This is a genomic window from Chitinophaga sp. 180180018-3 (assembly GCF_037893185.1).
Classification (GTDB): Bacteria; Bacteroidota; Bacteroidia; order Chitinophagales; family Chitinophagaceae; genus Chitinophaga.
In genome coordinates, this window is record NZ_CP140772.1 from 980,412 (window position 1) to 1,095,754 (window position 115,343).

89 protein-coding genes (1 of these 89 only partly in view) are annotated in these 115,343 nt (G+C 46.6%); 52 read left to right on the forward strand and 37 right to left on the reverse strand.

The features are described from left to right. From UNH61_RS04015 to pfkA, 5 genes are all read right to left on the reverse strand, one after another. Nucleotides 1-1,140 carry the 5' portion of an MFS transporter gene (locus UNH61_RS04015; RefSeq protein ID WP_326990828.1) on the reverse strand. It extends 270 nt beyond the left edge of the window, so only the first 1,140 of its 1,410 coding nucleotides appear in the window; the start codon lies at nucleotides 1,138-1,140; the stop codon falls past the left edge of the window. A gap of 112 nt (nucleotides 1,141-1,252) precedes the next feature. After that, on the reverse strand, nucleotides 1,253-1,828 hold the full coding sequence (locus UNH61_RS04020) for a TetR/AcrR family transcriptional regulator (RefSeq protein WP_326990829.1): 576 nt from the start codon (nucleotides 1,826-1,828) through the stop codon (nucleotides 1,253-1,255). Nucleotides 1,829-1,895: 67 nt separating this feature from the next. Then, the gene (locus UNH61_RS04025; RefSeq protein WP_326990830.1) at nucleotides 1,896-3,002 is read right to left on the reverse strand and encodes a Fic family protein; all 1,107 of its coding nucleotides are present in this window, start codon (nucleotides 3,000-3,002) and stop codon (nucleotides 1,896-1,898) included. Nucleotides 3,003-3,197: 195 nt separating this feature from the next. Further along, entirely contained in the window at nucleotides 3,198-4,685 is a 1,488-nt protein-coding gene (pyk, locus tag UNH61_RS04030; RefSeq protein WP_326990831.1) for a pyruvate kinase, read from the reverse strand. Nucleotides 4,686-4,699: 14 nt separating this feature from the next. Further along, on the reverse strand, nucleotides 4,700-5,680 hold the full coding sequence (gene pfkA / locus UNH61_RS04035) for a 6-phosphofructokinase (protein ID WP_326990832.1): 981 nt from the start codon (nucleotides 5,678-5,680) through the stop codon (nucleotides 4,700-4,702). 171 nt (nucleotides 5,681-5,851) lie between these two features. On the opposite strand from pfkA, the gene UNH61_RS04040 reads away from it, so the two are divergent. Next, the gene (locus UNH61_RS04040) at nucleotides 5,852-7,942 is read left to right on the forward strand and encodes a prolyl oligopeptidase family serine peptidase (protein WP_326990833.1); all 2,091 of its coding nucleotides are present in this window, start codon (nucleotides 5,852-5,854) and stop codon (nucleotides 7,940-7,942) included. Between the two features lie 122 nt (nucleotides 7,943-8,064). Further along, on the forward strand, nucleotides 8,065-8,964 hold the full coding sequence (locus UNH61_RS04045; protein WP_326990834.1) for an SDR family oxidoreductase: 900 nt from the start codon (nucleotides 8,065-8,067) through the stop codon (nucleotides 8,962-8,964). Nucleotides 8,965-8,967: 3 nt separating this feature from the next. Here the strand turns inward: UNH61_RS04045 and UNH61_RS04050 are convergent, their stop codons facing one another. The 3 genes from UNH61_RS04050 to UNH61_RS04060 form a co-directional block, all read right to left on the reverse strand. Further along, nucleotides 8,968-9,942 carry a hypothetical protein gene (locus tag UNH61_RS04050; RefSeq protein ID WP_326990835.1) on the reverse strand — a complete coding sequence of 325 codons (975 nt, stop codon included), beginning with the start codon at nucleotides 9,940-9,942 and terminating at the stop codon, nucleotides 8,968-8,970. Between the two features lie 99 nt (nucleotides 9,943-10,041). Beyond that, the gene (locus tag UNH61_RS04055; RefSeq protein ID WP_326990836.1) at nucleotides 10,042-11,691 is read right to left on the reverse strand and encodes a hypothetical protein; all 1,650 of its coding nucleotides are present in this window, start codon (nucleotides 11,689-11,691) and stop codon (nucleotides 10,042-10,044) included. A 47-nt stretch (nucleotides 11,692-11,738) separates the two neighbouring features. Next, nucleotides 11,739-14,816 carry a tetratricopeptide repeat protein gene (locus tag UNH61_RS04060; RefSeq protein ID WP_326990837.1) on the reverse strand — a complete coding sequence of 1,026 codons (3,078 nt, stop codon included), beginning with the start codon at nucleotides 14,814-14,816 and terminating at the stop codon, nucleotides 11,739-11,741. 316 nt (nucleotides 14,817-15,132) lie between these two features. On the opposite strand from UNH61_RS04060, the gene UNH61_RS04065 reads away from it, so the two are divergent. From UNH61_RS04065 to UNH61_RS04080, 4 genes are read left to right on the forward strand one after another with little or no spacing between them, the layout of a single operon-like run. Next, a complete protein-coding gene (locus tag UNH61_RS04065; RefSeq protein ID WP_326990838.1) occupies nucleotides 15,133-15,540 on the forward strand; it encodes a DoxX family protein in 408 nt (135 codons plus the stop codon). A gap of 42 nt (nucleotides 15,541-15,582) precedes the next feature. Beyond that, nucleotides 15,583-15,999 carry a thioesterase family protein gene (locus UNH61_RS04070; RefSeq protein ID WP_326990839.1) on the forward strand — a complete coding sequence of 139 codons (417 nt, stop codon included), beginning with the start codon at nucleotides 15,583-15,585 and terminating at the stop codon, nucleotides 15,997-15,999. A 21-nt stretch (nucleotides 16,000-16,020) separates the two neighbouring features. Next, entirely contained in the window at nucleotides 16,021-17,274 is a 1,254-nt protein-coding gene (locus UNH61_RS04075) for a CinA family nicotinamide mononucleotide deamidase-related protein (RefSeq protein WP_326990840.1), read from the forward strand. Nucleotides 17,275-17,334: 60 nt separating this feature from the next. Beyond that, nucleotides 17,335-18,648 carry a dihydrolipoamide acetyltransferase family protein gene (locus UNH61_RS04080; RefSeq protein WP_326990841.1) on the forward strand — a complete coding sequence of 438 codons (1,314 nt, stop codon included), beginning with the start codon at nucleotides 17,335-17,337 and terminating at the stop codon, nucleotides 18,646-18,648. An 84-nt stretch (nucleotides 18,649-18,732) separates the two neighbouring features. Here UNH61_RS04080 and UNH61_RS04085 read toward each other — a convergent pair whose 3' ends face one another. Beyond that, nucleotides 18,733-19,050, reverse strand: coding sequence for an RNA-binding protein (locus tag UNH61_RS04085; RefSeq protein WP_168739159.1), 318 nt, complete (start codon nucleotides 19,048-19,050; stop codon nucleotides 18,733-18,735). Between the two features lie 251 nt (nucleotides 19,051-19,301). Between UNH61_RS04085 and UNH61_RS04090 the strand changes: the two genes are divergently transcribed. Continuing rightward, a complete protein-coding gene (locus UNH61_RS04090) occupies nucleotides 19,302-20,021 on the forward strand; it encodes a hypothetical protein (RefSeq protein ID WP_326990843.1) in 720 nt (239 codons plus the stop codon). A gap of 6 nt (nucleotides 20,022-20,027) precedes the next feature. On the opposite strand, the gene UNH61_RS04095 is transcribed toward UNH61_RS04090, so the two are convergent. The 8 genes from UNH61_RS04095 to UNH61_RS04130 form a co-directional block, all read right to left on the reverse strand. After that, complete coding sequence (locus UNH61_RS04095) at nucleotides 20,028-20,645, reverse strand: DUF4230 domain-containing protein (protein WP_326990844.1); 618 nt, start codon at nucleotides 20,643-20,645, stop codon at nucleotides 20,028-20,030. Between the two features lie 50 nt (nucleotides 20,646-20,695). Beyond that, nucleotides 20,696-21,199, reverse strand: coding sequence for a cupin domain-containing protein (locus UNH61_RS04100; RefSeq protein WP_326990845.1), 504 nt, complete (start codon nucleotides 21,197-21,199; stop codon nucleotides 20,696-20,698). A 151-nt stretch (nucleotides 21,200-21,350) separates the two neighbouring features. Beyond that, complete coding sequence (locus tag UNH61_RS04105; RefSeq protein WP_326990846.1) at nucleotides 21,351-22,181, reverse strand: DUF6597 domain-containing transcriptional factor; 831 nt, start codon at nucleotides 22,179-22,181, stop codon at nucleotides 21,351-21,353. 177 nt (nucleotides 22,182-22,358) lie between these two features. Then, nucleotides 22,359-25,193, reverse strand: coding sequence for a prolyl oligopeptidase family serine peptidase (locus tag UNH61_RS04110; RefSeq protein ID WP_326990847.1), 2,835 nt, complete (start codon nucleotides 25,191-25,193; stop codon nucleotides 22,359-22,361). Between the two features lie 28 nt (nucleotides 25,194-25,221). Next, nucleotides 25,222-26,097 (reverse strand): DMT family transporter, encoded by an 876-nt coding sequence (locus UNH61_RS04115; protein WP_326990848.1) that lies wholly within the window; start codon nucleotides 26,095-26,097, stop codon nucleotides 25,222-25,224. Nucleotides 26,098-26,177: 80 nt separating this feature from the next. Next, nucleotides 26,178-26,918 carry a polyprenol monophosphomannose synthase gene (locus UNH61_RS04120; protein WP_326990849.1) on the reverse strand — a complete coding sequence of 247 codons (741 nt, stop codon included), beginning with the start codon at nucleotides 26,916-26,918 and terminating at the stop codon, nucleotides 26,178-26,180. Between the two features lie 72 nt (nucleotides 26,919-26,990). Next, on the reverse strand, nucleotides 26,991-27,764 hold the full coding sequence (locus tag UNH61_RS04125) for a 3'-5' exonuclease (RefSeq protein ID WP_326990850.1): 774 nt from the start codon (nucleotides 27,762-27,764) through the stop codon (nucleotides 26,991-26,993). A 22-nt stretch (nucleotides 27,765-27,786) separates the two neighbouring features. Beyond that, entirely contained in the window at nucleotides 27,787-29,148 is a 1,362-nt protein-coding gene (locus UNH61_RS04130) for a Mur ligase family protein (RefSeq protein ID WP_326990851.1), read from the reverse strand. A gap of 377 nt (nucleotides 29,149-29,525) precedes the next feature. On the opposite strand from UNH61_RS04130, the gene ytxJ reads away from it, so the two are divergent. The 4 genes from ytxJ (at nucleotide 29,526) to UNH61_RS04150 (ending at nucleotide 31,857) form a co-directional block, all read left to right on the forward strand. After that, nucleotides 29,526-29,858 carry a bacillithiol system redox-active protein YtxJ gene (gene ytxJ / locus UNH61_RS04135; protein ID WP_326990852.1) on the forward strand — a complete coding sequence of 111 codons (333 nt, stop codon included), beginning with the start codon at nucleotides 29,526-29,528 and terminating at the stop codon, nucleotides 29,856-29,858. A 105-nt stretch (nucleotides 29,859-29,963) separates the two neighbouring features. Then, nucleotides 29,964-30,539, forward strand: coding sequence for a UbiX family flavin prenyltransferase (locus UNH61_RS04140; RefSeq protein WP_326990853.1), 576 nt, complete (start codon nucleotides 29,964-29,966; stop codon nucleotides 30,537-30,539). Nucleotides 30,540-30,575: 36 nt separating this feature from the next. Further along, a complete protein-coding gene (aroQ, locus tag UNH61_RS04145; protein ID WP_326990854.1) occupies nucleotides 30,576-30,998 on the forward strand; it encodes a type II 3-dehydroquinate dehydratase in 423 nt (140 codons plus the stop codon). 91 nt (nucleotides 30,999-31,089) lie between these two features. Next, a complete protein-coding gene (locus UNH61_RS04150) occupies nucleotides 31,090-31,857 on the forward strand; it encodes a hypothetical protein (protein WP_326990855.1) in 768 nt (255 codons plus the stop codon). Between the two features lie 93 nt (nucleotides 31,858-31,950). Here the strand turns inward: UNH61_RS04150 and UNH61_RS04155 are convergent, their stop codons facing one another. From UNH61_RS04155 to UNH61_RS04170, 4 genes are all read right to left on the reverse strand, one after another. After that, on the reverse strand, nucleotides 31,951-33,051 hold the full coding sequence (locus tag UNH61_RS04155; RefSeq protein WP_326990856.1) for a M42 family metallopeptidase: 1,101 nt from the start codon (nucleotides 33,049-33,051) through the stop codon (nucleotides 31,951-31,953). Between the two features lie 45 nt (nucleotides 33,052-33,096). Continuing rightward, a complete protein-coding gene (locus UNH61_RS04160) occupies nucleotides 33,097-33,933 on the reverse strand; it encodes a UbiA family prenyltransferase (protein ID WP_326990857.1) in 837 nt (278 codons plus the stop codon). 53 nt (nucleotides 33,934-33,986) lie between these two features. Continuing rightward, nucleotides 33,987-35,525: an acyl-CoA carboxylase subunit beta gene (locus tag UNH61_RS04165; RefSeq protein WP_326990858.1), complete on the reverse strand. Its 1,539-nt coding sequence runs from the start codon at nucleotides 35,523-35,525 to the stop codon at nucleotides 33,987-33,989. Nucleotides 35,526-35,612: 87 nt separating this feature from the next. Continuing rightward, nucleotides 35,613-36,047 carry a hypothetical protein gene (locus UNH61_RS04170; RefSeq protein WP_326990859.1) on the reverse strand — a complete coding sequence of 145 codons (435 nt, stop codon included), beginning with the start codon at nucleotides 36,045-36,047 and terminating at the stop codon, nucleotides 35,613-35,615. Between the two features lie 151 nt (nucleotides 36,048-36,198). On the opposite strand from UNH61_RS04170, the gene UNH61_RS04175 reads away from it, so the two are divergent. Continuing rightward, nucleotides 36,199-37,182 carry an acyl transferase gene (locus UNH61_RS04175; protein ID WP_326990860.1) on the forward strand — a complete coding sequence of 328 codons (984 nt, stop codon included), beginning with the start codon at nucleotides 36,199-36,201 and terminating at the stop codon, nucleotides 37,180-37,182. Between the two features lie 3 nt (nucleotides 37,183-37,185). Here UNH61_RS04175 and UNH61_RS04180 read toward each other — a convergent pair whose 3' ends face one another. Further along, on the reverse strand, nucleotides 37,186-37,914 hold the full coding sequence (locus UNH61_RS04180; RefSeq protein WP_326990861.1) for a hypothetical protein: 729 nt from the start codon (nucleotides 37,912-37,914) through the stop codon (nucleotides 37,186-37,188). Between the two features lie 215 nt (nucleotides 37,915-38,129). Here UNH61_RS04180 and UNH61_RS04185 point away from each other — a divergent pair, with 215 nt between their 5' ends. The 17 genes from UNH61_RS04185 to UNH61_RS04265 all read left to right on the forward strand — a co-directional run bounded on the left by UNH61_RS04185 (nucleotide 38,130) and on the right by UNH61_RS04265 (nucleotide 58,971). Further along, nucleotides 38,130-38,705 carry a sigma-70 family RNA polymerase sigma factor gene (locus UNH61_RS04185; RefSeq protein ID WP_326990862.1) on the forward strand — a complete coding sequence of 192 codons (576 nt, stop codon included), beginning with the start codon at nucleotides 38,130-38,132 and terminating at the stop codon, nucleotides 38,703-38,705. A 23-nt stretch (nucleotides 38,706-38,728) separates the two neighbouring features. Beyond that, the gene (locus tag UNH61_RS04190) at nucleotides 38,729-38,971 is read left to right on the forward strand and encodes a hypothetical protein (RefSeq protein ID WP_326990863.1); all 243 of its coding nucleotides are present in this window, start codon (nucleotides 38,729-38,731) and stop codon (nucleotides 38,969-38,971) included. A gap of 83 nt (nucleotides 38,972-39,054) precedes the next feature. Then, a complete protein-coding gene (locus UNH61_RS04195) occupies nucleotides 39,055-39,411 on the forward strand; it encodes a hypothetical protein (RefSeq protein WP_326990864.1) in 357 nt (118 codons plus the stop codon). A 77-nt stretch (nucleotides 39,412-39,488) separates the two neighbouring features. After that, entirely contained in the window at nucleotides 39,489-40,316 is an 828-nt protein-coding gene (locus UNH61_RS04200; protein ID WP_326990865.1) for a DUF692 domain-containing protein, read from the forward strand. Continuing rightward, nucleotides 40,300-41,049 (forward strand): DNA-binding domain-containing protein, encoded by a 750-nt coding sequence (locus UNH61_RS04205; RefSeq protein ID WP_326990866.1) that lies wholly within the window; start codon nucleotides 40,300-40,302, stop codon nucleotides 41,047-41,049. The genes UNH61_RS04200 and UNH61_RS04205 overlap by 17 nt, the downstream gene beginning before the upstream one ends. Before the next feature lie 9 nt (nucleotides 41,050-41,058). Next, on the forward strand, nucleotides 41,059-41,478 hold the full coding sequence (locus UNH61_RS04210; protein ID WP_326990867.1) for a DoxX family protein: 420 nt from the start codon (nucleotides 41,059-41,061) through the stop codon (nucleotides 41,476-41,478). A gap of 80 nt (nucleotides 41,479-41,558) precedes the next feature. Further along, nucleotides 41,559-42,521: a polyprenyl synthetase family protein gene (locus UNH61_RS04215; protein ID WP_326990868.1), complete on the forward strand. Its 963-nt coding sequence runs from the start codon at nucleotides 41,559-41,561 to the stop codon at nucleotides 42,519-42,521. Between the two features lie 567 nt (nucleotides 42,522-43,088). Beyond that, nucleotides 43,089-46,094, forward strand: a complete 3,006-nt coding sequence (locus UNH61_RS04220; RefSeq protein WP_326990869.1) for a SusC/RagA family TonB-linked outer membrane protein — start codon at nucleotides 43,089-43,091, stop codon at nucleotides 46,092-46,094. A gap of 17 nt (nucleotides 46,095-46,111) precedes the next feature. Next, complete coding sequence (locus tag UNH61_RS04225; RefSeq protein WP_326990870.1) at nucleotides 46,112-47,596, forward strand: RagB/SusD family nutrient uptake outer membrane protein; 1,485 nt, start codon at nucleotides 46,112-46,114, stop codon at nucleotides 47,594-47,596. Between the two features lie 12 nt (nucleotides 47,597-47,608). Then, a complete protein-coding gene (locus UNH61_RS04230) occupies nucleotides 47,609-48,745 on the forward strand; it encodes a carbohydrate-binding protein (RefSeq protein WP_326990871.1) in 1,137 nt (378 codons plus the stop codon). 11 nt (nucleotides 48,746-48,756) lie between these two features. Beyond that, entirely contained in the window at nucleotides 48,757-49,791 is a 1,035-nt protein-coding gene (locus UNH61_RS04235; RefSeq protein WP_326990872.1) for a DUF5007 domain-containing protein, read from the forward strand. Nucleotides 49,792-49,830: 39 nt separating this feature from the next. Then, on the forward strand, nucleotides 49,831-53,064 hold the full coding sequence (locus UNH61_RS04240; RefSeq protein ID WP_326990873.1) for a SusC/RagA family TonB-linked outer membrane protein: 3,234 nt from the start codon (nucleotides 49,831-49,833) through the stop codon (nucleotides 53,062-53,064). A 21-nt stretch (nucleotides 53,065-53,085) separates the two neighbouring features. Further along, nucleotides 53,086-54,555 (forward strand): RagB/SusD family nutrient uptake outer membrane protein, encoded by a 1,470-nt coding sequence (locus UNH61_RS04245; RefSeq protein WP_326990874.1) that lies wholly within the window; start codon nucleotides 53,086-53,088, stop codon nucleotides 54,553-54,555. A gap of 17 nt (nucleotides 54,556-54,572) precedes the next feature. Next, nucleotides 54,573-55,271, forward strand: a complete 699-nt coding sequence (locus tag UNH61_RS04250) for a hypothetical protein (protein ID WP_326990875.1) — start codon at nucleotides 54,573-54,575, stop codon at nucleotides 55,269-55,271. 19 nt (nucleotides 55,272-55,290) lie between these two features. Further along, complete coding sequence (locus tag UNH61_RS04255; protein WP_326990876.1) at nucleotides 55,291-56,877, forward strand: IPT/TIG domain-containing protein; 1,587 nt, start codon at nucleotides 55,291-55,293, stop codon at nucleotides 56,875-56,877. Nucleotides 56,878-57,029: 152 nt separating this feature from the next. Next, a complete protein-coding gene (locus UNH61_RS04260) occupies nucleotides 57,030-57,563 on the forward strand; it encodes an RNA polymerase sigma-70 factor (RefSeq protein ID WP_326990877.1) in 534 nt (177 codons plus the stop codon). Between the two features lie 34 nt (nucleotides 57,564-57,597). After that, nucleotides 57,598-58,971: a S41 family peptidase gene (locus tag UNH61_RS04265; RefSeq protein ID WP_326990878.1), complete on the forward strand. Its 1,374-nt coding sequence runs from the start codon at nucleotides 57,598-57,600 to the stop codon at nucleotides 58,969-58,971. Nucleotides 58,972-58,973: 2 nt separating this feature from the next. Here UNH61_RS04265 and UNH61_RS04270 read toward each other — a convergent pair whose 3' ends face one another. The 6 genes from UNH61_RS04270 to UNH61_RS04295 all read right to left on the reverse strand — a co-directional run bounded on the left by UNH61_RS04270 (nucleotide 58,974) and on the right by UNH61_RS04295 (nucleotide 67,492). Then, entirely contained in the window at nucleotides 58,974-59,675 is a 702-nt protein-coding gene (locus UNH61_RS04270; RefSeq protein ID WP_326990879.1) for a hypothetical protein, read from the reverse strand. Between the two features lie 3 nt (nucleotides 59,676-59,678). Beyond that, nucleotides 59,679-60,443, reverse strand: a complete 765-nt coding sequence (locus tag UNH61_RS04275; RefSeq protein ID WP_326990880.1) for a hypothetical protein — start codon at nucleotides 60,441-60,443, stop codon at nucleotides 59,679-59,681. Nucleotides 60,444-60,527: 84 nt separating this feature from the next. Next, complete coding sequence (locus tag UNH61_RS04280) at nucleotides 60,528-61,913, reverse strand: hypothetical protein (protein ID WP_326990881.1); 1,386 nt, start codon at nucleotides 61,911-61,913, stop codon at nucleotides 60,528-60,530. 116 nt (nucleotides 61,914-62,029) lie between these two features. Next, entirely contained in the window at nucleotides 62,030-65,218 is a 3,189-nt protein-coding gene (locus tag UNH61_RS04285) for a TonB-dependent receptor (protein ID WP_326990882.1), read from the reverse strand. A gap of 158 nt (nucleotides 65,219-65,376) precedes the next feature. Then, the gene (locus tag UNH61_RS04290) at nucleotides 65,377-66,345 is read right to left on the reverse strand and encodes a FecR domain-containing protein (RefSeq protein ID WP_326990883.1); all 969 of its coding nucleotides are present in this window, start codon (nucleotides 66,343-66,345) and stop codon (nucleotides 65,377-65,379) included. A gap of 127 nt (nucleotides 66,346-66,472) precedes the next feature. After that, nucleotides 66,473-67,492: a LacI family DNA-binding transcriptional regulator gene (locus tag UNH61_RS04295; RefSeq protein WP_326990884.1), complete on the reverse strand. Its 1,020-nt coding sequence runs from the start codon at nucleotides 67,490-67,492 to the stop codon at nucleotides 66,473-66,475. 153 nt (nucleotides 67,493-67,645) lie between these two features. Here UNH61_RS04295 and UNH61_RS04300 point away from each other — a divergent pair, with 153 nt between their 5' ends. The 13 genes from UNH61_RS04300 to UNH61_RS04360 all read left to right on the forward strand — a co-directional run bounded on the left by UNH61_RS04300 (nucleotide 67,646) and on the right by UNH61_RS04360 (nucleotide 84,940). After that, nucleotides 67,646-68,515 carry an inositol oxygenase family protein gene (locus UNH61_RS04300; RefSeq protein WP_326990885.1) on the forward strand — a complete coding sequence of 290 codons (870 nt, stop codon included), beginning with the start codon at nucleotides 67,646-67,648 and terminating at the stop codon, nucleotides 68,513-68,515. Between the two features lie 136 nt (nucleotides 68,516-68,651). Next, nucleotides 68,652-70,343 carry a sodium/solute symporter gene (locus tag UNH61_RS04305; protein WP_326990886.1) on the forward strand — a complete coding sequence of 564 codons (1,692 nt, stop codon included), beginning with the start codon at nucleotides 68,652-68,654 and terminating at the stop codon, nucleotides 70,341-70,343. Between the two features lie 91 nt (nucleotides 70,344-70,434). Then, a complete protein-coding gene (locus tag UNH61_RS04310; RefSeq protein WP_326990887.1) occupies nucleotides 70,435-70,908 on the forward strand; it encodes an RDD family protein in 474 nt (157 codons plus the stop codon). Between the two features lie 161 nt (nucleotides 70,909-71,069). Then, nucleotides 71,070-71,936, forward strand: a complete 867-nt coding sequence (locus tag UNH61_RS04315; RefSeq protein ID WP_326990888.1) for a hypothetical protein — start codon at nucleotides 71,070-71,072, stop codon at nucleotides 71,934-71,936. Nucleotides 71,937-72,292: 356 nt separating this feature from the next. Further along, nucleotides 72,293-75,667 carry an RHS repeat domain-containing protein gene (locus tag UNH61_RS04320; protein WP_326990889.1) on the forward strand — a complete coding sequence of 1,125 codons (3,375 nt, stop codon included), beginning with the start codon at nucleotides 72,293-72,295 and terminating at the stop codon, nucleotides 75,665-75,667. 21 nt (nucleotides 75,668-75,688) lie between these two features. Continuing rightward, nucleotides 75,689-80,116, forward strand: a complete 4,428-nt coding sequence (locus UNH61_RS04325; RefSeq protein ID WP_326990890.1) for a DUF6443 domain-containing protein — start codon at nucleotides 75,689-75,691, stop codon at nucleotides 80,114-80,116. Between the two features lie 2 nt (nucleotides 80,117-80,118). After that, complete coding sequence (locus tag UNH61_RS04330) at nucleotides 80,119-80,427, forward strand: DUF1493 family protein (RefSeq protein ID WP_326990891.1); 309 nt, start codon at nucleotides 80,119-80,121, stop codon at nucleotides 80,425-80,427. Between the two features lie 314 nt (nucleotides 80,428-80,741). Next, complete coding sequence (locus tag UNH61_RS04335; RefSeq protein WP_326990892.1) at nucleotides 80,742-81,188, forward strand: hypothetical protein; 447 nt, start codon at nucleotides 80,742-80,744, stop codon at nucleotides 81,186-81,188. Between the two features lie 65 nt (nucleotides 81,189-81,253). Further along, a complete protein-coding gene (locus UNH61_RS04340; RefSeq protein WP_326990893.1) occupies nucleotides 81,254-82,129 on the forward strand; it encodes a hypothetical protein in 876 nt (291 codons plus the stop codon). 383 nt (nucleotides 82,130-82,512) lie between these two features. Next, entirely contained in the window at nucleotides 82,513-83,049 is a 537-nt protein-coding gene (locus UNH61_RS04345; RefSeq protein ID WP_326990894.1) for a hypothetical protein, read from the forward strand. A gap of 74 nt (nucleotides 83,050-83,123) precedes the next feature. Continuing rightward, entirely contained in the window at nucleotides 83,124-83,411 is a 288-nt protein-coding gene (locus tag UNH61_RS04350) for a hypothetical protein (protein WP_326990895.1), read from the forward strand. A gap of 221 nt (nucleotides 83,412-83,632) precedes the next feature. After that, nucleotides 83,633-84,031 carry a hypothetical protein gene (locus UNH61_RS04355; RefSeq protein WP_326990896.1) on the forward strand — a complete coding sequence of 133 codons (399 nt, stop codon included), beginning with the start codon at nucleotides 83,633-83,635 and terminating at the stop codon, nucleotides 84,029-84,031. A 30-nt stretch (nucleotides 84,032-84,061) separates the two neighbouring features. Then, nucleotides 84,062-84,940 carry a hypothetical protein gene (locus UNH61_RS04360; RefSeq protein WP_326990897.1) on the forward strand — a complete coding sequence of 293 codons (879 nt, stop codon included), beginning with the start codon at nucleotides 84,062-84,064 and terminating at the stop codon, nucleotides 84,938-84,940. Between the two features lie 60 nt (nucleotides 84,941-85,000). On the opposite strand, the gene UNH61_RS04365 is transcribed toward UNH61_RS04360, so the two are convergent. The 3 genes from UNH61_RS04365 to UNH61_RS04375 are packed head-to-tail and all read right to left on the reverse strand — an operon-like array spanning nucleotide 85,001 to nucleotide 89,657. Next, nucleotides 85,001-86,569 (reverse strand): T9SS type A sorting domain-containing protein, encoded by a 1,569-nt coding sequence (locus UNH61_RS04365; protein WP_326990898.1) that lies wholly within the window; start codon nucleotides 86,567-86,569, stop codon nucleotides 85,001-85,003. A gap of 38 nt (nucleotides 86,570-86,607) precedes the next feature. Then, a complete protein-coding gene (locus UNH61_RS04370) occupies nucleotides 86,608-88,056 on the reverse strand; it encodes a hypothetical protein (protein WP_326990899.1) in 1,449 nt (482 codons plus the stop codon). 41 nt (nucleotides 88,057-88,097) lie between these two features. Next, the gene (locus tag UNH61_RS04375) at nucleotides 88,098-89,657 is read right to left on the reverse strand and encodes a hypothetical protein (RefSeq protein WP_326990900.1); all 1,560 of its coding nucleotides are present in this window, start codon (nucleotides 89,655-89,657) and stop codon (nucleotides 88,098-88,100) included. An 820-nt stretch (nucleotides 89,658-90,477) separates the two neighbouring features. Here UNH61_RS04375 and UNH61_RS04380 point away from each other — a divergent pair. From UNH61_RS04380 to UNH61_RS04400, 5 genes are all read left to right on the forward strand, one after another. Continuing rightward, a complete protein-coding gene (locus tag UNH61_RS04380) occupies nucleotides 90,478-91,074 on the forward strand; it encodes a TetR/AcrR family transcriptional regulator (protein WP_326990901.1) in 597 nt (198 codons plus the stop codon). An 88-nt stretch (nucleotides 91,075-91,162) separates the two neighbouring features. After that, nucleotides 91,163-92,344: an efflux RND transporter periplasmic adaptor subunit gene (locus tag UNH61_RS04385; RefSeq protein WP_326990902.1), complete on the forward strand. Its 1,182-nt coding sequence runs from the start codon at nucleotides 91,163-91,165 to the stop codon at nucleotides 92,342-92,344. 80 nt (nucleotides 92,345-92,424) lie between these two features. After that, nucleotides 92,425-95,583 (forward strand): efflux RND transporter permease subunit, encoded by a 3,159-nt coding sequence (locus tag UNH61_RS04390; RefSeq protein WP_326990903.1) that lies wholly within the window; start codon nucleotides 92,425-92,427, stop codon nucleotides 95,581-95,583. Nucleotides 95,584-95,619: 36 nt separating this feature from the next. After that, complete coding sequence (locus tag UNH61_RS04395; protein WP_326990904.1) at nucleotides 95,620-97,029, forward strand: efflux transporter outer membrane subunit; 1,410 nt, start codon at nucleotides 95,620-95,622, stop codon at nucleotides 97,027-97,029. 204 nt (nucleotides 97,030-97,233) lie between these two features. After that, nucleotides 97,234-98,115 (forward strand): helix-turn-helix domain-containing protein, encoded by an 882-nt coding sequence (locus UNH61_RS04400; protein WP_326990905.1) that lies wholly within the window; start codon nucleotides 97,234-97,236, stop codon nucleotides 98,113-98,115. Between the two features lie 7 nt (nucleotides 98,116-98,122). On the opposite strand, the gene UNH61_RS04405 is transcribed toward UNH61_RS04400, so the two are convergent. Then, nucleotides 98,123-99,079 carry an NADP-dependent oxidoreductase gene (locus tag UNH61_RS04405; RefSeq protein WP_326990906.1) on the reverse strand — a complete coding sequence of 319 codons (957 nt, stop codon included), beginning with the start codon at nucleotides 99,077-99,079 and terminating at the stop codon, nucleotides 98,123-98,125. 98 nt (nucleotides 99,080-99,177) lie between these two features. On the opposite strand from UNH61_RS04405, the gene UNH61_RS04410 reads away from it, so the two are divergent. Next, nucleotides 99,178-100,053, forward strand: a complete 876-nt coding sequence (locus UNH61_RS04410; RefSeq protein WP_326990907.1) for an AraC family transcriptional regulator — start codon at nucleotides 99,178-99,180, stop codon at nucleotides 100,051-100,053. Here UNH61_RS04410 and UNH61_RS04415 read toward each other — a convergent pair. Next, a complete protein-coding gene (locus UNH61_RS04415; RefSeq protein WP_326990908.1) occupies nucleotides 100,026-100,670 on the reverse strand; it encodes a hemolysin III family protein in 645 nt (214 codons plus the stop codon). The genes UNH61_RS04410 and UNH61_RS04415 overlap by 28 nt on opposite strands. A gap of 156 nt (nucleotides 100,671-100,826) precedes the next feature. On the opposite strand from UNH61_RS04415, the gene UNH61_RS04420 reads away from it, so the two are divergent. The 4 genes from UNH61_RS04420 (at nucleotide 100,827) to UNH61_RS04435 (ending at nucleotide 107,737) form a co-directional block, all read left to right on the forward strand. Then, nucleotides 100,827-101,417, forward strand: a complete 591-nt coding sequence (locus UNH61_RS04420) for an RNA polymerase sigma-70 factor (RefSeq protein WP_326990909.1) — start codon at nucleotides 100,827-100,829, stop codon at nucleotides 101,415-101,417. A 69-nt stretch (nucleotides 101,418-101,486) separates the two neighbouring features. Further along, nucleotides 101,487-102,446 carry a FecR family protein gene (locus UNH61_RS04425; protein ID WP_326990910.1) on the forward strand — a complete coding sequence of 320 codons (960 nt, stop codon included), beginning with the start codon at nucleotides 101,487-101,489 and terminating at the stop codon, nucleotides 102,444-102,446. 92 nt (nucleotides 102,447-102,538) lie between these two features. Continuing rightward, nucleotides 102,539-105,922, forward strand: coding sequence for a TonB-dependent receptor (locus UNH61_RS04430; protein ID WP_326990911.1), 3,384 nt, complete (start codon nucleotides 102,539-102,541; stop codon nucleotides 105,920-105,922). Between the two features lie 24 nt (nucleotides 105,923-105,946). Then, a complete protein-coding gene (locus UNH61_RS04435) occupies nucleotides 105,947-107,737 on the forward strand; it encodes a RagB/SusD family nutrient uptake outer membrane protein (RefSeq protein WP_326990912.1) in 1,791 nt (596 codons plus the stop codon). Between the two features lie 119 nt (nucleotides 107,738-107,856). On the opposite strand, the gene UNH61_RS04440 is transcribed toward UNH61_RS04435, so the two are convergent. The 4 genes from UNH61_RS04440 to UNH61_RS04455 are packed head-to-tail and all read right to left on the reverse strand — an operon-like array spanning nucleotide 107,857 to nucleotide 115,266. Continuing rightward, the gene (locus UNH61_RS04440) at nucleotides 107,857-108,861 is read right to left on the reverse strand and encodes a c-type cytochrome (protein ID WP_326990913.1); all 1,005 of its coding nucleotides are present in this window, start codon (nucleotides 108,859-108,861) and stop codon (nucleotides 107,857-107,859) included. Nucleotides 108,862-108,883: 22 nt separating this feature from the next. After that, nucleotides 108,884-110,332: an aryl-sulfate sulfotransferase gene (locus UNH61_RS04445; protein ID WP_326990914.1), complete on the reverse strand. Its 1,449-nt coding sequence runs from the start codon at nucleotides 110,330-110,332 to the stop codon at nucleotides 108,884-108,886. Between the two features lie 35 nt (nucleotides 110,333-110,367). After that, nucleotides 110,368-111,900 (reverse strand): RagB/SusD family nutrient uptake outer membrane protein, encoded by a 1,533-nt coding sequence (locus UNH61_RS04450; protein ID WP_326990915.1) that lies wholly within the window; start codon nucleotides 111,898-111,900, stop codon nucleotides 110,368-110,370. Between the two features lie 18 nt (nucleotides 111,901-111,918). Beyond that, nucleotides 111,919-115,266, reverse strand: a complete 3,348-nt coding sequence (locus UNH61_RS04455; protein WP_326990916.1) for a TonB-dependent receptor — start codon at nucleotides 115,264-115,266, stop codon at nucleotides 111,919-111,921. Nucleotides 115,267-115,343: the final 77 nt, after the last annotated feature.

The following is a 115,343-nucleotide window of genomic DNA, read 5'->3' on the forward strand; positions in this document are numbered from 1 at the left end:
GATCAGGCAGGGGAGGATATCATACATGGTAGCAATGTTTCCATAGAATAAAATTATCTGGAGGATAAAAGAAAATATCATCAATCCACAGGCCACCTGTAACAGGCGAATACCATATCTTGCCGCATACCTGATCGACCACAAAGAAGCCAGCAGAAAGGGAATGGTTTGCATCACAAAGTAATTACCTGTGGCAAACGGGGAGATGTGAAAACCGTTCTGAAAGTAGATCGCAGCTGTAAAAATATAAGAAGTATTCACACCGAAGAAGAACAACACGCTGAGTATGCTGGTCGTGAAACTCCGTATCGTAAAGAGTTTCATGGGCACCAGCGGATCGCGCCCCCGTTGTTCTCTTTTGAATTGATACCATACAAATGTTGCCAGTAACAGCATAGCGCTTATCAGCATGAGGCGCGTCCATAGCGGCCAGCCCAGTTCTGTGCCTTGTATAATAGGGTAAATAAGGAGAGACAGGGTAAGCGTCAGCAGTATAATGCCCGGCACATCGAAGCGGGTCGACCTGTTTTGCCCGGATTCCTGCACCAGAAACCAGGTCAGCAGGATGGCCACGATACCAAACGGAACGTTTACCAGGAAAATAAGCCGCCAGCTGTCGGCAATAATGTGGGAAGATATGAAGTAGCCACCCAGGAACTGCCCCAATGTGGCTCCTGTGCCGAGGGCCATGCCATAGAGGCCGTAGGCCTTGTCGCGGTCTTCAGGTGCCTGGAAATTCAACTGTATGAGTGTAATGGTTTGTGGTACAGTGAATGCCGCAGCAACGCCCTGCAGGAAACGGGATGCTATCAGCATGTTCATCGAGTTCGCAAATCCGCACATGGCCGAGGTAACAGTAAATGCTGCCAGTCCGAGTATAAATACTTTCTTTTTACCAAGGTAATCGCCGGTACGGCTGCCGGTGATAAGAAACACCGCGTAACCCAGCAGATAGGAGGCAATGACCAGTTCCAGTGCTGCATCGGAGCTGCCGAAGTAGGTTTTAATAGCCGGGGTGCTGATATTGACAATAAAAACATCCACTACAGTAATCAGCGGCGCCAGTAATATAACGGCCAGAGATACCCAGGGATTAATTGTTCTTGTCTGAAAATATACAGACTGGTCTGTTTTTTCCATGATAAAATTTTTAATGGAGAGGGTTGATATTGATCTTTAACGAAACGTAGTATTAGTTACCGGCGATAGCTGATAGCCGACGGAAACGAATTGATGATGGAATATTTGTGGTTTACTTATGAAGTCCTGCGAGTAATTTCTTCGTCACTTTAAGCGCCATTTCCACGGGTTTCACTGACTTCTGCATATATCCCTGCATACCGGCGCCTTCGTACAGATTCAGTATCATATCTGTCATTTCCCGGAGGTCTTCTTCCCGGAAAGGATGTTTGATGAGCTGTAACTGTTCAGAGATGAAGGTCTTCAGCGTTTGATTATGAATACGAATCTGCTCCATGGATTCTTCACTGATTTCCGGTAATTCGTAGGCAATACGGATGAAAGCGCAGCCTTTGAAGTTTTTCTTCTCCATATGAAGCATCCGGTACTCAAACAAACCGATCAGCCTGTCTTTGCCCGGTGCCAGTTTGTTGATATACGCCATTCTTTCCTCGTGGTTGAGTACACGGGTACGTTGGAGGTATTCTGTAAGCAGTGCATCCTTCGACTGGAAATGCTGATACAGGCTGGCTTTGGCAATACCGGCTTCAGCAATGATCTGGTTAATGCCGGTAGCCTGATACCCCTGCTCATAGAATAAGTCGCAGGCTGTGTTCAGTATCCGTTCTTTTGCACCGTTTTCTTTCATGATACAATATTAGGGAAAATATATCAAACAGACAAGTCTGTCTGTTTTAGATTGAAGATTGGATCTTTTATTGGATATTCAACAAATAGTGGCTGCTTCTCCCGCCGCCTACCTCAGTCAACGCTCCTATATCGACGAGCGCTTGCAGATCTCTGGTGGCTGTGGCTTTGGAGGTTTTAGTAATAGATATATATTTCCTGGCGGTCATACCTCCTTCAAAGCCTTCCAACCCGGCATCTAACATTTTCAGAACGGGTTTCAACTGCCGGTCATTTAATTTATCTCTAAAGCGATCTAAGAATTTGGTTTTCGCAAGTGTGAATTCGATAAGTTGACTGGTTTGTTGCTGAGCGTCGCGGATTGCGCTAACAAAATAGCTGATCCATTCTGTGATTTCGTTGCTGCGTTGTGCCGTTTCAAGTGCGGTATAATAAGCTCTTTTATTAGTTTCAATGGTACGGGAAAGGCTGAGTAGTACTGGCCGACCTATAGTTTGGGACAATGCTTTTTCGGCTATGGCTCTACCTATGCGGCCATTTCCATCTTCAAAAGGATGAATAGATTCAAAGTATAAGTGTGCAATTGCAGAACGAACGGGTGCTTTTTTGATCTCTTTTTTCCCTCCTGGTGCCGTATCATTAAACCAGCGTATAAACCGGTCCATTTCTTTCTGTACGCTGTTTGATGGAGGGGCTTCAAAGTGAATTCTCTCCCTGCCAATGGTACCGGAAATCACTTGCATTGGTTCAGAACCTTTGCGCCAGACACCTGTTTGGATACCACGGCTTTCCCGTAAAAGCATTTTATGCCATTCAAATAACTTTTCTTTGGAGAGGGGGGCCTCATAGGAATTCCTTACATCGACCATTAACTCTGCGGCTCCTCGTGCTTTTTTGTCCTTTACTGACACGTGTTTTTTATTCAGACCTAATTTGTTGCGGATGGAAGAAACAACGTCCTGACGGCTGATAAATTCACCTTCTATCGCTGATGTTTTGACGGCCTCAGCCACCATTGCATCGATGATAGCTTCTTGTTGGGCACCGTCTGGCATACCTTTTAGTATGCCGGTAATGTGTCCTGTTGCCTCTGCAAAAGCAAATAATGCATCCTCAATTCCTTGCAGATCATAGTCAAAATTCGTCCAGTCTGGTTGTTGCCAGTTGTATTTCATGAGCCGAATAAATAAAGTATTCGGCTCAAATATAGCCAAAAAATGAGCCGAATACTTTATTTATTCGGCTCACACAGAATTAAGAATTAGGGATAAAGAATTAAGAAATAGAGCGAAGACCTTAGCGATTTATCAACACTCGCTAAGGTCTTCGCTCTATTTCTTAATTCTTTATCCCTAATTCTTAATTCTTCCTTAATCTACTTTCGTAATCTTCAGCATATTCGTTGGCAGATGCTGTTTAACAGGCGTACTTCCTGTATTTACAACTACATCGCCGCTCTTGATGAAACCTCTTTCTTTCAGGATATTGATCTGATCGAAAACGATATCATCGAGGCTTTCTTCTTCTTCGTAGAAGAAGGCACGAACACCCCAGCTGAGGCTCAGCTGATTCACCAGGGTCTTTTCTTTTGTGAAGATATAAAGCGGGCTGCGTGGGCGGTAGCTGCTGAGCATAAAGCCGGTGTAGCCGCTTTGAGTCATACCAATGAGGGCATCTGCATCCAGGTCTTCCGCAATTTTACAGGCATTGTAGCAGAGTGCATCGCTGAGGAAGGTTGGAGAGTGGCGGTGAGGGATCAGGTTACGGTTGTAGATGATCGCTTCTTTTTCCACTTCCTGGATGATTTTGTTCATGGTCTGGATTACCAGTTCAGGGAACATACCGGTAGCTGTTTCACCGGAGAGCATCACAGCGTCGGCGCCTTCCAGTACGGCGTTGGCCACGTCAGTGATTTCACTACGGTTCGGGCGGGTACGGTCCATCATGCTTTCCATCATCTGTGTAGCCACGATAACGGGCTTAGCACGGTGGATACATTTACGGATAATATCTTTCTGGATCATCGGGATCTGCTCTACAGGCAGCTCAACACCGAGGTCGCCACGGGCAATCATTACGCCGTCGCTTTCCCAGATGATCTCTTTCAGGTTCTGTATTGCTTCAGGTTTCTCGATTTTAGAGATCACCTTCATCTTGGAATTACGTGCTTCCAGACGTTTACGCAGGTCTGCAAGGTCTTTCACACTTCTCACAAATGAGAGGGCTACCCAGTCACATTCGTGATCGATGATGAACTCGAGGTCGACAATATCTTTTTCAGTCAGTGCAGGGAGGGAAATCTTGGTATCAGGAAGATTGAAACCTTTTTTGGAGGAAAGCACACCAGGCAGGGTTACTTCTGCTTTGATTTCACCGTTAGCAGTGAGCTCTCTTACCTGAGTTTCAATTTTACCGTCGTCCAGCAGAATTTTCTGGCCTGGTTTGAGATCTTTATACAGGTCGGGATAGGAAACGTAGATTTTTTCCATATTGCCTACCACTTTCTCGTTTACGAAGGTGAGGATATCACCTTTTTTCAGTGGCAGTGCGTTGTTCTCGATTTCACCCACGCGCAGTTTCGGGCCTTGCAGATCAGCCAGGATGGCTACGGTATAAGGTTCTGTTTTGTTGATCTGACGGATGTATCCGATGATCCTCAGTTTGTCTTCATGCGAGCCATGTGAAAAGTTCAGGCGGAAAACGTTCACGCCGGCTTTTACAAGGGAAAGCAGTCCTTCATAGGTATCGCATGCCGGGCCTACTGTGGCCACGATCTTAGTTTTATGTGATGAATGCTCCCTACCAGCAGCGTTATCCATCTGCTTGTGATAGTATTTCGAAAGATCCTTTGTACTCATAAGTCTGATTTTTTTTAACTCGCAAGAATTTTAACAATCTTAAACCATTCGGGGTCAATTTCCTGTTTAGCTTTTACAGCTTTATCAAGAGGAGTGTAATGGATCCTGTCATTAACAACGCCGATCATTACGTTGTGAATGCCTTCAAGCAGGGCATCTACAGCGGCATAACCCAGGCGGCTCGCCAGAATGCGATCTGTGCAGGTAGGAGCTCCGCCACGTTGAATGTGCCCCAGGATACTTACGCGGGTATCCAGTTGCGGACATCTTTCTTTAATAATGCGTCCAACTTCCTGCGCGCCTCCGGTTTCATCTCCTTCAGCTACCACTATCAGGTTAACCAGTTTTCTGCGGCGCTCATTTGCCTGCAGTTCTTCAATAATGTCTTCTACTTCAGTTTTGCGTTCAGGCAACAATATGTGCTCGGCGCCTGTGGAGATACCACTGTGTAAAGCAATATATCCGGCATCCCGGCCCATTACTTCTATCACAAATAAACGATCGTGCGCATCTGCAGTATCCCTGATCTTATCTATGGCTTCCACGGCGGTATTTACTGCTGTATCAAATCCAATGGTATAATCAGTTCCCGCAATGTCCTTGTCAATAGTACCAGGCAAGCCTATACACGGAATATCAAATTCCTGGCTGAACTTTTGCGCCCCATTGAACGATCCGTCTCCTCCAATCACTACCAGCCCGTCAATGTTGTGTTTTTTCAGATTCTCATAAGCCATTTTTCGCCCTTCATATTCATAGAACTCTCTGCACCGGGCGGTCTTCAATATAGTGCCGCCGCGCTGGATGATATTGGCGACCGACTTGGACTCCATCGGGAAAATCTCGTTTTTCAACATTCCCCTATAGCCGTACATAATGCCATACACATTCAGCTGATGATAAATGCCCGTTCTTACAACGGCACGAACTGCGGCGTTCATGCCTGGAGCATCTCCCCCCGACGTAAGGACTGCAATGTTGTTGAGTTTTTTCATATAAATTGCTAAAAAAATATCTTAAAGGCGCACAAAAATAACATTTTGCAATTGTTTTCTAACTGTTATCTGATGAAATAACCTAAATTTTTAATTTCCATCAAACAAAGTAGAGAAATTTTTCAAAAAATATTACGCATGTATAAAAAAAGCAATAGGAGGTGGATCTTTATGAGTGCGAGTTTATTAGCCGGACAAGCGATAGCACAACAACCTGCTATCCGTTATCCGGAAACGAAAAAAGTGGGTACGGTAGATAACTATCATGGAACCAGTATTTCAGACCCTTATCGCTGGCTGGAAGATGATCATAGCGATGCAACCAGGGCATGGGTTACTGAACAGAATAAAATAACTGACGATTATCTCGCTAAAATCCCATTCCGTAACGATATCCGCAAACGCCTGGAAGAATTATGGAATTACCCAAAAACAAGTGCCCCCGTGAAACACGGTAATTACTATTACTTCTATAAAAACGATGGCTTGCAGAACCAGGCAGTACTATATCGTAGTGCAACCCCGGATGGTACCCCGGAGGTATTCCTTGATCCGAATAAATTATCGGCAAATGGTACCACCGCGCTGGGTACTATTTCTTTCTCCAAAGATGGTAAATACGCTGCTTATATGCTGGCGAAGGCGGGTTCCGACTGGCAGGAAGGCTTCATTATGGATGTGGCTACCAAACAGCTGCTGTCCGATAAACTGGAATGGGTGAAATTTAGTGGCCTGTCGTGGAGAGGTAATGGCCTTTACTATAGCCGTTACGATAAACCCGATGAGAAAAGCCGCCTGTCGGGCAAGAACGAGTTTCATAAAGTATACTATCACCGCCTGGGAGACCCGCAGGAAAAAGATGAACTGATATATAAAGATGACGAACATCCTTTACGGAATGCCGGTGTTGAAGTAACGGAAGACGAACGCTTTCTCATTCTCCATACTTCGGAAGGCACTTCCGGCAGGGAAGTATGGTTCCGTGATATGCATAATCCGGCGCAACAGGGCTTTTCCCTGCTGATCAGGGGATTTGCGTACGAACCAGATGTGATAGATAATGATGGGGATAAATTGCTGGTACGCACGAATCATGGTGCGCCCAATTATAAAATTGTATTGATTGATCCCGCTAATCCCGCAGAAGCTAACTGGAAAGTAATAGTGCCGGAGCAAAAGGAAGCGCTGATGAGTGTGGGCACCGGAGGCGGAAAACTGTTTCTGTCGTACCTGAAAGATGCTGCTACCCGTGTTATGCAGTACGACTATAAAGGAAAACCGGAGCATGAAATAACACTCCCTGGCATTGGCACCGCCAGCGGCTTCGGATCAAAACGGGAAAACAAAGAGTTTTTCTATACTTATACATCCTTTGTTGTACCGTCGTCTATATACAAATATGATATCAGCACCGGAAAATCCACCTTATATAATAAGGCGGAAGCAAAATTTGATCCCACCGCTTACGAAACCAAACAGGTTTTCTTTGAAAGTAAAGATGGTACCAAAGTACCTGTATTCCTGTCATATAAGAAAGGGATCAAACAGGATGGCAACAATCCGGTATTGTTATACGGCTATGGTGGATTCAATATTCCGGTAACTCCTGGTTTTGCGGTATCGAACCTGTATTTTATGGAGCAGGGCGGTATATACGCTGTTGTATCACTTCGTGGCGGCAGTGAATATGGTGAAGCCTGGCATAAAGCGGGGATGCTCGACAAGAAGCAGAACGTGTTCGATGATTTTATCGGGGCAGCAGAGTTTCTGATAAAATCTAAATACACCAATCCTGGTAAAGTAGCGATCCGTGGCGGTTCCAACGGTGGGCTGCTGGTAGGAGCCTGTATGACCCAGCGGCCGGATCTTTTTAAGGTAGCGTTGCCTGCGGTAGGTGTGATGGATATGCTTCGCTTCCAGAAATTTACCATTGGCTGGGCCTGGGCGGTGGAATATGGCAGCAGCGACAATGAACAGCAATTCAAATACCTGTTAAAGTATTCGCCATTGCATAATCTGAAGCCAGGCACATCGTATCCGGCTACCCTGATCACCACCGCCGATCACGACGATCGCGTGGTGCCGGCACACTCGTTTAAGTTTGCCGCTACTCTGCAGGCCGATAATGCGGGGCCGAACCCGGCACTGATCCGTATTGAAACCCAGGCCGGGCATGGGGCAGGTAAACCTACCTCCAAACAGATCGATGAAGCTACTGATATATGGGCGTTTACCATGTATAATCTTGGTATGCGCAAATAATGCAAACCGGTAACGGAAGGCAAAAAGGTATGCCTGGAACAATACATTCATCCGCATCTATGTTCCGTCGCTTTTTTGCCTTCTGCTTTTTTTCTTATCTTTAGAGATAGCGTAATTAAAAAATGAAGGTACTTATAACTGGAAGTAACGGATTATTGGGACAGCATCTGATCCCGCTTTTTCTGCAAGATGGAAAATATGAAGTGATCGCTACAGGCCGAGGTCCGAATCGTTTCCCGCAACGGGATAATTACACCTATGAGGCCGTGAACCTCCGGGATGCAGCCAGTGTAAAGCAACTGGTCGACAAGCATCAGCCGGATATCATCATTCATGGCGGCGCTATGTCGCAGGTGGATGATTGTGAGAAAAACAAAGATGCCTGCTGGGACACTAACGTGGGTGCCACCCGTTATCTCGTTCATGCTGCTGAAAGCTGCAATGCTTTCTTTATTTTCCTCTCCACAGATTTCGTTTTTGATGGCTTACAGGGGCCTTATAGCGAAGATGCCGTTGTAAATCCCATCAATTATTATGGCACCAGCAAAGTAGCTGCGGAGCGGCTGGTGCATAACAGCAAATTGCAGTGGGCGATTGTTCGTACGGTATTGGTATATGGCGTAGTGGCCGATCCACACCGGAATAACATGATCACCTGGGTGAAAAACAACCTGCAACAGGGGAAGAAGGTGAAAGTGGTGGATGACCAATGGCGCACGCCTACCTTGTGTCATGACCTGGCGCTGGGCTGTTTGCTCATTGCCAATAAGAAAGCTTCGGGGTACTTTAATATCTCCGGCAGTGAAGTGCTCACTCCTTATGATATGGCCATAAAAACAGCTGAATTCTTTAAACTGGATACCTCACTGGTGGAAAAGATCAGCTCCAAAACCCTTGCTCAACCGGCTGCCAGGCCGGCAAAAACCGGATTGATAATCGACAAAGCCGCCCGGGAATTGGGCTACAGGCCCCGTACTTTTGCAGAAGGGCTGGAAATTGTGGCTGCTGAGATTAAAATCTGATGATTATTTAAATTCCAGAAATACCTTGTTACCGTATATATTCCGGATACTGTCCAGCTGACGGGTAGTATCTGCCGGAAGGGAATGCAGTTCCAGTGCAATCCTGTATATCTGGTCTCTTTTATAAACAACGAGGGAACGGCCCCACGCGGCCTGTTGTTTTTGTTTTTTAGCCGCTCTGGTGCTATCAGTATAAGACTCGATCACCGCAAAATAGCTTAGCTCAGTAACCGCTGCTTTTGCAGCAGAATCGGCCATTACTTTTTTCAGTGAATCGGCCGCCGCAGCCATTTGCCGGGCAGTAGCAGTATCGGATCCAAGAGAATTGGCGGCAGTTACTGCAGCGGGTACGCTGGAAATATACCACCAGGCAGCAAGCCCTATAACGATCATGGCTATAGGAATAGCCGCCCACCACCATTTGAACCCACTTTCTGTTGTTACGGCATCGAGTGTTTCTTCCATTTCTTCCGTCATCATCGGCTCCAGCGAAGTTGCCGGCAGCGGAGGTTCCGGTGTTGCTGCAACAGACGCTGTTGCTACAGTTGGGGTGGGGGGTACAACATTGTTGTTGTCTGGCCGGCGGGCCGGGGTAATATGGATAGCTGTTTTTTCAGTGGGCAGTTGTTCAGGATGGAAATGAAGGTTGCCGGCAGCATCGCTCTCAAGTTGCCCTATTCCGGGAATGTTCAGCGGTGTACCAGATTGCAGGCTGGTTTTCAGTTCTGCCAGGTATTTTTCCAGTTTGCGCTGGGCAATAGCGGGTACCAGGTTTTCTTTCAGCGCAATCCATTCCACACAGGAACCATCGTCGTCCCAGCTCGGGGAAAACAACGCCTCCTCGTAGGGGGCGGTCAGCGAATTTGCGCCAGCATCGAACCTCGACGGGAAATGCTGCATGGTAAATGTACCCAGCCCGGGCACCACACAAATATGCTGTTTGAATAATACCTCCTGGATATACTGCGAAAGGAACATAGATATCACTTTTAAAAACAGCCGGCAGCTGTAAGCCGGCTACGGTTAAAGATACGCCGGAAACACCGGAGTAAGCTTAAAACGGTAGCCGGCTCAAAGTTAAAACTTAATCATTACTCCTCCCACAATATTGAATCCATAGGTAGGATAGAGGTAATAGCGTTGATAATGACTATTGAAAATGTTATTGGCATTTACCCAGAGGCCGAAGTTTTTGCCAATATCATAGGATGCACCGGCATTCAGATCCCAGGCGCCTTTGGTTTTACCAAAATCTTTGTTCGGAAGCAGGTAATAGCTGCCGCTCAGCGCAAACAGATCGGCATTAAGGTGCAACTTTTTCGCGATGGTGGTCTGCATAAAGAGGTCGCCCTGAAACGCTGGCAGATGCCAGGGTTTCACCTCTGCTTCCTGCTTGTTATAGTTGTACCAGTCGAAACTCACCCTGGCCTGGAATAATTCTTCTTCAATATAGCCCACTTCCGCATGCAGCTGGAACGCGCGCAGCATCGTTTCATTACGCGTGGTGAATTTCTTGGTATCAGCGCTGTCGTTCACGAACAATGGCATATTGTACCAGGTTACAGAAGCAAATTTCGTGTTGTAGTTGAAATGGCTGCCCAGTGTACCTTTGATACCCGTGTATTTCTCTTCTACCCTTGTATTCAGCATTTCGCCGGGTAATCCGTTCAGGAAAGGATTTTTGTTAGCCAGGTTACGGTAGGAGTTCTTTTCAAAATAAGAAATCCATCCGCTGCTCAGGATCAGTTTTTTCCTCACCAGGTGCGACTCGTTCACGATATCTGGCAGGAGATAGAACTTACTGTTGGTCCAGGTGGGATTCACACCCGCATGCAGTACAAATCCGGGTTTAATGATATCCACAGCCGGGTGGATGGATACGATGTTATTGTTGATAGCGCGATTGCTGGCTTCTTTGTAGGTCGACAGGTCAAACACTCCTTCTGCCTGTATGAAGATATCTTCAAATACCTGTTTGCGTATAGGCGCTTTCAGGAGGAACGTATTCTCTGTACGCTGGTAGGAATCGCGGAAGAGAATGAATTTCACCTGCGGCTGGAACGTAAATGCCCAGTCGTTCTGCGGCCGGTTTTGCATGCTCACGCTGGCCGTCAGCTGATTGAAGGTTTGTTCGATATCCTTCTTCTTATAATTGGCGGTATCATGGCCATAGCCGTAGTAATGCACGGTATTACGGTCATATCCTACACTTCCGTCGAATTTGAGTTTCGGTAGCAGATAGGAGCCGGAAGCCAGTACATTCAGGTTGCTGTAATCCTGGTCAGGAATATCTTTTCCTTTTGAACCGGTGTAGTTCACGTACAGGCCATAGTTGTACATATTCTGTCTGCCACTGCCGAATCCGGCTTGTACATATGGCGTGTTGTAATTGCCATATCCCAGTTTTACGAAATTATTCTGGAGATAGGAAAGCGAGTCTCTACCTAATGCCAGGGGCTTCAGGGGAGCTGCCTGGTACATGAAATTCAGGTTCAGGGCTGGTATTTCATATTTCAGTGAAGGGCGCGCGGTGTCGATTCCCGGTAGCGATGCTGTGAGATTCAGTTTGTACGCATCCCGCAGCTTGGGCTGGTTAGTGGAAATGATATCAATAGTTTCCTGTTTCAGCTGTTCCTGTGCAGCGGCGGTCTGCGAAATCATCAGTCCGGCCATGCCCAGTGCAGTAAAGAAGAAAGTTCGTTTGTTATATGCTGTTTGAATATTCATGCTCTGTTGCGCTTAAAGATCAAAATTCCTGCGTCCTGAAATGACTGTTATTTCTTTGGTTTTTTACCGGCAGCTTTTTCATCTGCTTCTGCTTTTGCCAGTTTTTCTTTTGCTTCCTGTTTCAGCTCAGCAATGGAGCTGTTGGTAACAATACTCTGGTAAGTAGCTTTGGCGTTGAAATAGTCCTTCTGACGGGCATATACATCACCCAGCAGAATATATGATTTAGCCACCCAGTATTCGTAGGAAGGCGTGTTTTTGATGACATCGAAACCAGCTTTTTCCGCAGCATCCAGCTCATTCTGCTGCAGGTAGCAATCGGCAATGCTGTAGCGGGCTTCCGCACCGGTTTCGGATTTGGTCATTCCCGCAACAGTTTTGAATTCAGCGATAGCGGCAGCATAGTCGTTGGCATGCTGTAAAGATTTACCACGGTAGAAATGGGCGATGATCTGATCGTCGGTACTGATATTGGCGGTAGCCAGCAGCATTTCGGCGTAGTTGGATATTTCGTCCCAGTGTTTCAGCTGATAGTTGCTGCGGAGAAGCCCCCTGGTGGCAGCAAGACTGTTTTCTTTGCTGGTAGCAAGATCCTGCAGCTGCAGGTAATAAGTTCTGGATTTTTCGTAATTCTTAGCCTGGTAGAAGTTGATATTGGCGGCCTGGAGAGCGGCTCTTTCCGCATACAGGCTGCTGTTGCGCGATAACACGTATTCGTAGGCAGGCAGTGCGCTCGTATAGTCTTTACTGTTATAAGCACATTCTGCTTTGTAGAAATAAGCCGGCAGGATAAATTGTCCGTTCGGATATTTCTGGATATAGCTGTTGAACGCCACTGTAGCGCCGCTGCAATCGTTGTTGGTAAACTTCGATTCCGCCGCTGCGTAGGCCAGTGAATCTTCTGCAGAAGCGGTCACCGTTTTGCCGCTGGCTTTCAGGAATGCCAGGTAGTCGTCGGTTTTACCCTGGCTCACATAGATCGATTTCATGCTTTGCAGCGCCTCGTTGGCTTCCGGCGATCCGGGGAATTTTTCTACCACCTGACGGTAGTAGGCCAATGCTTTACTGTCGTTGTCTTTGTTGTAATAGCACAAACCGAGTTTCAGTAAAGCCCTGGGAGCGTTGGCGCCATTGGGTTGTTTCTGCAGCACGTTTTCCAGAAAAGGAATTGCTTCGGTATATTTTTCCTGCGCCAGGTAAGTATTGGCGATCTCTATGTCCGTTTCATTATTGAAACCGGAAGAGGGGAATTTGTTGTTCAGTTGTTTGAGCAGGGCGAGTTTGTCGGCCTGTTTGCCCTGTAATCCCAGAATTACTGCCTTCTGATAAGTGGCGTAATCGGCGCCTGGTTCGTTGTTGCTGATGATATGGTCGTACAACGACAATGCTTTCGGGAACTGGCGCATCATGTAATAGCAGTCGGCGCTGCGCAGGGCAGCGTCGGAGGCGAGGCGGGTGGCATTAGGTCCGCTGACATGCTGGGCAGATTCAAAGTAAGGCAATGCATCTGCGTACTTGTCCTGTTTCAGCAGGCTGTATCCCAGATTGTAGCTGGCTGTTTGCGCATTGGCTTCGCCGGATACAGGAGCAGTAGTGCTGAGGTATGCTTTGAGGTTAGGGATGGCCACATCAGGTTTGTTCTGACGCAGGGCGATCTCCGCTTTCCAGAAATGTGCGAGTTGTTTGATCTGTGGATCGTATGGATTCCTGATGGCGATATCCAGCAGGCGGTCGGCTTCACCCAGTTGCTGATCGTTGATCAGCTGAGTGGCACGGCCGAAAGCTACTTTCTGGTAGGCCTTCAGTACAGTCGGATTTTTATCAGGTATCATTTCAATGGTAGCCAGCCCGTCTTTGTAGTTGTTGCTGTTCATGAAAAGATTTACGAGGATCTCCCGTGCTTCTTTATTGTAGGGAGATTGGGGGTAGGTTTTCACAAACTGGGTTAGCTCCGTAAGCGCAGCATCCGGGTAGCCCAGCTCGTACGACAGTTTTCCGTAGTTGAAGCGGGATATTTCCTGTTGTTCCGGATTGGAGCTGTTGCTGGCGCAGAACGCGAAAGCGTTGCGGGCATTGGCTTTCTGACCGGTACGCAGGTAACAGTCGCCCAGCAGGTACATGGAGTTCTGACCAAGCGAGTCTTTAGAACTACTCAGTCGTTTGAATCCTGAGATAGCCTTGCTGAGGTTATTCGTCTGGTAATAAGCGTAAGAAAGCTGGTAAATATCTTCATTTCTTACCTCATCGGAATTATCCTGGTAATCCTGCAGGAGAGGCAAAGATTTTTTGTATTGTTTTTTCTCGAAGTAGGCTTTACCCAGCAGTTGTTTCATCTCTGCTTCATAGTATTGGCCGCCTTTCTCAACCAGGGGCTCTGCGTAGGAGATCAGCTGATCTGTTTTACCCTGGAAGTAATAAATCTCCGCGATATAGTAAGGTACAACGTTGGCGTATTTGGGCTCTGCCACTACTTTCTGGAAGCTGCTGAGGGCGTCTGTATACTGGTGGTTGTAGTAGGAGATGAAACCATAGTAATAGTTAGCGGGGATATTGTATTTACCGGGAATATCCTTGATGGAAGAGAACAGCGGTTGTGCCTTCTGGAAGTCTTTCACGTTGAAGTAGCAGTAAGCCAGTTCGAACTTTGCTTCAGCGATTTCCGCGTTGGAGAGGTTTTCTATATTGGCTTTCTCGTACAGCGGAATGGCTTCTTTCAGTTTATTCTGCCGGAAGTAGTACTTAGCCAGCTGATAGCTGACCAGTTCTTCGCGAGCGTTGTTGTTGGCGAGTTTCAGGAATTTCAGCGCTTCCTTTTCTGCATCATCCTGTTGCAGCTTCAGTGCACAGATGGTGTAATAGTAGAAAGCATCTGTTTTTACCAGATCGCGGTTAGTTTCATGGAAGTAGTCGATGTTATCGATAGTTTGTTTGAAAAGCTGCATAGACACAGCATATTTCTCCTGTTGGAAATACCGTTGTGCGTCTTTGAATACTTTTTCCGGATCTGTATAAACGCGGGTTTGCTGCGCCTGCGCGTGAGGCAGTCCTGCCAGACCTGCGCCGGTAAACGCCAGCATGGATACGTACAGATGTCCGGGAATAAAAACTTTTCTTATGAATTGCATGCTTAAGCTGTTATGTCTCTTTGAATATGCGTTTAAAACGGATTATCGGGCAAAATATTTCCTGCGAAAGATTTCAACATAGCCGGAAAGCAACGGTGTGGCGCGGAAAATACCGGTTATTCATGTTGTATGGTCCGGCATCACAATGCTCTTTCTCTTCGGTTTCCGGTACGCTACGGCCCTATCTCAGCAAATATAAAAGTTATATCTTGTCTTTTCCGACCGGGTTTCTAACAATGTGGATAACTCCGGAAAGATGGCATAATCGATTATTTTATCTTGCGAAAATAATTTTAGCACAAAAACCTTACCTACTATGAGGAAACTGTTCTCTACCGGCTATACTAACGGAGCAGTAAGCTTTTCAATGCTGGTGCTCCGGGTGGTATTCGGCGGTATGATACTGTTGCACGGCTGGCCCAAACTGATCAATTTTACTGCCAAAATGAATTCTTTTCCCGACCCGTTAGGAGTGGGCCATAAAATTTCGCTGGGAATGACCGTGTTTGCAGAGGTTTTTTGTGCCGTACTATTGATCATCGGACTGCTGACCAGGCTGGCCGCTATTCCGCTGAGCATTTGTATGGGCGTGATCATCTTTATCATTCAGTCGCACAAACCCATCAATGAAAAAGAGCTGCCATTGCTGTACCTTGCAGCATTTATAACATTGTTGTTTACAGGGCCTGGTAAGTTTTCGCTGGACGGCGCACTGGGCAAATAAAATTTTCAAGTATCAGTTTAGCATAAAAACAACAGAGGAGCCATGTTTATCAGTACTACCACCATTCGTGTACGTTATGGAGAAACGGACCAGATGGGATATCTTTATTACGGCAATTATGGCCTGTATTACGAAGTAGGCAGGGCGGAAGCCATCAGGGAGCTGGGGTTCAGTTATAAGGAGCTGGAAGACCAGGGCGTTATCATGCCGGTGGCGGAGTTGCATGTAAAGTATTTGCGGCCTGCGTATTATGATGACCTCATAACGGTAAAGACTATACTCAAAGAATTGCCTAAAAGCTCTAAGATACAGTTTCACAGCGAGTTGTATAATGAAAAGAACGAGTTGCTGAATGTGGGCGTTACCACCCTGGTGTTCCTTGATGCCAAAACCAAACAGAAAGCAGGACTGCCTGCAGAGTTGAAAAAAAGGCTGGAACCGTTTTTTGAACAGGCTTAATGCCGGGAAAAACAAGCAATTATGGACAAGATCACGACCAGCATCATCACCATTGGCGATGAGTTGCTGATAGGGCAAACGATCGATACAAATTCTGCCTGGATCGCGCAGCAGTTGAATGCCATGGGCATCTGGGTGCACCGGCGTGTAGCCATAGGCGATGTGAGGGAAGATATACTGGAGGCACTCGCCAAAGAATCAGCTGTTTCGGATATTGTATTAATCACCGGAGGTTTAGGGCCTACGGCAGATGATATTACGAAGCCTGTGCTGTGCGAGTACTTTAATACAAGACTGGTACAGGATCAGGCGGCCCTGCGGAATGTGATACATATTTTCGAGAGCCGTGGTTTGCCGTTGTTGCAGCGGAATATCGATCAGAGCATGGTGCCGGAAGCCGCTACCATCATTGAAAACCAACGGGGTACTGCTCCGGGGATGTGGTTCGAGAAAGATGGAAAGATCTATGTATCCATGCCGGGAGTGCCGCATGAAATGAAGGGAATCATGGAAAACTATGTATTACCCCGGCTGGAAATACACTTCAAAACGCCGGCAGTAGTGCATCAGACGCTGATTACTTCCGGAATGGGAGAATCTTTTGTAGCAGAACGGCTGGTTGCATTTGAAGCAAAATTACCGCCACATATCAAACTCGCTTACCTGCCCAGTTACAGCCTGCTGAAGCTGCGGCTTACAGGGCAGGGAAAAGATAAGGTATCAATAGCAGCAGAGGTGAGTACACATTTTCATCAACTCAAAGAGCTGTTGGCAGATATTACGGTAGCCGATCAGGATATCACGATCGGCGAGGTATTGGGCCAAATGTTACTGGAGCGGGGAGAAACAGTGGGTACTGCGGAAAGCTGTACCGGAGGGTTGATAGCCAGCTGGATTACAGCAGTACCGGGCAGTTCCGCTTATTTCAGAGGAAGCGCCGTCACCTACGCCAATCAGATGAAAGAGAAAATGCTCGGTGTAAAACAGGAAACACTGCTGGCGCATGGCGCTGTCAGTGAAGCTACCGTCCGGGAAATGGTGGCAGGCGCCTTATCTTTGCTGGATGTGGATTATGCCATAGCAGTGTCGGGGATCATGGGGCCTGATGGCGGCACACCGGAAAAGCCGGTGGGTACGGTGTGGATAGCAGTGGCAGCTAAAGAAAAGGAGAAAGTGGTAACAGTTAAATATCAGCTGCGTTATGATCGCGAACGGAATACGCAGATGACAGCAGTTTATGCCATGAATGAGTTGCGGAAACTCATTCTGGAATAGGAATTTGAATTGATACAATTCCCTTATTTTTGTTTCCGCACTAAAACACTATTAAATCTTATGGCCATTGTAGAATTGGTAATGCCAAAAATGGGGGAGAGCATCATGGAAGCCACCATTTTGCGCTGGCATAAAAAGGCAGGCGATCACGTAAAAGTAGATGAGACTGTACTTGAAATTGCCACAGACAAGGTGGACAGCGAGGTTCCTTCGATTGCGGAGGGAGAAATCACTGAACTGCTCTTCAATGAAAATGACGTGGTGCCGGTAGGTACCGTTATTGCCCGTATTAATACCAATACCGCCGCTCCAACTGTGGAAGTACCTGTTGCTCCTGCCGCAGCGCCTGCAGCTCCGGAACCGAAGTTCACCGCAGCGCCCGTTCATACGCCAGTGGTGGAAGCTCCTGTTTCCGGTGGCGCCAGATTTTATTCTCCCCTGGTACTGACTATCGCACAACAGGAAGGCATCAGCTTTGCCGACCTGGAGAAAATCCCTGGTTCCGGCAATGATGGCCGCGTTACCAAAAAAGACATTCTGCAATATGTGGCCGACCGCCGTGCCGGAAAGGTTGTTCCTGATGTAACACCGGAACCGGTTCCGGCTGCAGCACCTGCCGCCCGCCAACAGGCAGTAACCACGGTGGCTTCCCCTACCTATAACGGTAATGTGGAGATCATTGAAATGGACCGCATGCGCAAACTGATTGCTAATCACATGGTGATGAGCAAGCAAACCAGTCCGCATGTGACCAGCTTTGCCGAAGCAGATGTGACCAACATGGTGAAATGGCGCGAACGCATTAAAGGAGATTTCGAGAAGAGAGAAGGAGAAAAACTCACCTTTACGCCGCTTTTCATAGAGGCAATCGTAAAATGCATCAAGCGTTTCCCATTGATCAACTGCTCTTTAGACGGGGATAAGATCATTATCAAGAAAGATATCAACATCGGTATGGCTACTGCGCTGCCCAGCGGCAACCTGATTGTACCGGTGATTAAGAATGCAGATATGCTGAATCTGGTGGGATTAACGCGACAGGTAAACAGCCTGGCCAATGCGGCCCGTCAGAATAAGCTGAAGCCGGAAGACACGCAAAGCGGTACATTCACCCTCACAAACGTGGGTACCTTTGGTAGCCTGATGGGTACACCCATCATCAACCAGCCACAGGTGGCTATCCTGGCGGTAGGTGCTATCAAGAAACGTCCGGTGGTGATTGAAACGCCCGATGGTGATACTATTGGCATCCGGCACATGATGTACCTCTCTATGTCATATGACCATCGTATCGTAGACGGTTCGCTGGGCGCCACTTTCCTGACTGCAGTGGCACAGGAACTGGAGAACTTTGATCCTAAGAAAAGTGTGTAATAAACAGCAAAATCATAAAAAAAGGCGCTTAGTTAATGAGCGCCTTTTTTCAATTCCTTGTGCCGAAAAATAAAGGGGAAATTATTAATAACGACGATCGCGGGAGCCATATCCTCCGCCGCCACGGTTGCCACCGCCACCTTTGAAATTATTATTCGGTTGTTTAGGTCTTGCTTCGTTTACCATTAGTTGCTTGCCTTCGATCTCGCTGCCGTTTAAACTATCCATAGCTTTTGCTCCTTCTTCCTGATTAGGCATCTCCACAAAGCCAAAACCGCGTGAGCGTCCTGTTTCGTGGTCTTTGATAACTTTGGCAGAGGTAACCTCTCCAAAATCGCTGAAAATCTGATGGAGATCTTCATCAGTCAACCTATAGTGCAGGTTGGCAACATAAATGTTCATGATAACTGAAATTAAAAAAATGATAAATAATATACTGAAGTTATGAAAATAAAGCTAATAAATAAGACAGCTTTGAAATCTTTTTTGATCCGACGTTTTTTTTACCAACGCATGACTGCGCGAGGCCTTTATAGTGGGCCATTTCAGCGTTAATAAATATTTCGTAAAATAGTGTGAAACCTGGTTGCTGACAGTCCGCTTACCGGGTTTTTTTCGTAAATTCAGGATATAATCCATTAAATTTTATTATTATGGGATCGCTAAGTGAAACCTGGTTTGCGGACGGGTACATAGATTTTGAGCTGAAAAAGTATACGCTATTGGCATATCTGCAGGAAATCAACCATTATTTCAATCAGAGTAAGCTTTATCCTCAGTTGTCTGACATCATTTTCCACTACAATAACCTGCTGGCTTTCCGCGATAACAAGCAGTTTTTACAGCAGCAGTTTCCCCGCCGTCTGACGGCCGTGAACCTGGAAAAACTGGAATTGCTGTATGAGCAGCTGATAGCAGACGATGAGTTGATGGGAGAACTGGAAAATATCATCCAGTATTCGCTGCCACAGCTGAACAGCACTATTAAAGAGGGGACGGAGATCTATGAGTATGTGGCGGAGAATCTGAGTATTTTTCCGGTAGGTTTGATACCGCTGGAAACTGCTGAAGGCTACCTGATGCTGTGTGATGGCCGTTGTACCCAAACGCTGGTGTATGCTTACCGGCTCACTATTTTCGAACGGCACGACGAAAAATTCAGAGGTATCCATACCCAATATGTGAGCGCCTACAAAAAGGATCTGGCGCATACCATAGGGCATATCAAAACCATGCTCATCAGGGAACGGAACAACATGCCAAACCCGGCGGTGTATTGTGCGGAAACTTCACTGGTATTGCCGGTCGATGAAACGTTATTACCCATTGCGAAACGCAGCCTGGTGAAGTATATTGCTGAACAGGCGGCCTAGACCGGATTATTTCAGCGCCGGTGCTTTTGTATCTCCTTCATACTCAATCTCCAGGGTGTGATCTTTCAGAAATGGGGCATAGTACTGCTCCATCACCTTCTTTATCTTGTCTTTTGATTGTTGTATATAGACAGGGTTATTCTCCAGTTGTGCCCTCGACGTTTTGTACAGCGACTTTTGAACATCCGTATACGTTTCATCATCCTGGGACAGGAACCAGCCTTTGCGGTTGGAAGTTTCCATACGATCCATTTTCAATTCATAGCTGAGCAGGCTGGGTGCTGGCAGGTGAATCAGGATTTTTTTGTCGGTCAGTTGTACTTTAAACAATTTTTCATCCACATTCACCCCATATTTTGCCTCATATGGAATAGTGACCCATACCGTGTTTTCGAGGAATGCCTTCTTCAGGTTATCTGTCCAGTCGCCACTGTTTTCGATATTACTTCTTTTGATGCTGGCGGAACCCTGTACATCCAGCGACGACAGCTCGGCAATTTCCCTGACAATTGTGCTGTTGGAGATCACCTGCTGGCTTACGTTGGTAGTGCCAAACCTTTTGCCAAGCCAGAAGATCAGCCATCCGAGCAATATAGCAGCGATGAGATAGATGATTTTTTTCATGCATGCAATTTAGTAAAAAACGTATATCAGGAATCGTATAGTCGTTACAGTTATCTGGTAAGACTTTCGATCAATGCGGCATGTTTCGGATAAGCGGTCAGCAGGGAGGCTTTTTCGGCCAGCTCAAAGTCGGCGAAATCGAATCCTGGGGCTACTGTACAACCAGCCAGTGCATAGCCGCCCGGTACTTCTACTCTTGATGCGAACCAGTTGCCGGCCTGTACAACGGCCTGCAGGCTTTCGTTGTTTTGGATATCGCGGCCCAGGCGGTGGATCCGGAGTGCGCCATCGGGCAGGATCTCGTAGATGGTGAGTGTAACGCCATCATAGAAGTGCCAGATTTCATCCGCAGCGATCCTGTGAAAAGCAGAAAACTCGCCGTATTCCAGTAGGAAATAGATGCAGGTAGATGCATTGCGATCCCCGGCCATACCAGCCGGAAGAGCTGATTTTTCCAGCATCCAGTTGGCCCGGTATGTTTCGCGGAAGGCGCCGCCTTCCACGTGGGATTGTAGTTTGAGATGTGCTCTCCATTTGGCGGCGGAATGTTGCATAGAAAGAAATTACGAATCAGGAATGAAGAATTAAGAATTATACGCGAAGATTTTAGCGAAGATAAGGCGTATTAAAGTTTATCCACTTAGATCTTCGCGTATAATTCTTAATTCTTCATTCCTGATTCGTAATTTCTAACAAGGGCGCCAATCAACTTGCTACCGCTACATTTGTAACCGGTAGCTTCGCTATAGTGGCCGCCGCACTTGGCATAAACCAGGATGCTTCATGATCGAACAGCAGGTAGTCTTTTATGAAACGGGCCTGGTTGTAGTGAGCAGTTGGTGTAACAGGTGTTTGCCATTGAGGCAGGTTTAGATTTCTTAACGCGCTAAGCGCAGTTTTGTAACGGATCATCCGGGCATAGAGTTGCGGAGGCAATCCTACAATAGTGCTGAAGATCCTTTCCAGCGTGGGGCGGGAAAGTCCGTAGCGGGCAGTCAGATCGTTCATGGCAATATTCCCCTGCATCATCAGCATATAATCAACGATATCGTCTATTGTTTTCAAATCGCCGGAGTGAGTAGCAAGCGACTCCAGGCAAGCCTTGTCCAGCACTGCTTCCACAGTAGCCGTATCTTCCGCAGGCGCAAGGGCATCTGCCAACTGGCTCCAGTGATGCTGACCGGCAGCACAAAGATTACGGAAATAGTTGGTGAAGCCGCCGGCTTCCATACCCAGTAAACGATAGCAGCCATAAGCGTTCAGCTGTACCACCACTGCCCTAACCGGCCCCTGTACCTGCAACTGGAATGCGCAGGTCAGATGCCCGAGCACAGAGCAGGCAGGTAATGTAAACGCCTTGTGATTTACCGGCCGTACTTCCGCCTTCCCTTCAAGCATAAAGATCATGTACTGATCTCCTAATGCAAAAAGGTTTTGTGGCAGCTGGATAATTCCCCTGGTATCATCTTTCCAGTAATAGTATTGCTTAACAAATGGCCGCAAAGCATCCGCGGGATGACAGATATGGAAGTTCATAGGCACAAGTTTAGGATATTGTAAATATAAGTAGATTATTTCATATTACGAAATTCTTATTAATGAAGAATAGGGAATGTGGAATTAAGAAAGAAGGCGAAGATAGTAACGAAGTTTGATCTTCGCGTTTACTATCTCCGCCTTCTTTCTTAATTCTTTATTCCCTATTCTTAACTCCTAAAACCCCCAGTTCACACCCTTTTCCGTTGCTGGTATGCCGCTTTCCAGCCATTGGGGAGCTGGTTCGCCTTTCAGGAAGTGGTCGAAAAACTGTTGTTCTCTGCGCTGGATATCCTTCCGGTTCTGGCGCTGTATGAGGTTGTGGGCTTCGTTATTGTAATTCAGCAGCCATACGGGTTTGCCTAAACGACGGAGACCAGTGAATAATTCGATGCCCTGATACCAGGGTACTGCACCGTCGGCGTCGTTCGACATGATAGCCAGTGGCGTGGTAACTCGCGGAAGGTGGAAGAGCGGAGAATTTTCGATGTATAATTCCGGCTTCTCCCATAAGGTAGCACCGATACGACTTTGAGAGTGTTCGTACTGAAATTGCCGGTTCATGCCGCTTTCCCAGCGGATACCGCCATAGGCGCTGGTCATGTTGGCAACCGGTGCCCCAGCCCAGGCGGCTTTAAACAGATCTGTTTGAGTGACGAGGTAGGCCACCTGGTAGCCGCCCCAGCTCTGGCCCTGTATGCCCATATGTTTGCCATCTGCCCAGGGGTGTCTGGCCAGATCCTGGGCGGCGCTCACGATGTAATCGTAGGCGCTTTTCCCCGGATGCCCGTTTTCGTAGGTGATATCAGGCGCAAACACGAGGTAACCGCGACTAACAAAGAAAGAAATATTGAGTCGGGATGGGGTAGGCGCGGGTGCCTGGTAGCTGTACAATCCGTCGGTTAATTTTTCGTAGAAGTAGAAAATAACCGGGTATTGTCTGGTACTGTCGAAGTTCTCCGGTTTATAGAGGATGCCTTCGGAGGGCTTGCCGCTGAAAGTGGTCCATTTATACAGCGAAGCAGCACCCCAGTTGTAATCCTGCTGCTGTGGATTGGTATGACTGATTTGCACGGCCGTGGCGATGGCATCTCCCGTAAAAACATCAGGCGATAATTCATACCTGCTGCGGATATAACTGTATACATTCGCAGTCCTGGCTTTTTGGAGGTCTGTATAGGCATACGGGCCTAACAGGAGCTGTTTGGGAGCGTTGGTATGATTGCCTTTGCGGGGCAGCTCCAGGGTATAAAAGCCATTGTATCTGGTACTTTCCTGGAAAGCGGAAAGCGTCAGCTGCTGCCCCTGTGCGAAGAATTTTTCTTCGGGATTCAATCGCAGGTTACGGAAACGGATCTTGTTGTTGCGGCCCTCGCCGTTGGTAATATTGACAGGTGCTGCTTTTCCGGCGGGATCGGTTTGCCAGATATCGTAGCGGTCATAGAGGTACACATAGCGGTCGTCGGCCAGCCAGCCGGCGAAGCCATATGGTTCGGGCGTATCGGGATGATCGTCTTCCTCATCATATACCTTGGTCGGAATACCTTTACTGATGCTGGTTACAGCGCCTGAAGTATTGTTGTAACTGAACCATTCCCGGGCATTCAGGTCGTACCAGATGATATATTTTCCGGCGGGTGAGATAGTGTAGTCTCCATCCAGTTTATCGTGGATTTGTTTGCGGGATCCGTCGTTTACATTCACGAGCCAGGCAGTTTTGAGGGTACGGCCAGTCCATTGCAGGGGAATGCGTTCCCCTTTATCGGAATAGCCGAGTGCATAAGCACTGTTACCTTCTGCCGCAGTAAGGACGTTTTCCAGTTGCTGATCGCCCAGTTGCAGCAGCCGTTTGCTACCGGGATAGTATACGGCGGCATAGCTTCTCTTCAGTTCTTTGTCTGCATTTTTCAGCTGCATGGGTTGCAGGTAGTCATCTTTGTAATTCCATATATCCACCTTTGCTACTTCAAACTCTACTATGTTGGTGTCTTTCACCGGAGGAACAGGGCTGGTACCAAAGAACAGGCGCTGACCATCTTTGCTGAAACTGATGGTGCTATTGGGATTGACGGTCCATTTAGCGGGAATACCCGTACTGTTTTTGTCGGCTACTTCGAATGCACTATCCTGTCCGGGTTTGTAATAATAAAGTTTATAGAATTGTTGCAATGCTTTGGCAGAATCGCGGGTACCGAAATAAGCGGCCTGTTCTCCTTTTTCGTCGAAGGCCAGCTGTTTGTAGTCGGCGTTGCCTTTACTAATGGTATCCGCTTTACGGGTATCGGTTTGCCAGAGCAGCATTGCATTGCGGGAAAGAGAATCTTTTTTGTCGGCCGTCAGCTCAATGAGCAGGCGGTTTCCCGGCTTGCTGAAAGCATATTCCGTCACGTTCTTTACAGTATCCTGGAGGTTGGTGAGCAATTGCCGGATAATGAGCTGGCCGCTTTCATTGGCGGAGCTGTTGCTTTTGTCGTCATCGGCACGGTCGGTATCGTGCGCTTTCTGTGTTTTAGCACCCTTCCCTTTTGTGGTATCAGCAGGTGGCGCTTCCTGTAGGAAAGCCACTAAGCCGCTGCCTTTTTCCGGTGTTTTAAATGATTTTACGGATGGAAATTTCAAGACGTTGGCCTGCCCCAATGTGATCACCGCCAGGGAATCTTTCGGCATTTCCGCCGGTTTTTTCTTCTTGATTTTTGCTTCGCGGGTATCTTTAAAAAGCGGTTTAATACTGCATACCAGGTACCGGGAATCATTTGTAATCACCGGGTTACTGCCACGGGGAATGGTTTGATACTGGTTAGTTTTCCTGTCGTAAATCACCAGGCTTGCATCCCCTTCCTGAGGGGTAATGGTGTAAGCTACCCACTGTCCGTTGTTGCTGATCACTTTGGCGCCGATATTCTGCCAGCTGTCATATACGCTGTGATCCAGCGGTTTTTTTGCAGGTTGTTGTGCATAGGTTGATAGCGCACCACCGAGAAAAAGGGAGGTCGCGAATAGAATGTTTCTCATAAATGCTAAAGTAAAGAATTCGTAATTCCTAATTCGTAATTCTTCCCCGCACAACCCTAATCATCTGCAGGCCTACGGACAATATGATACAACCCAATCCGGCATAGAATGCGCCGTTCAGGGATTTATTTTCGTGGAAGAGGGCGAATGCCAGGATGATGCTGTAAACAGGTTCGAGGTTGAAACAAAGGTTGACGGTGAAGGCAGAGATTTTTTTCAATGCGCTCATACTCAGGAGATACATCAGGATGGTGCAGAACCATGCCAGGATGAAGAGGTAGATAAGATCCATAGTGGAAGGGAGTATGGAAGCAACGGGGAATGCGCGGAGGTAAAATGGCAGTGCCAGACTTAATACGATAAAGCCTGTAGAAAGTTCGTAGAAGGTGATGCTGTAGGTATCGAAACGTCTGATCAGCCGTTTATTAAAGACGGTGAACAGGGCGGCGCACATGGCGGAAATCACGCCCAGGATGATACCGGTCTGGTATTGGCTGTCGAAGTGGAAGATGAGCAGTATCCCGGCCAGCGTGATGAAGCTGAGGAGCATTTCGATGGCATCAAAGCGGCGCCGGTTGATGAGTGGATCAAAGATGGCAGTGAACAGGCTGGTCAGCGAAAAGCAGACCACCCCGATGGAAACGTTGGAGTACTTAATGCTGCCGTAAAAGAACAGCCAGTGCAATGCAATCACCACGCCGGTGCCACCGATAGGAAGAATATCTTTCCAGGGAAGTTTCTTTAAAGTGCCCTGCAACCGGAAGAGGATCAGCAGGGATATGGAGGTAATCATCAGGCGGTACCATACCAGCAGCCCTTCATTGAGGGTGATGAGTTTGCCCAAGATACCGGTGAATCCAGCCAGGAACACAGAAAGGTGCAGCTGGAGAAATGCTTTTTTCATGGTCTCGCTTAATGTATACAGGGATTTAACCGGGTTAGTCAGATCCGGTTAAATCCCTGAAATGTGCTATCGCAATCAGTTTAATTCTTTACTCTTACTTTGTAGTTCCGGAAAAGGCTTTGCCATTGTATCTTCAGTACCCCCAGGATACCTTCTTTTACAATGCCTTTACTCATTTTTGAATAACCTTCTTTCCTGTCTTTAAAGGTGATAGGAACTTCTTTGATGTTAAAACCGAGCTTCCAGGCGGTAAATTTCATTTCTATCTGGAAGGCATAGCCTACAAACTGGATCTGATCAAGATTGATGGCATCCAGTACAGCAGCGCTATAACATACAAAGCCGGCGGTGGGGTCTTTCACTGGCATCCAGGTGATCATGCCTACGTAAATGGAGGCACCGTAAGATAACACCGCCCGGTCCCATGGCCAGTTTTCAGTTTTCCCGCCTTTTACATAGCGGGAGCCTACCGCCACATCTGCTCCTTCTTTGGTGCAGGCATCATAGAGGCGAACGAGATCTTTCGGATTATGCGAAAAGTCGGCATCCATCTCAAAGATGTACTGGTAGCCTTTTGCAAGGGCCCATTTGAAACCATGGATATAAGCTGTACCCAGCCCTTGTTTACCTGATCTTTCTTCCAGGAAAAGCTCACGGGGATGTTGTTCCTGCAATCCTTTTACGATAGCGCCGGTACCATCCGGGGAGCCATCGTCAATGATGAGGACGTGAAAGTTCTCCTGTAGGGAAAATACGGCGTCAATGATATTGCGGATATTATCCTTTTCATTGTACGTAGGAATGATGACAAGCTTTTCCAATTCAGCAGATGATATTTTTGGACTGCGAAAATAATTCAATTCCGCCGCAAGATATAATCTTCCCCGTTAACATTACATTTTTTTTAACATCATATTATGGAAGATCTCAGTGAGTTTCTTTTTCGTGTTAAGCGGGAAGTCAGCTTTCATCATCCAGTCGTAATACTGGGGCTCTGCTTTCAGTACCTCGCGTACGGAGCGGCCTTTATACTTTCCGAAGTTGAATACCTCTTGTCCGCCCTGCATAACGAGGCGGCGGGCAAAGTCGATATAGTCTTCTTCCCGGGTGAATTCGGCCAGTGAATCGATATCCTGCTGGAGGTTATCGTAGCGGCTGAGCTGGGCTTCCAGTATCTCGTAAGTAGCAAGCGCGTCCGCTTCGGCGCTGTGAGCATTTTCCAGCTGTTTATCGCAATAGAACTTGTAAGCGGCAGCGAGGGTACGTTTTTCCATGAGGTGGAAGATACGCTGCACATCTACGAATCTGCGTTTGGAAACGTCGAAGTCAACATCCACGCGGAGGAATTCCTCTACGAGCAGGGGAATATCGAAGCGGTTGGAATTATAACCGGCCAGGTCGCAGTTATCCAGGAATTGTTTGAGTTCATGGGCAGCCTGTTTGAAGGTAGGGGCGTCTTTTATATCCTCGTCCTTGATACCATGAATTGCTGTGGATCCTGCAGGGATGGGCATTCCCGGGTTAATACGTTTTACTTTCGACTGGGTTGTTTTATCAGGAAACACTTTGATGATAGCAATTTCGATGATACGGTCAGTGGCCACATTGGTTCCGGTGGTTTCCAGATCTATCACGGCCAGCGGCCTTTTGAGGAGCAAAGAAGGCATTATACAGTATTTAGTTTTTAGTTTAATTATTGGGCAGCAAAGATTTCAGTCCAGCGAAATCAAGACCATCGTACGTTCCGGAGCTCATCAGCAGCAGGTTAGTTTCGTTATATTGCTGGCTGGAGAGGAATGCTTCCAGTTTTTCCCGGTCGGTGAAAATCTGCAGATCCTGCCGGGCAAACTGCTGCCGGATCATTTCAGGATCCAGATCGGGCATCCGTTTGATTTCCAGGGCGTGTTTGCTGTAGAATACAACCGCTACATCAGCCGGGTCCATGGCGCCTTTGTATTGTTCAAGGAAGGCGGCATTGAGGCTGCTGTAGGTATGCAATTCGAGCACCGCAATCAGCCGGCGGCCGGGGAATTGCTGGCGGGTGGCTTCCATGGTGGCTTTCACTTTGGAAGGGGCATGGGCAAAATCGCGGTAGATCACGCAGTGGTCGTTTTTGGCGACCAGCTCCAGTCGTTTTGCGGCTCCCTTGAAAGAGGCGATGGCGGCCAGGAACTGCGCATCTGACAGTCCGAGTTCGTTGCAAACCAGTTTCGCCGCGTGAAGATTGAGCAGGTTGTGATCGCCGAATACGAGCAGGCTGGCCTGCTGATCGCCGAATGACACCCGGGTTACGCCGTTTTCGATGGCGTGAGCGGGCAGCGCATATGGCAGCAGCTTCAGGTGGCCGGCGTTAGCTGTTACCAGTTGAACAAGCTCCTCATCTGTGCTGTTATAGATAAGTACACTGCCAGTTTCCATCTGCCTGATAAATATGGCAAACTGCTCTTTATATATATCGTAAGTCGGAAATACGTTGATGTGGTCCCAGGCGATACCTGTCAATACCGCGATCCTGGGATGGAGGAAGAGGAATTTAGGTTTCTTCTCTATCACAGAAGCGGGGTATTCATCCGCCTCACAAACGATGATGGGGGCGTTGGTGATATTCACGGACTGGGTAAACCCTTCGAGTTTGGCGCCTACGAGATAATCGAACTGCAGGTGATTGAATTGCAGGGCGTGCATGACCATGGCAGTAGTGGTGGTTTTACCGTGGCTGCCACCGATGGCTACGCGGGTTTTATCGCGGCTTTCCTGGTAGATGTATTCCGGGAAAGAATAAATCTTCAGTCGCAGCTCCCTGGCCCTGATCAGCTCAGGATTATCATCCCGGGCGTGCATACCGAGGATAACGGCATCCAGGTCGGGTGTTATCCGGCCGGCATTCCAGCCGGTGCTATCCGGTAAGATTCCTGCCTGCCTAAGGTTCGATAAGGCTGGTTCAAAGATCTCATCGTCGCTGCCGGTTACCTGGTAACCTTTGTTTTTGAGAGCGATGGCCAGTTGGTGCATTACGCTTCCGCCTATGGCGATAAAATGTACTTTTGTCATAACACCGAGGTATCTTCCGGATGGGTAAAACGTGGAAGGTGTTCCAGGCATGGAGGTCTCCAGTACTGCGGATATCTTCCTGTAAAAATCCGGAAATTACATTGTTGTTTTTTTTAATGTAATTTCTATATTTGCAAAATAACGTCACAAAAGACGATTAAAAAAGTTGTCGCATCATATTTCCTGTGAAAATCCGTTTTAGTCATAAATTAATTAAAACTGCCAGTATGCAATCTTATGTCAGAATTTTGGGCTGCACCCTTATGGTTTGTATCTTTGCTGCCTTTTTAACATCGTGCGCAAGCCATCAGAAATTGGGATGTCCAATGAGGGGAATGGCAAAAGCGCCGGTGACAGTACATCACAAATCCTGTTAAATGAATTGGAAAACGTTGACCAGTGAGGAGCAGCTGGAGGAAATCAATACCGCATCCGCCCAGGAGCCGGTAACTATTTTTAAACACAGTACGCGATGCTCTATCAGCTCCATGGCCAAAGCCAGGCTGGAAAGGGCTGGTGCACCGGAAGGGCTAACGTTTTACTACCTGGATCTTATCTCATACCGTTCCGTATCTGATAAAATTGCTGACATGTATGGGGTCGGGCACGAGTCCCCGCAGATACTTCTCATCCGTAACGGCGAGTGCATCTATCATGAGAGCCATACCGGCATTCTGATGGACGAAATAGCCACACAGGCCGGGTTATAGTTTTTTGTTGCTGTTATGACGTGTGCCTGTTGCTGCCGGCAGGTATAATTTGCTGTGCTCAATAGCGGAGAATAGGCTAGCTTTGCACCAACAACAGCACAGCCAATGAAACATCGTATAGTAGTAGCAGTTACGGGAGCAAGCGGATCGATTTATGCCCGTCAGCTCTTGCAGAAGCTTGAGGCGGCGCAGGATCAGCTGGACACCGTAGCAGTGGTCATGACCGAGAATGCCAAAACCGTATGGGAAACAGAATTAAAAGATGAGGGTTATAAGCAAATCCCTTTCCGCTTTTATACGCAACAGGATTTCCACGCGCCTTTTGCGTCGGGGTCGGGGCGTTTTAATACCATGATCATTTGCCCATGTTCCATGGGTACACTGGGGCGTATCGCCACCGGTATTTCGAACGACCTGATTACACGGGCGGCCGATGTGGTATTGAAAGAACGGAGAAAGCTGATCTGTGTAGTACGGGAAACGCCGTATAACCTTATTCATATCAAAAATATGGAAGCCGTTACCCTGGCCGGAGGGATTATTTGTCCGGCTACTCCTTCTTTTTACAGTTTGCCTGCCAATATGGAGGAAGTGGCAGCTACCGTTGTAGATCGCATCATTGACCTGGCAGGTATTGAACAGCGAACCTTCCGCTGGGGTAGTGATAATACAAAGGAATAGCTATCTTAGCCCATTCTTTTATACATAATCATCGTCATGCAAATAGCAATTATCAACGGCCCAAACCTGAATCTGCTGGGCAAGCGGGAAACAGGTATCTATGGCAGTGAATCTTTTGAACATTATTTCGGTCAGCTGCAACAGCAGTATCCTGATATCACCCTTACCTATTACCAGAGCAATGTAGAAGGGGAACTGGTAAACTATCTGCATGAAACAGGATTTACGGCAGATGGTATACTGCTTAACGCTGGCGCCTATACGCACACTTCCGTAGCTATTCGCGATGCCATTGCCGGTATCAGGGCTCCGGTGATAGAAATACATATCAGTAATGTATACGCCCGGGAGGAATTCCGGCATACATCGCTGATAGCACCCAAATGTGTAGGAGGGATATATGGATTGGGACTGAAGGGATACCGGTTGGGGATAGAGCAGTTCAGAATGAGCTTTTAGGGGGGAATTCTTAATTCCCCTTTGTTATTTCCTTGAAATTCATTTAATTGCGGGACTCGTTAAAATAACCGTCATCCAGAAAACCACTTCTATGAAAAGAGTCCCCTTTGGCAAATTATTGCCTTTCATGTGCCTGCTGGCAGCTGTTGCATTTTCCAGTTGTAAGAAGAACGACAACGAAACCCCTCCACCGGTGTATAACATGACTGAGTTATATAACCAGGCAGTGGATCAGGCGATGCTTGGCGACAGCAGCAAGATTTCCAATGATCTGTGGCCGATTGCCCAAAGTAATAACAACCTGCAATGGAAAAATATCAATGGACAGGATTATGTACTGATGGCTACATTTATGCGTTATCCGAGTAGCTATCCTGCGGGAGATTCCATTACGAATACCTGGGGAGAGTCGTGGCTCTTTATTCCCCAACAGATGAAAAGCAAGATAGGCCCATCTTTCAAACCAGGATCCGATACAATTATGCGTATCTGTCAGTTGCTGGGTTTGCCGCCGGTTAACCCGAAAACCAATACGCATATTGCCACCATGTGGGTAAAGGCTTCACAGTTGTATCGTCCGGCAGGTAATCCGGCTATCGATACCAAAACAACGGGACCGGTATTGGTGAGCGGAGTTTCCACCAATTACGCCAACTGGTTTAACAACTATATCATCTTTGCCTATTACAGGCCGTTAACATCCGCTACCGATGCACATTATCCGTGGACGAGGATGGGATATACCTATGATTGGGCTCCCGGAGCAGACAGGGTGGGGATGAGCGAGTATGTGTTGCAGCCCAATTCAGGAGCGTGGGTGGAGAAGACAGTGAGAGCTGCAGACTTCTTTAAGAATTAGGAATATAGGAAGAAGAATTAAGAATGCCAGCGGAGATAGTAAACGCGAAGATCAAATTCGCTAATATCTCTGCTGGCATTCTTAATTTCTTTCTTAAAGATATTTGAAGTTCGTTTTTGGCGTAATATTCAGCAAAGCATGATAGATCAGTTCTATCGTGTTTTCGATATCATCTTTCTTCACCATTTCCACGGTAGTGTGCATATAGCGAAGGGGGAGGCTGATCAGCGCCGAAGGGGTACCGTCGTTGCTGTAGGCAAAGGCGTCGGTATCGGTGCCGGTGCTGCGGCTGACAGCGTGCCGTTGGAAGGGGATATCGTTTTTCTTAGCTGTTTTGATAATGAGGTCCCGGAGGATGTTATGTACGGCCGGGCCATAAGTGATGGAAGGGCCGGCGCCGCATTTTATTTCGCCCTCGATATTTTTGTTGATCATCGGGGTACTGGTATCGTGGGTAACATCGGTGATGATCGCCACATCCGGTTTGATGCGTTTAGCAATCATTTCAGCGCCCCGGAGGCCTACTTCTTCCTGAACGGCATTGACGATGTACAGGCCGAATGGGAGTTGCTGTTTCCTTTCCTTCAGCAGGCGCGCAACTTCAGCGATCATGAAACCGCCAATTCGGTTATCGATGGCGCGGCATACGAAGTAATCGTGGCTCAGTTCCTCGAAGCCATCTTCGAAGGTACATACGCAGCCAACGTGGATACCCAGATCTTCTACTTCTTTGCGGGTGCGGGCGCCACAGTCGAGGAATATATTATCAACTTTCGGCTGGGGCTCTTTGCCATCGCCGCTGCGGAGGCGGGTATGGATAGCGGGCCATCCGAATACGGCTTTCACGATTCCTTTTTCTGTATGGATATTTACCCGTTTAGACGGAGCGATCTGCTGATCGGAGCCACCATTACGGATAACGTAGATCAGTCCTTCCGGTGATATATAATTTACAAACCAGGATATTTCATCAGCATGTGCTTCAATCACCACTTTGAACGCTGCTTTGGGATTGATGATACCCACTGTAGAGCCGTAGGCATCTACATAATGTTCATCAATATACGGAGTAAGATATTTCAGCCAGAGTTTTTGTCCTTCCTTCTCAAAACCAGTAGGAGATGGGTTATTGAGGTAGTCTTTCAGGAATGCCATTGATTCCTTGCCGAGTAGTGCTTTTGGTTTTTTAGACATAATGATCACAGATTGATCTGATAAAGGTAATAAAAAATGTGCCAGCTAAAGGCTCATGAGCACATATAGCGCGGCTGAGAGGGCCATGAATCCGTCGAGTACGAAATAAAAGAGGTAATCGGATTTGGTTCGCTGGGCTTTCCGGGTGATCAGCGCGGTAGCGATCACGGGGATGATCAGGGAAATGAGGGCTGGCCAGCTGATATAAGGTTTCATCAGGAACGCAGCAATGGCGGCCACCAGCAGGGACAGGAAATAGAGCCTGTCGAGGTTTTTTGGATCCAGTGCTGTGATCAGGCTGCGAATGCCTTCTTTTCTGTCGGATTCAATGTCGCGGTAATCGAAGAGGATACAGATAGCGTATATCAGCGCGAAACGATGTATAGTCAGGAGTATGGCCGGAGCGTTGAAAGGCTGACCGGCTACGAGGGCCGGGAGCGGGGTGGTAACGTAGGTCCATACGAAGGTCAGGAACAGGGTTTTACCGATCGCAATCCTGCTCAGCCAGCGAAAGGCTTTGTGCGGCACTTTGGGGGCGGAATAGAGAAAGGTCAGGAACGCGCTGCCGCTGAGTACGAACCAATGTTCGCGGAGTTGCCAGAAATACCATAACGACCCAACCACTCCAATGCCGCAAAGAAACAGCATCAGCGTGCGGTGCCTGTCGCCCCAGCGTATTCTTTCCGACGATGAATAAGATCCCGGGGTAAGATACCAGTGAAAATTATAACTGCAGATAGTAGAGAAAAATACAAACAGGTAAAAGCTTTGCTGGTTGTAATGAAGGTGCAGTAACTCGTTGGTTTGCCATATCATTAGCAAAGCACATCCTGTGATGTAGATGGATGTAAACAGCAGAAAATTAAAAATGCTACGAAGCATGATCGTGTGAGTATGGAGCAGCCAGCAGCTAGCAGCTAGCTGCTGGTAGCTTATTACAAAGGTATATTGCCGTGTTTTTTTCTCGGCATATTTACCACTTTATTTTCAAGCATTTTAAATGCTTTAATCAGTTTGATCCGTGTCTGGTCCGGTTGGATAACCTCATCGATATAGCCTTTTTCCGCTGCCAGGTATGGATTGGCGAACCGTTCTGTATAATCGGCCACCAGTTCATTCATGCGGGTTTCAGGATCGGGAGAGGCATCTATTTCTTTTTTGAAGATAATTTCCACGGCTCCTTTAGCGCCCATCACAGCAATTTCAGCCTGGGGGAAGGCGAGGTTGATATCGGCGCCGATGTGTTTGGAGTTCATTACGCAATAGGCTCCGCCGTATGCTTTCCGGGTGGTGACGGTCAGCTTGGGCACCGTGGCTTCACTGAGCGCATAGAGCAGTTTAGCGCCGTTAGTGATGATGCCGTTCCATTCCTGGTCGGTGCCGGGCAGGAACCCGGGTACATCTACCAGTACCAGCAGGGGAACATTAAATGCGTCGCAGAAGCGGGTGAAGCGGGCTCCCTTAACGGAAGCGTGGATATCCAGTACTCCGGCCAGATGTGCCGGCTGGTTAGCCACTACGCCGATGCTGCGGCCGGCGATGCGGGCGAAGCCAACGATCATATTTTCGGCGAAGTTCTTATGCACTTCGAAGAAGCTATCCGGATCTGTGATCTCGGCGATCACCTCCTTCATATCATAGGGCTGGTTCGGGTGCGCAGGTATCATGTTATTCAGCGCTTCCCTTGTTTCATTGCCCGGCTGGTAGGGATATACCGGCGCTGTTTCCTCACAGTTCTGCGGTATATAGCTTAGCAGCTGCTTGATATACTGGATACATTCAATTTCATTGGCGCAGGCAAAATGGGTAACCCCGCTTTTAGCGGCATGGGTTTGTGCGCCGCCCAGCTCCTCGGAGGTTACTTCTTCATGTGTGACGGTTTTAACCACGTTAGGTCCGGTTACGAACATATAAGAGGTTTGTTCTACCATCAGGATAAAGTCGGTAATAGCCGGAGAATACACCGCACCACCGGCACAGGGGCCCATGATGGCAGAAATCTGAGGTATTACGCCGGAGGCCCTGGTATTGCGATAGAAGATATCGGCATAGCCGCCCAGGCTTACCACCCCTTCCTGTATACGCGCACCGCCACTGTCGTTCAGGCCTATAACCGGAGCGCCGTTCTGCATGGCGAGGTCCATGATTTTGCAAATCTTGCGTGCATGGGGTTCCGACAGGCTACCGCCGTAGACGGTGAAGTCCTGGGAAAAAACGTAAGTAAGCCGTCCGTTGATAGTGCCGTAACCGGTCACTACGCCATCGCCGGGAAATTGTTCCTGATCGGAGGTCAGTCCGCGGTTGCGGTTCATGACCAGCATATCCAGTTCCTCAAACGATCCTTCATCCATCAATAGTTGCAGGCGTTCCCGGGCAGTGAGCTTTCCTTTTTTATGCTGGGAGGCAATACGTACATCGCCTCCACCCAGCAGGGCTTCGGCTTGTTTTCCCTTTAATTCGTCTATTTTATCCATACACATGAAATAAGGTGATAAAGCTAAAAATAAAAAGGATTCCTTTAATGAAAAGGAATCCGGTGATATGTAAATGTAAGATATTAATTATTGTCTGTTAAACGGGATCTTGGGTGTGTAAATGGTATCGCTGATGTTACCGGCATTATCTACAATGTAGATCCCGAAACGAAGGCTGTCTTTAGGAGGTGTAACGGTACCCACTACGAAGTCATTTGATTGCAGCAGCACCCTTACTTCCGCGTTTACATTGGAGCCTTTGTTAGCGCCGATGCCTGGCATCTTGCGTTTTATGTAAGGGGTATCCTGGCGGCTGTTACGGATAGGCGCGAGATTTACAAGATTTTCAATGTCTCCGTCACCGTCCTTTACATTCAGGGTGATCATCAGCATATCGGTATTTTTGCCGATGGAATCGGTGGAATAGCTGATAAATGATACCACCGGCTTACTGCCAACACCATCTTTCTTACAGGCGTAAAAAAGGATTGCTAACGGGACTAAAAACAGAATTTTCTTCATAAAACAAACCTACATTAATTTAGGTAATATACAAATAATCGCTTATCTCTCCCCTGCCATGATAGAAACGTTTTTTTAGGTACAATTGTTACTTACCACGGCTGGTTTTATTCTTCTCCCTAACTTTGTGCGGTTTTAAAGACAGAGATACATGACTGCCATTTCACCGGATCATATATTTTCCCTGAAGGAAGGAGAGCTGGAAGCCGCCGCACTGGAGATGTTCAGGTACCAGTACGGGGCAAATGAACTTTACCGGGCTTATACAGATGCTCTGCGGATAGCGCCTGCATCCGTGAGGGATATAACGCAAATACCCTATCTGCCTATACAATTCTTCAAATCGCACCGGGTAGCATGCGGGCAATTTGAGCCCGAACTTGTATTTGAGAGCAGCGGTACTACACAAACAGTGAATAGCCGGCACCTGGTGAGATATTCGGATATCTATACCCGTAGTTTTATGACGGCCTTCGAGCAGTTTTACGGGCCGGTGAGCGATTACGTGATCCTGGGATTACTTCCCTCTTACCTGGAGCGACAACATTCGTCTCTCGTGAGGATGGTGCAGGAAATGACCATTCGCAGCCGGCATCGGGAAAGCGGGTTTTATTTGTATGAACATGATAAGTTATACCAGCAGTTGCAGGAGCTGGAGAACCGGGGGCAGAAAGTGCTGCTGATAGGGGTTACATTCGGATTGCTCGATTTTGCCGAAAAGTATGAGCTTTCGCTGGAGCATACCATTGTGATGGAAACCGGCGGAATGAAAGGAAGGAGGGAGGAATGGACAAGAGAGGAAGTACATGCTTTCCTGAAGGAGCGGCTGGGCCCTTCCTGTATACATGCGGAATATGGAATGACGGAGTTGTTGTCGCAGGCTTATTCGAAGTGCAACGGTTTCTTTGAAACGCCTTCCTGGATGAAAGTGCTGCTGCGCGATGAAAACGACCCTTTCCAGATCACAACCGGAAAAGGCGCCGGGGTAATGAATATCATCGATCTGGCCAATATCCATTCGTGTGCCTTCATTGCAACGGACGACATAGGCCGTATGCATGCCGATGGTAGTTTTGAAGTACTGGGCCGGCTGGATAATTCTGCACTCAGAGGCTGTAGCCTGATGGTGAGTTAGCGATCAGGCTTCTTCCATGGCTGCTATTTTCAGCAGGGCGGGCAATTTGCCTGGTTCGTGCATGATGGCAGCGAGGGACGACATGTACGGAAAGGAGTGATGGTCCATGCCGAATTTATTCAGCAGGTATACATCCAGTTGTTCGGGGGAGGTATGCCCCTGAATATAATCTCCCAGGTAGAAGAGAAATCTTTGTTTTTCCTTTTCGGAAAGGAGTACCAGGGCCACTTTGTCTTTCAGGCTGTTATGATGGCCGGACCGGAATATTTTAAGGGCTTGTTTGTAGTGGGCCAGGGTGAGCTCGCCGGCGGCGGCCGGGAGTAGCTGGGTACAGAAATAGTCTACTGCTATATCATCAAAAAAGCCGGCGCCTTCTTCATCGGTGCCAGGTTCGTTGTGCCAGGTAGCCCACTGGTAGAGCTGTTCGGTGGTGATATGCCCGGTAAGCATCGCTTCCAGCTGATGTATCGTTCCTTCCCGGGTGGGAGTAGTATCAGCGGCATGGGAAATGGTGGTGACAATTTCCCCGTAGTAATCTTCATTGATATCCCGGGCCACTTTAAACACCAGCCTGCTTACTTCCGTGTGCGTATTTTCTTCCTCCTTATGTTGCAACGGGGTAACACTACGTAACTCTTCAATCACTTCCGGCCTCGTTTTAGTACCATGTAGATATGCTTTTAATAATGTTACGAAATAAACAGCCGTTGTTGGCGACATTTCATTTTTCATGGGCCGAAATTGTTACATTTTCATTGGGTACTGGGTCAAAATTAGTATAAAATGACGAATAGTAACCAATAGTCAACTACCAATTACCATTCCACATCACCCACTTATCCGCCTTTAACATTTTTTTGGGCTCAAAAGAAAACTAAAACCGGTAATTTACCGTATGCTTCCATTGAGGGGCCTGCCCGAATGGCTATTTAACCAGAAGATGAACCATGGCAACCTGTAATCCAAAAGAATGGGTACGGCTATACGCTGATGATCTGTTCCGATTTGCCTGCAGCAAAATAGCTGATACCACGCAGGCGCAAGACCTTGTTCAGGATACTTTTCTCAGCGCTTTACAGGCCGCAGACAGCTTCCGGGGAGAGAGCAGCGAAAAGACCTGGCTGACGGCGATACTTAAAAATAAAATAACAGACCATTACCGGAAAGCAGAGAAAACCATATTTACAATCAGCCTTGAAGAGGCCAGGAATACCGATAGCGATCCTCTGGAGGTATTTTTTAATGAGAAAGGGCACTGGAAAAAGGAAGCCGGCCCAAAAGCCTGGACAGATGATATCAGCAGTAAGCAGGAGCGGATGGATTTTCTCAGTATATTACGTGCCTGCATGAATAAACTGACCGGATTAGGGAAAACGGTTTTCCGGCAAAAATACCTCGAAGAAAAAAAATCTGAACTGATCTGTAAGGAACTGACTATTACTACGTCCAATTACTGGGTAATCGTCCATCGCGCAAAACTGCAGCTGAGGGCCTGCCTGGAAAAAAACTGGTTCAGTAATTGAGGATGGGAAAAAGTCGCACATTAATGCCCTGTTGTAAAGAAGCCACCATGCTGGTGGAAAAGCAGTTGCAACATCCATTGCCTTTTATGCAGTGGATCGGTTTGAAGATGCATTTGCTGATGTGTGTACTGTGCAGACGATATGAAAAACAAAGCAAGGCCATCGATAGGTACCTGAAGGCACTGACCCTGGAGGAAGCAACCACACTTCCGGAAGAATTGAAAAAGCAATGGGAAATACTGATTGATTCAAAGCTGAAAAAATAATTTCAGTTACCTGTAAGGATACTCCAACTACCACGTCTATTCCATTGAACACATATTTTTTCATTCAATTAAATTTTCAAAAGATGAAAAACAACAATCCCATCAACAAAAAAGTTTTGTTATCAGGTTCGCTGGTTGCAGGTGCTATCCTGGGCCTGGCATCATTGCAGGTAAATGCCAAACCGGTAAGTTACACTAACCTGGGTTCCGGTGCTGCAGTAAGAGGTGCGTTGACTGGTGCTTCCGGCGCTGCCGCAAATGCCATTGAATTATCCTGCGGCGCTAAGAAAGACAGCGCTATGGCTGGAAAATCCAAAGAAGGTAAATGTGGCCAGGGCAAATGTGGTGAAGGCAAATGTGGTGATAAGAAGGGGCACAAAAGTGGTGGAAAGAAAGGTGCTGCCAAGCCTAAAGCAGATTCATCTAAATCCGGCAGGTAAGCTTACATCGAAAAGACCGGTAGTAGATATAGCCGCCGGTCTTTTTTCCGTTTTCCTAACAAACTAAATGTATCATCATGGTAGGAGTTGGTTTTCGAAGGGAGTTCGCGGAGGAGTTGATCAGCGGCGAACATATCAGGCCGGATTTCGTAGAGTTTGCTCCCGAGAACTGGATGAATATAGGTGGGTATTGGAAGAAGATATTGCACCAGGTGGTCGACAAATACCCGGTGCTGTGCCATGGGCTTTCGTTGTCGATCGGCAGTCCCGAGGAACCTGACCGGGAATTTCTACAGTATCTGAAAACTTTTCTCAACGAATATAAAGTGCAGTTGTATTCGGAGCATCTGAGTTATTCCAAATGCGACAATGCACATATGTACGACCTGTTACCGATACCTTTCCGCATGGATGCGGTGAAACATATTGCAGCGCGTATACAGGAAGTACAGGATTTTCTGCAGCGGCCGATGGCGATGGAGATCGTATCGTATTATACGCCGGTAGCAGCAGAGATGAGTGAAGCTGAATTCATCCGGGAAGTGGTGGAGCGTTCCGGTTGTCAGTTGTTGCTGGATGTTAACAATATTTATGTGAATGCCTTCAATCATCAGTATGATGCCAAAGCATTCATACAGCAGCTTCCGCTGAACAAGGTAGCTTATATACACATGGCCGGCCATGAGCAGGTGGCGCCGGATCTGATTATAGATACACACGGAGAACCTATTATTGATCCTGTATATGATTTGTTTGAATGGACGCTTCAGCATCTGCAACCTGTGCCGGTATTGCTGGAACGGGATTTCAATATCCCTGAGATGAGCGAATTGCAGGGAGAGTTAGTGCGGTTGAAAAGTATCTGTCAAAAACAATGGAAACTGAAAAATGAGCTTGTTGCCTGACACCCGTCAAATACAGCAGACTTTTTCCGCGTACTGCCGTACCGGAAAGCCTGTAAAGCTGCCCGGCCTCACACCTGGCCGCATACAGCATTACCGGCAGTTGGTGTTTAATGTGATCTGCGATACAATGGAGAGCGCATTTCCCATTACATTCAGCAGCATTCCTGCCGGGAAATGGAACAGGATGGTGAAGGAGTTCTTCGCCCGTCACGCGTGTAAATCGTACCAGGTATGGAAACTGCCGCTTGAATTTTATACCTATGCCGTAGAAAATAACTGGGAAGAAGTGCATGCTATTCCTTACCTGAATGACCTCCTGGCCTTTGAATGGGCAGAAATGGAGGTATATAATATGGAAGATATTATGCCGGCGCCTTATCAGATGTCCGGCAGCTGGACAGACGATCCGCTGGTACTTAATCCGGAGCATCGCCTGTTGCAGTTTGCTTATCCGGTTCACCTTACTTCTGAGAAGAAAGCATTGCTTTCCCGCAAGGGAACCTACTTTGTATTGCTGCACCGGCATCCGGATACCGGCAACGTGGAATTCACGGATTTGTCGCCCTGGCTGGCACTGGTAACAGAGCAAATGGTGCACGGACTAACATTAAAGGATATACTGGAATATGCCCCTCAACTGAATATAACGGTGACGGATATATTGGAGAAAGATACGCTTGCTTTTTTACAACACATGCAGCAGCAACAATTTGTATTGGGGTTTCAAAGATAGCATAAGCATATGAGAGCATTCCTGAAAGACCTGCCTTTATTGGCGATGCGGCTGGTGCTAGCCTATGGGTTTTATGCGCCGGCTATGATGAAATGGAAAGATATACATGGTATTGGCGACTGGTTCGCGCAGTTGCAGATTCCATTACCTTATATCACTGCCTGGGTAGTAGCCATCACGGAGTCGGCAGGGATCATATTGCTGGTAACAGGGTTGTTTGTACGTTTTATAACCCCCTTGCTGATGGTTAGCATGTTGGCAGCGATATTTACCGTGCATTGGAAGAATGGTTTTGCAGCGGGAGATAATGGCTTTGAGATACCATTGTATTACCTCATTATGTTATTTACCTTACTGGTTTATGGAAGCGGGAGGATAGGTCTGGATTATTTCATTCAATTAAAGAAGCGCCGCCGCCCCCGGTATTGATATATCTGTCGAGTAGTATTCTTTTTATCATCTTTCCCCCGGAAGTGCTAATTTCGCCGCTGTTCTGAGACTATACCTGTATGCAATTAGCACGAAAAATCATTGGCGCCGAATTACAACTGTTCGAAGAAAAGTTTGCCAGTACTATGACGAGCGACCTCGTGTTGCTCGACCGGATTATGTCGGATATTATCGCGCACAAAGGGAAGCAGATGCGACCTATGTTTGTGCTGTTGTGCGCCAGGTTATGCGGAGAGATAGGCGAGGCCAGCTACCGGGCTGCACTGCTGGTAGAAATATTACATACCGCTTCGTTGGTGCACGACGATATGATAGACGATGCCATGAAGCGGAGAAGTGCATTTTCCGTGAATGCACTATGGAAAAACCGGGTATCCGTTAGCGTGGGAGATCAGTTATTTACCAAAGGTGTTTTACTGGCATTGGACAACAACGAGCCTGAACTGCTCAAAATTTATTCTTCCGCCATACAGCAAATGATAGAGGGTGAATTATTGCAGATGACAAAATCCAATAAGCTGAGCTTTGAAGAAAAAGACTATTACGATCTGATTCATGCAAAAACTGCGTCGTTCCTTGCCGCAGCCTGCGCAGCAGGAGCTGCTTCCGCTTCGGGTACACCGGAGATGGTGCAGTTGATACATGACTTCGGACAAAAAACAGGTATGGCCTTTCAGCTGAAAGATGATCTGTTTGATTATGGGAATGCAGATGTAGGTAAACCTACGGGTAATGACATCAAGGAAAAGAAAGTGACGCTTCCCTTAATTTATACGGTGAAGCAAGCAGACCCGGTATTACGAAGAAAGATACTTCATATTGTGAAGCATGAGTATACCGATAAAGACAAAGTGAATTTCGTTATAGGGGAAGTAAAGCGTTTGGGAGGGTTGCAGTATGCAGAGGGGAAAATGATGGCTTTCCGGGACGAAGCTATTGAAATTTTATACAGATTCCCTGAATCGCCTGCCAGATCTGCATTGGAGGAGTTGGTACGTTATACTACTGACCGGGCTTATTGAGTGTTATTCAAAGCTTGTTGTGACACTAATCATACAGGATGTCTTTTTATTAATCCCGCATTATTTTTCAAAAAAATTTCTTGAAAAACTATGAAAAATCCATTTAGCTAGTTACATTTGAATTAGTAGCGTTAATAGTACAACCAGAATTTAAATAGCGTTGGTAGTATTGATGATTGTAGAGCCCCGTGTAAGCTGTAGTTAACAAGCGTCGTTAGTACTAGCAATTATTGAAAAACGAGCATCGTTTCAGGATTTAAATTTCACGTTAAACAACTTGTCCATGACTCATCGATCGTTAGAACCTGATAGGGTTTCGAGGTGCCCTTAGTATTTCCGGTACGTATTTTTTTTGGAGGTGAACAATTCCAATGCACTGCTGATGCCATGTCCGGCGTCAGACAGCGGTGTTATTGACTACCTGTTACCGTAACGTACATCATTTACGCCGTAGAGACATTCCTGAAAAAGGAAGCGGGAGTGCTATGCCCGCAAATGTCTGTAATACTCCACGTTTCAATGCAAATCATTTTGCGTTGCGGGGATCTCATTCCTAAAATTTCATGTATGAAGCACATTTACATTTTCCTGTACAGGGGAGTTTATCTGTTGGCGGCTGCGTGTATGGTTTGTAACTATGCCAGTGCCCAGAATGTCTTGTACAAAAGTAAGCAGGACACGGGGAACAAGGCTTCCGTGGATTCTGCTGCAATTTTTTCCAAAGTGGTATCCACACACAGGGATACTTTGGGTTATGTTCCCAACAACGAGCTTATTTTCAGACCCGGCAGGAATGGCGCTATTTCCTCCGTAGAGATGTCTGAAGTAAGAAAGCTGCCGTATATCAGTATCGATCAGATGCTGATAGGACGGGCAACCGGCGTGGATGTACGCACACCTACTGCAGAGCCGGGGAAGCGAAACTCCGTTTTCATACGTGGTACTTCTTCGCTGTTACTCAGTAACCGGGATCTGTTTTACGCTCAGCCGGCCTACGTAGTGGATGGAGTGCCGCTTATCCTGGATCATGCTTTTGCGTATGATATACAGCGGTTCGACTTTAACAGGATGGGCACAGAAACTAACCTGCTGGCCTTTCTGGATGTAAATGATATTGAAAGTATAGAAGTACTGAAGGATTTTGCGGCGAGTGCAAAATACGGACCGAATGCCGCTAACGGCGTTGTGAATATCACTACCAGGGCGCCGAGGGTAGGCACTATGAAAGTATCAGTGAACGGGTATGTGGGGCTTTCATTGAAGCCCGCCGTAGATGCTGTGAACGGGCGTTACGAGAGTGATTTCAGGCTGCCGTTTTACCAGAAGTATGCCGACGAAACACAATGGCGCAACTTCCCCCGTTATCTGGCGGATTCGTCGCAGGCGCGTTATTACGGCCCTGCAAACTGGGACGATCTCTTTTTCAGGAACGGATTTTCAGATGGTATACAAGCCGCAGTCAGTGGAGGAACGCCGTTCACCAACTTCAGGTTTAGTGTCGGGCAATCGTCGCAACAGAGCGTGTACGATAAAACGGGCATCAAGCGCTATGATGTGAACTTTGGCCTCAACATTCAGCCGATCAGGAATTTAAGGATAACTACCTATGTGGCAGTAGCGAACCTGAACCGTAAAAGGAATGAATTCATACGCGACCGCGCTGGTGATGAAGACTATCTCTTTAACTATTCTTCGCCGTTGTCGCCCAACAAGGATTACCTGCAACAGTATTACACGGATCTGAATAATACCATCAATCGCAATAAGAATAACTCGGCCAGGATCATTGCCAATGCGCAGTATAATTTTCTCTCGCACTGGTCGTGGAATACCCGCTTTGCGATCGACTACGGACAGAACTTCCGCGACTTCTTCGTACCCACCGCATTAGGCGAAGGGAACAGCTATGTTTCCAACTTTGATGGTTTGAACAAACGCCTGGTGCTGGATAACTCACTGCGTTATGAAACTGACCTGAAGAACGGGCATCATGTGGATGTTACCCTCGGTGCTTATGGTCAGTGGGACAAATGGCGCTATGATTACGGACGTGCTTATAAAGGATCCAGTGATTATGTGAAGATATACCAGCCCGGGACAGATGATCAGAAACAAGGCCGTTTCGGCAACTTCCGGTTGATGTTCAATACAAAAGATTTTACTGTTTCCAACCTGGCATCTTTTTATGGTAACATCGGTTATAATTTCCAACAGAAATATTTTGTGAACTTCTATCTCAGAAGAGATGGCACCTCTTATCTGAGCAACAGTCAGCGTTGGCTGATATCGCCCACACTGTCGGCTTCCTGGAAAGTATCCAGGGAAGATTTCCTGAAAGAATCCGACTGGCTCAGCAACCTGAATGTGCGCGCCAGCTGGGGCCGGGTAGGCCGGCTGGTAATGGATGAATTTTACAGAAACGGCCCTGTTTATAACGTAGATGCAGGCTGGAACGGCGTGCCTAATATGTCTACCTATAATGGCTTCCCGGTTATTAACGCCGCCTACGGTAACGGCTATATTGTTCCGGGTACTTCCTGGCCGGTAGTAGAACAGATGAACGGAGGAATAGATCTCGGCTTATTCCACGACAGGGTAAGGCTTTCACTGGATGTATACTCTAAAACAGATAAGAACCTGCTGGTAAAAATACCTACACTGGAAGAAGAAGGTTATACCGGTATTGTGAAAAATGGAATGAGTATACGTAACTACGGATATGAACTGGCGATTGATGCAGATGTAGTAAAGGATAAAGCATTTCAGTGGTCGACCGGCCTCAGCGTATACACCAACCAAAACAAGCTGATGGCATTGCCAGACGGGCTTACAGACCTGGTGATCGGTAACCGCCGGTTCCTGGTAGGCAAGCCAACAGACCGATACTGGCTGCTGATTAACGAAGGAATTTATAATTCAGATGCTGAAGTTCCGGTGAACCCGGGAACCGGCAGGAAGATGACTTACCAGGGAGTAACCATGCGTAAAGGAGATCCTAAATGGAAAGACCTGGACGGTAATTATGACATCAACGATAAAGACAGGATCATGACTGGCCGTATATCGCCTGCAGCCACGGGAGGATTCAGTAATACATTCCGGTACAAAAACTGGGAGATGAATGTGTTGATCAATTATGCATTCGGACGTAAGATCATTAACCAGGTATTAGCCAATCGTTTTGATTTTGCCAACCGTGAAGGCATTGATGACCCGAAAGCGATCAAAGAAATCACCTGGTGGTCAAAGGTTCCCGGCGATTACAGCAAAATTCCCCAATACAATCCCTGGAGCGCAGTATATGCTTATCAGCCTGATCAGACATTATTCCTTGAAAACGGATCTTATGTAAAGCTACGATCAATGACACTGGCGTACAATATTCGGACAGAACGTATGAAGCGCGCCGGGATAGATCAGCTGAGAGTATATGCAACGGGCAATAACCTCTTTACATGGACGAAGTACAAAGGCGGTGATCCCGAAGCAGTCAGCTATTTCGGCTATGATGAGGGATACTATAACTGGGCCGCCCCGAGAGCATTCACTCTGGGCTTCAATTTTCAATTCTGATGTTAAAAATTATGTTTATGAAGAATATAGTTGTTGCCGGCATGTTCCTGCTACTGGCCACAGGTATGCTGTCGTGTAAGAAAATGCTGGATGTGCCCTCGCACCGGTCGCTGACGGAGGATAATATGTGGCAGACGAAGAGTGATGCCCGGGCGGGTTTATCGGCCTGTTATGCACTGATGAGAGCTGCTATGGCCAATGAAAATGCACATTGGATATACGGAGAACTCAGGGCCGGAGATTTCCAGGCTACGAAGCGTGGAGATATTAAAGCCGTGGTGGAAAGCAATCTGAACGCCAGCTTTTCCACAATGGATGAATGGCGCGACTGGCGCAGGTTTTATGCAGCCATCGCACAATGTAATCTTACGATCGCCAAATTACCACAGATCACCACCACCGATTATCGCTATTCAAAAAATGATCTGACGCTCGACCGCGCACAGGCGATTTATATCAGGGCCTTTCTTTATTACTACATTGTAAGAATCTGGGGAGATGTACCATTAGTAACGGCGGTAGCAGATGGTACCGTCAAGAATATTACCCGCGAGAAATGGGATAAGGTACTGGACTATGCCGCATCAGAAGCACTATCCTGCATTGACGGGCTTCCGTGGAAGTATGACGGAAAATCACCGGAACAACAAGGGTTGTACCGTGGTCAGGGAGAGTCGCACCACAAGTCTATCACCATCACTAAAGGTATGGCCTATACGTTGCTGGCGCATATTTACAACTGGAAGAACGATCATGCGAAAGCCTTGCAATATGCAGATATCGTGATTAACAACCAGTCGAACGAAGGATATGATTTTGTAGGGCTCGATGAACTTACCCGGTTGGATGGTGCTTTCCGTGGCCGTATCAATGCTAATATTTTCCAGGTAGATATGAACTTCGACCACGCGGAAATATCTTCTACCGGCCAGCTGGAAGACTGGACACTGCGGGACCCTTATATACCCCGTCGGGAATCGGAAATATACGTACCTAAAGACAGCGTATTAAAAATCTACGGAGAGCCTCATGAGCAGCGTCCTAATTACTTCTTTACAAAGATGGAGGACACTTACCCGATCTTCTTCAAAATGAAGCAGATTAATAGTGCAGTGAAGGATCCGGTATTGAAGATGTATGCCTCCTGTATCATCGTATTCCGTTATGAAGAACTTTTCCTGCTGAGGGCGGAAGCAAAAGCCAGGCTGGGCAGAACAGCTGATGCGCAGGCAGATCTGAACAAGATCCGTAACAACCGTTCCCTGAAGAGTGTGCCCGTTACCACGGCCGGACAGGATCTGCTGGATATGATTTTGTTGGAGCGCAGGCGGGAGCTGATGGGAGAGGGCTGGTTCTGGTACGACATGATACACTTCAGCAAGATACCGGAGCACAGCCGCTTCACACAGGCTGATGTGAATGCCGGCGCCGCTTACTGGCCACTGTCGCAGGATGCGCTGGCGAACAACCCGGCATTGATTCAAAATTCTTATTGGAAATAATAATACACTCCCATGAAAAAATATTTATCGCTACTGCTGGTGATCGCCTGTTTTGCCTGTAAAAAGGGAATGCAGGACTATCGCAATGCCAAGCCTTTGTCGGAAGTGAAAGTCAGCACCTACGATTTTCTGAAACAACAGGGAGGGCTATACGATACTTTGCTGCTGCTGATAGACAGAGCAGGACTGGCAGATACGCTAAGAAGCAACCGTGTCACGTTTTTTGTGCCGCAGGATAATAGTATACAGACGGCTATCCGCAACGTAAACTTTGCGAGAGCGCGCCTGGGCGATGCCCCCAACTGGACGCTGGACAGCATTCCGGTGAAGGTATGGGACAGCCTCCTGCGCCGGTACATGATACCAGGAATTGTAACAGCGGATTCGCTGCGTTATGCAGATGGAACAGAGCTGGTATCGCTATATGGTCATAAGATGAATGGAAAGGCAGCAGCTACCAATGCTTCTGGTGCAGTGGGGGGAGGAACACAGGTATTGCAATACAGTGATATGAATGATTCGAGGTTTACGAAAGACTGGGTTACAGCGCTTACACAGAATGTGGATATCAAATCAAAGAACGGGCTTATGCATATCCTGGAAGAGCGGCATGTATTCGGTTTCAATTCCTTTGTAGGCAAGGCGTATCCAAGATCGCTGGAACCATTACAGGGGCCTTACCTGGGGTATCCGCTGGATATACCAGGCATTGTGAACGCAGCTGATTATGATGAAGGACCGAAAGAAGTAGCTTTTCACTATCGTAACCCGAATGGTAATCATCAGTACCGGCCGGATGCTCCGGGAACAGAAAACTGTTCAGACGGCGACAACCAGGTCAGTGCAGGAGGGGGCTATAATATCGGATGGACCAGTGATGGAGATTGGGTACGTTATACCGTGAATGTGAAAGTAGCCGGCACCTACAAAGTAGATCTGAGAATCGCCGGTAACGGAGGTGGCCTCATCTACCTGATGATGGATGATGTGAGGGTATGCGACGACATTCCGATACAAGGTACCGGCGGATGGCAGAAATGGCAGAGTGCAGTAGGGTCGGCAGAGCTCCCGGCAGGAAAGCACCTGATGAAAGTGATGATCAAGAAAGCTAACCTCAACCTGCACCGCGTCATCTTCACCAAACTTTAAAAAGCATAATCATGAATAAGCGTATATACGTTCACGTAATAACAGGTATACTGGCCATTGCCACCACCAGTTGTTACAAACAGATGGTACCAAAGGAAAAGGAGCATTTCAGTAACAACGCCAATTTCGACGGAGATACCTATAATGCCAATTTCGGACGTACCAACGTGTTTTATGGAAAATTTAATCCCGACTATTCCACACAGCCGCTGACCTTTACGTTGCAGAATATACAGCGCCCGGATGGTACGCCCGCTACGGAATTGCAGGAACAGATCAATACCCTGCAGTGGAAAGCGTATTACAGCGGAACGGAAACATCCGTGGCAGAAATAGATGCCAAGCGTATACCGGTGAAACGTACCGTACTGGATATCAGGGAAACATCCGGTGATCTTGTATTCTGGGCCACAGATACCACGAAGATCAAACCTGGTACCTATACATTCGACATCTTCGTGAAGAATAACGGCGGGCAGAAAACTTTTCAAAAGAGGAAGCTGGTATTGCGCCTTCCTAAGCCGTATGAGCCTTATGAATTCGATGATATCACTGGTAAACGTAAGGACCCCAACAATGGCGGTATCATTCGTCCGAATTTGTCTAATGTGAAGGACATGCAGAACAATCCGCTGGCACCCGAGAATGTAACCGTATATTTTAAGAAAACAGGTACTGCGAAGAATTCGGTTTCCTTTAAATTCTTTGATAAGGACTCGCTGCCGATCCGGCTGTCGTCGTTTAATATCACCCGTTGGGATAGTCTTAGTTACTTCAGCAATACCATACAGCAGAAAGTGTTTTTCGGGTTTAACCGGAAGATGACTCAGGACAGCACAGTGGTAACATGGGATATCACTAACCCTTATCCGGTGCTGGCAGATGTAGGTATTAATGAACAGGCTACGATAGGATTTACTTACGAAAGGGTTTCCTATGGTATACGCACACAGGCGAGCATAGGACTGTCGTTTGCCATATTTGAAGCCGGTAGCTGGGATATCATCATGAAGTTTAAAGTGAATCCCAGGTTCATTAATGACTAACCAGGTAACCTTATTCCGAAACATTTAAAAATTCGTGCCATGAGTAAACGGTACATAAACATATTGGCCCTGCTGCTGTTGTTACTAACGGGAACGGACATACTATATGCCCAGCAGGCCATCACCATCAAAGGCAGGGTTACTGATGCGGGCAGTAAAGAGGGGATACCGGGCGTGACCATCATCGACATAAAAAATAACAAAGGACTTGGTGTAACAGATGCCTCCGGCCGTTTCACCATTACTACAGATCCGGAACGTACCATACAGTTCAGGTATATCGGATACCGGTTTGAAACGCTGAAAGCCGGCAAAGCAACTACATTGAATGTGACGCTAACGCCGGAAAATAAATCGCTGAAAGAGGCGGTAGTAGTAGGTTATCAGAAGCGTACCAAAGAAACGGTATCGGGATCCGTGGCCGTTATTTCCGGGAAAGATTTGCAGGATGTGCCTGTGTCCAATATACAGGAACTGCTGCAGGGTAAAGTAGCCGGTCTGAATATCCAGAATAATACCGGCGCGCCCGGTTTTCGTGGTACCATTGCCGTTAGAGGCGTTTCGCAGCTGAACGTAAGCGGTAGTGGTGATCAGACTTACCTTGCTACCAACAACCCCTTGCTGGTAATCGATAACGTACCGGTAGATTTTGACGGCGGTATTTCGCAATCTATGCTGCAGCCGGGAGCCGCTACTGGTCCGCTGGCGCTGATACCTCCTGAGGATGTACAATCGATCGAGGTAATGAAGGATGCCCAGGCAACAGCGCTGTACGGCTCCCGTGGCGCCAATGGGGTAATAGTAGTGACTACAAAAAGAGGTAATTCGCCCACTCCGATCATAGACGTTAATAGCAGTATTTTCGTGAACTTTCCGCCCCGTCTGCGGCCTACTATCGGAGGAAACGGGGAACGGTTGTTCCGTATCAACTCTATCCTGAACAATTCAGTAGATGATCATCAGGCCCGGGATATCCTGTCGAACGCCCAATTCCTCACAGATAGTCTGAACCCGTTTTACAATAATTCCACCGACTGGCAAGGGTTGTTTTACCGGACTACGGTTAACACCAATAACAATATCCAGATCAGTGGTGGTAATATAAAGATGAACTACAAGGCCAATTTCGCTTATCAAAAGAACCAGGGCGTAATCAAGAATACAGGGTTTAATAAATACAGCCTGAATATGCAGTTATATATGCAACCTATACCCAGGCTGCGTATCGGGGCGCAGTTGTTTAGTGCATTGGGGCAAAAACAAAGAGGCAACGGGGGAGGGTTGACGGGTAATGGTGCCGGAAATGCATTTACATCATCGCTATTGCCTGGTCCATCGAAGTTCGTAGGCAGTCCGCAACTGACAGGATATGAGAATAACATTGACGACAACAACACCCTGAATATACGTGGCTTCCTGGATGTAGATTATGAGATATTAAAGGGATTACGGCTCAACTCTACTACTTCTTACGATTATTATACAGATACCCGCGACCGTTTTAACCAGGCATTTGCCAATAATAACGTTACCGGTTTGTATGGTTTTGTAGGAAGACATGATGAGCTGAATACCCGTAATGGTGTGAACTATAGCTACAGCAGCAATGTCAGCAATCTGGAAAAAGGGCATAACTTTTACGCCAGTTTTTTCAGTGAGATTAATATCAAATCGGATGATCAGCATGTGCGTGATGTTCGTAATGGCCCTAATGATTACTACTGGGGCCCTCGTGGATATTCGCCCCGTTTCTATCCGGGTAACCCCTGGAATAATGCGGACGAAGTGAACGTGAATGGTACACCTGTATCGTTTGTATATCATGCCGCTTCATGGGCAGGTTTCCTGTCGTACAACTACCGCACAAAGTATAGCGTGGACCTTGCTTACAGACTTGATGGAAACTCTGCAGCAGGTATCAATAACCCCTATACGAAAAACCCATCTGTAGGTTTCCGCTGGAATTTCAATAAGGAAAATCTGATGCGGCGTATGAACTGGCTGGACTATGGATCTGTGCGTGTTACATACGGACTTAACAGCCGTCCGTCGGCTACCATCCTTAACTCGCTTGGGATGTACACTACTACAACACCGTACAATAACAACGTATCCATTATTCCTGATTTCTCCATGTTGGCCAATCCCAATATGCAACCGGAGAAATCGTCGCAGTTCAACTTCGGTGTGGACCTGGGGTTATTCAAAGGCAGGTTAGAGATTATCTACGATACTTACTATAAGGATAACTACAACATCGTGCGGGATAACTATCTTCCGAACTCCATCGGCTATAACAAGGTACAGGTGAATGGAGGAGCGGTAGTAAACTACGGACATGAATTGTCGATCACTGCGCGACCGATTGTGCATACGAATCCCAAAGGTCTGCAGTGGACATTCTCTGTTAACGGCGCCTACAATAAGAGTGTGCTGACGGCGCTGCCGGGAGGAACACAGTTTTACCTGAGCTACGATAACAATACGTATCAGTCAGTAGCGCTGAAAGTTGGCCGTAATCCGCAAAGCAACTTCCTGTATCAGACAGATGGGGTGTACAGAACAACTGCGGATGTGCCGGTTGATCCGATCCGTGGAGTACGTTACAAAGCATTCGTTGGCCCAGGTACACAGTTTTTCCAGGGAGGCGATCCTATCTGGCGTGATCTGAACGGGGATTACGCGCTTGGTGCCGCCGATTATTTTATCATGGGCAACCCGGAGCCGTCAGTAACAGGAGGTCTCAACAACACAGTCAGCTACCGGAACTTTTCGCTGAATATATTCTGCTCTTATCTGATCGATCGGAGTATTCTCAACAATGCTGTAGCAGCGAGGATCTGGCGGTTGCAGTATCCTGATGTACTGACGTTGTCGTCCGGTACAGCAGCTGGCCCGATCAATCTTTATGATGTGAGCCTGATCGATTACTGGAAAAAATCGGGCGACAATGCCACGCATCCTGCATTGGTAGGATCATTCCTGCATGACAGGGCAGTGGCGCCTAACAGGCTTGATCAGAGCCTGTATATGGAAGATGGTTCTTATTTCAAGATCAACCAGGTAACGTTGGCGTACCAGTTCCGCGACTTCAACTTTATGAAGCGTTTGAAACTGCGCGTGCTGAGAGCTTACCTGACAGCATATAACGTAGCCATATTTTCCAAATATTCAGGCCCTAACCCCGAAACCGTTACGCCGCTCGGAAGAGACGATATCAATGGATATCCGGCAGCTACCAGCTTTACATTCGGTATAGGCGCTCAGTTTTAATGACACCAAAATTATTGTCAGATGAAAAAATGGTATAGAATAGGAATTCTGATCTGCGTGTTACTGGGTGCAGGATCCTGTAAGAAGTTCCTGCAAGTAAAACCTTTAGATACGCTCTCCGGAAATGATTTCTGGAAAACCAGGGGAGATGCACAAAAAGCAGTGAGTGGTGCTTATGCCATCCTGCTCGATAAATTCACCAGAAGCGTGTTATATAACGTAGGTGATTTCCGGGCGGGAAACTGGAACTGGTTTAATAAAACCAATCTTCGTGCAATAGGTAATAACCAGATGCTGTCGACTGGCGGCGGTGATGGCGCCAATGATCCGCAGGACTGGCAGCAGTTTTATAAAGCCATAGCTGCAGCTAATCTTTGTATCGACAGGATAGGAGGTATTCCTGATCCGACTTTTAGTTCGAAGGAAAAGAAATCATTGGTGGCGGAAGCCCGGTTTGTCAGGGCGTTCACTTATTTCTTTATTTGCCGGATGTATGGAGATGTGCCTTTGCAAACCGATCCGTACGATATCTCATTGCGGCCGAGAGAGAAGATGCTGACAGTACTGGATTTTTGTTTGAAAGATCTGGCAGCCAGCAAAGATGATCTGCCTATTTCCTACGACGATCCTACCTACCGGGCAGTGCGTGGCACCCGTGGTGCAGCCCTTGCATTAATGGCACATATCAACATGTGGTCGGCCGGATTTGATAAGGGAAATCAAAAGAACTACTGGACACAGGCTGCGGCTCTTGTAAAGGAACTGATGGACCTGAACGAGTATAAGCTAATACCTTATACTCCGGAAACATTCAAGACGATCTTCAAAGGCCGTTCAGAGGAAGGCATATTTGAGTTATCGCTGAATGCCAACTACGGCGGAAAATTTCACTCGCTGATTTGTCAGTGGACGCTGCACGCGCCCTATATCATAGATGCGCTGGGTGGCAGAAGTGAAATTACACCAATGGTGAAGCATCTGGACAGAGTGTATCCGCGAGGGGAGTCGGACAAGAGAATGGATCTCTGGTTTGATGATCCTTATGCAGCAAAAGATCCGCAATCGCCCATGTTCCTGAAATTTTCCTCTATTACAGATCCGGTATCGAGGGATTATGACGCCAACTTCATTTTCTTCCGCTATGCAGATGTGATACTGTTGAGAGCAGAAGCGCTGGCTTACCTTGATAACACGGCAGAGGCGATAACAATGCTGAATATGATCCGCGATCGTGCCGGTGCGAAGGTGTACAACGGCGGCGGTGGTAAGGCGTTACAGGATGCCATCTTCTATGAAAGGGAAAAAGAGATGATGGGAGAAGGACATTTGTGGTATGACCTGGTACGTACAGGAAGAGTGATGGATAAGAATGTAACAGAAGATCCACTCACGCAGGATCAAATGGATAAAGGCGCCTGGACATGGCCCATTTCACAATCAGCTGTTACCAACAACCCGTTAGTAACCAGGAACCAATACTGGATTCAATAACCGCAAAACTAATCACTATGCGAAAGCTATTGTATATATATGGCACATTGCTGATAGCCGGCATATTATTATCTGCCTGTAAGAAAAATTATTATGTAGATACTGGTATTGCCAATCCCAAGTATAATGGAACTATTTATGATTACCTCGTAAAGAATCCATATCTGTTTGATACGGTGGCATATATCGTAGAAAAAGCAGGATTAAAGGAAACGCTGCAAAATGATTCTATCACCTTCTTCAGCCCTACAGATGAGAGTATCGGTATTGCTATGAATGAACTGAATAGTTACCGTTATATGATGGTAGAAGACAGTGTACGTTTGGGTGACATACCGGGCAGCGTATGGAAAAAGTTCCTCGAGCGTTATATTCTGCCGGGCAAATATAAAGCAGACCGTTTCGCAAGGATAGATCCGGTTAACTTTTATGCCTATCCGGGTATCAATTATGTGATGAAGAATGGATACATATTGAACATAGGGCTGATCTACCAGGATTATAACGGCGTAGAGGCGGTAGGGGCGCGTGTGTTGTTGCTGACCGATATTACTTTTGATCCGGTGACGTTCCTGAATAATCCCAGTTCGGTGGTTGCCTCTTCAGACATACAGCCAACAAACGGTGTGATGCATGCACTGAATACCAAGCATAAGTTTGGATTCAGGCCGGGAGAGTTTCTGAGAGTGGCAGAAGAAACATTGCGTAATAAGTAATCAAGTAAAGCATTTTATTATGAAAAGATATTTCTATTTATGCCTGGTGCTTGCTGTATTGAATGCCTGTACGAAGGACAAGGTAAGCAGGAGCGGGAAGAATCCTTATCAGGAAACAGTGTTGCCGGCAATATATCTGACAAAGAATGGTATCAATCCGGCCAGTGGAAAAGTAGGAGATGAAGTAACGATCAGCGGAAAGGGATTTGATAAGAATAAAGACAAGATGGCGGTATTGTTCAATGGCGTTAAGGCGACAGTTGTTGCACTAACGGATACGACTGTACGTGTTAAAATACCACTGCAGGCAGCTACGGGTAACGTATCTGTGCAGGTGGACCAGCAGTATTTTTTCGGCCCTTTTTTTCGTGTATTTGGCGTGTTTGAGATGGATACATTGTATCCGAGCCTGACGGGGGCGAATGGCACCATCGGGAACATCATAGCTGTAAGAGACGGCAAATATCTGATCACCGGTGATTTTACCTCTTATGGTGGTACATCCAGAAACCGCGTAGCAAGGCTCAATCACGATGGCACACTCGATGGAAGTTTTGCTTCCGGATCGAAGAATGGTACCAATTCATATGTGAGTACAGCGGTGTTGCTGAAAGATGGGAAATACCTGGTTGCCGGCGCCTTTAACAGTTATGAAGGAGTTAGTTATGTAAACAGCATTGCAATGTTGAATAGCAATGGTTCTATGGCTGCGGATAAAGCGCAGACTCCGTCGAATAACCTCGTTACCGTATCAGCGCTGCAGGGAGGCGTATCCGGTCAGGTGGGGGATCTGAATGTACAGCCAGATGATAAGATATTGCTCTCAGGATATTTCCGTTTTTTCGTGCGACCTAATTTCAAACTCACTGGTTCAGCAGGGCAGGATTCTGTACATCTGGATTCTATACAGATGAATGGTTTGCTACGCCTTAACAAAGACGGCAGCCTGGACAGCTCTTTTAACTATGACCTCGTGAATCACATGGGGAAAGAAGGGCCAAACGGTTTTATCGCCCGTTCCATGTTAATGCCGGATGGCAAGCTGCTTATTGTAGGCTCATTTACAAAGTACAACGGGCAGACAGCGAATCACATCGCCCGCCTGAACCCTGATGGATCGCTGGATCCCACCTTTACGGCCGGTTCCGGGGCAGATTTGACTATTAGTAATATCGCGCAGCAACCCGATGGTAAATTTATTATAGTAGGGTCCTTCAATAATTATGGTGGAACAAAAATGGCACATGTAGCCCGTATTGACGCCAATGGTGTGATAGATCCGACGTTTAACGTAGGAGCCGGAGCGGATGGTTACATTTACAACGTAGCCATTATGCCGGGAGGTCAGGTGATTCTCAGTGGAGCGTTTACTCAATTCGGTAATCTGCAGCGCAATAATTTCATCGTATTGAATGCAGATGGAACTATTCACCCTACATATAACAGCTTTGGTGGTATCAACCCTGTTTATAATGGTTCTTCTTCCAATTTCAACGTTGGCCAGATCGTTCAGCAACCCGGTGAAAACGCCATGCTGGTGGTAGGTGCGTTTACGCGTTTCGATTTCCGGACTGCGAACAGGATTGTGAGGATTAAGTGGCAATAGCCGGTGGTTTTTAGTAAAAATGCAGAGAAGATTATATTGTATTAAATACAATGTAATCTTCTCTGCATTTTTACTAAAAGCTAACAGCTATTAACATTGATATAACATTAGCCTCCTATGTTTGCAGAGCGAAAACATACCCATCAGGAACTATGTCTGCTGATACCCCTGAGGCCCTTTTTGAAAGAATATTTGAGGCGAACAAGACTAAGATCTACCGGTTTGCGTATAAGCTCACAGAAGACGCAGCCAGGGCAGAGGATATCACACAGCGATGCTTTGTGCGCCTTTGGGAAAACCTGCATCTGGTAAAAGAGGGGCAGGATGTATTTCCATTGTTGTTTGTGTACGTCCGGCACCTGGTAATAGATGAAACACGGAAATTATACCGGGAGAAAAAAGTGCTGGCGCAGGTAGCTAAATCCGCGGAGCGGCCGGAGACTGACGACAGTGGAGAAAGCATGCTGATGCAAAAAGAATTCCGTGCCCACCTGAGTGATATCGTGAAGAAAATGCCTGAACAACGTCGTCTTGTTTATGAACTCAGCCGTTATCATGGTTATAGTCATAAAGAGATTGCGTTGCAAATGTCGATATCTACGGCCACTGTAAAGAACCACTTAACCATTGCGTTGCAGTTCATCCGGCGTGAGCTGACAACGCTTTATGATACTGATACCCAATAATCTGTTTTAATACAGCCCAAAAAACAGACCTTTTATGCGATTTACTGTAACATTACCACTTCTCTGTACAATAGCATTGTTAGCCGCATGCAGTAAGAAGGATGACACGCCTCCACCGCTCACCGGACCTGTTACACAACAGGAAATCAACAACTGGATACTGGATAGTATGCGTGTGTTCTATCTCTGGAATCGTCAGCTCCCGGAGAAGCCTGATCATTCGCTAGAAACACAGGCTTTCTTTAGTAGCATCAGGAATGCGGAGGATAAATACTCCATCGTCTACAATCCGGATGATGCTTCTTCAGCGGGCGGAACCGATCTGCTTTACAAATACGGGCTGGACTTCAGCATTATCAGCTGGCCGCAGGCTGCCGGAAGTGTGATGGGGGTAGTGCAAATTGTTATACCTGGTTCGGGAGCAGAACAGGCTGGTTTCAAAAGGGGAGATTACTTTACCCGTATCAATGGTACGTTGCTTACCAGCGCAAATGCTGTTCAGCTTTCAGAAGAGATGAAAAAGGCTGGCAGTAGTCGTCTTACAAAAGCGAGTATAAACGGAGGGACAATTACAGAAGATATGACTATCACCTTACAGGGAGGAAGTGTCAATGAGAACCCGATGTATTTGTCGACAGTATTTGACGCCGGTACAAAAAAGGCCGGCTATATTTTTTATAATGCATTTGTTGACCGATACGACCGGAATGTATTAGCAGCTTTCAACGATTTTAAACGGGCAGGTATCAGCGATCTGGTAATGGATATCCGCTATAATTCAGGCGGAAGTCTGGCTGCCGCAGCCATGATCACTGTTATTACCGCGCCGGGTACAACAGCATCGGGGCCATATGTCAGGTACACGGGGAATGACAACCAGGGTACGCGGATGCTTGATTTTTCGACTACACTTGCCTATCCTGAAAGTGGTGGCCCGATCCGGTTTGCGGATCTTGTGCCCAGCCAGCTGATGTTGCCCAGGGTGTATATTCTTACAGGCAGGCGTACGATATCTGCAGCAGAGCTGCTTATCAATAACCTTAAACCCTATACGCAGGTGATACAGATCGGAGCCGTAACGGCGGGCAAAGACAAAGGAGCTGTGATTATTGAAGATACGCATACACCACGGCGTATACCCTGGGTGATAGTGCCACTCACTTACCGGCTTGCCAATGCTAACGGAGAAGGTAATTATGATAAAGGTATTACTCCTCAGTACCTGGTTGATGAAATGGGCAGTCTGCCATTGTTGCCAATAGGAGATCCTAAGGATCCGCTTATTGCTAAAGCATTGGCGCTGATTGGTGGTAATGGAAGAGCAGGAACAGAAAGCAGGCAGCAGGTAACAAGGGTTTATGAAGCGGGTAGTAACAAGATGTTGATCATTCCGAATGTGAAGAGATAAGATCAATGAAGCCCTGAAGTTTTTAATAGTGTCTTTTTTACAGGTAATATTTTTTCGGTGTTATGTTCAACAATAGTTTTGCTTCCGGTTCCGAGTAATAGTAGTCCTCCCCTGAAACTCCTTCCTGTAGCGGGATAGTAACTGATATGAAGATGGGTTATAAGCCCGGAACTATCGTTGGGAAGCTCGCCTCCGTAAGTCAGATAGCCGGATAAAGATGGTCCGGGATCCGCAGTGGTTTTTTCTTTTTTCCCGACAGGAGCTTTACCTAATATAATGACGCCGCTACCGCCGTTCCTACCGGTACTGTCAACGATGATATGCACCGGCAGGGAAGAAGTGCCTGCGGCATGCAGGCGCGCACCGCGGGTAATCACAAGTCCACCGCTGAGTTGCTGATGGTTATTGAGGGAAGTAGGTAATACTTTGAGTACAGCGCCTGGTTCCAGGCGAAGGGTAGCTTCATTGGTCACATACACCCATCCATCGATGTACCAGGGATGGGTGGCAGTCAGCAACGTATTAGAGGTGATAATATGACGGATGGTATCAGTAACAGGGATAGTTTCCATTTTTGTTTCCGGAGAAGCAGCAAGGTTGATCTTCTCGTGTTTTTCGCAACTGGAAAAGACCAGGGAAAGGCTACCCAGCGTGCATAGCAGCAGGGAAGAAAATGGATGGATATATTTCCTGTAGTAATACATGGATCAGAGTTCAGTTTGTTTAGTAGTGAATTCCCCGAGGTTATTCGAACCAATGTTGATGATCCAGAACTTGCCTGCATAGTCGGGCGACAATGGCAGATTAAGGAATTCGAAGCCATCGGGTTGGGTGACCACATTGCCTGTTTCCGGGTCGATGAGGTGGCCGGCGTAAGAGATCGGGTTCCCGTCTTTATCCAGCAGATCCTTTACCGCAAATTTCAGTACCTGAGGGTTTAGTTTACCTCGTTCCCAACCTTTTATTTCTGTTGGTGTAGTAACTATTTCGCCGGTGGCCGGATCGAGGTAGATTACCTGGAGCGTATATTTTTCTTTAGGATAGAAATCTGCTCCAAGCCCATTATATACCTGGAAGTAGATAGAGTCCTGTGGTATTTTCATACCATTGGGGCCTGTGAATGTTTTCAATCCGAATTCCTTGCTATAAACGAAGCGTAAGTTCAGTGCGGAATCGGGTAATATGTTAATCAGCGTATCGGCGAGGAATTCATTTTTTTCTGCATCATAGGCTTTCAGGCGGCCACTTTGTCCGGCCTGCAGGAGGAAGCTGGTGTTGTTGCCAGCGGGTTTCAATGTGTCCAGCCGTTTATCCCCGAAATACATTAGGATCTTTGGTGTGCCTGGAAGCTCCATCAGTGTTACATTTACCTTGCCGAAGTAATGTGGTTCGGGCAGGCTGCCTTTGCGACAGGAAGCAATTGTTGTGAATGCGAGAACGGAGAAAATAAATTGTCTGATAGATAAGTGCATATTCAGCGGATTGAAGATATTAGCTGTCTGAAAAAAAAGGTAACGTATAGAGGAAGTATCCTCTATACGTTACAGGGAAAAGATTTAGAAAGTTACCCAACCATCAGCCCAGGTAGTGTTTCCTGTAGGGAAAGCACCAGCCGTTCTCGCAGGAGAAGTCAGCTGTGGTTTATAGTTCGCAATAGTACGTGTAGCTGCGAACGGATTCGCCAGTTTGATATCAGCATTCGGCAGTGTATTCGTATATGCTTTATTAGTAGTGCCCAACGGAGTGAAGCAGGCAAATGAAGTGAAGTTTACTTCAGTTGAGTAAGGGCATACATAAGCATGTACGTAGTTACCGGTCAGCGTTGAAGTACCGTTATCGTACTTGGTTTTAGTGTTATCACCTGTAGCTGGTTTCTGGGTATCCAGAGAGATACCGTAGTTGAAGCCCAGGAAGATAGAGTTGTTAACGGCAAACTCAGCATTTCTTCTCAGGTGAGCAGCACGACCATATTTACCAGTACCGGAAGGCTGTCCGTTAGTGATGGAAGCAGCTGCAGCAGTAGGCTGACCGATGATGGTGATATAGTTGTAAGTAGGATGTGTGTACGGAGTCCAGGTAAGACCATCAGCGTTGTTGTCGCTTTCGAAACCATTTGACTGGCTCTTATCGGCACGGGTCAGATCAGAGATACCCAGCGCATAGGAAATAGTACCGGAATAACCGTTGTCAGTATCAAACATATCATCCAGCGGATCGATAGCTACGAGGTGAGAAGCATTAACAGTACCACCGAAGAATTCGAAAGCATCATCGTTGGATTTGTATACTTCGATATAATCCAGGATAGTACCGTTACCAACGCCACCCAGTGTAAGACCATTCAGTTCGTTGTCTGTAGACAGTTCGAAACCTGCATATTCGATCTTAACATATCTGAGGATACCGGAGTTATCGCCGGGGAGGTTGTTGGCAGGTCCGCCGTAAGTGGCATCAGCAGGAGGATTGTCAGCAATACCTTCAATTCTTACAGCAGTAGGGTGGTTGGTAGGTGCTTTACCGAGCAATACCACACCAGCCCAGTCGCCTGATTTAGGAACGGCTTCATTAGAGCTGAATACGATAGGACGTGCAGCAGTACCGTCAGCAATGATTTTAGAACCGCGTGTGATCACGAGGCCACCGCCGGGTATACCAGCAGTAGCGCTTTTGATACCGCCGATCCATACACCTGGCTTAATGGTTAAAGTTGCATTGCTGGCAACGTATACCAGTCCGCTAAGCAGATAGTTTTTAGCGGTATCCAGCGTCAGGTTGCTGTTAATAACACCGCTGATAGTGCTGTCTGTTTTGGCAGGTTTTCCGGCTAATACAGTACGGTTGTCGCCTACGTTAGCAACATTTTCTTTTTTGCAGGAAGTTCCTAACATCATGCCTATGGCTGCTGCCGACATGAGGGTTACCGCTAAGGGCTTCTTGTTCATGGGATTCTTTTTTAGGTTTAAATAATCTGGAAGAATAAAAAAATGGATACAATACCTGATCAGGATATATGTTTGTTTACGCGTAAAAAAGTTGAGCCTTCCCTGCTGTATGTTTGTCAGAATCTGTAACTCACAGTAGCACTGTAAGTGCGGCCGGGAGAGGCTTTGTAATTCAATAGATCTACTCCGGATTTATAATTCATCTGTGATTTACCTGGTGTTTTTCCGTCTTTGAAAGCATTATATTCTTCTTCTGTAAATGATTTCCTGTAGATGACCGCGTAGCTATTGAGAATATTGGCAATGTTCAATTTTATTTCAGCCTTGTTTTTAAACAATCTTACCCCGACCTGCGCATCCATTGATTGCAGGGGTTTTTCCATCAGCGACTGATAATAAACAAGGTTTGGCAGGTAAACACGGTTAGTGACACTGTTATATAACAGACTTGCGAATAAGTATTGCTTGTCGTAGTATATGCCGGCATTGAACATGAAGTTGCTGGCGCCCATCTGTGGACGTTTTTCTTCTTTTTCTACTTTTTCTTTCATTACTACTTTGTTGGGATTAACAGAGTCCAGTCCGATTTCCGTCAGCATGGGCTTTACACTGGCGTCGAGATAAGTAAAGTTCGCATATAGGGTGATGTCGCGCAGTACCGGAACATTGGTGAAGCGTAGTGATTTTCGCATCTCCAGTTCAATACCATAATTTTTGGCAGATTTACTATTCTTCAGTTCAAACAGTTTGTTGAGCGCTTCCTGGTATATCTCCATAGGATAATTAAGATGCTTGTAAAAAAAGGAAGCAGAAAGTATTTCTCCCGGGCCCGGATACCACTCATAGCGGAAGTCGTAATGCCTGATGGTAGTAGATCGTACGATGTTGCCGAGATACATTCCACCAAGTTCAAAATCATATTCCCTGAAATAAGAAAGGTCTCTGAGGTCCGGCCGGATGATACTTTCTGAATAGGCCAGCCGCAGGTTCATGGACGGAGTTAGCGAGTAGGTGAGATTCGCAGAGGGAAAGAAACGCCAGTTGGGTTCTCTGTTCATCAGGTCTGAAAAGTCGAGCCCCTGGCCGCTACGACTGAACTGCGCTACTGTACTATCGAGGTTATCATTTACCTTATTCAGATTGTAGAACTCGGCCCTCAGGCCCCAGACCAATCTGAATTTATCGCCGATTTTGTTATCCAGCATTGCATACATGGCATGAAGTGCAGCTGTTCTTTTTTTGAAATTATCACCGAACGGACTGATGGAAACACTCACATTATGTTCCGGCGTGAAGGCCTGCGCGAGGGGAATATAGTTCTGTGAGTGATTCTCAAAGTTCGTAGTGGCATTCACTACAAAAAAGAGCCTGTCTTTACTCCAGCCTGCATATCCGGCTTTCAGCGTGTTGCTGAGGAATACATTACCGGCGTTGAATTTGAAAGGAACCGACAGGGAAACATCCCAGTTATAATTGTTTTCCAGGGCCCTGCTCCACCAGCGTACTGCTCCTTCCGAAAAGTTGCTGGTAACGTTTCTGATGTTGTATTCATTTTTTGGTGCGCCCTCTACCTGTTTAACTTCTTCTGCCAGCAGCAAATGATTATCGGGTTTCTGCCGGTCGAGCTTCAGGTAGCTCCCCATCCATTTCAATTTGATGCCTTTCTGCCCGATAGCATGCTCGCCTCTGAGCTGGTTTTGCCACAATGTAGTTTGCATGGCAAGATCATATAACCCGAGTGTGTTAGCGCCTTTGTCGTTGGCACCTACGCCGAGGATGAATTGCTGATCGAGTGTGCGCAGGTACATAGATTGGAAAGCCAGTCTGCTCTTTTCCGTCCGGTAACCTACGCCGATCATTCCGCCGAGGTTGGTAGTGAGGCCATAGCGGCTTCCTTTGAAGATCATGCTGTCAGTAGCACTACCGGCCAGTTCGTGAAAACCATCGCGGCCGAGAATCACATCCTGTGTGGCCATTGTATTACGATAAGAAGCGGAAGCGATCACACCCAGCTGCCGCCCGCCACCGAGGCGGAATACATGTCCGAAGCCTGCCTGATAGTTTGGTGATACCGGTGCATTAAACCTGGTAATGCCCCAGTTATTGCTGAATTGATCGGGCGCGTTTTTACCTTCGTTATTGAACTTATTAACAATATCGGATCTGTCTTTCCAGTCAAGCGTACCCAGCAGGAAACGGTTTTTAGCCACCTTGCCATAGTACTCGCCTCCACTGAGCGGGAGCGACAGGAAGTCTTTTCCGGTAGTTTTATCATTATAGCTGACGCCTGCACTGATATTCAAAAAATTCTCCGTGGGGATATCGAGGGTATTTACTTCCACCAGACCGCCGCCGAATTCGGCGCTGCGATCAGGCGTGATTGTTTTCACCACCGTGATGTTTTCAATCATGTTGGAAGGAATGATATCGAAGCTGAAGTTTTTTCTGTTCAGCTCTGTGCTGGGCATGACCTGTCCGTTTAGTACTGCCTGGTTATAACGTTCGCTGAGGCCGCGTACAACTACATATTTGTTATCTACAGTGGCAAGGCCGCTTACACGCTTTAATACTTCACCGGTGTTCTTATCCGGTGTACGGGCTATCTGTTCGGCACTGATACCATCGGTAATGGATGGGTTGTTTTTTTGCAGGGCGTAGAGGCCTTCCACGGAAGCTTTGCGGTAGTTGGCAGTTACGGTTACTTCTTTCAGGCGGGATCCGCTGCTTTTCATCACCACATCCAATGGTGTGATACCTTTTTCCTTTACGATGACGTCGGTTATCTTACGGGATTCAAAAGAAATAAAGCTGAAAGTAAGGCTGTAGGTACCGGGAGCGAGTGCGAGTTCATAAGTACCATCTACGCTGGTAGTAGTGCCCTGGCCGCCTGGTACCATCACGGTTACGCCAGGCAGGGGCTCGTTCTTACCGTCAACAACCTTGCCCGCAATGCGTCCGCTGCTTCTGCCGGTTTGCCGTTCCTGCGTGCCTTTCCGGAGGGCGATGATGTTGTTCGGTGTGAGTTCCACATCCAGTGGCGTATTGTTATCTATATAGCTAAGTACTTCACCAAGAGGTGTACCCGGGAATTTAATTTCCTGTAAAGTGCATTCCCGGAGGTATTCCGGATCGTAGATGAAAGTGTAACTGGTTTGTTGTTGCAATGATTTTACAACGGCGGCTACGTTGGTATTACCTGAGAAGAGCTGCACCTTGTCTTTGAGCGACCGGTAAGACTGTGCCCGGAGCAGCTGTGGCGACAGCCCTGATAAAAAAACTAACAGGATCACTATACGACGTGACATGCCAGTACAAAATCTGCTTGTAGATTTTTGCATAAGGTTACACTTTGTTTTTTGAATTAGCGGATACCTATGGGTTCCTGTGAATAGCGTTTATTTTTAGCGTGATACCGGTTCTGCTCCGGAAGTATGAATATTTGCTACAGGCAGAACCGGAAAGGTTAATGCGTATTTTTTCTTTTCACCAGGTAGGTGCTATCACTGGTACGTATATACGTAAAGTCGTGTACGTAACCCAGTGTTGCCAGTACCTGATCTAACGGCAGGCTCATTTTAAATTCACCAGCCACCCGTTTTCCGGCCAGGCCGGAGTCGGCCAACAATATTGTGGTACCCCAGCGGCTTTGCAGTTCAGCGAATGCATCTGATAGCTTAGTATTGTCGAATACGATCTTTCCTGACATCCAGTCGAGTGTAGTGGCGGTATTGAGTTGTTGCACAACCGGCTTTTCGTTGTGTTTGTAATGAAGCGTTTGTCCGGGTGCGAGCAGCTGTGTAAACGGATACGGGCCGGATACCATGCTCACATTCACTTTACCGGACACCAGTCCCACTTCAATGCTGCCATCGGCCCGGTTGGAGGTAGCGATATTGAATTCGGTACCAAGTACTGTAGTGGTTAACGGTCCCGCATGTACGATAAATGGGCTGGCATCGTTTTTCACAACTTTGAAATAGCCTTCTCCGCTGAGCCATAGTTCACGGTGCTGTTGGTTGTAGCCCTCATTATATATCGCGTAGGAATGGGCGTTGAGCCAAACTTCCGAGCCATCGGGCATGGTATACAGCTGAACCTTATTACCGGTATTGTACATAGTGTCGGGCCGGTTTGCCGCGGCGAGCTTATTGTTCAGCTTATGTGGCTGCCACAGCCAGGCGATCAGTCCCAGCACGCCCACGATGGCCGCAGCGGCGGTATACCAATATCTCAGCGCTACTATTTTTGTTTTTCTCTTGGGGGCGGGTGCAGTATCAGCATCAGTTGTTGCAACCTCCAGCCAGGTGGCCATCAGATAGTTATCCAGCGCTTCAGTTTCCGGATGGGAAAGATATGCTTCTACGAGCTCCTGCTCAGCATCAGTACATTTTCCTTTAAAATATTTTTCCAGTAACTGTTGATCGATATTCATAGATAACCTTATTCCCGTTGATGTTTCATGTTTGATTGGTGGCATCAACAATAAGAGTACGTTTGAGGGTAGGGGGTATTCCTAATCGTTTTTTAGAGTTAACAGTTTGGTAACATGGAGCTGTCAGCTAGCGGCTAACAGTTGTTGTTGATTTTCGTTTGATCAGGATAGAAGGGATCTCCTGCTGTTGGTCGCGGAGCTGGAAGCGGTTACTTTTCAGTGCTTTGAAAAGGAGCGTAGCAGCTGTTTTACCCATGTCGAAGGCCGGTTGGGTGATGGTGGTGAGAGAGGGATTGAGAAAGCGGGCGGTGGAAAGATTGGAGAAGCCAATGACCTGTACATCGTTGGGGATGTGTAGCTGAAGCTCGTCGCAGGCCTGATATACAGCGGTAACAAGTTTTTCGGTAGTGGCAATGAGTCCGTCGTAATGGTGGCGTTGGAGAGCTGTTTTCAGCCTGGTGACGGTAGCAGCGATATCGTTTGTACCATAGATAATAGCAGATTCCTTTACCGGATACTTGTGGGCGGCCATTGCCTGGCGGAAGCCTTCCGCTCTTTTATTGCTGATAGAGAGATGGCGGGAGGGAGACAGGAGCGCGATGTTTTTGCAGCCGCCTGCAATCAGGTGATCAGTGGCTTTGCTGGCAGCCGCTGTATCGTTGGTGGTGACCTGTGCGGCGGCGACGCCTTCACAGATGCGGTCGAAGAAAACGATGGGGATTCCGCGCGACAGCTGTTCCAGCCCCTGAGGCGCCATCGCTGTTTCGGTAGTAACGGAGATCAGCACTCCATCGACACGGCCGCTCTGGAAATCCTTCAGGATAGTTTTTTCTTTATCTGCGCTTTCGTGGGTAAGATAGATCAGTACGTGGTATCCCTTTTCCCGGGCTACCGATTCGATGCCGTTAATGGCCTCGGCGAAAAAGCTGTCGGCCACCTCGGGGATCACTACGGCAATTGTACGGCTCGACTTTTTCCTCAGGCTGGCCGCATAGAGGTTGGGGACATAGTTCAGCTCCCTGGCCAGCGCCAGCACCCGCTGCCTTGTTTCTTCACTGATCTCATGGCTGTTGTTCAACGCCTTTGAAATGGTAGCGGTAGATAACTGCAGCTTCTCAGCAAGCATCCTGATAGTTACATTCTCCATTAATTCTTAATATATCTTCTTAATTTCTTAATTTTCAACTTAATCGGTTAAGTAAATAAAGTTATTCTATTATATGGAAGATTTTTAAAAAGATCGCATATTTAGAGTAGGATATTTTTCCTGATTTTCCACGACCACTTAAAATCTGATATTATGGATAATGTAAATCCTGCGCCGCTTCAATCGCTGGATCGATGGGAAGACGATCTGCTTCAGCGCTATCCTGATCCGGCCAATATCAACAAAGAGAAGAGCACCAGCGAATTCCGCAACTATGAGGCACCTCCCCGCGATACCGTGAGAGAGTTTTACCGCCTGAATCATACATACCAGTCGTATGCTTTTGTAAAAGAAAGAGAAATGGAATTTCTTTCTTTCGATAAAAAAGAAATGTCGGTTTGGGATGCCTTCGATTTCCTGAACCAGCTGGTAGATGATTCCGACCCTGATACGGACCTGGACCAGTTCCAGCATCTGTTGCAAACAGCAGAGGCCATCCGTGCCGATGGGCACCCCGACTGGATGGTACTCACCGGTTTGTTCCATGATATGGGCAAGGTACTGTGTCTGTTCGGGCAACCTCAATGGGCAGTGGTGGGAGATACCTTCCCCGTTGGCTGCGCTTTTTCCGATAAGATCGTTTTTCACGAGTTTTTTAAAAATAATCCGGACATCAACAACCCGGATTATAACACCAAATATGGCGTATACGAGCCTAATTGCGGTCTTGATAACGTACATCTGAGCTGGGGTCATGATGAGTATATCTATCAGATGATGAAGCCTCATTTACCCGAGCCAGCCTTGTACATGCTGCGATACCATTCTTTTTACCCACAGCACAGGGAGCACGCTTACGGCCACCTCATGAACGCGCATGATGTGGAAATGTTCAAATGGGTAGATCTTTTCAACCCATATGATCTTTATTCGAAAAGCCCTGTACCACCCGATTGGAAAGTATTGAGGCCCTATTATGAAGACCTGGTCGCCAAGTATTTACCATCTACGTTGAAATTCTGACCAGTTCAATATTGAAAGGATTACCCGATGCACGTCATCCGGTAATCCTTTTTTAGTATCCGGGAAAGTATTATCTTCTATCCACGTATTAACCATTCCACCACGTTATTAAAACTGCCGATCAACAGATCCACTTATGAGTAATCAACTTGTTCAGAAAGACTACCTGGTATTTGCATTATATTTTGTGATAGTAGCCGGATATGGTTACTGGATTTATAAAAGAAAGAAAAGGGATGCCGCGAGTGCTTCCCGGAATTTTTTCCTTGCCGAAGGTTCGCTGACCTGGTGGGCGATAGGTGCCTCCATCATTGCTTCCAATATTTCCGCTGAGCAATTCATCGGCATGAGCGGCGATGGTTTTTTTGTGGGGATAGCGGTATCTGTTTATGAGTGGGTAGGAGCCGCAGCATTGATCATTGTGGCGGTTTTCCTGATGCCGGTGTACATCAGGAATAAAATATACACCATGCCGCAATTCCTGAAAACACGTTACAACGAAACGGTGGCGCTGATCATGTCGGTTTTCTGGTTATTCCTGTATGTATTTGTGAACCTGACATCCATCCTGTATCTGGGGGCACTTGCCATCAACGGATTACTGGGCGGGGCTTACTTTCATGAAGTAATGGTGGCGTTGGCCATCTTCTCGGTAATCATTACCCTGGGTGGGATGAAAGTGATCGGATATACCGATGTAATTCAGGTAGGGGTATTGATCATAGGTGGTTTGGCTACTACCTGGATGGCCTTAACAGTAGTGAGTGAAAAGTTTGGTATGGGGAAAGATGTGTTGGCGGGGTTCAATATATTGATGCGGGAAGCGCCGGATCACTTTCATATGATGCTGGCTAAACCGGCTACCGGAGCCTCGCAGGAGTATGTGAATAAATATCTTATTCTTCCTGGTTTCGGGATGTATGTAGCCGGGCAGTGGATCAGCAACCTGAATTATTGGGGCTGTAATCAGTATATTACACAACGTGCGCTGGGAGCGGATCTGAAGACAGCCCGTACAGGTATACTTTTCGCCGGACTGTTGAAGATACTGATGCCGGTGATTGTAATGTTGCCGGGGATAGTAGCTTTCGTGCTGTATAAGAACGGACATCTTCCGCAGCTGGAAGGCGGGCATAAAGATGGTGCATATGCCGCGATCCTCACCTTGCTGCCATCGGGGCTGAAAGGGCTGGCAGTGGCGGCACTTACCGCAGCTATTGTGGCTTCACTGGCAGGTAAATCGAACAGCATCTCCACTATTTTTACGCTGGATATTTACAAGAAGTATATTAACAGTCGTGCTGATGAAAAACAGTTGGTTTGGATCGGGCGTTTAACCATTGTAGTGGCCATTATACTGGGTGTTTTATTCACCTGGAATGATCTGCTGGACATTGGCGGCGCCGGAGGTTACACCTTCGTGCAGAAGTATTCGAGTTTTATTAGTCCTGGTGTATTCGCCACTTTTATACTGGGCATGTTCTGGAAGCGTACCAGTGGGGCAGCGGCAGTAGCAGGCATCATTACAGGTTTTGCGGCTTCCCTGTTTTTTAACCAGGCGGCGGTGAAGTTGTTTGGTCCGGAAACAATGTTGTATTCAGCTTTTCCGAATGCAAGAGGTGAAATGGAAATTCCTTTCTTTATCAGTTTGGGATGGTCGTTTCTGACTACTATACTGGTGATGGCAGGTATTAGTCTTGCAGGGCCGGCAGTAAGCCCGAAAGCTTTTGAGCCGGATAAAGAGATGTTCCGGCTGCAGCCATCATCTATCATATTGATCGTCACCATTCTGGTATTACTATCGGCTATCTATATACGTTTTTGGTAAGCGGGTCTTGCTGTTGAAATTATCAAGTATGGTTGAAATTGGATAATTATTAAACTGCTTTATATCTTTATTACAACTATAAACTGTACCTATGGAATTAACAGACGAATCCTTTCTTAAAGACGAGTATCATTTTGCAATGGCTGGCAATGGAAAGCGGCTGGCTAATTATTTTATTGATCTCTTTATCTTTTACATTATTGCCATACTTTTCTTTGCAGTATTGGCGATTGTGAATCCGGGTTCCCGGGTTTTTAGTGATAACCCTTCACAGGGAGAACAATATCTGTTACGGTTGATCTCTATGGTGTTCTATGGAATTATAATGGGGATTATAGAAGGGTTGTTCAAAGGCAGAACGTTGGGGAAGCTGATTACGGGTACTAAAGCGGTGAATGAAGATGGTACGTCCATTGATTTTATGACAGGTTTTAAGCGGGGGCTTTCGCGGATGGTGCCTTTTGAGGCATTCAGCGCGTTGGGGTCTCCGTGTTATCCCTGGCACGACAAATGGACTAACACGCAGGTAGTGGTGTTAAAGGATTCGATATTGCCGGAGGGGTGATTACTTATTGGAAAAGATGATATAAAACGCTGCAGGTGTTACCTGTGGAGTTTTTTTTTAGACGGGTGTGGGGAAAATAATTTCATTTGAGGAAAGAAGAATAGTTTATCTTAGTTGATGTTAACCACGATTTAATTGGACCCTTTTCAAACCTATAGACTATGAAGAAAATTTTTGTTTTGTTGACTGTAGTTATTTTGTTGCAATGTACAATTGTACATATCGCAATAGCGCAGGCCCGGGATTATTTCACCAACTACCTGATTCCTGGTCAGACTGAAGATTCCAAAGGTGTTAATTATTTGATATTGCATCGGATATATAGCGGAACGCTGATGCCCGATAATTTTATCATGGGAAAGATCACCGCGGTAAGAGGAGGAGTGGCTGCGTGGAACAGAAAATGGGTGGTAGAAGTGAATACTTCGTCTGCCTATAATGCAAACAGAGGGAGTATTATCTGCTATAATGAACCGGCTACATTGGTCACGCTTACTTATAATGGAATGAGTTATCTGGCAGTGAGCGTAACGAATAGTTCATCCCTGTATAGTTTTTCCTTTACAGGGTATGCCCAGAATGTAAGCCTGGCTATTGCATATCACGATCAGGTCAGCAATGTGCAGCCGTTTACAGACTTTGACCCTGTTACGATACAGGGGAATGTGGGAATAGGCACCACGTCTACAGGGGTGCATAAACTGGCCGTGGAAGGCTCTATCGGCGCTAGGAAGGTGAAGGTAGCAGCAACTGGCTGGGCGGATTATGTGTTTGAGGAAAATTATGCGCTGCCGTCGTTACAGGAGCTGGAGCGTTATGTAAAGGAGCATAAGCATTTGCCTGAGATTCCGACGGCGGTGGAGGTGGAGCGTGAGGGGATTGATTTGGGAGAGATGAATAAGAAGTTGTTGCAGAAGGTGGAGGAGTTGACGTTGTATCTGATAGAGGAGAGGAAGGTGAATGAGGCGCAGGAGGAAAGGATTAGGAGGATGGAGGAGGAGATGGGGAGGATGAAGAGGGAGAAATAATGGAGGAGATTGCACGGATAATTTACAGCACTTTTGGAGCGCGTATATAGGCTGCGTAGCTGATAGTTATTTTAGTATAAATATTAAAAACTGATTTTTAAATTGAGTATATTACACCAGTAACCCGGAGTTGTTAGAGGAAGATATTTGCTGCTGTAGATATAATAGCATTTCCTAACCGATAATAAATTTTTGTACCTATGAGAAGTTACATAGAATATTTAACATAGTCTCGACAGTTAATCAGTATTTAGAAGCGTCTGTGTGTTTGTTGACTGTAATTCAGCAGGAGAATGCTCTTGATAAGGCTGCTGAATTGCCAGGCGTTGTTTCCCCGTAAACCAAAATCGCCGTCAATGGCTATTGTAAATTCAATAGATAATAAAGCAATGGTTAGTTATCCAAAGCACAATAACAGGTTGTGCTGCACTTTGATTATGTGGAGATTGGTTTTATTTCTTGCCGTTTTTCTATGGCAGGCTGTTAGTGCACCTGCTCAGTCAAGTTACGTGCCCAATCTCGAGCCCAATCGTATTTTGCAGCCTTCACCTAATGCGGCTACAATCAACAAAGGTGGGGATGTAAATGTAAACATGGCAACAGGCACTCCCAGTGTAAACATTCCTTTTTATACAATCAGCTCCAGGTTCCTGAGCCTGCCGATATCTATCAATTATGCCTCCAATGGGATAAGGGTAAACGACCTGGCATCTAACGTAGGATTGGGGTGGAGTCTTAACTGTGGTGGTGCGGTTTCGAGAATTGTATTGGGAAAGCCTGATGAAAAAAGGGCAGAATGGGGCCAGGTACTAACTAATTTCAATACTAACTTCAGTACATTGACCAGGCCCGTTTTTGATTTTGCCATGGAGCAAACATTGGCCGACAAAGAGTCGGACCTTTTTTCTGTTAGCGTAAATGGTCTGGATGCGAAGTTTATTATGAATGAGAATAATGAACCCGTCTGCCTGAATACTACAAATTTGCGAATAAAGAAACTGGGTGCTATACTTACCAGTGGCTTTCAGATAACAGATGAGAATGGTATTGTGTATACATTTGATGCAGCGGAAACTTCTGCTACTATCGAGAGGGGCTATCAGGGGCCAAAGCCGTTTCCAGACCCGGTTGTTACCTCCTGGTATCTGACGTCGATCATCAAGCCCAATCAGGATACAATCCAGTTGAGCTACGCAAATTATTCCTATACCTATCTGGCAAGTTTGAACGAATTCTTTAGTATTCTGTGGGATATCAGCGTTACCGATAATGCTCTTTGTCCGCCTCCACTGCTGAAGTCAAATACTTATACATGTGGTATCACATCAAATAAGATTGAAGGTAAAGCTTTGAGTCACATTACGTTTGCTAATGGTAGTATTGATTTTAGTTATGCGGATAGAATGGATGGAGGTGGACTTGCCTTAAATGGAATCTATTTAAAAAATAATCAGGGGCAAATAGTAAGACAAATGTCGCTGGTGCAGGATTATTTTTTGAGTACTGACGTTAATGATGCATTTCTCCGGGGAGAAAAGAAGTTGATATTGGATAGTACCTTACGATATCGGTTATACCTGAAAGAATGTAAAATTGCCGGCAGTAGTCTGACTGATACAAGTAAGGTGCTTAAATATAAATTCGATTATATACTGGGTAATAGCCTTCCTCAGCGGCTGTCCGGAGCACAGGACTATTATGGTTATTATAACGGTAAACTGACAAATAAGTATTTGATGCCTGATGTCGGCGACCAGTATCCAGGAATTTATAATAATCTGGTTAGCGGATGGCCCAGGTTTGGAGATCGTACACCTGATACCACACTGATGACTTATGGGTTGCTGAAAAAGATAAGCTATCCGACCGGAGGTTATGATTCGATCAGTTATAGTTATAATAAAGGACCAGATATTAAGATAGTTAAGCATTTAAAGCATGAATACCTGGGAACTCAGGGTACTGGTCTGACGGGAATTGTAACTGTTACTCAAAATATAGTTAATCCTTTCCATCAGGTAGTGAATGCGTATACCAGTGTTAACTTCGATAGTAATAACCCTGATTGTACCCGCGATCAGATTCACCAGATGGCTACATTCCGTATTGTAGACGCAGTCACCTCAAAGGAAATAGTGAGGAAAGTAACCCGTCTTGACCAGGCAGACTCATTATCAGCGCCCCTCGACTCCGGCCAGTATATTTTAAGCCTGGCTGTGGTAGGCGGCTGTACAAATGGAGCGGTGGATTTTATTATGGAGAACCAGGTGGCGGATACTATTCCAATAGTTGTGGCTATCGGAGGTGTAAGTGTTGCCGGCGTTTCTTCTTATACTGTGGATGGCGCGAAAGCGCTTAATCGGACATTTAAGTATATGAATCTAAAAGATTCTTCTATTTCTACATTTGGAATTTCTTCCAGCAGGGATATGTTTGAACGCGTAAAGACTCCCTATTTTCCTACCTGCAATGGGTCAACTCCATGTAGGTCACAGGCTACGTTGTGGTATGTAAATATTGGGAACAGCATTATAACGCCTACTACAATTCTGGGAGGATCTGGTACTTATCACAAATCCGTTATTGAAACTACAGACGGATCGGGCGACGTGCAGACAACTGAGCATATATTCTCTTATAATGATATTTATGACCCATACGGAGTATGGGGTAATACAATATTGGGAACTCCACGTTGTGCATACGGAGATTTCATGATAGGAGAAACCCGGACAAATATGTATAAGCAGGTTGCTACCGCTGGTGTTTCCTCCCGGCGACCTATAAAGTCAGTTGAAAATACCTATGATTTATTTATCAAATCCAGGGTATTTAATTACAATGTCAGAAGGCTGGCTACTCCGCCGTGTGCAACTCCTGAGCCTAATGATCAGGATCTTATGAGTCTGGATATAGAAAAATACCCGCTTATTTTTATGCGGAAATCCCTATCGTCAACAACGGAGAGAACATATGTCAGTGATAACTCCGATAGCCTGATGGAGAAAAAGGTTAACTATACCTATATCAGTGATTCTAATTACGTATTAATAAGGAATGTATCGGAGAATCAAAGCGACGGGAAGATTAACGCACTGGCATATACTTATCCGTTAGACCGTAAAGGGCAGGGAGGCGCATACGACAGTATGGTTAACAGAAATATGATTGCACCGGTTTTATCATTGACAAAGACTATAGGAGCTGGTCAGGTAGATCAGAAAACTGTGTCTTATATGTTTACAAGGCCAGATCAGCAGATCATCGCATTTCAAAACCTGAAGGAACAGATATTAAATAATCCTGTAGAAGATAAGGTAAGCGTTATCAGCTATACGCCCATGGGAAATATACAGGAGAAAGCCAATGCCAATGATGTACGGGAAGTGTATCTCTGGGGGTACAATGAGCAGCTCCCCGTGGCAAAGATTGTCGGCAGTGATTATTCGACTGTCATACAAAACATCAACCCGGATATCCTGATAAATACGGATAATTATACACCTGATCAGATACGTGCGGCCTTAAATAGTATCCGCGCAAATCTTACTCAGGCGATGGTTACGACATTCACTTATACTCCCCTTGTTGGTATGACCAGTGAAACAGATCCCACGGGAAAAACTACCTATTATGAATATGATGAGCTGGGGAGGTTGAAGGTAATTCGTGATCAGAACAAGAGCATTCTTAAAGAATTTGATTATCAGTATCAATCCTTGTTACGTTAGTAATCCCTAATGAATTTGTGTATGAAAAACAGTCCTGTTTTCTATAAGAGATTTGTAGCAGCTTTGGTTTTATTGAGCGTAGGGGTGATTGTCAATGCGCAGACTCCTGCGGGAACAGTTAGGCCAGCAGCTACACCGGCGCCAATACCGGGGGCCTATACGATCCCAACGGTCAACTATGTCCGTACCTGGGAACCGGCAGTGGCTACAACAGATACAGCCTTTGTTGTTGCACCTGCGCGAACTGTTGATCAGGTCAGGCAAACAACGCAATACTTTGATGGATTGGGTAGGCCTCTTCAAACCGTGGCGAAAGCAATGACCCCGGGTGGCAACGACCTGGTCTCCCCGGTGGTATATGATGCCTTTGGAAGGGAACAAACCAAATACCTGCCTTATGTGGCTACCTCCAGTGATGGCATTTTTAAAACGGATCCATTTAAAGCACAGAATACTTTTTACCAGTCGTTGACACCAGGAGAGAATGTGTTTTATAACAGAATAGATTATGAAGCCTCTCCGTTAAACCGGGTATTGAAAACCTACGGACCTGGAGCCAGTTGGGCTAAAAATGACCCTTCTGGGGTAGAAAAGGGAGGTAACCGTCCGGTGGAGGCTCAATATTTAGTGAATACTGCAGCCGATTCTGTGAGGATATGGGATTTTGCAAGCACGCAAATAATACCTGCCAGTGCTGCGGGCCGTATCTATGCTCCTGGCCAGTTGTATAAAAATGTCACTATAGATGAGATAGGAAACCAGGTGATAGAATATAAAGACAAAGAAAACCGGGTGGTGCTTAAAAAAGTGCAGTTGTTGGCAGCTCCCGGCTCTGCTCATATGGGCTGGCTCTGTACTTATTATGCCTATGATGATCTTGGGAATCTTCGTTTTGTAATACCTCCTAAAGCCATAGAAGCTGCGCTTGCTGCTGGCTGGGTGATTAGCCCTGCAGTTGCTGCGGAATTATGTTTTATGTATCGTTATGATGGCCGCAACCGGATGATTGTAAAGAAAGTTCCAGGGGCCGATTCTACAGTGATGATATACGATGTGCGCGACAGGCTTGCCTTTAGTCAGGATGGTAATATGAAAGGGAAAACCTGGCTGGCTACTTTTTATGATGGGCTGAACAGGCCGGTCATGACTGCATTGTATCAAAACTCGAGCGCCACCAGGGAGTCGCTACAGGCAGCCATTAACAGCTCCACCGGCGGTAGTACTCAGAGTGTAAGCTATGACTTCCCTGCACAGGCAAACCTGATCCTGGATAACTATGATGGTAAGCCACTTTATGAGGCTACCAATACTGTTGACATGGTGGATGGTTTTGTCACCAGTGATGGAGCAGAGACAACCTTGCAGATTAATGGCAACGCCACCAGTGGTAATAGTACAATAACCGCATCCAATACTCTTTCCGGCATTCCGAAGGATTCACTGACACCGTTAACCTATACTTATTATAGCGATTATACTTTCACAGGAGCACAGGGATATGCCAGTGGCGATATCTCCAAACCTCAGGCTGATGGTAGTCCCAATGCAGAGCCATTACCAGCCAGCGCCAGTTCGATGACGAGAGGGCTTATAACAGGTACTAAAGTGCGGGTATTGGGAACTAATCAATGGTTAACCACTACCAATTATTATAATGATAAAGGCCGGATGATACAAACGTTGTCAGAAAACACGTCCGGAGGGTTGGATATTATGACCAGCCTGTACGATTTTAACGGGAAAGTACTCAGTACCTACCTGCGTCATAAGAACCTGCGTAGCCGTTCTGCTCCACAAACCACTGTGCTGACCATGATGGCTTATGATGCAGCAGGCAGGCTGAAAAGTGTGAAAAAACGGTTGAATGATGCAGCCTCCTCACAGGATAAGGTAGTCGCAATAAGTTCTTATGATGAACTCGGCCGACTAAAAACAAAGCGTTTAGGTATAACTGGTAGCACCCAGCTGGAAACGCTGACCTATGATTATAATATCCGCGGCTGGCTGACCGGCATTAACCGGCCCTTTGCCAATACGGTAGGTAGCAGCTCCAACTGGTTTGGGCAGACGCTGGCCTATGATTCGGGATTCACTGCCCTGCAATACAATGGTAACATAGCAGGTAGTACCTGGAAGAGCCGCAGCGACGGCATTGCCCGGGCCTATGGCTATAGCTACGACCAGGTTAACCGGCTTGTTTCAGCGCCTTTCTCTCAGCAGAACAGTGGCAGTACTAATTGGACTAGTGATCAGAAAGACTTTTCCGTTAGCAATTTGACATTTGATGCCAACGGGAATATCCAGACGATGAACCAGATGGGCATGGCTGGAACTACCAAAATGCAGATAGATCAGTTAACCTACACCTATAAACCCGGTAGTAACAAACTGGCTGCGGTAGCAGATCCTACTAATACCGCCAGCGCTAAGTTGGGTGATTTTATCAACGGCACCAATACCGGGGATGACTACGATTATGATGCGAATGGTAACCTGAAATATGACCTCAATAAGAACATTTCGGCGATTACCTATAATCACCTGAACTTACCTGATAGTATCATTATCATTGGCAAAGGACGGATTAAATACCTGTATGATGCCGCTGGAGCAAAGCTTCAGAAAATTGTGACGGATAATACCGGTAGTACACCCCGGGTAACAACTACAGACTATATTGGTGGCTTTGTTTACCAGAATGACACACTGCAGTTCCTGGGCCATGAAGAAGGCAGGGTGCGTGCAGTGTTTCAAACAAGCCAACCGGTACAGTATGTATACGACTACTTTGTAAAGGATCATCTTGGGAATGTGCGGATGGTACTCACTGAACAGACGGACTTCACCATGTACGCGGCCACTATGGAAGCGCCGGCGGCAGCTAAGGAAACAGCCCTGTTCAGCAATATTGATAACACCCGTGTGGCTAAACCGGTAGGCTATCCGATAGATGAGAGCGCAGGCCCGAATGCCTCCGTAGCTAAGCTCACTGCTACAGGATCAGGTAAGAAAATAGGCCCCTCTATTGTACTGCGGGTAATGGCGGGAGATACCATACAACTCAGTGCGAAAGCGTTCTACAAGTCAGGAGAGCCGGTACAGAAAAACTCTGCTGCTCCTACTGCGGAGAATATGCTGGCGGACCTGGTGCAGGCATTTAATGGTGGCGGAGGATCGGACAAGAGCGCGCACGGCGCAACTAATAATGCTAACCTAACGCCATTTAACAGTAACTTCTATAATAATGATTACCGGCGTCTGAAGGAGAAAGAACCCGATCAACCAAATGCGGACCGTCCTAAAGCGTATTTGAATTTTGTATTGTTCGATGATGATTTTAAATTAGTGGAAGAGAATAGTGGGGTGAAGCAGGTGAAAGCGGAACCGGATCAATTGCAGACGCTGGGGCAGGATAGGATGGTGGTTAAGAAGTCAGGGTTCCTGTATGCTTATACCAGTAATGAGAGCCCGCAGACGGTGTATTTTGATAATGTGATATTGGGGGTTAATTTAGGGCCGTTGCTGGAGGAGACGCATTATTATCCGTTTGGGTTGGCGATGGCGGGGATAAGTTCAAATGCACTCAAAGGTGTGAATTATCCCGAAAACCGTCTGAAATATAACGGGAAAGAGTTGCAGAGTAAAGAGTTCGGGGATGGCTCAGGACTAGAATGGTATGACTATGGGGCTAGGATGTATGATCAGCAGTTAGGGATATGGCATGTTCCTGATCCGTTAGAAGAAGATGGTAATGGGCTTGTTGATGAAGACTCCGAAAGTCAGGATTTAAATTTTGATTCTTTTAATGACAATTTTAGAAATGATGGTGGGTTAAGTGAAAATACTTTTAGACTTTGGCCTAGCACGTCTAATCAGCAATCAGCAATACATTATAACATGAGCCCTTATGCTTACGTGTTAAATAATCCAGTCAATTTTGTTGATCCTTTTGGTTTTGATACGAGTAAACCTGTTCAATTGAATCCAGTTACTATAACAGGTACAGCGCCTACTACTAATAATACGAACACCGGGTTTAATTTTTGGTGGATACGTGGACCTGTATATGGTACAGGGCTGATGAGTTTACCAGTGCCTAAGAATTGGTTTGGTCCTGTATTACCTAACTCATCAAAGTATACAACAACTCTTTCCGGACTATTAGGTAAATGGAAGACTCCTATTAATTTTTTAGGTAAGAAAAGATTATATACTCATACTGTTAATGGGTCCAGAAGATATGCTAGTACTTATGGCAGGTTCTTTGGGAGATGGGGGTCTAGAATTATGGGAAGGGCTTCTGCTATTATGTTTTATATAGATGTTAGTAGAACTGTTTATCAGTTTTATGATGAAAAATTTACTAAAATGCCAGTAGAAGCTCAATTTAGATTTGTAAATACTCAAATGATGTCTGGCTCAAGTTCCACCGGAATATTAAATCGATAATGATGAAAGAAAATATTTTAGATAGCTTAATAGCTTTTTTATATAAGGAAACACGAAGTAATGAAGTTGTCATCTCGGAAAATACAGAGATAGAACAAGATCTTGGTATTACAGGAGAAGATGGAGAGGAGCTGATTTGTAAGTTTGCGAAGGTTTATAAAGTAGACATTACAAATTTTTATTTCACAAAATATTTTTACCCGGAACCGATGACGTCATATCATCCAAATGATGTGAAAGTTTTAAAGGTACGGGATCTTCTCCATGCTGTTGAGGCTGGAAAGTTGGATGATGATATAATTGGGAAATAGAATGCAACCCAAAAGCAAAAGCGGACTTTTAGCCACCTTTTTTGTTTCAATAAAATTAATAGGCTACAGGCATTGCCTGTAGCCTATTAATTTTATTGAAAATAGATTGTTGTTATACGTGTTTTTTTATGTTTTTAGTTTTTTAGTAGTATTGGTAAGCTGTGCTTCTTTAAGGAAAGGAATTCTTCAACAATTGAATCTGCAACGCATCCTCCGGTTATTGGTTATACAACATGGTGGAGTAACAATATAGGTAAGCCGGTGAATAACTTTTTTTCAACCGGCGCACTTTCAAAAACAACACAGACCTTCCAATGGACAGAAACAATAAGTTGGCGTTAAATAGCATTAAATTAACTCTATTGCTCTCTTTTCTCTTATTTGGGTGCGTTGGCCAGGCGCCTAAGAGAAATGAAATGATTGGGGCCTGGAATAGCTCCGATGGAGGTATGTTTCTTTTTAATGAAAATGGTAGTTTTTCTGGAAAGTCATTACCAGCTAAGTATTTTACCTACTTCACTTCTGAGAATGAAGTCCTGAATAAAAAGGTAAATGGCAGAGGTAAATGGAAACTTGAAAAAGAGAATGGCTTCTGGAGAATACAATTGGAATTTGAGAATATAGATGGCCGCCCGTTAGCAGGACTTTACTATCTATTAATTTCAGGACAAACGGGTATCCTCGAGAATAAACCGCCCTGGTATCTTTTTGTTTGGAAAGATGACGTCGGCGGCGAGAAGTATAAGTTTCAAAGAGAATGAAACGCATTTACTAAGTGTGTTGTTGGATGAGGCTCATTATTATCCGTTTGGGCTGACGATGGAGGGTGATTGATCCGAAAGCTGATCTTTTTGAAATGCCTTCACCATATGTATTCTGCTATAATAATCCCATTATTTATAAGGATCCAGACGGCGAACTCGCAATACTAATTAATGGGTTGACTAGTTCTAATAGTGAACGAGCAAATGCCTCCTACTGGGGCAATCAAATTATTAATATAATCAAAAATTCAGGTATTCCGAATAGTTCAAATATTATGTTTGTAGATGGAAATCAATACCTACGAGGAACACCTCTCTCAAAGATGGATGACTGGCCCAGAGATGAAGCTCACAATATTTCTACAGCAGGAGTTACGCGCGGTAATATGACCGAAGGAAACTCTGCTCAGGCAAGGAATGATGCGGGCTATTTGCAGGCGAGGGCAGATTTTGCTCAAATATTGATGAAATTAGCAACTGATCCTGATACAAAAAAGATTGTGGAGAAAATACAGATATATACTCACAGCAGAGGGGCTGCTTTTGGGGCTGGGTATATTACAGGACTACTCTATGAAATATCAAAGCACGCGGACATGTTTGCTGACCCAAAAAACGTTATTGATTTGGTCTTTGATATGGCTCCAAATGAAGCTGGCAGGGATGGGGCTACTTTACCTGATGGATTGAATGCCTATTCAATCTCTCATGGAGAGGATCCTTTATCGAGCACTTGGCAGAGAGGGACGAAAGCAAATTTTCATTCATATGAAAGAGTTTCAGGGCTGTTGGGACAACATTCTATTAAATCTTTTGGAAGAGATCTGAAGGCGTTTGTTGATGCCTACAGTGACAGCAAAGGAAATTCACAAGCACTGATAAATACATTTATTCAAAACATGAGTAAATATGGTATTAAAGTAAATGTTATTCAATGAAACTTACAATATTACTAGGATTAAACTTTATTTTATTTTGGCTCATGATTTTTTCATTGGGCATAGTAGTTCTTTCCTTAGGTTATACTACAGCGGATTCCCCATCTTTAAGGGAGGAATTTATATTTCTTGCTTTTTTTTGCGGGCATATTTTGATGAATTTTTTAATACTTCATCTTTTGAAGGTAATGCAAGTAAAGTTTATTATCGCATCACTGATTGAGATTCTCTTACTTTATTTTGTAGCATATTTAATGTCATATACATGAGATTTTATAACGGGTTTAATAGTAATGTTGATGGCCATTATACGATAAGATGATAACAGAAATTGCATGGAGTTATTTTAACACACAGTTTTTCTTCAAAATACTGCTAGCAATATGAAGAAGATATTATTTTCCTGTTTATGGTTAACCATTCTTAGCTGTTCTCAGATGAGTAGAAGAACATCATACGATAATCTGGTATTTAAGCACTATCTTTTTTTTGAGAAAGACGCCCATGCACCCTTTACTGGTATAACAGAAAGCAAATTTGAAAATGGTAAAGTATCAAATGTTATTAGATTTAAGAATGGAATTCCAGATGGCGAATGGGCGGCCTACGGGTATCGCGGGGAAATTGTTCAAAGCGGTAAGTATACTCCAGTATATCCGGATACATCAACGTATGATTATGTCGGCAAAATTGAACGAATTAATATTTGTTTTTTTCAAGAAGGAGACTATAAGTACAACGATATCTTAGTTGTCGTCAATGGAGACGTCAGGGACAGTGAAAAAGACAATCTGAAGCAAAAAGTGATGAAGCAGCTGATTTTATACCAACCTAATTTACAAATTAGCGCTAATGATAGTTTGACATTTGTTAAGGATGTAATTTTAGAATACAATATAAATTTATTTCAAATCAGGTAATGTAATTATAAGTATCGGATACAAGTAAAAGCTATGCATTTAGCCCCAAAAGAAACAAGCTCCAATGTGATGATATGAGAAACGTTAAAGTATTTATATTTTTTCTTTTTTTTTTAGGATACGATGAAGTACCTGCGCAGAATGATGCTTTTACTACATGGGTTTTGCAAAAAGCTAACATAGGAAAAGAATTTTCTCATGAATGGAAGGATGGCAGCACTACAAAACTGACGTATCTTGGAACTCTTAAAACAAAAAAGGAAAAGGTTTTTAAAATAGTAAACTCAATCTCGGCGTATTCAAAGACACTCCCAGGGCGTCCAGTAAAATCCTGGTGTATAATAAAGACGATAAATATCTAGGATGTTATCATGTTGTGATTGTTTCGGATCTGCCAAAGAAGATAGAAAATAACCTGTTAATTTTTACCCCATATGAGGATTGTACGGAAATAACTAAGATTAGTTTTAAAGAAGGTATTCCGAAACAATTGTATGTCTTGTGCACATCAAAATTAGGAGATCTATTTTATTTTTCTGCTGAATAACACAGCTATAACTATTAATAATCTGAAAAACTGATTATGAAAAACAGAATACTGGTAGCGGGTTGTCTGCTCCTTTTATCCTTGAGTCCTGCCTGCAATATCGGCTGTGCCGGAAAAAAAATACCTTTAGGCCTTATTTATGCAAATAAGAACGATTCTATCAGAATTATTTTTGATGAAGAGCTTATTGTTGATAAAGTGATCGGAGAATACTATAATGGCCACTTTAGAAGCAAAAAAGATCGACTCGCTATACCATGTTTAAATAAAGATTCCGTACATGTAAAAGTGAAAATCAATGCCCGGGATACATCTTTTTACTTTCATCCAAAGGAAATAAAGGAACTATATATTGGGTGTAGCATAAAAGGCTACGTTAAAGTATATTATAACTACGAAAGAGGTGGACTTCGGGAATATGATCCAATGCGCTAAAGTGTTTCAAAATAAATCCGCGCAACAGCCATGAAAGTGTTGATAACAATAAGTTGTATAACTGCCCTATCGCTTGTAATGAATGCTGCAGTTCCAATAGGAATAACGGAAATAAATCTTTCCGGCAAATCCATGACGAAAACAGCAGCCACTAACATACAGGAAAGTAAATCATTCAAAAAGTTTATTAATGCTATTTTTCAAATAAAACCAACTTCCCTGAAATATGGACCAAAGATAGATAATCGTACGCCTAAGTATGACACCATACGACTTGTAAATGGCTCAAAGATTATAAGGAATCTTGCTCCGTTAAAGCAATTTTATTTCACTGTGAATGATAATAGCGGAAGTGTTTGGAACAATTGCTATAGTTTTCTTGGCATTGGTAAGAAGGTATTTAACAAAGACACACTAATGTGCTGGCAGCAATTCCAATTTTTACCAGACTACCAGATTATCTATAGACAATCATCATTTATAATGCTAAAAAGCGGCCCACATGAAAATTGCATTGGAGGAGCATGTAGAATTAATTTCTATCCGGTGATTGGAATCTCCCGCCGTGATACCAGCTTACACTATTTCATTAACAATGACGACCTCACCGGTATGAAGTATGCAGATCTTGATCATGACGGATTTCTGGATTTCTTATCCATACAAAGTGGAATTACCATCCAGGATATAAATGAGCTGGCTGTTCAAAACAAAAAACTTAAAGATCTTACCAATGCTGAAATGGGTACCTGGTACAAACTAACCTTATTTACCTTCAAAGAAGGAAAATGGGAATTGAAAAGAGACAAAAAAGGGCAGGCATACTACATCATCATAAAACTGGATAAAAGTCTGGATCCGGAAAGCAAGTTTAAAGTGATGGCCTCCAACTGGTTATCGACGCTATAGATAACCCACAAAACACAGGTCAGAACGATGGCTCCGCGCTACGCCTGACCTGTGCATCTATCATTCATGAAAAATTTCCACTTTACCCGTAACTACCTTCCGATCCCCATCTTCTATGTCATAGAACGTCAGTATATATAACCCCGCCGGCAAATCAGGTCTGGAAATAAACGTTTGCGGACTGCTCAGTATGCGATCATCCCGTTTATGCCCCAGCACATCATACATAACCATACGCAGTTTGTGATGTATCCCAATCAGGCTGATCGTGAAATTACCATTGTTAGGATTGGGACTTATAGTAACCTGGATCAGCCACGGTACCGCTTTTATTGCACTGTAATATATCTTGCCGTCACGGCCGAATATTTTCAGCCGGTAATAGGTCCAGTTGTCGTATAGGTCATCATCACGATAGTAATAGTCCAGCGCTCCGATGCTGGTGCCGCTCAGACTATGTGGCGCCACCCGTGCCACGGTATAGAAGCTGTCTTCGTTTTCACGCCGCCGCTGCAGTTCATAGTGATCAAGATTCAGCTCTTTGGTGGTACGCCAGTGTGTACCTACCCATTGAATGGTTTCGCGATATGCTTCAAAGAACAGATCAACGCCGGAGGTAATTTTGTTGAAGGCCGCTACCGACAGATAAGTGTTCACTTCCCGGTTGTCGTTAAACGTGCGACTATTCATATAGGTATTGGAAATCAGTGCGCCGGTAGTAAGTTTACCCGGATGCAGCAATCCGGATGGCGCCACGGTATCCCATCCCTGGCCGGTGCCATAACGGGTGATATAGCTACTGTCGCGGTTAATGGAAAATGCGGCGCCTTCGTCGTTTGCACTATGTTGTAGTAGTACGGTAACATTGTTCAGTACACCGGTGTCCTGTTTGATATGCCAGGTCTTCAGTACGTATCCGGATGCATCCATACTGCCGGAAAGAGCGTATTGATAAACGCTGTCAAATACCCTGGCTTGTATGGTTCTGGATACACTGCCGTTGTTTTTTAATGCCATAGGAGAATAGCTGCCGGTAGTGGTGCCTACAGGATATACCACCAGATCGTTGGCTGCGCTGATTTGTTCGCGGAACAGGAAACCGCCGCCAGATTGGCTGCCGGTCACGATAAAGGCTTTGTCTGAATAACCGGTAATGTTACCGGGATCGCCGTTTCCTACTACCAGGTTCCAGCCATTGAGCTGGAGGTGGCCGGTTTCAAAGTTAAGCTGATAGCGCACCTTCAGGTCACTTAAATCCTCGAGATAGATATCATTCCTGTTGCCTATGCTCAGGTTAGGGAAGCTGGCGCCAGCACCGCTGCTGGCGCTATAGCCTCCGTATATATGCTGTGCTCCCATGTTAATGCCCCGTGCCTGCAGAAAGCGGAAGGTACCCCCCATATTTTGCAGGCGACTGCTGCTGTATTCATTTTCATCCGGTAAAGCAGCTCCGTTGCTGTTTTCCCACTTGCTGCCATAAAAATTGATCACGCTTCCTTTCAGTGAACCAAATCGACCCTCATTTTTCACATCACTGAAAATCGCAACAGTGTCACTTGCATGTACGCTGATGTTACCCCCTGGAGGAACATACACCCCGTTTTGAGCACTACATAACTGCATACTCATTAAGAGCCAGGTTGCGATATGGAATATATGACTACGCATCAGGGATTGATAATGGTTACATCAAAAGTGATGGTGCCTAGTTTCTGTACGCCACCAACACCTCCACCGGTGTTGATAAAGTTGATGGTAATGGTATTGGCGGCACTTACAAAAGCATATGCGATGGCTACTCCCTGTGGCAGTGCTGCCCGGGGATTCACCATTACAGAAGCGTTCAGATTGGCTCCTGTTACCGGTGCTGTTTTGGTTAAGCTGGTAGTAGAAGTGATATTACTGGTGATATCTGTTAATGAAAAATTGCTTTTAACCATGTTGCTCACCACTGTACCACCGGCGCCCAGTTTGAAATTGCCGCCTACGTCCAGTTTAGCCGCCGGTGTGGTATTGGCGATGCCCACATTTCCTGTTCCATCTACGCGCATGGCCTCATTGGTAGTGGCGGTTCCGCCGGTAAAGAAAATCAGGTTTCTGCCGGAGGTGGCGTTGCCGATGATCATGTCTCTGCCGGCTGCATAGAGGTAGGCAACATTACCGCCGCCTACAATGGTGGTGTTGTTATTTCCGGCGGAGTTGATACCCATATCAATGAAGTTGGAAGCACTGTTGCCGTTGTTGGAATAGGCTACGAAATCGGATCTCGCACCCGGGCCGCCGTGATTGTTGATGATACTAACCTGAAGACTGTTATTAACCAAACCCACTCCGTGGATCACATTGGTGGTAGCTGCAGTGGTGCCGTCTACCAGCAACTGCTCCGGGTTGGTGGCGTTGAATGTGTTGGATCCAATACCCACGCTGCCGGTTTTGGTGATACGCATTTTTTCAGTGTTGTTGGTAATGATTGGCAAATCAAAATTAGTAGTAGTACCCATATTCTGTATGGATGCGACGCCGTTGCCGCCCAGCAACCAGCTTCCACCTGCAGCAGAACCTGATACAGAAATGGTACCGGTAACGTTGTTATAGGTAATTCCGCTACCCGCGTTCAATAGCGAACGTACTTTTACGTAGAAATTGGCAATATTGGTAGTATCTATTGTTGATAATTTATTGTTGAATGTAGTCCAGTCGGTGCTGCTCAAATATCCGTTTGTAGTGGCAGAGGCCTGGCTGATACCAATCACGCCGTTGCTGTAGGTGATAGGAGCCGTTCCGGAGAACAGGCTCCTTACCTTTACCCCAAAGTTTGCTATATCCGTGGTATCTATCGCAAACAGCGCTTTTTTCCAGGCGCCATTGCTACGCACTCTCAGACTGTTATCCCCTTTGTAAAAAAGGATAGTGCCGTCTTGTGCAGTCGTTAATGGCGCCAGGGTGGTATCTGTTATCCTGGTGAGCAATAAGCCCTGTCTTGTACTTTCCAGTTCCAGCAGGGATGCTTTATTGATGATACTGGGGTTATTGCCCAGTTTCAGCTGAGCCACTGAAAACAGTGGAAGCAACAATGCCAGTGCCACCGGAAGATGGAAATGAAATGTGCTTTTCATAGCAGCTAGTTGAATGATGAAGAAAGAAGTCGGGGAAACCGCTACTTCTTGATCACAAACCAATTTGTTCCATCTGTTTGCAGCGTTACAAAAGTCCAGTCGTTGTAAATGATGTAATTGGCAGACCCATCTATGGTGCCGCCACTGGCGGTGATGGTAAGCTGATTATCAATTCCTCCGGTGCCGATTTTCTTGATGGTATACATCCGGCCTGCAATGGTACCGGGCGCCGGTAAAGTGATAGTTAATGCTCCACTGGTGGCATCTGCCAGTATGGTGTTGTCGGCTGCGGTGGCGGTATAACTGCTGGTGACTTTTGTGAGATTGGTAGCAATGGATCCTACTACCTGGAAGCTGGAATTACCTTTCGTTCCTTCAGCAACGCCTACTGCCAGCGAATCACGGAAACTTTTGTAGCCGGCGAAAGTTTGACCGCTGACCAGATTTATCACGCCTCTTACGGTTGTAGAAGCGTCAGGAATGTTAATCACTGTTTGAGAAACAGAACTACTGTCGATGTTGATATCATTTGCTGCACCCGGACTCTTACCTGTGATAAGGGTTTTGAATGCGTTATTATCCAGCAGCTTTTTTACCAGAGTACCATCTGCTCGCCGGATGAGTACATTGTTGCTGTCTGCTGCCGCTGCTGCGCCGATTGTGCTCAGTATCACATTACCGTCGATAGTAGCGTTTTGCACGACATGTACATTATTCTGAAAAGTTTTGTTACCACCAAATGTCTGGTCAGCCGCTGAAACGGCACCCGGATTGGTAGCGTCAGCTGCATGCAGGGTAAGTGTTCCATTGTTGATGGTGATACCGTTAGCATCGGGGGTGGCAGAGAATAAGGTGTGTAGTATCTGGAAGCGCGCAGAAGAGTCGAACCGTAACCAGTCGCCGTAAGATAATAAACCGCGGGAAGTAGCGCCATTACCAGTCTGTGTGGGAATATTGAACGTATGCACGCCATTAGTGGAGCTGATCGTAAAATCTTTACCGGCAAGACTATCGGCAACAAATGTTTGTACCGAATCCCTTAGTCCGTTTAACGATACAATGGCGTTATTAAATGCAGATGCAGCCATTGTACGCTGCAATAAAATACCGGTGGCAGGATCTATCACCAGCACCTGCACCTGGTTGGTACCGGCAGGGATAGTACTTGCCGCCATTTTGATGTTACCATTGGCAGTTAAGCGCATTCTTTCTGCATTGCCTGTTTTGAATACCAATGCCTGCTGGTCGGTAGTTCCAATAAAATTTTTATTGGAGTCGAGCCCCGCATTACCTGCTGTATTCCAGTTACCATTATTGGCCACACTATCTACCGACATTTTTTGCCATAAGCCATTCTTCCTGATAAACAGACTGGAAGAATCTGTAACATAAATGATCATACCGTCAGGAGCACCATTTAAAGGAGCAGTGGTAAGATTAGCACCCGGTATCCTCGGCAGTAAAAGACCCTGGCGAGTGCTTTCCAGTTCCAGTATGGAAGACTTGTTGATCTGACTAGGGTTGGAACCCACTTTTAATTGTGCGAAAGCGGTAGAGGAGCCTAGTAAGAGCAAAATCACCGTAAAAATTCTACGCTTCATAGCTTTGGTTTTGACTGAATTAATGAAAGGATAGGAATTGTGCCAATAGCCATAATCTGAGGTAATGAGTAGCCCTGTCATAGCATCACGTGGCTATAACTCATCAGATCGCCGATTTATTGATCATGCAACCATGCTGGAGAGAAAACTTATATGTAGTGCTGGAATATAGAGTAGTTGCTTATTTCCCGGGTACAATGAGGGCCTATAGTGTTGATGCCACTATCGCATCAATGTGTGACGGGTAATAGGTAAATACCAGTTGGATTTACGCGAATGGATAAGTTAGGGTTGTCGTTTATCCCTCAGGACACAATGCACCCGGTCCGGATATGATATCAATGTGTTCCCGGTTTAATAGGTAACGCAACGCGCTATTTGGAGGTGATTCACAGTAGGTAGGTTAAGATATTCGGTCGCTCCATATAATGACGTCAGCAAACGTAAAATGGAGATGTCTGTTGCTATGTCAATTTAAAGATAACACAGGGTTTTTAAGTAGAGAAATCATTTTGGTCAAGCTTGAAAAAAACACAGGGAAAGTTCATATTTGGTGGTTAAACGCTTATGTGTTTTTCAATGCCAGCGCGATGAAGCGTAAGTTTTACGTTATTGGATGCTGCTTTGCGCCAGTGTAATATTTCCCGCGAAGGTCATGTCCCCACTTTCTCTCCTCAAACCCATATCCACCCACCTCCGTAATTCCGTATCAGTCTTTCCCACTTTTGTATAAATATCCTTCTCCCTCCTCATCCTAGTTTTGCACTGTTAAACATTGGCTTAATTGCTAACAGTGTTCTAAAAAATAAGGGTATTAGTTATGGGAGTTGCAGAACGCAGGCTGAGGCAGAAAGCAGCAGTCAGAAAGGGAATCCTGGATGCTGCCAGGCAGCTGGTAAAAACAGAAGGCTGGGAAGCCTTGTCTATCAGAAAGATAGCAGATGCCATTGAATATAGCGTCCCCGTCGTATATGAGCACTTCGAAAACAAGGAAGCCATCCTGTTTGAACTTTCACTTTGCGGCTTCAAGCTACAGAAAAAGAAACTCGATGCGGCCATTAACAGCCGGCATACCCCTGAGGTGCAACTAAGGGAGCTGGTGTATGCTTACTGGGGCTTTGCCTTCGGAAACCGGCAATATTACAAACTGATGTACGGATTAGGTATGCCCTGTTCCGGCACCGGGAAATTAAAGCCCGAAGTGAACGCCTTCTGTGAACTGGCCTGTACCATTGTCAGACGGATGGAGCACAAACGAAATGCAGATCAACAGGAACTGGACGTGAAAATACGTTCTCTGTGGAGCTTCTTACATGGCCTTATTTCTATTATGCTGATGCGCACGTCTGATATCGATGGTAATATGAATGAGAATGTTATGAGAGAAAGTACGGAAGGGTTTCTGAGATATCTCTGATTTTTTCTGCAAAAAGACCTAATGGTGTTAGGTTTTATTATACAGTTAACAAGTTCATCAATTCTAAAAATTTCTAAACCAAAATAAAATGAAACGTACTTATCTGCCTGGCATTTTCGCCGGCTTACTGATATCAACAGTTACTATCCTGTATGGATGCGGCACTGCTTCGAGTGCCCGTAATGCTCCGCCACCGCCCGCTTTGCCAGTGATCGTTGCCGCCGCTTTGCCTGCTACTACCTATCAGAGTTTTACTGCTTCTGTTCAGGGAAAACGGGATATTGAAATAAGACCACAGGTAGATGGCTACCTGACTGATATCGTAGTGGATGAAGGCGCTTATGTTCATAAGGGACAGGTGTTGTTCCATATCGACAAAAAGCCTTTCATTGAATCGCTGAACAATGCCAATGCTACTTTGCTTTCCGCGAAAGCTGCATTGGAAAATGCTCAGATCAATGTCGATAAGCTGAAACCGCTGATCGAAAACAACGTGATTTCTGAAGTACAACTGAAATCCGCACAGGCGGCCTATAACGCAGCCAGAGGAAATGTGGCTCAGGCCCAGGCCGCTGTTGAATCTGCGCGTATTAATCTCGGGTATACCACTATTACCGCTCCCAACGATGGCTATATAGGTGGTATTCCGTACAGAACCGGAAGCCTGGTAACAAAAGGAATGGCAGGCGCTCTCACTACACTGTCAGAAACCCAGGATATGCACGTGTATTTTTCACTGAGTGAAACTGATTTCCTGGAGTTCAAGGAAAAGTATCCGGGTAATTCCATCACCGAAAAAGTAAAAGCTATACCTCCGGTTCAACTGGTATTGGCTGATGGCAGCATTTACCCGCAAACCGGAAAAGTAGAGCTGGTAAAAGGGCAGTTCGATAAAGCTGTTGGGGCTATCAATTTCCGGGCAACTTTTCCAAATGCACAGGGTATACTCAGAAGCGGTAACACCGGTAAAATAAGGATACCAACTGTGCACGCATCTGCACTGGTTGTACCCCAGGAGGCCACCTTCGAACTACAGGATAAAATATTTGTATACACCGTGGCAGACAGTAACAAAATAGTGACTAAACCACTGGTTGTTTCCGGAAGAACACCTAATTACTATTTCGTTTCTGATGGTGTGAAGCAGGGCGAGAAAATTGTGCTGTCTTCCCAATCTACCCTGTTCATGGGAGGACTGAAGGATGGTATGGTGATCCAGCCACAGATGATTTCTACCGACAGCCTGTTGAAAACCAAGCCCCTCCTTTAAAAAAGGAAGGAGGTTTTGCCTGGTGATTATATGCCACCACCAGGAGAATAATATTCGTTAGAATACCATAATCACATTTTATGTTAAGAAGATTTATCGAACGGCCGGTATTATCAACGGTTGTTTCTGTGATATTGCTGCTACTGGGAGGAATCTCCCTGTCGTCGCTGCCGGTTACCCTGTTTCCGCCTATTGCGCCCCCGAGCGTGCAGGTAACAGCTGCTTACCCCGGTGCTAATGCCGAGGTAGTGGCACGCGCTGTGGCCAATCCCATAGAGGAGGCCGTGAATGGGGTGGAAAATATGAGTTATATGACTTCCAACTCCAACAGCGATGGTAGTTATATCCTGACCGTCTACTTTAAACAGGGAACTGATCCGGATATTGATGCGGTGAACGTACAGAACCGCGTGTCCAAAGCCAACAGCCAGCTTCCCCAGGAAGTAATACAGGCGGGTATTTCCACGCAGAAAGTACAGAACAGCTTCCTGATGTTTGCAGCCTTGTATGCGGAAGACAGTACCAAGTACAACGAATTGTTCCTGGAAAACTACCTGAAAATAAATGTCATTCCTCAATTACAACGTATCCCGGGAATTGCGCAGGCACAGCTGATCAGTAACAAGGACTATTCCATGCGTATCTGGCTGAAACCCGACCGGCTTGCGGCCAATAACCTTGGGCCCCAGGACGTGCTGAACGCCATCAAAGGACAGAATATAGAAGCCGCCCCGGGCCGCCTGGGACAGGGAAGTAAGGAGTCGTTTGAATACGTGATCAAATACAAGGGCAAGCTGAATCAGAGTGAAGAATATGAAAATATGGTCATCAAGGCCAATAACGATGGCTCGGTACTGCGTCTGAAAGATGTAGCCCGCGTGGAATTGGGCGCCTATACATATACTTCTCTCAATAAACTCAATGGCAAACCTACCGCCGGATTTGGGGTTACCCAGACTCCGGAGTCCAATGCCAACGAAATTCTTACTGAGCTGGAACGTCAGCTGGACGAGTTTTCGCAAGGACTGCCTGCAGGCATGAAGCTGAAAATAGTTTACAACTCAAAGAACTTCCTCGACGCCTCCATTGCCCAGGTAAAGGAAACCCTCATCATTGCGTTCATACTGGTGGCTTTCGTGGTATTCATTTTCCTGCAGGATCTCCGTTCTACGTTGATTCCGGTAATAGCCGTTCCCGTAGCCATTATTGGTACCTTTTTCTTCCTCCAGATATTGGGCTTCAGCATTAACCTGCTGACCCTGTTTGCCCTGGTATTGGCCATTGGTATTGTGGTGGATGATGCTATTGTGGTAGTGGAAGCCGTGCACTCGAAAATGGAGCGGGAACACCTGCCGGCCAGGGAAGCTACTATTCATGCCATGAGTGAAATATCGGGTGCTATTATTTCTATCACCCTGGTAATGGCGGCTGTATTTATACCGGTGAGCTTTATGAAAGGCCCTGCCGGTGTGTTCTACAAGCAATTTTCATTTACACTGGCCATTGCTATTATTATTTCCGCTGTCAACGCGTTAACGCTGAGCCCGGCCCTCACTGCGCTTTTTCTGAAAAATCCGCATACAGAAGGGGAAAAGAAAAAGGGATTCGGTGAGCGCTTCTTTGCTGCGTTTAATGCCGGATTTAATGCGATGACTAACCGGTATATCCGCAGCCTGAAGTTCCTGATCGCCAACAGATGGGTGGCCATAGCCGGACTGGTAATCGTGGCCATAGCCAGCTTTGTACTGGTACAAACAACGCCCACCGGGTTTATTCCGGATGAAGATCAGGGCTTTGTTATCGCTGTTACGCAAACGCCGGGAGGTAGCTCCCTGAACAGAACTATTGCCGCTACCGACAAAATAGCAAAGGTGGTAGAAGGTGATGGCTCTGCGGATTTAATATGGAATGCCAATGGGATGAACTTCGTAACGAATGCATTTGCTTCACCTAATGCGGCTGTTTTTATCAGGTTGAAAGATCGGAAAGACAGAGGACTGGTAAAAGATCCGGAAGCTATCGCCGGCCGGCTTACTGGTAAAACAGGCCAGGTGAATGATGCCTTCACCGCGTTTGTGAATTTCCCCACCATACAGGGGTTCGGTAACGTGAGCGGGGTGGAAGTAACCATGCAGGACCGGAGCAACGGCCGGCTCGATCAACTGGCCATGAACGCCTGGGGCTTCATTGGCGCATTGAGCCAGAGTAAAGCAGTAGCCGCCGCATTCACCACCTTCAATACCAATAATCCACAGTACAACATCGAGGTAGATAATATAAAAGCAGAGCAGCTGGGCATATCCTCCGCCGATCTGATGAATACCCTGCAAATCTATTATGGCAGTAGCTTTGTGTCCGACTTTAACAGGTTCGGTAAATACTACCGCGTGATGGCACAGGCAGATATTCCCTACCGTCAGGACGTAAACTCTCTGGATGCCATTTATGTGAAAAACAACCAGGGCCAGATGGTACCTGCAAGTACGGTGGCGAAGTTTAACCGTGTATTCGGCCCTGAAACCGTTACCCGTAATAACTTATACAATGCGGTTCAAATACAGGTGATTCCCAAACCAGGATTCAGTACCGGCGATGTGATCAGAACAGTACAGGAAACTGCTAAAAAAGCACTGCCCAAAGGATATGCTTACGAGTTTACCGGCATCAGCCGGGAAGAAATTAAGGCCGGTAATCAGACCACTTTCATTTTCCTGTTAAGTGTACTGTTTGTTTATTTTCTGCTGGCCGCCCAGTATGAAAGCTATATCCTGCCACTCGCCGTTATCCTCACGGTTCCCACAGGTATACTGGGGGTGTTTGCCTTCATTGGTTTCGCAGGGTTGCAGAACAATATCTATGTACAGATCGGATTGATTATGCTGGTAGGGCTCCTGGCTAAAAATGCCATCCTGATTATTGAGTTTGCTGTGCAACGGCGGAGAGCCGGCCAGTCGCTCATACAATCCGCCCTGGAAGCTGCACAACTGAGGTTACGCCCCATACTCATGACTTCGTTTGCCTTTATAGTTGGTATGATGCCGCTGATATTCACGCAGGGAGCATCCGCTAAGGGAAACCATTCCATTGGATGGAGCACCATAGGAGGAATGCTGTCCGGAGTAGTATTGGGGATATTCATTATCCCGGTATTGTTCGTCATTTTCCAATACCTGCAGGAGAAAGTGTCTGCCAGAAAGGCTGCTGCCAATAGACAGCCTCAGGTGGAGCTGGCCCGGTAAACCAGGTTTTATAAACACACATGAATTTTGTTTAAGATGAATACAAAGAAATATACCGGTTACTTTACGCTGGTCTTGTCCGCACTTATTGTATTGGCGGCGTGTAAAGTAACCAAAGATTATAAACGGCCGGATCTGAACCTGCCGGAGCAGTACCGGGGTGCCACTTTCAGCGACACCTCTTCTGTAGCGGATATTGAATGGAAAACATTTTTTACTGAGCCCGCTTTACAGGCGCTGATACAAAAAGGTATCGAACATAACAGTGACCTGCTCACGGCTATAAAAAATATAGAAATATCCGATCAGCAACTGAAACAGGCCAAAGTATCGTGGACTCCCCAGGTGAATGCACAGGCGTCGGGCCAGTATAACAGGTTTTCGAAGAATACCTTCAATGGGTTGTTTTTGACGCAGAACCACCTTGAGGACTATCTTGCCCAAATAAATGTTACCTGGGAAGCAGGTATCTGGGGAAAAATAAAGCGGCAGAAAGAAGCGGCACTCGATCAATATCTTCAGACATATGAGGCTAAGGAAGCAGTACAAACGCAGGTAGTGTCGAATATAGCCAAGGGCTTTTATAACCTGCTCATGCTCGATAAACAACTGGGTATAGCCAAAACAAGTTTGTTGCTGAGCGATAGTACCCTGCGGTTTACCCGGCTGCTAAAGGATGCCGGCAATGCTTCGCAATTGTCCATCGATCAGACGCTGGCTCAACGGCAAAGTGTAGCCAACCTTATCCCGCAGATTGAACAGGGGATCCAGTTACAGGAAAATGCCCTGCAGTTGCTTACCGGTCAATATCCGGGAGAGATAGCCAGAAGCATTCAGCTTACTAACATCACCGTTCCGGCCAGTTTGCCTGTTGGGTTGCCTGCTTCCATCGTAAGCCGGAGGCCCGACGTGAAGTCCGCAGAATCCGCGGTAATGGCGGCCAATGCAGAGGTAGGGGTGGCTGCAGCCAACATGTATCCTCAACTCACCATCACCGCCGGTGGTGGTGTAGAGGCTATGAAATTCAGCAACTGGTTTACTATGCCGGGTTCCCTGTTCGGGATTGTTACAGGCGCCGTTGCACAGCCCATTTTTAACCGGCGGCAACTGAAAACCCGCTTTGAAGTGGCCAAACTGAAAAGAGAGCAATCGGTGATTGCATTTCGCCAGAGCGTGCTGGGAGCGGTTGGAGAAGTGGCGGATGCGCTGGTGCAGATAGATAAATTAAAACAACAGGAACAGGTCACCAATGTACAGGTAACTGCACTTCATGATGCTATCAGTCACTCGTTACTGATGTACAAAAGTGATATGGCTACCTACCTGGATGTTATTACAGCCCAGAGCAATGCCCTGCAGGCCGATCTGAGCCTGGCTACCATCCGCAGCAATACGCTGATAGCGGTGGTAGAGCTGTACCGGAGCGCTGGTGGCGGCTGGAAATAATTCAAATAATTTTGTTGATTTCAGTGTACGGGCGCCCCCTTTCCAGGGGGGCCTTTTTAAAGTTTAACCGCGGATGAAGTACCCGTTATTTTGTATCAGTTTTCAGTACTTTTGTATAAATACCAGGTCGGTATCCGGCCTAATTTTGCTTCGCTCTTAACCATACACCTGAAACGCTGAATTAATCTTCAAAAAAACCGGCAAATGAATATCGAAGAATTTACCGACAAGTTCAGTTGCGTAGCCCAGGAGCACCCCCTACTGACCGTCTGCAGATCTACTCCCAAAACAAAATGCAGTACAGACCAGCAATTTACCCTGAACTTTTATTCTATTATTCTCAATAAACATAAATCGGGTGTTTTCCAGTACGGCCGCACTAAATACGATGGCGATAATGGAAGCATGTACTTCATGAAGCCAGGGCAAACAATTATGGGCGAAAACCTGGAATGGGGAATGGATGGATTCAATTTATCGTTCAAAGAAGACTACCTGGTCGGACATCCGTTGCACTCAGAAATTAAAAAGTACCGGTACTTCGATTATGAAGTAAATGAAGCCCTTCACCTTTCTCCCGGTGAGGAACAAACGATGAAGGAGCTTTATACCAAGATTGAAACGGAATACTTCAATAACCAGGACGAATTTTCGAGGGAAATCATCCTTGGGCATATCGCTTCCATCCTGAGATATTCGCAACGATTTTATAAACGGCAATTCCTCCATCGCACTGAATTATCCGGGAAATTAATCAGCCGGTTTAATGAGCAGTTGCTAGCCTATTATGAAAGCGGACAGTTGTCGGAGTTTGGGCTGCCATCCGTAAAATATATGGCTAATCAACTGCACCTGTCGTCGCGTTATCTCAGCGATGTACTCAAGCAGGAAACCGGAAAAACAGCGATAGACCTGATACATACCTTTCTGATATCAGAAGCTAAAAACCTCCTGAAAGGAACAGGTCTTTCTGTTTCAGAAATAGCCTACAGCCTTGGATTTGAAAATCATCCCTACTTCTCACGACTGTTTAAGCGTGTATCAGGAGTAACTCCGAATGAATTCAAAAACCAACCGCTGAACTAACAGGCAACTAATTCACATTCACTACCACTTTTCCCCTTGTGCGTCCGGTTGCGACCTGCTCATGGGCTTTTCCCATTTCTTCAAACCGGTAAGCAGCTGATACATCAGACTTCAGTTCCTCCGCACCCAGCAGTGCGGCAAGGGATTCCATATCTTCGCCGTTAGAAGTCACAAGCATCCGCTGCAGATCTACGCGCTTATCTGCCGCAGCGCGTTTCAACTCCTCATCGGGGAAACTCCTCAAACTGATGAGGCAACCGCCTTCTTTCAGCGTTTTCAATGACCGCTCCAGGTGACCCGGCTCGGGAATGGCATCCACCACGATATCGGCATCGTGTACCAGTTCATCAAACGCCTGCTGATGATAATCGATATGTTCATCGGCGCCGTAACCAAGTACTGCATCCTTTTTAGCGGCAGAAGAGCTGCCAATAACATAGGCGCCAAAATGTTTGGCTATCTGAACAGCATAGTGGCCTACGCCGCCGGCTGCCGAGTGGATCAGTACTTTGTCGCCTTTCTTTATTTTCCCGTATGTAACCAGTGCCTGCCACGCGGTGAGCGCCGCCAGGGTAGCTGCTGCTGCTGATTCATGGCTGATATTGGCGGGTTTAAGCGCCAAGTGGTTTTCCGGCACTGCGGTGTATACTGCATAAGCTTTACCGTGCCCCGGGAAGTTAGCCATACCAAATACTTCGTCGCCTGCCTTGAATCGGGTAACGGCCTTACCGGTGGCTTCCACCACGCCGGAAAGGTCCCAGCCTAAAATGATGTCTTCCCCTGCTTTGGGCTGCACGATATTCTTCAGCGAATCTTCTACCTTCCTGACCTGCACATCCACCGGGTTAATGCTGAGCGATCTGTTGCGAACCAGTACTTCGTTGTCGGCGATAGCCGGAACGGGTACTTCCCTGATATCGAGATTTTCTATACCTCCTGCCTGTTTTAATACGATTGCTTTCATATGTTGTTGTATTTTTTGTGATCTGATGAGTCAAAATTCCAATAAATTTGTTGGGAGCTCTTGTACGAACAGGGGTACCTTTTGTAAAAATCAGGGTTATGGAAGTGTTGAATCTTTTTAAGCCATTTGATATACTGTATGAAGATATAGACCACTGCCCGATGGGACAACACCGGAATAGTTTTTTCGAGCTGGTATATATCCTGAGTGGAACGGGTACGTTCCATAATAATCAGCATATATTTGAGTACGGACCGGAGCACCTGTTTCTGCTGATGCCGCAGGATATGCACTACACAAAAGTTAAAACCAGAACTGCATTTGTATTCATCCGGTTCAATGGTATTTTCCTGGAACAGCAGCGAACAGCCAACGAGCGGGGCGGAATGGGCGATTGGGCCCGGAAGCTGGAATACATCTTCTTAAATAATCATCATTTCCCGGGCTGTATACTCTGTAACATGGACGATAAGCCGGTGGTAAATGCCCTGGTAAAAGCGCTGGTACGCGAATACGGTCAGGATCAGACGATGCGTAATGAAGTGATACAGCAGTTACTGAATACGATTATTACGATTGTGGCCCGTAATGTTGCCGAACTGCAACCTGCCAGAGGAGCAGCCGGCAATGAAACCGCTAATGAAATACTCAGCTATATTCATCAGCATATATACTCTCCCGGGCAACTCAGAATAGAAAAGCTGGCAGCCCGGTTCAACATCTCCCAACATTATATTAGTGAGTATGTGAAGAAACTAACGGGAGAAAGCATACAGCGGTATATTATCAACTACAAACTACGCCTGGTGGAAACCCGTTTGCAATACAGCAATATGCGGATGAGTGAAATAGTGGAGGAGCTTGGGTTTACAGACGAAAGTCACCTGAACCGCACGTTCCGGAAATATGCCGGCGTTAACCCTACTGAGTTCCGGAAAAAGAAGCATTACATGGCCAGCAACACTGCCACATAATGGCAGATGGCGGCTGCCAGTACCAGCAGGTGCCATACGGCATGGGTATACGTATATTTATCCCACATATAGAAAACCACGCCCAATGTATATAAGCCGCCGCCGGTGGCCAGCATAACGATGACGGACAATGGCAGGCTATCGAAGAACCTGCGGCCACCTACTACCATGATCCAGCCCATGGCCAGGTAAATAATCGTGGAGATGATATCATATTTCCCCGTGAACCAGGATTTGAATATTACGCCCACCAGCGTCAGCCCCCATAATATCGACAGCAGCGTGATACCAAAGGCATTATTCATATACACCAGCAGAAAGGGCGTGTAAGTGCCGGCAATCAGGAAGTAAATGCTGATATGATCGAAAATGAGGAAGAGCCGTTTTACCCTTGTCTCCTGCGATAAATGATAGACGGTGGAATTAGTAAATAATAAAAGAAAACAGAAACTGTAGATACAGGCGCCTACGATGCCCGGTGTATTGCCATGTGTGGCTGCAATACCTGCCAGCATGGGCAGGGCGCTGATGCCGAATATGATCCCCAGCCCGTGTATGAGCCCGTTTACTATCTCCTGTTTCCTGTTGTAGCCTGTCGCATTCGTAATAGTTACCATTCTGCTGCTTTTTCTACCGTAAAATTAAGACAATAATCTGCAGGTGCCGCATTACTTTAATCTATCATAGTATTATTAAATTCAAATGGGGATATTGGTTCTCACCGTAAATAAGTGTAAGTTAGGCCGCTATTTATTCTTCAAAGCGGTACACCCTTGGAAAATAAACAAATTAACGAAATCACTATCCGGGAAGCCCTGATGAAGGGCAGCAGGGAGGCGCTGGGCGAGCTGTTTCTCCTGTATTATCCCCGTTTGCTCGGATACGCCTGTAAGTACGTTACCAGGGAAACCGCGGAAGATATCATCCAGGATGTTTTTATTCAGCTTCAGCAAAAAGGCATTGCCGGCGATATCAGGCAAACCATGCAGGGATACTTGTTCAGAGCGGTGCATAACAGTTGTGTAGACCATTTACGCCATGAAATGGTACACCGGCGGTACGTAGATAAAACCCTCACCTCATTATCCCTCGACGAAGCAGCCTGGTATGACCCTGAAAACGGTAAACAGAGCCTGTTGTTTGCGGGAGACGACCATCAGGTATGGAATGCTATAGAACAACTTCCACCCAAATGCCGCGCTATCCTCCAGCTGCGTTATAAAGACGGGCTGAAGACCCGGGAAATATCCGGCATCATGGGGATATCCGCCCGTACTGTAGAAACACAGCTGTATAAAGCCATCCGTCTACTCCGTTCCAGTATCAGAAAAGTAAAATTGTTCGTCTGGTCGTTTGTCCTTTAGCAACACGCCCAAAAAATTTTTTTTGTCCACGTACGTAGATTTTATTCACTTATCCGTCTTTATTATATCATGGAAGAAAAAGACTTCGATTTTAATCTTATTGTCAGGTTTATAGAAGGGAATGCTGACGCTGCAGAACGCGTGCTGGTACAGGAATGGGTGAATAGTAACGAGCAGCATAAGCAGCTTTTTTTCCAGGTAAAAGATATTCTGGACTATGAATATATAAAAGGAATCAGCCCGGAGCAGACCGCCCGGCGCTGGCAGGCCGTGTCGGCAGCCTTACAGCCGGTACACGCAACGCGGAAAAAGGCATCGGTGTGGCCACGGATCGCAGCGGCAGCAGCCATATTGCTGGTAATTGGTGTGGCTGCCTGGTTTTTCAGGAGGTCGTCGCCTGCTACGCCGGTGGTATTGGTGAATAATGAAGCTGCTCCGCTACATGCCGTGCTGCCCGATAGCACGGGCGTATGGCTGCTGAAAGGCGCCACATTGAGCTATGAGAGAAGTAATGCAAGAAAGGTAGCATTGAAAGGGACTGCTTATTTTGAAGTAACCCGGAAAGCGGAAAATCCCTTCACAGTTGATCTGCAACAGATGAATATAGTGGTACTGGGCACTTCGTTTATCGTCAACAGCAGTCCGGCTATGGCTTCGGCAGCGGTAAGCGACGGAATGGTGAAAGCGGTATTGCCGGGAAAAGAATGGGTGTTGAAGCAGGATGAGGGCGTATTCTATGAAAATGGTACTGCCACCCGTCAAACTGTGCATAGCAGTTACTATCGCATGATGAAAGAAGGATTTTTTGATTTTAATAATACCTCTGTTACCGAAATCGCAGAGATTATAAAAGTCGTATATGGGTACCAGGTAGTGGTCAGGAACCCGGAAGTACTCGAACAAAACAGTATCAGTGGCCATGTGGCTATCAGTGATGAAGCCGGCCTGTATAAGGTGATCTCCATAATGATGCATGTAGATGTGATAAAGAATAATCAACAAATCGTTATACAACCAAAATTGAAATAATCAAATGCTGTGTAAATGGCATTGTTGAAAATGAGCTAACAGTGTCAATGAAAGAAGAACCTTAATAAAAATCAGTTAAATCCAATCCCGTTATGAAGAATTTGCTTCCACTTACGTGGGGCCTGGCACTGCTATGCCTGGTATCCAACGTACTAGCCGCAGACGCGGGCACACAGCAAAATTTTGCAGGCAGTGGCTATAACGAAAACGGCTATACGCCGCCTGCTCCGAAAGTCATCCGAGATACGCAGCTGACATTGAAAACGGCACTGGAGGAGATTTACAAGACCAGAGGCATCCTGTTTATTTACAACGATAAACAGATCGATGGTGTTCAGATCTCCCGGCAGTCGCTTTCGCTGGAAACCAATCCGCTGATCCATGCAATTGATAAGGCGCTTAACAGTCGCCAGCTTCGTTGCAGTAAGATCAGCAGCAAACAGTATCTCATCGTTTCCAACAGCGAAAAGGAAGCACCCGAAACACGTATTGAGGTGCCTAAACCCCGGCCAGATGTGGTTATTTCCGGTACCGTGCGGGATGCCATTGGCAATCCATTGCCCGGCGTGACAGTGAGGGTTAGCCGCACCGGCAAGGGAATGGTCACGAGTACAGTAGGGCGTTACTCCGTAGATGCGGAACCGTTAGATACGCTGGAGTTTTCATTTGTAGGCTATAAGAAACAATTGCAGCCCGTTCGCAACAGGCTGGAGATGGATGTGATTATGGAAGCGCAGGAAGGCGGCCTGAATGAAGTAGTGGTGGTAGGATTTGGTAAGCAACGTAAAATAAGTTTGATCGGTGCACAAACAGGTGTAAAAGTAGAAGAGCTGAAGCAACCGGTGCGTAACCTCAGTACCCTGCTTGCAGGCCGCCTGGCGGGCATCGTGGGCGTACAGCGCAGCGGGGAGCCCGGTTATGATGATGCGGAAGTATGGATACGCGGTATCTCCACATTTACCAACAGCCGTCCGCTTGTGCTGGTAGACGGTATAGAACGGCCTTTCTCCAATATCGACCCTGAAGACATTGAAAGTTTCAATATCCTCAAAGATGCCTCTGCTACTGCGGTTTACGGGGTAAGAGGCGCCAACGGCGTAATCGTGATTACCACCAAATCAGGTAAGGCACAGAAGGTACAGATCAATGCAGATCTGAACAAAGGGATCACCCAATTCACCCGCCTGCCGAAGTATGCCGATGGTGTTACTTATATGAAGATGGCGAACGAAGCAAATCTTACCCGGGGTGGAACTGCGCAATATTCCGATGAGGCTATCCGCAAAACTGCCTCCGGAGAAGATCCTGAGCTGTATCCCAATGTAAACTGGATCAATGAAATTTTTCGCAAACACGGAAGCAACAAACGCGCTAACGTTAACCTCAGAGGAGGTACCGATATTACTAACTACTATGTATCTGTTTCCTACTACGATGAAGTAGGGTTGTTCAAACGCGACGACCTGGCCAGGTACAATTCCGATATCAAATTCACCCGCTATAACTTCACCTCTAACCTCAACATGCGGGTAACTAAAACTACCCGTCTGGAATTTGGTGTACAGGGATACATTGGCAACGGTAACTTCCCCGGTACAGGCACTAACACTATATTCGAATCTGCCATCACCCTGCCGCCTATCGTACATCCGCCTAAGTACTCCGATGGGCGCATCGCCGGCCAGCGCACCGGCTCGGTGGCCAATCCCTACGATCAGCTGACACAGTCGGGCTACGTGACCGAATTCCGGAATCAGCTCTTCTCTAACATACGCCTGCGTCAGGATCTGGACTTCATTGTAAAAGGGCTCTCCTTTACCTCCATGTTCTCCTTCGATACCTATAACGAACACCGGATGGCACGTACGAAAACAGTGGATAACTGGCTGGCTACCGGCCGCGATGCCAACGGACAGCTCATCTTTGATCAGACACGTATCGGAACTAATTACCTGTCTTATTCACGCAGCAACGGAGGAAACCGGCAGTTTTATACAGAAACCGCCCTCAACTACGATAATGCTTTCGGAAAACATCGCGTAGGCGGATTACTGCTGTACAACCAGAGCGATAAAATCGATGCCTTCAAAGATGATTTCATCGGCTCTATTCCCCGCAGGCAGCGAGGTTTGGCGGGCAGGGCTACCTATTCGTTCGATGACCGGTACCTGGCAGAAGTGAATTTCGGATACAACGGTTCTGAAACTTTTTCTCCCAACAGACGTTATGGCTTCTTTCCTTCCGCCGGTTTGGGCTGGGTAGTGTCGGGAGAAAATTTTTTCAAACCGCTGACCAATGCGGTGCAATTCCTCAAGTTCCGCTTTTCTTATGGATTAGTGGGTAACGGGGAGATATTGGACGGCGATAATGTGCGCCGCTTCGCTTATATCCCGATAGTAGCGTCTACCAATGGTTACACCTTTGGCAAAGACAGAAACAATAAATTCGACGGGTATGATATCGGAGAGTATGCTTCGGACGTAACCTGGGAAACAGCCCGGAAAACGAACCTGGGCATGGAAGTTACCACCCTGAAAGGCAGTCTGAATCTGCAGGTAGACCTGTTCAAGGAAAGCCGCACCGGCATCTTCCTGCGCCGTTCGTCTATTCCGGCTATCATCGGATTGCGTAGCAATCCTTATGGCAACCTCGGTAAAACGGAGAACAAAGGCATCGACATTTCGGTGGACTATAACAGGAAGATCGGAGAGGTGCAGCTGGCCCTGAAAGGTAACTTCACCTTCAACCGTAATAAGGTAATTGATGACGACTTACCACCATGGGCTTATCCTTACCTCGAAAGAAAAGGAAGGAAGATCGGCCAGCGCTTCGGATACATCGCTGAAGGTTTATTCAGCGATTCGGCAGAAATTCTGAAAAGCCCGGTACAGAACGGAAATGTAAGACCCGGCGATATCAAATTCAAAGACATCAACGGCGATGGTGTCATCAATGCATACGATCAGGCCCCCATCGGTTATGGCTCTATTCCTGAAATCGTATATGGCTTCGGTATCAATGCAGCCTGGAGAAATTTTGCTATTGGTATGTTCTTCCAGGGAATTTCCAATGTAGATATCTACACCTATGGTGAAGGCTTCGTTCCCTTTCAGCAGGGTGGTACCAGGGGAAACCTGATGGATGTAGTCACCGACCGGTGGACACCCGATAATCCCAATCCACACCCCTTTTACCCGCGGCTGTCGTTCGGTGAAGTGAACGATAACTACAAGGCCAGTACCTGGTGGATAAAGAATGGCCGCTATCTGCGGCTTAAGAATGCAGAGGTCAGCTATACCCTGCCTCAGCACTGGCTGAAACGGATAGGTGTACAACGTTCCAGGATATATATGCTGGGCTACAACCTGCTTACTTTCAGTCCGTTTAAGCTGTGGGATGTGGAATTGGGCGAAGGCCGCGGTACCAAATATCCTCAGTTGACTACCTACACAGTTGGGGCATCGTTTCAGTTTTAATAACCGCTATTTAAATCTACCCGGATGAAAAAAATGATTTCAAAATATATAGTGCTGGTGCTGGTGTTCATAATAGCAGGTGCCTGTAAGAAAGGCTTCCTCGACCAGGTGCCCGATGACCGCATTACCATCGATGAGATCTTTACAAGGAAAAAAACTACGGAACAATATCTTGCTAACGTATATTCCTATGTAAGGGACGAGAGTAATCAATGGACAGATAATCCATGGGAGGGCTGTTCCGACGAAGCCGACATGACCTGGGCCAGGGCCGGCTATAATACTTATTTTATGAACCTGGGCAGCTGGGACCCGACTTCCGGATTTTTCGATTTCTGGACCAGCTATTACAAGGGAATCCGTTCGGCTACCTATTTTATGGAAAACGTGAACAGGTGCAAGGAAATCCTGGACCAGCCCGGCGGAGCAGACCTTATCAAACGATATAAAGCGGAAGCACGCTTCCTCCGCGCTTATTTCTATTTCTGCCTGATACGTCAGTATGGCCCCGTGCCATTGCTGGGCGAATCTATCCTGGCGCCGGATGTGCCTTTCGATCAAACCCAGATACCACGTGCTAACTACGATGAGTGTGTGAATTTCATTGCCACGGAGTTGGATAAAGCCGGGCAGGATTTGCCCATGCAGCAGTCGGACGAGCTGGAGTACGGCCGCATTACCAAACCCGTAACTATGGCGGTCAAAGCAAGAATGTTCCTCTATGCCGCGAGCCCGTTGTTCAACGGTAATGCCGACTATGCCAGCTTTGTTAATCAGGATGGCAAACAACTGACCAATACTACCTATGATCCGGCTAAATGGGCGAAAGCTGCTGATGCTGCTAAGGCAGTGATAGATCTGAATCTGTTCCAGCTGTACAGGGTAAACGCATCAGATGGCAGCTACGATCCGTTTACTTCCTGCAGAGATGCGGTGATGTCGCCCTGGAACAAGGAAGTGATTTTTGCACGCGCCGCCAATTCGGTAGATCAGTGGGAAGTACACAGCTCTCCCCGTTTTGCCGGCGGCTGGAGCGGCATTGGCGCTACCCAGCAAATAGTGGATGCCTTTTTTATGGAGAATGGCAAAACCATCGATGAAACAGGCTCCGGTTATGTGGCCACCGGTTTCTCCACTGCCGATACCCGTTATACCAAATCAGGTACTTACAACATGTATGTGGGAAGGGAACCCCGTTTTTATGTGTGCATCACCTATAACGGAATGACCTGGTTTAATAAGAGTGAGGGAGAGAAGAAAGTGGAATTGTTTAATACCGGCAATACGGGCAAAAGAGGCTCCTACGACTATTCCCGTACCGGCTATCTCGTGCGTAAGAATTATCATCCTGATACCTACCCGCGCCTCGGCCGCTATGTATACCGGCCTTTTGTGCTCTTCAGGCTGGGTGAAATGTACCTGAACTATGCAGAAGCACTGAACGAATCACAACCTGGTAATCCGGACATCCTGAAATACGTAAACGCTATCCGCAACCGCGCCGGTATCCCGGACCTGCCATCCGGCTTATCCCAGGCCGATATGCGGGAACGCATCCGCCGCGAACGCCGCGTGGAGCTGGCATTCGAATGTCATCGCTACTTTGATACCCGCCGCTGGAAAATTGCCGAGCAAACCGATGGCGGCCCATTCTACGGCATGAATGTAGATGCCGGTACCAATCTGACCGATATAAGCTTTTACCAGAAAACAGTTTTTGAAACACGGGTTTTTCAAAAGAAACATTACCTGTTCCCGATCCCGCAATTTGATATAGACAGGGATAAGAAACTGGTGCAGAATCCGGGGTGGTGAAGAATTAAGAATAGGGAATGTGGAATTAAGAAATGAAGCGAAGATATTAGCGATTAACAACCATATCCGCTAATATCTTCGCTTCATTTCTTAATTCCACATTCCCTATTCTTAATTCTTTAATAACTCGCTTTCTTCCCCTGTGCAGTCCAATAATCGATTATCGGCTGATAGGGACCGAATTTATGCTGTGCTATAGAAAAAGTATCTGCAAATGGTCCGTGGTCGTAATCGATCGCTTTTTCCGATATATGCGGATAATCGAAGCTTTTGGGATTCGGACGGTTGTGGATGTTGTCGTTGTTCACAAATGCGGCAATGTCCATGGCGTCTTTATCAGAGAGGAATGGTTTGCCGTCGGCAGTTTTATCGAAAGGCATATTGTTTTTCAGCCATTCGGCCTGTTTGATGACACGGTGCATGCTGGAGCCGGGCTGGTACGACTGGCTACCCCATAACGGTGGATACGTATAGGTGGCTTTATCGGCCGTTAGCTGTCCTTCGCCGTTTGGTCCGTGGCAGCGGGAACAGTTATCCTGGAAAAGTGTAGCGCCACGTTCCGGATTGGCTGCTTCATCCGGGAAGTTGAGCTGCCTGTTTTTAGCGCCTTTGAAAGGTTTGCCCTTTGGTACAAAGGTGTTGATCCATTTCAGATAGGAAAGAAAGGCCACCATTTCTTTGCTGTCGAGCGGAAGTGGTTTACCATTATGCGGCCTGGTCAGGCAGTTGTTCACCCGCTCTGCGAGGGTCAGCACTCTGCCTTCTCTGGCTCTGTACTGCGGATAATGTTCGTGGGAGGCCATCAGGTTGAAAGAGTAAGGCTTGGTGCCTGCATCCTGATGACAGTTATTGCAATTCATTTTATTCCCTGCAAACCTGCCGGCGCTTCCTTCGGGGCCAATGTACCTGGCGGTATTGATCATCAGCTCGCGGCCGTAGCGGACAGATTCTCCGAACTGGTCGTGCGGAATGAGGGAAGTATCGATGGTGATGTAAGGTTCACTGGCGGCGGCGGCAGCCGGAGTAGCCGCCGCTGATTTGCCTTCTACATTTGAGCCGCAGGAAGAAATAATAAAAGCTCCTCCTATACCAATCAGCCCCATTACTACTAGTAAGTTTCTCATGCGTGTTGTTTTTACGTGAACATCAGTGTTCGTAACCCGGCCGGGCCACATAAGGTGCTACCTGTTCTGCCGGAATAAAAGAGGCCCTGTAAGAACTGATACCGGTTCTTAACAGCCAGAAAAATCTGCCCTGCTGGTTGGTTAGTATAACGGTGTTCCTTTTGGTAGCGCATTGCAACAGCGCGCTGTCGCCCACAAGGTAGCTGCTGCCCATGCGTTCATTGAAATTTTCAGGCGGCAGTTTGCTGTCGATGACCAGCCTCGCCTGCTTTTTATCTTCATCAAGATCGAATGCCAGTGTGCGGGAAATCTTTTTGCTTACCCCATTGTCGAAGAACATCAGCTGACCCAGCTGGTTGATATGAACGGCATGCGCCTGATCAAACAGTACACTGTCTGGTAACGGAAAATCACCGCCCTTGCCAAACGCCCAGAGGCGCTTGCCGCTGCGGGCATCTATCTTCCAAATCTGTCCATTGTTATAAAAAGAAATCAGGTAATTACCATCCTTATCAAATGCCACGCAATTGGCATGCATCCAGTCTTTTTTGTCTTTCAGTATATCCTTATCCGTTAGTGGATCCAGTACATCAAAAACGGTCCATTTCCAGACCTGCTTTCCCTGACGGTCCAGCACCAGTATGCCATCTCCTTTCACCGTATCCTGTTTGCTGCCACCTTTGCTGCTCAGGTCTGCTGTTCTTTCCTCCACACAAAGTGTTACCAGCTGGTTAGCCGGATTGAGTAATATTTCGTGATGGATGGTTTGTTTGAAATCCTGTTGTCCTTTTTTGAGATTCAGCAGGGTATCGCCGGTGAGAGAAAGTTCCAGGATCTGATCGCCATAGCTGGTTTCGTAAGCAGGGCCACCCAGTAAGCCCAGGAAGGTATGCTGATCGGTAAAGCGTGCTACTTTGAATCCGGTACCGCTCACCTGGTGGTACCATACAATATCGCCTTTGGCATTCACGAGAAACAGTACGCCGGGATCATCCCTGCGGGAAACCATCACATAGCCCTTTCGGAAGCTGGCTGGCACCAGGCTGCTATCCGGACAAAACACACTGAATATATCCTTCATCCAGATGGGCAGATCGGAGGTATTAAACGTATATACTTTACTGTTATGAAGATTTTTACCATGGCCGGTAAGCACCCGGTATTCGTACTCGCAGGAGGGCCGGAGATTGGTCAGCACAATATCGTGATGAAGTTGATGGAGAGACAGGGGAGTAATAGTCCGTTCCTCTTCATGGCCCCTGCGCCAGTATTCAACGGCGGCATCCAGTGTATCTGTACATTGTATACCGGCTTTTACCTTCAGGGAGTTTTGCCCCTGCGGTGTAAGCCTGATCTCTGTAATATCTCCCTGGCCGCTGTTTGTGCATGATTGCCATAACAGCAACAATGCAGCTGCCACTGATATCAGTGGCAGTTTGCACGGTTGTTTATTCCATCTGTTGATTTGCATGATCAGTTCTTTCCTGATAAGATACGCATTCTGGTTTATTGGCGGCGGTCGGCGTTACTGAGATTTTTATTCAGGTCGGCCTGCGCCTGCGGATAGGGGAAGTATTTATCCCTCGGCATGGCGATGGAAGGCACCAGCTTCACCGTAGAAAGATAAGTGTTCACCACGTTCTGATACTTATTCATGCGGATCAGATCCTGGCGGCGTTTACATTCAAAGAAGAACTCCCAGCCGCGTTCCTGCAGGATGGCATCTCTCAGTGCATCTTTGGTAAAGGTGCCCGGAGCGCCCAGCTGATCGGCATGAGAGCGGGCCTTTACCTGGTTGATCAGACCGATAGCTTCTGCATTGGGACCACTCAGCTCATTCAGCGCCTCAGCTCTGCAAAGGAGGATATCTGCATAACGGAGTATCGGGAACACGTGGCCATCGTAGTAGGTGGTGGAGCCGTGAGGGTCTGCAAATTTGGTGGACGCTACGTCAGGCATGTAATAGAACCCTGCCGGAGGTTTGGTTTGGCCGGCGGGCGCCTGCATGTAGTGAAGACCGTCGGTGCCGGTGTAGTCGTAGTAGAACATCTGCTTACGATCGTCGTTGGCAGCGAACGTATTCCAGAAATACCAGGTACAGGCAAAATATTGCCACCTGTCGGTCACCTGCGGGTTATTGATAGGCCCGAAGTGGTTCATGATCTCTACGGCGTCGGATAAAGGATCGGCCAGCGCATTGAAGATATTTTCCTGGCACCATTTGTTCTTTTCTGCAAACAGTCCTGCGTAAGTCGGATACAGGCCGTATCCCAGCGCCATCACCTGCGTGGTCAGATCGAGTGCTTTCTGCCATTCGTGTTCGCGCATGTACAGCTTGCACAACAGGGAAAGGGCGGCGCCTTTGGTAGCACGACCTACATCAATGCTGGTGTTATAGATCGCGTTGTTTTTATAGTCGGTAGGAAGATTTTGCGCAGCAAATTCCAGGTCGCTGATGATGAACTTATTGATGTCGGCAACCGGTGTGAGCGGAAGAGCGGCTTCGTAGTTTGGATTGATTTTATTCTGCTCTACAGTTTTTTCATCTACCAGTATTACTGGTCCGAATGCATCTGTAAGGTCCACGTAACCGAGCGCACGCAGGAAGCGCAGTTCTGCTGTGAACTGATTTTTCTGTGCGTCGGTCAGCACCGGCATGCGGGGAATATAGTACAGGGCCATATTGGCATCTGTTACCAGCTTGTACTGATGGGTCCAGGCGAATGCCAGATAGGTATTGTTGGGCGACCACTGACAGTCGGACATCAGGCCCACATCCCCGCCGGAGCTGGCGTGGCCGATATCGGTGGTCAGGTCGGAGATGGTTACCTGGAACCCTGCATAGTACATCCAGGAGTCGTTTTTGCCACTGGGCTGTTTCAACCGGGAGTAAACACCTGTTACGGCGGCTTTGGCGTCGCTCAGTGTAATAAATGCGTTCTGGTCGGTAAGCAGGCTGTATACCTTGGGCTCTACTGTCTTCTCGCAGGAAGAAGCGCCGATAAGTAAAGCAGCCAGTGTGATATATGCGTATTTCATACGTTCGAAAATTGCAGATTAAAAGTTTACTTTAAGTCCGGCAGTAAAGGTCCGGTAAGCCGGGAATGCGGTGTAATCCAGACCAGACGACAGGTTGGCGTTACTTCCGCTGCTGTTAAGGTTACTGTTTACTTCCGGATCGGAACCGGTGTACTTCGTAATGGTGAACAGGTTTTGCACGGAACCATATACTTTAATACCCCTTATCGCTTTCAGGAAAGTTTTAGCCACCGGAATATTGTATCCCAGCATCACCATTTTACAACGCAGGTAAGATGCATTCTCCACGAAGCGGGAGTTCATCAGACTGCCGTAAGCAATAGCATAGCCATCTCTGGGGATGTCAGTGTTTTCGTTGGTGGTAGTCCATCTGTGCAGCGCATCTTTACCGGGGCCGGATTCCAATACCAGCCGGGTACCATTATACAGGCTGTAGTCGAGAGCGCCCTGCAGGAAAATGGTCAGATCGAAATTCTTGTAGCTGAAATCGTTGCTGATACCATAGATGTAATGAGGGTTGGCGTGGCCGAGGTAAGTACGGTCGTTGGCATTGATGATTCCATCTGGTTTACCATCCGGGCCGCTGATATCCTTGAATTTCGGATCACCGGGCTTAGACAGTGGTTGTGCGGGATGCGCTTCCCCCGTTTTGATGACGCCATCGTACACATAGCCATAGAAGGCACTCAGCTCCTGCCCGGGTTCCAGCCTGGTAAAGTCCATACCACGCCCGCCGTACAGGTTGGCTGTTTGGGTGATGATGTACGGCCTGCCGCCCAGGTCAAGCACTTTCTGTTTGTTGTAGGCGATATTCAGCGTAGTGTTCCAGGTGAACTGGCCGTCGCGTATGTTTTCTGTATTGATAGCCAGCTCCAGTCCTTTGTTTTCCAGTTCTCCGGTATTTACGATCTGTGAAGAAAAGCCATTCCAATCGCCGATGGGTACATCAAAGATCAGTTTATTGGTTTTCTTGCGGTAGTAATCGAGCGTAACGTTGATACGGTTGTGAGCAAAGCCCATGTCCACACCCAGATCCAGCTGCGCGGTGCTTTCCCACTGAAGGTTCGGATTAGGCAGGCGGGTGGCCACTGTGCCACCGGTACTGCCACTGCCATCGGTCAGGGATACATTGGTAGGTCCGAAGGTTGCCAGGTAGGTGTAATCAGGGATACGGTCGTTACCCGTGATACCGTAACCTCCCCTGATTTTCAGGTTGGAGAATACGTTGAGGTTTTTGATAAACTCTTCATCGCCCAGGCGCCATGCTACTGATCCGGAAGGGAAATAACCGAACCTGCGGTTAGGACCGAAGCGTGACGAACCATCGCGGCGTATAGTAAAGGTAGCCAGGTATTTGTCTTTGAAGCCATAGTTCACACGGCCATAGGCAGAGGTCATTTTCGTCACGATAGAGGAGCTCACGCTGGCCAGTCTTTCTGTACCCGCATCCAGTGCGTTATACAGGAAAGCATCCGTGCTGAAGCGCTGTACCTGTGAATAGTGGCGGTCGTTTCTGTCGTATTGATAAGATACCCCGGCCACTACATTCAATGAGTGAACGGTATTGAATATCTTCTTGTAGGTAAAGTAAGCTTCTGCGAGGCTGCGGGAGTTGGCCAGGTCGTTGACGCTGGCTTTACCGCCTACTTTTTCACCGTCTACCAGGTCGCGGGGCAGATAGGTACCTTCTTTCGTAGTGAAATATTCGGTACCGCCGTTCACACGGAAGTTCAGTCCCTGGAAGATCTCAAAGTCGCCATACACGTTGATGTTCATCTTATTCTCGAACCGGTCGTTCGTGGGCGCCAGCAGCCATGCGAGCGGGTTGTCTCTGCCTTTGAACCGGGCATAGGAGCCATCCGCATTGTATGCCGGGATAGCCGGTGAAGCGGTGAGGATACCATACATTACGTTCGATGGAACGATGTTACCATCATAGGTTTTGAAGTTGGTATATGCATGTGACGCATATACGCTGGCGCCTGTTTTAAAGCGTTCGGTGAATTGTTTGTCGTAGTTCAGACGAATGGAGTACCGTTTGTAGTCTGTATTTTTCAGGGCGCCTTCCTGATCGAAGTAGTTGGCAGATAATGCCACGCGATCGTTTCCTGCGCCGCCGGCCACGCTGATGTTATGGCTCTGCACAATACCGGGTCTGGTAGCCAGTTTGAACCAGTCGTTGTTACGGCCGCTGTTCAGATCGGCATCAGAGTAGTAGTTGGGTAATCCTTTTTCATTGGCTTTGGCATTGGTTACCTGCATATTTTCCAGGCCGGTCATTTTATCATACTCCTTCACGATCCGCTGGGTACCGTAGTAGCCATCGTATTGTATGGAAGGTTTGCCGGAGCGGCCTCTTTTGGTGGTGATCATTACCACCCCGTTGGCACCACGGGCGCCGTAGATGGCGGTCGACGAGGCATCTTTCAGGATCTGTATATCATCAATATCATTCGGGTTGATATCTTTACCGGTTTCGGAGGGAAATCCGTCTACCACATATAACGGTTCGTTGGTGGATTTGATGGAGTTACCGCCTCTGATGCGAACGATGGTTTGTCCGCCCGGCGCTGCGTTCGACTGGCTCACCTGCACACCGGCTGCACGGCCCTGTATTGCCTGTGCGGCGTTGCTGGTAACGCCACCGGTGTTCATCTGATCGCTGTTGATGGAGCTTACGGAACCGGTCAGGTCTTTTTTCTTTGCGGTACCATAACCTACTACGATCACATCATTCAGATGAGAAACATCTGATTCCAGGTTTATTTTCAGGGAGGTGTTCTTACCATCAAATTTGACAGAGATGTTCTTGTATCCCATCATGCTGATCACCAGTGTTTCTCCGGGATTGGCGTTGATCACGAAACTACCATCCGCTTTGGTGATAGTACCGGTGCTGGTGCCTTTTATGGCCACAGTAGCTCCGGGCAGCGGTTGTCCTTTGTCGCCGGTCACTATCCCATGAATTTCCACCGGTGGTGGGGGAGTAGTGGCGGGCTGTGTTACAGGCTTTGCCTTAATCACAATGGCCCCTCCTTCGATGGAATAGGTAAAGGGCTGGTTGCGTACAAAAAGATTCAACGCTTCGCCGACAGGCATGTTGGTGACAGTGAGGGATGTTTTGCCGCTTTTTTCCAGTACTGCTTCATCCGCCAGGATATTGAGCCCCGTTTGTTTGTTGATTTCACGGAACAGCTCTTTGGCGGTAGCGTTTTTGAGCGACAGGCTTACCACCTGTGTCTTTGTCTGTTCTGCCTGCGCCGATGCAGCAATGCAGAACAACGCGAGGAGTGTACTGATCTTTAGTAATTTGGTTGAGCGCCGGTTCCTTGCATACCGGGTACAGGCAATAGTACTTAATGACATACTTCTGCTGAATTTTGATTTAGATAAATGGTTTGGTTGCTTTATTGGCTTGCTTACAGGTAGCAGCCAATTCCCCT

Coding starts and splice junctions, on each gene's coding strand:
- UNH61_RS04020 (WP_326990829.1), bottom strand. CDS start 1,828: ATGAAAGAAAACGGTGCAAAAGAACGGATACTGAACACAGCCTGCGAC.
- UNH61_RS04025 (WP_326990830.1), bottom strand. CDS start 3,002: ATGAAATACAACTGGCAACAACCAGACTGGACGAATTTTGACTATGAT.
- pyk (WP_326990831.1), bottom strand. CDS start 4,685: ATGAGTACAAAGGATCTTTCGAAATACTATCACAAGCAGATGGATAAC.
- pfkA (WP_326990832.1), bottom strand. CDS start 5,680: ATGAAAAAACTCAACAACATTGCAGTCCTTACGTCGGGGGGAGATGCT.
- UNH61_RS04040 (WP_326990833.1), top strand. CDS start 5,852: ATGAGTGCGAGTTTATTAGCCGGACAAGCGATAGCACAACAACCTGCT.
- UNH61_RS04045 (WP_326990834.1), top strand. CDS start 8,065: ATGAAGGTACTTATAACTGGAAGTAACGGATTATTGGGACAGCATCTG.
- UNH61_RS04050 (WP_326990835.1), bottom strand. CDS start 9,942: ATGTTCCTTTCGCAGTATATCCAGGAGGTATTATTCAAACAGCATATT.
- UNH61_RS04055 (WP_326990836.1), bottom strand. CDS start 11,691: ATGAATATTCAAACAGCATATAACAAACGAACTTTCTTCTTTACTGCA.
- UNH61_RS04060 (WP_326990837.1), bottom strand. CDS start 14,816: ATGCAATTCATAAGAAAAGTTTTTATTCCCGGACATCTGTACGTATCC.
- UNH61_RS04065 (WP_326990838.1), top strand. CDS start 15,133: ATGAGGAAACTGTTCTCTACCGGCTATACTAACGGAGCAGTAAGCTTT.
- UNH61_RS04070 (WP_326990839.1), top strand. CDS start 15,583: ATGTTTATCAGTACTACCACCATTCGTGTACGTTATGGAGAAACGGAC.
- UNH61_RS04075 (WP_326990840.1), top strand. CDS start 16,021: ATGGACAAGATCACGACCAGCATCATCACCATTGGCGATGAGTTGCTG.
- UNH61_RS04080 (WP_326990841.1), top strand. CDS start 17,335: ATGGCCATTGTAGAATTGGTAATGCCAAAAATGGGGGAGAGCATCATG.
- UNH61_RS04085 (WP_168739159.1), bottom strand. CDS start 19,050: ATGAACATTTATGTTGCCAACCTGCACTATAGGTTGACTGATGAAGAT.
- UNH61_RS04090 (WP_326990843.1), top strand. CDS start 19,302: ATGGGATCGCTAAGTGAAACCTGGTTTGCGGACGGGTACATAGATTTT.
- UNH61_RS04095 (WP_326990844.1), bottom strand. CDS start 20,645: ATGAAAAAAATCATCTATCTCATCGCTGCTATATTGCTCGGATGGCTG.
- UNH61_RS04100 (WP_326990845.1), bottom strand. CDS start 21,199: ATGCAACATTCCGCCGCCAAATGGAGAGCACATCTCAAACTACAATCC.
- UNH61_RS04105 (WP_326990846.1), bottom strand. CDS start 22,181: ATGAACTTCCATATCTGTCATCCCGCGGATGCTTTGCGGCCATTTGTT.
- UNH61_RS04110 (WP_326990847.1), bottom strand. CDS start 25,193: ATGAGAAACATTCTATTCGCGACCTCCCTTTTTCTCGGTGGTGCGCTA.
- UNH61_RS04115 (WP_326990848.1), bottom strand. CDS start 26,097: ATGAAAAAAGCATTTCTCCAGCTGCACCTTTCTGTGTTCCTGGCTGGA.
- UNH61_RS04125 (WP_326990850.1), bottom strand. CDS start 27,764: ATGCCTTCTTTGCTCCTCAAAAGGCCGCTGGCCGTGATAGATCTGGAA.
- UNH61_RS04130 (WP_326990851.1), bottom strand. CDS start 29,148: ATGACAAAAGTACATTTTATCGCCATAGGCGGAAGCGTAATGCACCAA.
- ytxJ (WP_326990852.1), top strand. CDS start 29,526: ATGAATTGGAAAACGTTGACCAGTGAGGAGCAGCTGGAGGAAATCAAT.
- UNH61_RS04140 (WP_326990853.1), top strand. CDS start 29,964: ATGAAACATCGTATAGTAGTAGCAGTTACGGGAGCAAGCGGATCGATT.
- aroQ (WP_326990854.1), top strand. CDS start 30,576: ATGCAAATAGCAATTATCAACGGCCCAAACCTGAATCTGCTGGGCAAG.
- UNH61_RS04150 (WP_326990855.1), top strand. CDS start 31,090: ATGAAAAGAGTCCCCTTTGGCAAATTATTGCCTTTCATGTGCCTGCTG.
- UNH61_RS04155 (WP_326990856.1), bottom strand. CDS start 33,051: ATGTCTAAAAAACCAAAAGCACTACTCGGCAAGGAATCAATGGCATTC.
- UNH61_RS04160 (WP_326990857.1), bottom strand. CDS start 33,933: ATGCTTCGTAGCATTTTTAATTTTCTGCTGTTTACATCCATCTACATC.
- UNH61_RS04165 (WP_326990858.1), bottom strand. CDS start 35,525: ATGGATAAAATAGACGAATTAAAGGGAAAACAAGCCGAAGCCCTGCTG.
- UNH61_RS04170 (WP_326990859.1), bottom strand. CDS start 36,047: ATGAAGAAAATTCTGTTTTTAGTCCCGTTAGCAATCCTTTTTTACGCC.
- UNH61_RS04175 (WP_326990860.1), top strand. CDS start 36,199: ATGACTGCCATTTCACCGGATCATATATTTTCCCTGAAGGAAGGAGAG.
- UNH61_RS04180 (WP_326990861.1), bottom strand. CDS start 37,914: ATGAAAAATGAAATGTCGCCAACAACGGCTGTTTATTTCGTAACATTA.
- UNH61_RS04185 (WP_326990862.1), top strand. CDS start 38,130: ATGGCAACCTGTAATCCAAAAGAATGGGTACGGCTATACGCTGATGAT.
- UNH61_RS04190 (WP_326990863.1), top strand. CDS start 38,729: ATGCCCTGTTGTAAAGAAGCCACCATGCTGGTGGAAAAGCAGTTGCAA.
- UNH61_RS04195 (WP_326990864.1), top strand. CDS start 39,055: ATGAAAAACAACAATCCCATCAACAAAAAAGTTTTGTTATCAGGTTCG.
- UNH61_RS04200 (WP_326990865.1), top strand. CDS start 39,489: ATGGTAGGAGTTGGTTTTCGAAGGGAGTTCGCGGAGGAGTTGATCAGC.
- UNH61_RS04205 (WP_326990866.1), top strand. CDS start 40,300: ATGAGCTTGTTGCCTGACACCCGTCAAATACAGCAGACTTTTTCCGCG.
- UNH61_RS04210 (WP_326990867.1), top strand. CDS start 41,059: ATGAGAGCATTCCTGAAAGACCTGCCTTTATTGGCGATGCGGCTGGTG.
- UNH61_RS04215 (WP_326990868.1), top strand. CDS start 41,559: ATGCAATTAGCACGAAAAATCATTGGCGCCGAATTACAACTGTTCGAA.
- UNH61_RS04220 (WP_326990869.1), top strand. CDS start 43,089: ATGAAGCACATTTACATTTTCCTGTACAGGGGAGTTTATCTGTTGGCG.
- UNH61_RS04225 (WP_326990870.1), top strand. CDS start 46,112: ATGAAGAATATAGTTGTTGCCGGCATGTTCCTGCTACTGGCCACAGGT.
- UNH61_RS04230 (WP_326990871.1), top strand. CDS start 47,609: ATGAAAAAATATTTATCGCTACTGCTGGTGATCGCCTGTTTTGCCTGT.
- UNH61_RS04235 (WP_326990872.1), top strand. CDS start 48,757: ATGAATAAGCGTATATACGTTCACGTAATAACAGGTATACTGGCCATT.
- UNH61_RS04240 (WP_326990873.1), top strand. CDS start 49,831: ATGAGTAAACGGTACATAAACATATTGGCCCTGCTGCTGTTGTTACTA.
- UNH61_RS04245 (WP_326990874.1), top strand. CDS start 53,086: ATGAAAAAATGGTATAGAATAGGAATTCTGATCTGCGTGTTACTGGGT.
- UNH61_RS04250 (WP_326990875.1), top strand. CDS start 54,573: ATGCGAAAGCTATTGTATATATATGGCACATTGCTGATAGCCGGCATA.
- UNH61_RS04255 (WP_326990876.1), top strand. CDS start 55,291: ATGAAAAGATATTTCTATTTATGCCTGGTGCTTGCTGTATTGAATGCC.
- UNH61_RS04260 (WP_326990877.1), top strand. CDS start 57,030: ATGTCTGCTGATACCCCTGAGGCCCTTTTTGAAAGAATATTTGAGGCG.
- UNH61_RS04265 (WP_326990878.1), top strand. CDS start 57,598: ATGCGATTTACTGTAACATTACCACTTCTCTGTACAATAGCATTGTTA.
- UNH61_RS04270 (WP_326990879.1), bottom strand. CDS start 59,675: ATGTATTACTACAGGAAATATATCCATCCATTTTCTTCCCTGCTGCTA.
- UNH61_RS04275 (WP_326990880.1), bottom strand. CDS start 60,443: ATGCACTTATCTATCAGACAATTTATTTTCTCCGTTCTCGCATTCACA.
- UNH61_RS04280 (WP_326990881.1), bottom strand. CDS start 61,913: ATGAACAAGAAGCCCTTAGCGGTAACCCTCATGTCGGCAGCAGCCATA.
- UNH61_RS04285 (WP_326990882.1), bottom strand. CDS start 65,218: ATGTCACGTCGTATAGTGATCCTGTTAGTTTTTTTATCAGGGCTGTCG.
- UNH61_RS04290 (WP_326990883.1), bottom strand. CDS start 66,345: ATGAATATCGATCAACAGTTACTGGAAAAATATTTTAAAGGAAAATGT.
- UNH61_RS04295 (WP_326990884.1), bottom strand. CDS start 67,492: ATGGAGAATGTAACTATCAGGATGCTTGCTGAGAAGCTGCAGTTATCT.
- UNH61_RS04300 (WP_326990885.1), top strand. CDS start 67,646: ATGGATAATGTAAATCCTGCGCCGCTTCAATCGCTGGATCGATGGGAA.
- UNH61_RS04305 (WP_326990886.1), top strand. CDS start 68,652: ATGAGTAATCAACTTGTTCAGAAAGACTACCTGGTATTTGCATTATAT.
- UNH61_RS04310 (WP_326990887.1), top strand. CDS start 70,435: ATGGAATTAACAGACGAATCCTTTCTTAAAGACGAGTATCATTTTGCA.
- UNH61_RS04315 (WP_326990888.1), top strand. CDS start 71,070: ATGAAGAAAATTTTTGTTTTGTTGACTGTAGTTATTTTGTTGCAATGT.
- UNH61_RS04320 (WP_326990889.1), top strand. CDS start 72,293: ATGGCTATTGTAAATTCAATAGATAATAAAGCAATGGTTAGTTATCCA.
- UNH61_RS04325 (WP_326990890.1), top strand. CDS start 75,689: ATGAAAAACAGTCCTGTTTTCTATAAGAGATTTGTAGCAGCTTTGGTT.
- UNH61_RS04330 (WP_326990891.1), top strand. CDS start 80,119: ATGAAAGAAAATATTTTAGATAGCTTAATAGCTTTTTTATATAAGGAA.
- UNH61_RS04335 (WP_326990892.1), top strand. CDS start 80,742: ATGGACAGAAACAATAAGTTGGCGTTAAATAGCATTAAATTAACTCTA.
- UNH61_RS04345 (WP_326990894.1), top strand. CDS start 82,513: ATGAAGAAGATATTATTTTCCTGTTTATGGTTAACCATTCTTAGCTGT.
- UNH61_RS04350 (WP_326990895.1), top strand. CDS start 83,124: ATGAGAAACGTTAAAGTATTTATATTTTTTCTTTTTTTTTTAGGATAC.
- UNH61_RS04355 (WP_326990896.1), top strand. CDS start 83,633: ATGAAAAACAGAATACTGGTAGCGGGTTGTCTGCTCCTTTTATCCTTG.
- UNH61_RS04360 (WP_326990897.1), top strand. CDS start 84,062: ATGAAAGTGTTGATAACAATAAGTTGTATAACTGCCCTATCGCTTGTA.
- UNH61_RS04365 (WP_326990898.1), bottom strand. CDS start 86,569: ATGAGTATGCAGTTATGTAGTGCTCAAAACGGGGTGTATGTTCCTCCA.
- UNH61_RS04370 (WP_326990899.1), bottom strand. CDS start 88,056: ATGAAAAGCACATTTCATTTCCATCTTCCGGTGGCACTGGCATTGTTG.
- UNH61_RS04375 (WP_326990900.1), bottom strand. CDS start 89,657: ATGAAGCGTAGAATTTTTACGGTGATTTTGCTCTTACTAGGCTCCTCT.
- UNH61_RS04380 (WP_326990901.1), top strand. CDS start 90,478: ATGGGAGTTGCAGAACGCAGGCTGAGGCAGAAAGCAGCAGTCAGAAAG.
- UNH61_RS04385 (WP_326990902.1), top strand. CDS start 91,163: ATGAAACGTACTTATCTGCCTGGCATTTTCGCCGGCTTACTGATATCA.
- UNH61_RS04390 (WP_326990903.1), top strand. CDS start 92,425: ATGTTAAGAAGATTTATCGAACGGCCGGTATTATCAACGGTTGTTTCT.
- UNH61_RS04395 (WP_326990904.1), top strand. CDS start 95,620: ATGAATACAAAGAAATATACCGGTTACTTTACGCTGGTCTTGTCCGCA.
- UNH61_RS04400 (WP_326990905.1), top strand. CDS start 97,234: ATGAATATCGAAGAATTTACCGACAAGTTCAGTTGCGTAGCCCAGGAG.
- UNH61_RS04405 (WP_326990906.1), bottom strand. CDS start 99,079: ATGAAAGCAATCGTATTAAAACAGGCAGGAGGTATAGAAAATCTCGAT.
- UNH61_RS04410 (WP_326990907.1), top strand. CDS start 99,178: ATGGAAGTGTTGAATCTTTTTAAGCCATTTGATATACTGTATGAAGAT.
- UNH61_RS04415 (WP_326990908.1), bottom strand. CDS start 100,670: ATGGTAACTATTACGAATGCGACAGGCTACAACAGGAAACAGGAGATA.
- UNH61_RS04425 (WP_326990910.1), top strand. CDS start 101,487: ATGGAAGAAAAAGACTTCGATTTTAATCTTATTGTCAGGTTTATAGAA.
- UNH61_RS04430 (WP_326990911.1), top strand. CDS start 102,539: ATGAAGAATTTGCTTCCACTTACGTGGGGCCTGGCACTGCTATGCCTG.
- UNH61_RS04435 (WP_326990912.1), top strand. CDS start 105,947: ATGAAAAAAATGATTTCAAAATATATAGTGCTGGTGCTGGTGTTCATA.
- UNH61_RS04440 (WP_326990913.1), bottom strand. CDS start 108,861: ATGAGAAACTTACTAGTAGTAATGGGGCTGATTGGTATAGGAGGAGCT.
- UNH61_RS04445 (WP_326990914.1), bottom strand. CDS start 110,332: ATGCAAATCAACAGATGGAATAAACAACCGTGCAAACTGCCACTGATA.
- UNH61_RS04450 (WP_326990915.1), bottom strand. CDS start 111,900: ATGAAATACGCATATATCACACTGGCTGCTTTACTTATCGGCGCTTCT.
- UNH61_RS04455 (WP_326990916.1), bottom strand. CDS start 115,266: ATGTCATTAAGTACTATTGCCTGTACCCGGTATGCAAGGAACCGGCGC.